Origin of the sequence: Sinomonas terrae, from assembly GCF_022539255.1 — a bacterium.
Lineage (GTDB): Bacteria > Actinomycetota > Actinomycetes > Actinomycetales > Micrococcaceae > Sinomonas > Sinomonas terrae.
On sequence record NZ_JAKZBV010000001.1, the window covers coordinates 221534 to 335549 of the forward strand.

General features: G+C 67.8%; 101 protein-coding genes and 1 pseudogene (2 of these 102 cut by a window edge). 50 read left to right on the top strand and 52 right to left on the bottom strand.

Annotated elements, in window-relative coordinates; all coding sequences use genetic code 11:
* The 5 genes from L0M17_RS01120 to L0M17_RS01140 form a co-directional block, all read right to left on the bottom strand.
* A protein-coding gene (locus L0M17_RS01120) for a TauD/TfdA dioxygenase family protein (RefSeq protein ID WP_241050455.1) crosses the window boundary here: on the bottom strand, nucleotides 1-24 show its start. The gene continues 930 nt to the left of window position 1, outside the view; the window shows 24 of its 954 coding nt (coding positions 1-24); its start codon is at nucleotides 22-24; its stop codon lies off the left edge, out of view.
* 31 nt (nucleotides 25-55) lie between these two features.
* Complete coding sequence (locus L0M17_RS01125) at nucleotides 56-940, bottom strand: ABC transporter permease (RefSeq protein WP_241050457.1); 885 nt, start codon at nucleotides 938-940, stop codon at nucleotides 56-58.
* On the bottom strand, nucleotides 940-1740 hold the full coding sequence (locus L0M17_RS01130) for an ABC transporter ATP-binding protein (protein ID WP_241050459.1): 801 nt from the start codon (nucleotides 1738-1740) through the stop codon (nucleotides 940-942). The genes L0M17_RS01125 and L0M17_RS01130 overlap by 1 nt, the downstream gene beginning before the upstream one ends.
* A complete protein-coding gene (locus tag L0M17_RS01135; protein WP_241050461.1) occupies nucleotides 1737-2786 on the bottom strand; it encodes an ABC transporter substrate-binding protein in 1050 nt (349 codons plus the stop codon). The genes L0M17_RS01130 and L0M17_RS01135 overlap by 4 nt, the downstream gene beginning before the upstream one ends.
* 928 nt (nucleotides 2787-3714) lie before the next feature.
* A complete protein-coding gene (locus L0M17_RS01140) occupies nucleotides 3715-4656 on the bottom strand; it encodes a LysR family transcriptional regulator (protein WP_241050463.1) in 942 nt (313 codons plus the stop codon).
* Between the two features lie 113 nt (nucleotides 4657-4769).
* Between L0M17_RS01140 and L0M17_RS01145 the strand changes: the two genes are divergently transcribed.
* The 6 genes from L0M17_RS01145 to L0M17_RS01170 all read left to right on the top strand — a co-directional run bounded on the left by L0M17_RS01145 (nucleotide 4770) and on the right by L0M17_RS01170 (nucleotide 10820).
* Complete coding sequence (locus tag L0M17_RS01145; RefSeq protein WP_241050465.1) at nucleotides 4770-5462, top strand: RraA family protein; 693 nt, start codon at nucleotides 4770-4772, stop codon at nucleotides 5460-5462.
* Nucleotides 5459-6070 (top strand): RraA family protein, encoded by a 612-nt coding sequence (locus L0M17_RS01150; RefSeq protein ID WP_241050467.1) that lies wholly within the window; start codon nucleotides 5459-5461, stop codon nucleotides 6068-6070. Before L0M17_RS01145 ends, L0M17_RS01150 begins: the two co-directional genes overlap by 4 nt.
* Nucleotides 6071-6084: 14 nt before the next feature.
* A complete protein-coding gene (locus L0M17_RS01155; protein ID WP_241050469.1) occupies nucleotides 6085-7416 on the top strand; it encodes an MFS transporter in 1332 nt (443 codons plus the stop codon).
* A gap of 224 nt (nucleotides 7417-7640) precedes the next feature.
* A complete protein-coding gene (adh, locus tag L0M17_RS01160) occupies nucleotides 7641-9164 on the top strand; it encodes an aldehyde dehydrogenase (protein WP_241050471.1) in 1524 nt (507 codons plus the stop codon).
* 232 nt (nucleotides 9165-9396) lie between these two features.
* Nucleotides 9397-10431, top strand: a complete 1035-nt coding sequence (adhP, locus tag L0M17_RS01165) for an alcohol dehydrogenase AdhP (RefSeq protein WP_241050473.1) — start codon at nucleotides 9397-9399, stop codon at nucleotides 10429-10431.
* Complete coding sequence (locus tag L0M17_RS01170) at nucleotides 10431-10820, top strand: DUF779 domain-containing protein (RefSeq protein ID WP_241050475.1); 390 nt, start codon at nucleotides 10431-10433, stop codon at nucleotides 10818-10820. The genes adhP and L0M17_RS01170 overlap by 1 nt, the downstream gene beginning before the upstream one ends.
* Before the next feature lie 78 nt (nucleotides 10821-10898).
* Here L0M17_RS01170 and L0M17_RS01175 read toward each other — a convergent pair whose 3' ends face one another.
* Nucleotides 10899-11744: an IclR family transcriptional regulator gene (locus L0M17_RS01175; protein ID WP_241050477.1), complete on the bottom strand. Its 846-nt coding sequence runs from the start codon at nucleotides 11742-11744 to the stop codon at nucleotides 10899-10901.
* Between the two features lie 184 nt (nucleotides 11745-11928).
* Between L0M17_RS01175 and L0M17_RS01180 the strand changes: the two genes are divergently transcribed.
* The 4 genes from L0M17_RS01180 (at nucleotide 11929) to L0M17_RS01195 (ending at nucleotide 16153) form a co-directional block, all read left to right on the top strand.
* Entirely contained in the window at nucleotides 11929-12726 is a 798-nt protein-coding gene (locus L0M17_RS01180; protein ID WP_372497977.1) for a maleate cis-trans isomerase family protein, read from the top strand.
* A 120-nt stretch (nucleotides 12727-12846) separates the two neighbouring features.
* Nucleotides 12847-14127, top strand: coding sequence for an MFS transporter (locus L0M17_RS01185; protein ID WP_241050481.1), 1281 nt, complete (start codon nucleotides 12847-12849; stop codon nucleotides 14125-14127).
* Between the two features lie 2 nt (nucleotides 14128-14129).
* Nucleotides 14130-15383, top strand: coding sequence for a CaiB/BaiF CoA transferase family protein (locus L0M17_RS01190; protein WP_241050482.1), 1254 nt, complete (start codon nucleotides 14130-14132; stop codon nucleotides 15381-15383).
* Nucleotides 15384-15403: 20 nt separating this feature from the next.
* A complete protein-coding gene (locus L0M17_RS01195) occupies nucleotides 15404-16153 on the top strand; it encodes an enoyl-CoA hydratase/isomerase family protein (protein ID WP_241050484.1) in 750 nt (249 codons plus the stop codon).
* A 168-nt stretch (nucleotides 16154-16321) separates the two neighbouring features.
* Here L0M17_RS01195 and L0M17_RS01200 read toward each other — a convergent pair whose 3' ends face one another.
* On the bottom strand, nucleotides 16322-17674 hold the full coding sequence (locus L0M17_RS01200) for an MFS transporter (RefSeq protein ID WP_241050486.1): 1353 nt from the start codon (nucleotides 17672-17674) through the stop codon (nucleotides 16322-16324).
* Nucleotides 17675-17723: 49 nt separating this feature from the next.
* Entirely contained in the window at nucleotides 17724-18701 is a 978-nt protein-coding gene (locus L0M17_RS01205; RefSeq protein WP_241050488.1) for a LacI family DNA-binding transcriptional regulator, read from the bottom strand.
* Between the two features lie 180 nt (nucleotides 18702-18881).
* Between L0M17_RS01205 and L0M17_RS01210 the strand changes: the two genes are divergently transcribed.
* The 5 genes from L0M17_RS01210 to L0M17_RS01230 all read left to right on the top strand — a co-directional run bounded on the left by L0M17_RS01210 (nucleotide 18882) and on the right by L0M17_RS01230 (nucleotide 24964).
* Complete coding sequence (locus L0M17_RS01210) at nucleotides 18882-20075, top strand: glycosyltransferase family 4 protein (RefSeq protein ID WP_241050491.1); 1194 nt, start codon at nucleotides 18882-18884, stop codon at nucleotides 20073-20075.
* Nucleotides 20072-21082, top strand: coding sequence for a glycosyltransferase family 9 protein (locus tag L0M17_RS01215; RefSeq protein WP_241050492.1), 1011 nt, complete (start codon nucleotides 20072-20074; stop codon nucleotides 21080-21082). Before L0M17_RS01210 ends, L0M17_RS01215 begins: the two co-directional genes overlap by 4 nt.
* Before the next feature lie 133 nt (nucleotides 21083-21215).
* Nucleotides 21216-22079 (top strand): IclR family transcriptional regulator, encoded by an 864-nt coding sequence (locus L0M17_RS01220; protein WP_308196784.1) that lies wholly within the window; start codon nucleotides 21216-21218, stop codon nucleotides 22077-22079.
* A 21-nt stretch (nucleotides 22080-22100) separates the two neighbouring features.
* Entirely contained in the window at nucleotides 22101-23027 is a 927-nt protein-coding gene (locus tag L0M17_RS01225; protein ID WP_241050495.1) for a shikimate dehydrogenase, read from the top strand.
* Complete coding sequence (locus tag L0M17_RS01230; protein WP_241050497.1) at nucleotides 23027-24964, top strand: bifunctional sugar phosphate isomerase/epimerase/4-hydroxyphenylpyruvate dioxygenase family protein; 1938 nt, start codon at nucleotides 23027-23029, stop codon at nucleotides 24962-24964. The genes L0M17_RS01225 and L0M17_RS01230 overlap by 1 nt, the downstream gene beginning before the upstream one ends.
* A 246-nt stretch (nucleotides 24965-25210) precedes the next feature.
* Here L0M17_RS01230 and L0M17_RS01235 read toward each other — a convergent pair whose 3' ends face one another.
* The gene (locus L0M17_RS01235; protein WP_241056271.1) at nucleotides 25211-25876 is read right to left on the bottom strand and encodes an HAD family hydrolase; all 666 of its coding nucleotides are present in this window, start codon (nucleotides 25874-25876) and stop codon (nucleotides 25211-25213) included.
* Between the two features lie 198 nt (nucleotides 25877-26074).
* Complete coding sequence (locus tag L0M17_RS01240) at nucleotides 26075-26284, bottom strand: hypothetical protein (protein ID WP_241050499.1); 210 nt, start codon at nucleotides 26282-26284, stop codon at nucleotides 26075-26077.
* 1030 nt (nucleotides 26285-27314) lie between these two features.
* Here L0M17_RS01240 and L0M17_RS01245 point away from each other — a divergent pair.
* From L0M17_RS01245 to L0M17_RS01275, 7 genes are all read left to right on the top strand, one after another.
* Nucleotides 27315-27851, top strand: coding sequence for a GtrA family protein (locus L0M17_RS01245; protein ID WP_255731698.1), 537 nt, complete (start codon nucleotides 27315-27317; stop codon nucleotides 27849-27851).
* Nucleotides 27848-29137, top strand: a complete 1290-nt coding sequence (locus L0M17_RS01250; RefSeq protein WP_241050503.1) for a glycosyltransferase — start codon at nucleotides 27848-27850, stop codon at nucleotides 29135-29137. Before L0M17_RS01245 ends, L0M17_RS01250 begins: the two co-directional genes overlap by 4 nt.
* Entirely contained in the window at nucleotides 29134-30168 is a 1035-nt protein-coding gene (locus L0M17_RS01255) for an ArnT family glycosyltransferase (RefSeq protein ID WP_241050505.1), read from the top strand. The genes L0M17_RS01250 and L0M17_RS01255 overlap by 4 nt, the downstream gene beginning before the upstream one ends.
* A gap of 10 nt (nucleotides 30169-30178) precedes the next feature.
* The gene (locus tag L0M17_RS01260; RefSeq protein WP_241050507.1) at nucleotides 30179-30817 is read left to right on the top strand and encodes an HFCD family protein; all 639 of its coding nucleotides are present in this window, start codon (nucleotides 30179-30181) and stop codon (nucleotides 30815-30817) included.
* The gene (locus L0M17_RS01265) at nucleotides 30814-31413 is read left to right on the top strand and encodes a DUF6994 family protein (protein WP_241050509.1); all 600 of its coding nucleotides are present in this window, start codon (nucleotides 30814-30816) and stop codon (nucleotides 31411-31413) included. Before L0M17_RS01260 ends, L0M17_RS01265 begins: the two co-directional genes overlap by 4 nt.
* Nucleotides 31414-31847: 434 nt before the next feature.
* Nucleotides 31848-32708 (top strand): helix-turn-helix domain-containing protein, encoded by an 861-nt coding sequence (locus L0M17_RS01270; RefSeq protein WP_241050511.1) that lies wholly within the window; start codon nucleotides 31848-31850, stop codon nucleotides 32706-32708.
* A 38-nt stretch (nucleotides 32709-32746) separates the two neighbouring features.
* Nucleotides 32747-33151, top strand: a complete 405-nt coding sequence (locus L0M17_RS01275; RefSeq protein ID WP_241050513.1) for a hypothetical protein — start codon at nucleotides 32747-32749, stop codon at nucleotides 33149-33151.
* Between the two features lie 201 nt (nucleotides 33152-33352).
* Here L0M17_RS01275 and L0M17_RS01280 read toward each other — a convergent pair whose 3' ends face one another.
* The 3 genes from L0M17_RS01280 to L0M17_RS22510 all read right to left on the bottom strand — a co-directional run bounded on the left by L0M17_RS01280 (nucleotide 33353) and on the right by L0M17_RS22510 (nucleotide 36491).
* A complete protein-coding gene (locus L0M17_RS01280; protein ID WP_241050515.1) occupies nucleotides 33353-33895 on the bottom strand; it encodes a GNAT family N-acetyltransferase in 543 nt (180 codons plus the stop codon).
* Between the two features lie 126 nt (nucleotides 33896-34021).
* The gene (locus L0M17_RS22110) at nucleotides 34022-34150 is read right to left on the bottom strand and encodes a hypothetical protein (protein ID WP_255731699.1); all 129 of its coding nucleotides are present in this window, start codon (nucleotides 34148-34150) and stop codon (nucleotides 34022-34024) included.
* A gap of 196 nt (nucleotides 34151-34346) precedes the next feature.
* On the bottom strand, nucleotides 34347-36491 hold the full coding sequence (locus L0M17_RS22510) for a G1 family glutamic endopeptidase (RefSeq protein WP_308196785.1): 2145 nt from the start codon (nucleotides 36489-36491) through the stop codon (nucleotides 34347-34349).
* Nucleotides 36492-36787: 296 nt separating this feature from the next.
* On the opposite strand from L0M17_RS22510, the pseudogene L0M17_RS22850 reads away from it, so the two are divergent.
* A pseudogene (locus tag L0M17_RS22850) lies at nucleotides 36788-36952 on the top strand (GNAT family N-acetyltransferase); the annotation flags it as partial.
* Nucleotides 36953-36982: 30 nt separating this feature from the next.
* Here the strand turns inward: L0M17_RS22850 and L0M17_RS01295 are convergent.
* Nucleotides 36983-38080 carry an ATP-binding protein gene (locus L0M17_RS01295; RefSeq protein ID WP_241050517.1) on the bottom strand — a complete coding sequence of 366 codons (1098 nt, stop codon included), beginning with the start codon at nucleotides 38078-38080 and terminating at the stop codon, nucleotides 36983-36985.
* A 124-nt stretch (nucleotides 38081-38204) separates the two neighbouring features.
* On the opposite strand from L0M17_RS01295, the gene L0M17_RS01300 reads away from it, so the two are divergent.
* Nucleotides 38205-39083 carry a hypothetical protein gene (locus L0M17_RS01300; protein ID WP_241050519.1) on the top strand — a complete coding sequence of 293 codons (879 nt, stop codon included), beginning with the start codon at nucleotides 38205-38207 and terminating at the stop codon, nucleotides 39081-39083.
* A 44-nt stretch (nucleotides 39084-39127) separates the two neighbouring features.
* Here L0M17_RS01300 and L0M17_RS01305 read toward each other — a convergent pair whose 3' ends face one another.
* The 3 genes from L0M17_RS01305 to L0M17_RS01315 all read right to left on the bottom strand — a co-directional run bounded on the left by L0M17_RS01305 (nucleotide 39128) and on the right by L0M17_RS01315 (nucleotide 41344).
* The gene (locus L0M17_RS01305) at nucleotides 39128-39487 is read right to left on the bottom strand and encodes a DUF202 domain-containing protein (RefSeq protein WP_241050521.1); all 360 of its coding nucleotides are present in this window, start codon (nucleotides 39485-39487) and stop codon (nucleotides 39128-39130) included.
* Nucleotides 39484-39846 (bottom strand): YidH family protein, encoded by a 363-nt coding sequence (locus L0M17_RS01310; RefSeq protein ID WP_241050523.1) that lies wholly within the window; start codon nucleotides 39844-39846, stop codon nucleotides 39484-39486. The genes L0M17_RS01305 and L0M17_RS01310 overlap by 4 nt, the downstream gene beginning before the upstream one ends.
* Nucleotides 39847-40261: 415 nt before the next feature.
* Complete coding sequence (locus L0M17_RS01315; protein ID WP_241050524.1) at nucleotides 40262-41344, bottom strand: YeiH family protein; 1083 nt, start codon at nucleotides 41342-41344, stop codon at nucleotides 40262-40264.
* A gap of 148 nt (nucleotides 41345-41492) precedes the next feature.
* Here L0M17_RS01315 and L0M17_RS01320 point away from each other — a divergent pair, with 148 nt between their 5' ends.
* Genes L0M17_RS01320 through L0M17_RS01335 form a run of 4 tightly spaced genes read left to right on the top strand, consistent with a single transcriptional unit; the run spans nucleotide 41493 to nucleotide 43653 of the window.
* A complete protein-coding gene (locus L0M17_RS01320) occupies nucleotides 41493-42752 on the top strand; it encodes an NRAMP family divalent metal transporter (RefSeq protein ID WP_241050525.1) in 1260 nt (419 codons plus the stop codon).
* Nucleotides 42753-42777: 25 nt separating this feature from the next.
* Nucleotides 42778-43182 carry a hypothetical protein gene (locus L0M17_RS01325; RefSeq protein ID WP_241050527.1) on the top strand — a complete coding sequence of 135 codons (405 nt, stop codon included), beginning with the start codon at nucleotides 42778-42780 and terminating at the stop codon, nucleotides 43180-43182.
* The gene (locus L0M17_RS01330; protein ID WP_241050528.1) at nucleotides 43179-43433 is read left to right on the top strand and encodes a hypothetical protein; all 255 of its coding nucleotides are present in this window, start codon (nucleotides 43179-43181) and stop codon (nucleotides 43431-43433) included. The genes L0M17_RS01325 and L0M17_RS01330 overlap by 4 nt, the downstream gene beginning before the upstream one ends.
* Nucleotides 43426-43653, top strand: coding sequence for a hypothetical protein (locus L0M17_RS01335; protein ID WP_241050530.1), 228 nt, complete (start codon nucleotides 43426-43428; stop codon nucleotides 43651-43653). Before L0M17_RS01330 ends, L0M17_RS01335 begins: the two co-directional genes overlap by 8 nt.
* A gap of 236 nt (nucleotides 43654-43889) precedes the next feature.
* Here the strand turns inward: L0M17_RS01335 and L0M17_RS01340 are convergent, their stop codons facing one another.
* Together L0M17_RS01340 and L0M17_RS01345 are read right to left on the bottom strand one after the other, a co-directional pair.
* On the bottom strand, nucleotides 43890-44654 hold the full coding sequence (locus tag L0M17_RS01340) for a fumarylacetoacetate hydrolase family protein (protein WP_241050532.1): 765 nt from the start codon (nucleotides 44652-44654) through the stop codon (nucleotides 43890-43892).
* 2 nt (nucleotides 44655-44656) lie between these two features.
* Nucleotides 44657-45976, bottom strand: coding sequence for an MFS transporter (locus L0M17_RS01345; protein WP_241050534.1), 1320 nt, complete (start codon nucleotides 45974-45976; stop codon nucleotides 44657-44659).
* A 206-nt stretch (nucleotides 45977-46182) separates the two neighbouring features.
* Between L0M17_RS01345 and L0M17_RS01350 the strand changes: the two genes are divergently transcribed.
* On the top strand, nucleotides 46183-46944 hold the full coding sequence (locus L0M17_RS01350; RefSeq protein WP_241050536.1) for an IclR family transcriptional regulator: 762 nt from the start codon (nucleotides 46183-46185) through the stop codon (nucleotides 46942-46944).
* Between the two features lie 48 nt (nucleotides 46945-46992).
* On the top strand, nucleotides 46993-47406 hold the full coding sequence (locus tag L0M17_RS01355; RefSeq protein ID WP_241050538.1) for a VOC family protein: 414 nt from the start codon (nucleotides 46993-46995) through the stop codon (nucleotides 47404-47406).
* Between the two features lie 22 nt (nucleotides 47407-47428).
* Here L0M17_RS01355 and L0M17_RS01360 read toward each other — a convergent pair whose 3' ends face one another.
* The 3 genes from L0M17_RS01360 to L0M17_RS01370 form a co-directional block, all read right to left on the bottom strand.
* Nucleotides 47429-49813, bottom strand: a complete 2385-nt coding sequence (locus tag L0M17_RS01360; protein WP_241050540.1) for a polysaccharide lyase family protein — start codon at nucleotides 49811-49813, stop codon at nucleotides 47429-47431.
* Between the two features lie 124 nt (nucleotides 49814-49937).
* Complete coding sequence (locus L0M17_RS01365) at nucleotides 49938-50975, bottom strand: zinc-binding dehydrogenase (RefSeq protein WP_241050542.1); 1038 nt, start codon at nucleotides 50973-50975, stop codon at nucleotides 49938-49940.
* A gap of 11 nt (nucleotides 50976-50986) precedes the next feature.
* Nucleotides 50987-51988: an SDR family oxidoreductase gene (locus tag L0M17_RS01370; protein WP_241050544.1), complete on the bottom strand. Its 1002-nt coding sequence runs from the start codon at nucleotides 51986-51988 to the stop codon at nucleotides 50987-50989.
* A 152-nt stretch (nucleotides 51989-52140) separates the two neighbouring features.
* On the opposite strand from L0M17_RS01370, the gene L0M17_RS01375 reads away from it, so the two are divergent.
* Together L0M17_RS01375 and L0M17_RS01380 are read left to right on the top strand one after the other, a co-directional pair.
* Nucleotides 52141-53571 carry an MFS transporter gene (locus L0M17_RS01375; protein ID WP_241050546.1) on the top strand — a complete coding sequence of 477 codons (1431 nt, stop codon included), beginning with the start codon at nucleotides 52141-52143 and terminating at the stop codon, nucleotides 53569-53571.
* A gap of 417 nt (nucleotides 53572-53988) precedes the next feature.
* Nucleotides 53989-54765 carry an IclR family transcriptional regulator gene (locus L0M17_RS01380; RefSeq protein ID WP_241050548.1) on the top strand — a complete coding sequence of 259 codons (777 nt, stop codon included), beginning with the start codon at nucleotides 53989-53991 and terminating at the stop codon, nucleotides 54763-54765.
* Nucleotides 54766-54879: 114 nt separating this feature from the next.
* Here the strand turns inward: L0M17_RS01380 and L0M17_RS01385 are convergent, their stop codons facing one another.
* The 9 genes from L0M17_RS01385 to L0M17_RS01425 all read right to left on the bottom strand — a co-directional run bounded on the left by L0M17_RS01385 (nucleotide 54880) and on the right by L0M17_RS01425 (nucleotide 68543).
* Nucleotides 54880-56217: an MFS transporter gene (locus tag L0M17_RS01385; protein WP_241050550.1), complete on the bottom strand. Its 1338-nt coding sequence runs from the start codon at nucleotides 56215-56217 to the stop codon at nucleotides 54880-54882.
* A gap of 240 nt (nucleotides 56218-56457) precedes the next feature.
* Nucleotides 56458-57363, bottom strand: coding sequence for a ketopantoate reductase family protein (locus tag L0M17_RS01390; RefSeq protein WP_241050552.1), 906 nt, complete (start codon nucleotides 57361-57363; stop codon nucleotides 56458-56460).
* A 190-nt stretch (nucleotides 57364-57553) separates the two neighbouring features.
* A complete protein-coding gene (gene mdlC / locus L0M17_RS01395; protein ID WP_241050554.1) occupies nucleotides 57554-59164 on the bottom strand; it encodes a benzoylformate decarboxylase in 1611 nt (536 codons plus the stop codon).
* Nucleotides 59165-59292: 128 nt separating this feature from the next.
* Nucleotides 59293-60807 carry an aldehyde dehydrogenase family protein gene (locus tag L0M17_RS01400; protein ID WP_241050556.1) on the bottom strand — a complete coding sequence of 505 codons (1515 nt, stop codon included), beginning with the start codon at nucleotides 60805-60807 and terminating at the stop codon, nucleotides 59293-59295.
* A gap of 34 nt (nucleotides 60808-60841) precedes the next feature.
* Entirely contained in the window at nucleotides 60842-62083 is a 1242-nt protein-coding gene (locus L0M17_RS01405; protein ID WP_241050557.1) for an MFS transporter, read from the bottom strand.
* Nucleotides 62084-63025: 942 nt separating this feature from the next.
* The gene (locus tag L0M17_RS01410; protein ID WP_241050559.1) at nucleotides 63026-63931 is read right to left on the bottom strand and encodes an NAD(P)-dependent oxidoreductase; all 906 of its coding nucleotides are present in this window, start codon (nucleotides 63929-63931) and stop codon (nucleotides 63026-63028) included.
* Between the two features lie 215 nt (nucleotides 63932-64146).
* Nucleotides 64147-66048, bottom strand: a complete 1902-nt coding sequence (locus tag L0M17_RS01415; RefSeq protein WP_241050561.1) for a TRAP transporter large permease — start codon at nucleotides 66046-66048, stop codon at nucleotides 64147-64149.
* Nucleotides 66049-66124: 76 nt separating this feature from the next.
* Nucleotides 66125-67156, bottom strand: a complete 1032-nt coding sequence (locus L0M17_RS01420; protein ID WP_241050563.1) for a DctP family TRAP transporter solute-binding subunit — start codon at nucleotides 67154-67156, stop codon at nucleotides 66125-66127.
* 43 nt (nucleotides 67157-67199) lie between these two features.
* A complete protein-coding gene (locus L0M17_RS01425; protein ID WP_241050564.1) occupies nucleotides 67200-68543 on the bottom strand; it encodes an NAD(P)H-dependent oxidoreductase in 1344 nt (447 codons plus the stop codon).
* 188 nt (nucleotides 68544-68731) lie between these two features.
* Here L0M17_RS01425 and L0M17_RS01430 point away from each other — a divergent pair, with 188 nt between their 5' ends.
* Nucleotides 68732-69769, top strand: coding sequence for a LacI family DNA-binding transcriptional regulator (locus L0M17_RS01430; protein ID WP_241050566.1), 1038 nt, complete (start codon nucleotides 68732-68734; stop codon nucleotides 69767-69769).
* 192 nt (nucleotides 69770-69961) lie between these two features.
* Here the strand turns inward: L0M17_RS01430 and L0M17_RS01435 are convergent, their stop codons facing one another.
* The gene (locus L0M17_RS01435) at nucleotides 69962-70843 is read right to left on the bottom strand and encodes a DUF6282 family protein (RefSeq protein WP_241050568.1); all 882 of its coding nucleotides are present in this window, start codon (nucleotides 70841-70843) and stop codon (nucleotides 69962-69964) included.
* A 2-nt stretch (nucleotides 70844-70845) separates the two neighbouring features.
* Nucleotides 70846-72213 (bottom strand): MFS transporter, encoded by a 1368-nt coding sequence (locus L0M17_RS01440; protein WP_241050570.1) that lies wholly within the window; start codon nucleotides 72211-72213, stop codon nucleotides 70846-70848.
* A gap of 190 nt (nucleotides 72214-72403) precedes the next feature.
* On the opposite strand from L0M17_RS01440, the gene L0M17_RS01445 reads away from it, so the two are divergent.
* Nucleotides 72404-73171 carry an IclR family transcriptional regulator gene (locus L0M17_RS01445; RefSeq protein ID WP_241050572.1) on the top strand — a complete coding sequence of 256 codons (768 nt, stop codon included), beginning with the start codon at nucleotides 72404-72406 and terminating at the stop codon, nucleotides 73169-73171.
* Nucleotides 73172-73205: 34 nt separating this feature from the next.
* Here L0M17_RS01445 and L0M17_RS01450 read toward each other — a convergent pair whose 3' ends face one another.
* From L0M17_RS01450 to L0M17_RS01485, 8 genes are all read right to left on the bottom strand, one after another.
* The gene (locus L0M17_RS01450) at nucleotides 73206-74186 is read right to left on the bottom strand and encodes a cyclase family protein (protein WP_241050574.1); all 981 of its coding nucleotides are present in this window, start codon (nucleotides 74184-74186) and stop codon (nucleotides 73206-73208) included.
* A gap of 6 nt (nucleotides 74187-74192) precedes the next feature.
* Nucleotides 74193-74780: an HDIG domain-containing metalloprotein gene (locus tag L0M17_RS01455; RefSeq protein ID WP_241050576.1), complete on the bottom strand. Its 588-nt coding sequence runs from the start codon at nucleotides 74778-74780 to the stop codon at nucleotides 74193-74195.
* On the bottom strand, nucleotides 74777-75550 hold the full coding sequence (locus L0M17_RS01460) for an NAD(P)-dependent oxidoreductase (protein WP_241050578.1): 774 nt from the start codon (nucleotides 75548-75550) through the stop codon (nucleotides 74777-74779). The genes L0M17_RS01455 and L0M17_RS01460 overlap by 4 nt, the downstream gene beginning before the upstream one ends.
* Nucleotides 75535-76158: an RraA family protein gene (locus L0M17_RS01465; protein WP_241050580.1), complete on the bottom strand. Its 624-nt coding sequence runs from the start codon at nucleotides 76156-76158 to the stop codon at nucleotides 75535-75537. Before L0M17_RS01465 ends, L0M17_RS01460 begins: the two co-directional genes overlap by 16 nt.
* Nucleotides 76159-76191: 33 nt before the next feature.
* Nucleotides 76192-76947, bottom strand: a complete 756-nt coding sequence (locus L0M17_RS01470) for an amino acid ABC transporter ATP-binding protein (RefSeq protein ID WP_308196786.1) — start codon at nucleotides 76945-76947, stop codon at nucleotides 76192-76194.
* Entirely contained in the window at nucleotides 76944-77912 is a 969-nt protein-coding gene (locus L0M17_RS01475) for an amino acid ABC transporter permease (protein WP_241050582.1), read from the bottom strand. The genes L0M17_RS01470 and L0M17_RS01475 overlap by 4 nt, the downstream gene beginning before the upstream one ends.
* 14 nt (nucleotides 77913-77926) lie before the next feature.
* Nucleotides 77927-78835, bottom strand: a complete 909-nt coding sequence (locus tag L0M17_RS01480) for a transporter substrate-binding domain-containing protein (RefSeq protein WP_241050583.1) — start codon at nucleotides 78833-78835, stop codon at nucleotides 77927-77929.
* A 214-nt stretch (nucleotides 78836-79049) separates the two neighbouring features.
* Nucleotides 79050-80096: a LacI family DNA-binding transcriptional regulator gene (locus L0M17_RS01485; protein ID WP_241050585.1), complete on the bottom strand. Its 1047-nt coding sequence runs from the start codon at nucleotides 80094-80096 to the stop codon at nucleotides 79050-79052.
* A gap of 147 nt (nucleotides 80097-80243) precedes the next feature.
* Between L0M17_RS01485 and L0M17_RS01490 the strand changes: the two genes are divergently transcribed.
* Both L0M17_RS01490 and L0M17_RS01495 read left to right on the top strand, forming a co-directional pair.
* Complete coding sequence (locus L0M17_RS01490) at nucleotides 80244-81188, top strand: dihydrodipicolinate synthase family protein (RefSeq protein ID WP_241050586.1); 945 nt, start codon at nucleotides 80244-80246, stop codon at nucleotides 81186-81188.
* A gap of 141 nt (nucleotides 81189-81329) precedes the next feature.
* Complete coding sequence (locus L0M17_RS01495) at nucleotides 81330-82709, top strand: MFS transporter (protein WP_241050587.1); 1380 nt, start codon at nucleotides 81330-81332, stop codon at nucleotides 82707-82709.
* A gap of 149 nt (nucleotides 82710-82858) precedes the next feature.
* Here L0M17_RS01495 and L0M17_RS01500 read toward each other — a convergent pair whose 3' ends face one another.
* Nucleotides 82859-84175, bottom strand: a complete 1317-nt coding sequence (locus L0M17_RS01500; RefSeq protein WP_241050588.1) for an ABC transporter substrate-binding protein — start codon at nucleotides 84173-84175, stop codon at nucleotides 82859-82861.
* 203 nt (nucleotides 84176-84378) lie between these two features.
* Here L0M17_RS01500 and L0M17_RS01505 point away from each other — a divergent pair, with 203 nt between their 5' ends.
* Nucleotides 84379-85464 carry a LacI family DNA-binding transcriptional regulator gene (locus tag L0M17_RS01505; protein WP_241050589.1) on the top strand — a complete coding sequence of 362 codons (1086 nt, stop codon included), beginning with the start codon at nucleotides 84379-84381 and terminating at the stop codon, nucleotides 85462-85464.
* Nucleotides 85465-85682: 218 nt separating this feature from the next.
* On the opposite strand, the gene L0M17_RS01510 is transcribed toward L0M17_RS01505, so the two are convergent.
* From L0M17_RS01510 to L0M17_RS01525, 4 genes are all read right to left on the bottom strand, one after another.
* Nucleotides 85683-86906: an MFS transporter gene (locus tag L0M17_RS01510; RefSeq protein WP_241050590.1), complete on the bottom strand. Its 1224-nt coding sequence runs from the start codon at nucleotides 86904-86906 to the stop codon at nucleotides 85683-85685.
* Nucleotides 86903-87640, bottom strand: a complete 738-nt coding sequence (locus L0M17_RS01515; RefSeq protein ID WP_241050591.1) for a FadR/GntR family transcriptional regulator — start codon at nucleotides 87638-87640, stop codon at nucleotides 86903-86905. Before L0M17_RS01515 ends, L0M17_RS01510 begins: the two co-directional genes overlap by 4 nt.
* A gap of 99 nt (nucleotides 87641-87739) precedes the next feature.
* Nucleotides 87740-88489, bottom strand: coding sequence for an SDR family oxidoreductase (locus tag L0M17_RS01520; RefSeq protein WP_241050593.1), 750 nt, complete (start codon nucleotides 88487-88489; stop codon nucleotides 87740-87742).
* Between the two features lie 167 nt (nucleotides 88490-88656).
* On the bottom strand, nucleotides 88657-90054 hold the full coding sequence (locus L0M17_RS01525; RefSeq protein WP_241050595.1) for an MFS transporter: 1398 nt from the start codon (nucleotides 90052-90054) through the stop codon (nucleotides 88657-88659).
* A gap of 343 nt (nucleotides 90055-90397) precedes the next feature.
* Here L0M17_RS01525 and L0M17_RS01530 point away from each other — a divergent pair, with 343 nt between their 5' ends.
* From L0M17_RS01530 to L0M17_RS01540, 3 genes are all read left to right on the top strand, one after another.
* Nucleotides 90398-90544, top strand: a complete 147-nt coding sequence (locus L0M17_RS01530; protein WP_241050597.1) for a hypothetical protein — start codon at nucleotides 90398-90400, stop codon at nucleotides 90542-90544.
* Between the two features lie 508 nt (nucleotides 90545-91052).
* On the top strand, nucleotides 91053-93221 hold the full coding sequence (locus L0M17_RS01535) for an ATP-dependent DNA ligase (RefSeq protein WP_241050599.1): 2169 nt from the start codon (nucleotides 91053-91055) through the stop codon (nucleotides 93219-93221).
* 310 nt (nucleotides 93222-93531) lie between these two features.
* The gene (locus L0M17_RS01540; RefSeq protein ID WP_241050601.1) at nucleotides 93532-94302 is read left to right on the top strand and encodes an SDR family NAD(P)-dependent oxidoreductase; all 771 of its coding nucleotides are present in this window, start codon (nucleotides 93532-93534) and stop codon (nucleotides 94300-94302) included.
* Between the two features lie 20 nt (nucleotides 94303-94322).
* Here L0M17_RS01540 and L0M17_RS01545 read toward each other — a convergent pair whose 3' ends face one another.
* From L0M17_RS01545 to L0M17_RS01555, 3 genes are all read right to left on the bottom strand, one after another.
* Nucleotides 94323-95345 carry a zinc-dependent alcohol dehydrogenase family protein gene (locus L0M17_RS01545; RefSeq protein ID WP_241050602.1) on the bottom strand — a complete coding sequence of 341 codons (1023 nt, stop codon included), beginning with the start codon at nucleotides 95343-95345 and terminating at the stop codon, nucleotides 94323-94325.
* 67 nt (nucleotides 95346-95412) lie between these two features.
* Entirely contained in the window at nucleotides 95413-96618 is a 1206-nt protein-coding gene (locus L0M17_RS01550; protein ID WP_241050604.1) for an MFS transporter, read from the bottom strand.
* 16 nt (nucleotides 96619-96634) lie between these two features.
* A complete protein-coding gene (locus L0M17_RS01555; protein ID WP_241050605.1) occupies nucleotides 96635-97618 on the bottom strand; it encodes an aldo/keto reductase in 984 nt (327 codons plus the stop codon).
* Between the two features lie 159 nt (nucleotides 97619-97777).
* Between L0M17_RS01555 and L0M17_RS01560 the strand changes: the two genes are divergently transcribed.
* The 3 genes from L0M17_RS01560 (at nucleotide 97778) to L0M17_RS01570 (ending at nucleotide 100638) form a co-directional block, all read left to right on the top strand.
* Entirely contained in the window at nucleotides 97778-98659 is an 882-nt protein-coding gene (locus L0M17_RS01560; protein WP_241050606.1) for a helix-turn-helix transcriptional regulator, read from the top strand.
* Nucleotides 98660-98863: 204 nt separating this feature from the next.
* Nucleotides 98864-99553 (top strand): type IV toxin-antitoxin system AbiEi family antitoxin domain-containing protein, encoded by a 690-nt coding sequence (locus L0M17_RS01565; protein ID WP_241050607.1) that lies wholly within the window; start codon nucleotides 98864-98866, stop codon nucleotides 99551-99553.
* 53 nt (nucleotides 99554-99606) lie between these two features.
* Complete coding sequence (locus L0M17_RS01570) at nucleotides 99607-100638, top strand: aldo/keto reductase (RefSeq protein ID WP_241050608.1); 1032 nt, start codon at nucleotides 99607-99609, stop codon at nucleotides 100636-100638.
* 675 nt (nucleotides 100639-101313) lie between these two features.
* Here the strand turns inward: L0M17_RS01570 and L0M17_RS01575 are convergent.
* Nucleotides 101314-102882, bottom strand: coding sequence for a family 16 glycosylhydrolase (locus L0M17_RS01575; RefSeq protein WP_241050609.1), 1569 nt, complete (start codon nucleotides 102880-102882; stop codon nucleotides 101314-101316).
* Nucleotides 102883-102992: 110 nt separating this feature from the next.
* Nucleotides 102993-104894 (bottom strand): FAD-binding monooxygenase, encoded by a 1902-nt coding sequence (locus L0M17_RS01580; RefSeq protein ID WP_241050610.1) that lies wholly within the window; start codon nucleotides 104892-104894, stop codon nucleotides 102993-102995.
* A gap of 495 nt (nucleotides 104895-105389) precedes the next feature.
* On the opposite strand from L0M17_RS01580, the gene L0M17_RS01585 reads away from it, so the two are divergent.
* Together L0M17_RS01585 and L0M17_RS01590 are read left to right on the top strand one after the other, a co-directional pair.
* The gene (locus L0M17_RS01585) at nucleotides 105390-107369 is read left to right on the top strand and encodes a bacteriocin-associated integral membrane family protein (RefSeq protein WP_241050611.1); all 1980 of its coding nucleotides are present in this window, start codon (nucleotides 105390-105392) and stop codon (nucleotides 107367-107369) included.
* Nucleotides 107370-107394: 25 nt separating this feature from the next.
* Nucleotides 107395-108057 (top strand): ABC transporter ATP-binding protein, encoded by a 663-nt coding sequence (locus L0M17_RS01590; RefSeq protein WP_241050613.1) that lies wholly within the window; start codon nucleotides 107395-107397, stop codon nucleotides 108055-108057.
* A 23-nt stretch (nucleotides 108058-108080) separates the two neighbouring features.
* Here the strand turns inward: L0M17_RS01590 and L0M17_RS01595 are convergent, their stop codons facing one another.
* Nucleotides 108081-109073 carry an aldo/keto reductase family protein gene (locus L0M17_RS01595; protein WP_241050615.1) on the bottom strand — a complete coding sequence of 331 codons (993 nt, stop codon included), beginning with the start codon at nucleotides 109071-109073 and terminating at the stop codon, nucleotides 108081-108083.
* A gap of 447 nt (nucleotides 109074-109520) precedes the next feature.
* Here L0M17_RS01595 and pcaH point away from each other — a divergent pair, with 447 nt between their 5' ends.
* From pcaH to L0M17_RS01625, 5 genes are all read left to right on the top strand, one after another.
* A complete protein-coding gene (pcaH, locus tag L0M17_RS01600; RefSeq protein WP_241050617.1) occupies nucleotides 109521-110339 on the top strand; it encodes a protocatechuate 3,4-dioxygenase subunit beta in 819 nt (272 codons plus the stop codon).
* 1 nt (nucleotide 110340) lies between these two features.
* Nucleotides 110341-110913: a protocatechuate 3,4-dioxygenase subunit alpha gene (pcaG, locus tag L0M17_RS01605; RefSeq protein WP_241056274.1), complete on the top strand. Its 573-nt coding sequence runs from the start codon at nucleotides 110341-110343 to the stop codon at nucleotides 110911-110913.
* 5 nt (nucleotides 110914-110918) lie between these two features.
* A complete protein-coding gene (locus L0M17_RS01610; protein WP_241050619.1) occupies nucleotides 110919-112361 on the top strand; it encodes a lyase family protein in 1443 nt (480 codons plus the stop codon).
* Between the two features lie 82 nt (nucleotides 112362-112443).
* On the top strand, nucleotides 112444-113661 hold the full coding sequence (pcaDC, locus tag L0M17_RS23040; RefSeq protein WP_443729163.1) for a bifunctional 3-oxoadipate enol-lactonase/4-carboxymuconolactone decarboxylase PcaDC: 1218 nt from the start codon (nucleotides 112444-112446) through the stop codon (nucleotides 113659-113661).
* On the top strand, nucleotides 113658-114016 hold the start of the coding sequence (locus L0M17_RS01625; protein WP_241050621.1) for a thiolase family protein. 892 nt of this gene lie beyond the right edge of the window; 359 of the gene's 1251 nt are visible here — the first part of the coding sequence; the start codon lies at nucleotides 113658-113660; its stop codon lies beyond the right edge, outside the window. The genes pcaDC and L0M17_RS01625 overlap by 4 nt, the downstream gene beginning before the upstream one ends.

Here is a 114016-nt window from a genome sequence, read left to right on the forward strand (position 1 = left end):
CTGAGTTTCAAGGGCGGTGGTCATTGTTGGATTCCTTTTGGTTGGTTCCGATGAGTTAGCTGCGGGTCTCGACGCGCCACTTCGAGAAGTGGCGTTCGAGGGCAACGAGGAGGGAATTCACGGCGAGCCCGAGGAGCGAGACCGTGAGGATTCCGGCGTACATGTCGGGGATGAGGAAGCTCGACTGCGCATTGATGATCAGGTAGCCGAGCCCGGCCTTCGCCCCGACCATCTCGGCGGCGATGAGCACGAGAATCGAGGCGGTTCCCGCCATCCGGATGCCCGTGAAGATCGTGGGGACAGCCGAGGGCAGGATCACCTTGCGAAACAGGGCGAGGCTCGAGAGCCCGAGCGAGCGGGCCGCCCGGACGAGCAGTGGGTCTACCGTGCGGACCCCCGCGATCGTATTGAGCAGAACGGGGAAGAACGCGGCGTACGCGACAATCGTGATCTTCGATTCCTCGCCGATGCCCAGCAGGAGCGTGAACACCGGCAGGAGTGCGAGAGCCGCGGTGTTGCGGAACACCTCGAGCAGGGGCGTGATGAAGGTGTTGAGCGGGCGATACCACGTGATCAGCAGGCCGGCTGCGACTCCGAGGACGACGGCGACGCCGAACCCTGCGATCGAGCGCGTCAGGCTCGCCCCGATGTGGTTTTCGAGCGCTCCGGTTGCGAGGAGACGCCAAGTTGCCGTGAGGACCTCATGCAGCGGCGGGAGGAAGACGCGGGTCGACGGCGGCGCGAACCACTGCGGCCCGATCTCCCACAAGAGTAGGAAGGCGACGATTGCCGCGGACTTCCAGACGGCGGTTCGGACGACGGCGAGCAGTCGCCTAGTGAGGCGGCGTGTGGGCGCGGCTTGGCTCGCCGTCATGGGGCCTTCGGTTGCGTCGGCCCCGGAATTGGCCTTGGCCTGGATCGGAGCGGTGAGGGTGCTCATCAGGCGGGAATCCTTTCTGCGGTGGCCCGGCGCACCTCGTCATGGAGGAGGTTCCAGACCCTGTGCCGGTAGTCGACGAAGGCGGGATCCGAGCGGATGTCCGCCTCGTCGTCGTGCGCGGGAAGGTGGATGTCCACGATCGCCTTGAGGCGACCTGGGCGGGAGCTCAGGACCGCGACCCGCTGCCCGAGGTAGACCGCCTCCTCGATGCCGTGCGTGATGAACACGATCGTCTTGCCAGTGGCGCGCCAGATCCTGAGCAGTTCGCCCTGGAGCTGTTCGCGGGTCTGGGCGTCGAGGGCCGCGAAGGGCTCGTCCATGAGGAGGATCTCGGGTTCGTAGGCGAGGCTCCGGGCGATCGCGACGCGCTGCTTCATCCCGCCGGAGAGCTCGTGCGGGTAGCGGTCCTCGATGCCAGCGAGGCCCACGAGTTCGAGGTGCTGGCTCGCCTTTTCGGCACGCTCGCGTTTGCTCAGTCCCGTTCCTTCGAGTCCGATCGAGACGTTCTGGGACGCTGTGCGCCAGGGGAAGAGCGCATATTGCTGGAACACGACTGCGCGGTCGGGGCCTGGGCCGGTGACGGGTTTGCCGTTGACGAGGACTTGCCCTGACGTCGGCCGGGTGAGGCCGGCGAGCAGGTCCAGGAGGGTGGTCTTGCCCGAGCCGCTCGGCCCGACGAGGGTCAGGAATTCACCGGCGCGGACGTCGAGCGTGACGTTGTCGAGTGCCGTGAAGCGCCCGGCTCCGCCACGCACTTGGAAATGCTGGCTGACGTCGCGGAGACTGATCTTCGGCGTCATGCGTCATCCTTCGAGGCCGTGGCCTGCGTTGTTGGCGCAGAGTTTGCAAGGCCATTGAATTGGTTCGTGTAGTACTTGGAAGGATCGACCGGGCTGTTCAAGATTCCCGTTTCGTTGAGCCATTTCTGCCAACGGGTGAAATCGGCATCCGTGATGATTCCGGCATGAGGCACCCCGACGCTCTTCCAGTACTGGAGGCTCTTGGTGCTTTCGCCGCGATTGCGCTTTTCGATGATCTGCGTGAATCGCTGGATCACCTGATCGCGTGGAGTCGTACGCTCCCACTCGATCGCCTTCGCGACGCCGGTGGTGAACGTGCGCACCGTATCCGGATTCTGGGCGATGAAATCGTTGCGGAAGACGTATTGACCCCCTGCGAACGTTCCGAAGAGGCCGTAGTCGCTGAACAGGGATCGGAGGCCGCCGGCCGCGACTGCGTTGTCCTGCAGCACGCCGCTCAGCGAGCCGACGTCAACTTGGCCGCGGCGCACGGCTTCTTCGGTGTCGTTCGGCGGGAGCACGACGGGCTGGACCTGCTTGATTTCGTCCGGTGTGAGGCCGTTCTTCTCAAGCCACGTGTCGGTGACCGCCTCGGAATGGGCGCCGAGGGTGTTGACCGCCACCTTCTTCCCGATGAGGTCCCGGGCGGTGTGGATCGGGCTGTCGTTCTTGACGTAGAAGCCGGTGAAGGTCTTCGCGTCCTCGCCGTAGTAGTTCACGACTGCCTTGACCGGCGCTCCGGCCTCGACGAGTTTGACGACCGCTCCCGCGAACGCGCCGCCGAAATCAGTCTGGCCTGTCGCCGCAGACTGGATATCTTGCGGACCACTCGTCGTATTGCCGACCCATTTGAGTTTGACGTTGCCGAGGTATCCGAGGTCTTCGGCGAGTTCGGGAAGGGTTACGTTATTCGCCGAGCCTTGGTATCGGAGTTCGGTGACTTCCGAGCCGGGGCTCGTGGCGGCCGCGGAACTCGAGCAACCGGAGGCCGCCACGGCGATGACGACGGCGGCTGCCGCACTCGCAATCGACGCAATTACTTTCATGGCTGTCTCCTTGACGTTGTCTGCCTCGCCGAGAATTCGGTGAATTCTTCCGGTGGGTCTATCTAAGCCGCCGGTTTATGGAGACTGAAGGGCGAGAGTCAAGAAGAGAAACAGCGGAACACGGGGAAATATATGACCTTGGATTGCGACGTGATTAATTCGGCGTCATGCAGCCTCCACTCGGGGTCAGGGCGCACGGCACGGAGTTTCCACTGAGGCTGTCGCCCGTCGCAGCACGCAGAGTCCGTCGTTCCACCACCTAGTCGGAAACGAGGATCGGCAGGATTGCGATGAGTCCAGCACGGTTCTTCGGCGATCGCTGATCTCTGTGGAGCGAGAGCGTGGGACGCTCGTGGCGGTCGGGCCAACTCGACCGGTCCGGGGCCAGAGGTGTGATGTTCCTGCGTCTCTTGGGGCCCACATCGAGGAGAGGGCTGAGTGTGATCGAATCTGGCGGAATGAGATCGACGACCTTCCGTCGTAGAACGCCTCGCTGGGTGCGGATTGTCGGCCTGGCCATTGTTTGCGTGGAGGTCTCGATTGGTGCTCCGGTGGCGATCTCCGCCGGTTTCGCTCCTCCTCTCCTATTCATCGGTAGCGCAGTTCTGCTCGGGCTCCTGGCAGCGGTGGCGGTCAGCATGGCGACAATCTCGTTAGACGTAGATGAGCATGCGATTACCGTCCGCTTCTGGCCTATCTACCGCAAAGTGATCGCAGTGAGCGACGTGATCTCCGCAACTCTCGTTGAGCGTGCCTCGGTTGCTGAGTTTGGGGGCGTTGGGCTTCGGATGATGCCGCGGCGCGGAGTGGCACTCCTATGGGGAGGCTCGCCAGCAGTCCAACTCACTCTCCGGGACGGGCAGAGGTTCGTTGTGGAGTTGGATGAGGCTCCTGCTGCGGTTGCTCGCCTTTCGCTTGGTGGTCCCGCTTAGCTGGGTCTTTCGGCGTTCCAGCTCACTGAGGGCCACGTTCCATTGGTCGCGGCTCGATGCAAGAGGTGCATGAGCGCAGCCGCGACAGCTTCGGCGGCTGGCGTCGGGCGTGCTGTGCGAGGTGTGGCAAGGACGAGGTCCCGCGCGGCTGCCGGATCGTGTAACGGGGCTATCGAGAGCGAGTGGGATGTCAGTTCGTCCATGAGGCAGACCGCTGGCAGGACCGTCCATCCATGGCCGGCGGCCACGAGCTGTTTGAGGACCCGGGCCGAATTGGTCTGAACCCCGATCTGCGGTTCTGTGGCCGCGCGCGCTGCGGCCTCATCCACCAAGGTCCGCAGAGCGTTACCGCGGGTGGGCAGGACAAGTGGATGGGCCGCCACCTCCGAGAACCGGATGGGTTCCTCGGGCTTGAGACCCGCTTCTCGGGGTGCCACGGCCCACAGCTTCTCGCGGGCCACCGGATAGACGGTGATGGCGGAGGGGTCAGAAACGCCGAACAAGAGTGCCACGTCGAGTTCCCCGTCGTACAGCCAGCGGCGCAGGTGGCCCGCGAAGGCAGTGAAGACATGCAACTCGATGTCGGGGTGCGTGTGGGCCATCGCAGCGACGAGGGGTTCGGCGACGAGGTCGGTGACGCTGTCCAGTAGGCCAACGTTGACGATGCCGCGCACGACCCCAGGGTCTGCTCTGACTGCCGCCCGCCCACGCTCGAGCTCGGCGACCGCCCGCCGGGCATGCTCGACCAGCAGCTCGCCAGCTTCCGTCACGATCATCCCGTTCCGGCTGCGTTCGAACAGGGAGACACCGAGTTCGGATTCGAGCGCCCTGATCTGGCGCGTGACGGCAGGCTGCACGAGATGCAGCACTTGGGCTGCTCGGGTGACGCTGCCCGTTTCAGCGACGGCCAGGAGCGCGTTGAGCTGTTTGATGTCCATTGATCCTCGCCGTTCTCCGCCTCTGGCCCCTGCGGCCGGTATCCAATCGATGCATCATTCCATCACATATTGGCATTCGACCTGTCCTCAGTTAACAGAAGATGATGGTAGCTATGACTTACATCACTGAGGAGCGAACCGCCTCGGGCGAGGATGCACTCGTCGGGCGGCTGCAGGCGCTCCCCACCGCAGCGGTCTCGGACGCAATGGACGCTTTAGGCGTTGCCGGCCAGATTCTGGGAGTCGCGCGGCGAACTGCATCCGGGGCCGTCGCGGGCCGCGCATTCACTGTCAGATATGAGCCGGTCGACGAACAGGGAGGAACGGTCGGGGACTTCCTCGACGATGTTCCTGCCGGCCACGTGGTGGTGATCGAGAACGCGGCTCGGCTGGACTGCACGGTGTGGGGTGGGATCATGAGCCGGGTCGCGGCGGCGCGAGGTGTTTCTGGCACGGTGGTCTATGGCGCATGTCGGGATCTCGCGGCGTCCGAGGAGGCCGGTTACCCTCTCTGGTCGGCCGCGGTCTTCATGAGGACCGGCAAGGATCGCGTGCGCTGCGCTGAGGTCCAGGGCCGGGTGCAGGTTGCGGGGATCGGAGTCGACCCGGGCGACTACGTGCTCGCCGATGCCGATGGTGTGCTGGTCGTACCGGCGAACAGAGTCGACGAGGTTCTGGCGCTCGCGGAACAGATAGAGAGGACCGAGACGGCGATCGCGGAAGCGGCCATCGAAGGCGGGTCACTGGTGGGTGCACGCAGAGCCTTCGGCTACCACGCCCTGCAGAGCCCGAGGGACGGCCGGTGAGCGCGCTTGCAACGGCGCACACAAGCGCCACCTTGCTGGAAGCGTCCAAACTCAACGTGGCGCTCGACCCCGGAATCCGAGCACTCTGGCGAGGTGCTCGTCTGGCCGGTCCTGCGTTTCCCGTCCAAGGAGTGGGGGGAGACAATCTCGCCCTGCACAACGCCGTCCTCGCGGCGCCCCCCGGAAGCATCTTGGTAGCGGACGTCGGCGGGCAGGACTTCGGGCACTGGGGCGAGATCCTCGCTGTCGCAGCGATGTCCCGTGGCATCGGCGGCCTCGTCATCGACGGCGCCGTGAGAGACAGCGTCGAGCAGGAGGCCCTCGGCTTCCCGGTCTTCTCCCGCGGCACCGCCATCCGTGGAACGGCGAAGTCCTTCCCTGGCTGGATCGGGCGGCCGGTGCGGGTTGGCGGGGTGCTCATCCGCCCCGGCGACCTCGTCGTCGGAGATGCCGACGGCGTCCTCAGCCTTCCGTCTGCCCAGGCGGCCGAAATCCTCGAGCGCGCCGACGAGCGTGTGCGCCAGGAGGAATCCATCATCGCGGCGCTCCGCAACGGAGCGACAACCATCGACCTCTACGGACTCGACCCTACAGGTCGGCAATCATGAGAAGGGAAACACCCATGCCTCTCGACGAGGAGAGCACCCTCGCGGCCCCGGCGCGCGCCGAGGAGCCGACCGCCCAACGAAGCACCCGGATCCGCTGGTACGGTGGCGCGATCATCTTCATCATCTGCTTCGTCGCCTACCTTGACCGCATCGTCTTCTCGGTCTCCGCGAGCCCGATGATGGCCGCGCTCCACATCTCACCGGTGCAATTCGGGCTCGCGACGACCCTGTTCAACATCGGTTACTTCGTCTGCCAGATCCCCAGTGCGGTGATGATCCGACGCGTCGGGACGCGGCGGGCGATGACAGTCGCCTTCCTCGCGTGGTCCATCTGCACCGGCCTCACCGGTCTGGCGAACTCTTTCCTTCTGCTTGCAGTGGTCCGGACCCTCTTCGGAGCGGGCGAGGCCCCGGTCTTCCCCGCCGCGAACAGCTTCTTCGCCGACTGGTTCCCCTCCAAGGAGCGTGGTCGGGCGAACTCCTTGATGAACGCTGGGGCATTCCTTGGCCCGGCTCTCGGCGCAGTCCTCCTGGTCCCGATCATCCAAGCTGTTGGATGGCAGGGCGGATTCTTCATCTGCGCAATCCTGGGCTTCGTCCTGACCGCGGTCTGGTACCTGTTCATGCGCGACCGGCCATCTCAGCACCGCCTGGTGAACTCGGCCGAGATCGATCTCATCGCCCTGGGCAGCGACACGGTCGCCTCTCCGGAACGTGCCCCTTGGGGGCTCTTCCTCCGAAAGCGCTCCTTCTGGATGCTCGCGCTCGGGTTCTTCGGCACCCTGTGGACGATCCAGTTCTTCATCTACTGGCTGCCGTACTACCTTCAGAAGGGCCTGCACGTCCCCTTCGGTTCGATCGGAGGGTTCACCAGCCTCTCCTTCGTCGCGATCACCGTCAGCGTCATGGTCGCCGGCGTCGTCAGCGACAAGCTCCTGACCTCCGGACGGCGCCGGTATCAGGCCCGGAACCTGGTCGCCGTCGCCGGACTCGCGATCGCGGCGGTGTGCCTCGTCATGAGCACCACGTCCCAGAACGTCCTCGTCAGCGTGATCTGGCTCAGTGCCGCCCTCGGAGGAGCCGGTGTGGCCCAGACTCTCGCCTGGACGATCGCCACAGACATCGGCCGCGCCTACACCGCCGCCGTCGGGAGCTGGATGAACGCGTGGGGCTTCGTGGCCGCAGCCATCGTTCCGACGGTCGCCCCGATCATCGCGCAGCAGTTCGGATGGACCAACGTCATCGTGCTTAATGCAGCAATGGCAGTCGCCGGTATTGTCGGGTTCCTTCTGACGACGTCGGACCGACCGCTCGTCGCTGACCAGCCAGCGGTCGCGCCCCAATAAGACTGACCCGGCGGCCGGAAGGGCAGCACTGCCAAGTCCGAATGTCGCGGATCTACGGAAAGCCAACAGCCGCGCCCCAGATGGATCTGGGAGCGCGGCTGTTGTGTGCCCCGCCCCGCCCCCACGCCACTGCAACCCGTCCGCAACCCTCGCGCTCCTACGCTCATCGCAACGCCGGCGCCACCGGCCCCCGCAAGGGGAACAAGAGACGAAGGAGTTTCGCCATGACCGTCTACGCGCAGCCGGGAACCGAGGGCAGCAAGGTCGCCTTCAAGGACCGGTACGAGAACTTCATCGGGGGCGAGTGGGTGGCCCCGGTCGGGGGCCAGTACTTCGAGAACGTCACCCCGGTCACCGGGCAGGTGTTCTGCGAGGTCGCCCGCTCGCAGGCGGCGGACATCGAGCTCGCCCTCGACGCCGCGCACAAGGCTGCCCCTGGCTGGGGCAAGACCTCGGTCGCGGAGCGGGCCCTGATCCTGCACCGGATCGCGGACCGGATCGAGGAGAACCTCGAGCTGCTTGCGGTCGCCGAGACGTGGGACAACGGCAAGCCCGTCCGCGAGACCCTCGCCGCGGACCTGCCGCTCGCCGTCGATCATTTCCGCTACTACGCCGGCGCCATCCGCGCCCAGGAGGGCTCGCTCTCCCAGATCGACGAGACGACGACGGCGTACCACTTCCACGAGCCGCTCGGCGTCGTCGGGCAGATTATCCCGTGGAACTTCCCGCTCCTGATGGCGACGTGGAAGCTCGCGCCGGCGCTCGCGGGGGGCAACGCCGTCGTCCTCAAGCCCGCGGAGCAGACCCCGGCGAGCATCCTGGTTCTCGCGGAACTGATCCAGGACCTGCTCCCGGCGGGGGTGCTGAACATCGTCAACGGCTTCGGCGTCGAAGCCGGCAAGCCGTTGGCCTCGAGCCCGCGCATCCGCAAGATCGCCTTCACGGGCGAGACGACCACCGGCCGGCTCATCATGCAGTACGCCTCGCAGAACCTCATCCCGGTCACGCTCGAACTCGGCGGCAAGAGCCCGAACATCTTCTTCAACGACATCGCCGCCGCCGACGACGCCTTCTATGACAAGGCCCAGGAGGGCTTCACCCTCTTCGCGCTGAACCAGGGCGAGGTCTGCACCTGCCCCTCGCGCGCGCTCATCCAGGAGGGCATCTACGAGAAGTTCCTGGCCGACGTGGTCGAGCGCACCCAGAAGATCAAGCAGGGCAACCCCCTCGACACCGAGACCATGATCGGCGCCCAGGCCTCCAACGACCAGCTCGAGAAAATCCTCTCCTACATCGAGATCGGCAAGGCCGAGGGCGCCAAGGTCCTCACGGGCGGAAGGCGCGCCGAGCTCCCCGGGGACCTCGCGGGCGGGTTCTACGTCGAGCCCACCATCTTCGAGGGCAACAACACCATGCGCATCTTCCAGGAGGAGATCTTCGGGCCGGTGGTCTCGGTCGCGAAATTCGCCGACTACGCCGAGGCCCTCGAGATCGCCAACGACACTCTCTACGGCCTCGGCGCGGGCGTCTGGAGCCGCGACGGCAACGTCGCCTATCGCGCTGGGCGTGAGATCCAGGCCGGGCGAGTGTGGGTGAACAACTACCACGCCTACCCCGCGCACGCCGCGTTCGGCGGCTACAAGTCCTCCGGCATCGGCCGGGAGACGCACCTCATGATGCTCGAGCACTACCAGCAGACAAAGAACCTGCTGGTCAGCTACAGCGAGAACAAGCTCGGCTTCTTCTAAACCCAGACGAGTCAAAACCCAGGCGAGAGGACGACGGCGGGTGCGCGCCGCCGTCGTCCGCCTCACCCAGCCTTCGATTCCCAACTTGATTCCGACCACGATTGGCCGCCACATCGCAGCATTCCACGGCGTGTCGCAGCGACTCGCCGATCCGCGGCGGCCGATCCCGGTCGGAATCTGCGTCGCGACCCACCGTCAGCCCATCCACCCAACCATGCAAAGGAGCATGACCATGAGCAGCACCCTTCCCGAAACCTTCAAGGCCGCCGTCGTCCACAGCTTCGGCGACGAGCTCAGCGTCGACGAACTCGAGATCCCCACGCCCGGACCGGGCCAGGCCCTCGTGAAGCTCATCGCGAGCGGCGTCTGCCACACCGACCTCCACGCGGCCCAAGGCGACTGGCCGGTCAAGCCCAAGCTCCCGCTCGTTCCGGGGCACGAGGGCGTGGGCACCGTCGTCGAAGTTGGCGAGGGAGTCCTGGACCTTGCGGTCGGCGACCTCGTCGGCAACGCGTGGCTCTGGAGCGCGTGCGGAACATGCGAGTTCTGCCGCACCGGCTGGGAGACCTTGTGCGAGTCGCAGCAGAACGGCGGGTACGGCGTGGACGGCTCATTCGGGCAGTACATGCTCGTCGACACGAAGTTCGCCGCGCGCATCCCCGAAGGCGCGGACCCGTACGAGATCGCACCCGTCCTGTGCGCGGGCGTCACGGTGTACAAGGGCCTCAAGCAGACGGAGGTCCGGCCGGGGGAGTGGGTCGTGATCTCCGGCATCGGCGGCTTGGGGCACATTGCGGTGCAGTACGCCGTCGCGATGGGGATGCGCGTCGCGGCCGTCGACGTCGCGGACGAGAAGCTCGCCCTCGCCCGCAAGCACGGCGCCGAGGTGACGGTGAACGCGTTCGCCGAGGATCCGGCGTCGGCCATCCAGTCCGCCACCGGCGGAGCGCACGGCGTCCTCGTCACCGCCGTCCACCCGGCGGCGTTCGGGCAGGCCATCGGGATGACGCGCCGCGGCGGGACGATCGTCTTCAACGGGCTCCCGCCGGGGAACTTCCCGGCGCCGATCTTCGACATCGTGCTCAAGGGCCTCACGATCCGCGGCTCGATCGTCGGAACGCGGCAGGACATGGTCGAGGCGCTCGACTTCTACGGCCGCGGCCTCATCCACCCGACGTTCCACACGCGCGACCTCGAGGAGATCAACCAAGTCTTCGACGAGATGCACCACGCGAAGATCGACGGCCGCGTGGTCATCAAGTACTGATGGCAGCCCTGGCAGCGCGGCCGGCGCGCCCGGGGGAGGACTTCTCCCGCGTCGCGCTGACCGAGCCAGCCGCGGCGCTCCTCGATACGCTCTGGGAGCGCCACGGACCGCTCATGTTCCACCAGTCCGGCGGCTGCTGCGACGGGTCGGCCCCGATGTGCTACCCGGCTGGGGAGTTCCTGACGGGCGACGCCGATGAGCTCCTCGGCGTCTTCGACCTCCCTGGGCGGGGCGAACTGGGCTTCTGGATGTCGAAGGAGCAGTTCGCGTACTGGTCGCACACGCATTTGACGGTGGACGTCGTGGACGGCCGGGGGAGCGGCTTCTCCCTCGAGGCGCCCGAGGGGAAGCGGTTCCTTATTCGAAGCGAGATTTTGGACATTCCGTAGGGCCAGAGACCGGCAGGGGACCCCGCGACGCAGGCGAGCGTTGCGGGGTCCCCACTTTTGCCTTGCCAGTCTCTGGCCTCAGGACACCTGGCTGCGCGCCGGTGAGCGCTTCCGGGGCCGGGCGGGGGGAGCGTCGGCGTCTGGTTCCCGTACCCGGGTGTCGTGCCCCATCGCCTCGCTCGCCTCGCGCGCGGCGAGGGCGACGGCGGGGCCCAGCCTCGCGACGTCGTCCGCATGGACCCGCTGGAGCGGGAAGCCGAGACCGAGCACCGCTGCGAGCTCGCCCGTGTGATCGAAGACCGGGGCACTGATCGAGCCGACGTCGATATTGCGCTCGCCCAACGCGGCGAAATACCCCTGCTCGCGCGCCTGAGCTGCCTGCTCGTCGAGGGCTTCCCACGTGACGGGGGTCGAGGGGGTGAACCTCGTCAGCTCCTGGTCCTGAAGCTCGGCGCGCGCCTCCGGGTCGAAGGCGAGGAAGATCTTCCCCGGCGCGCCTGCGTGGATCGGCATGACCTGGCCGACGTGGAAGGGACGCATGACGACGTGGCGCGTCTCCGCGACCGCGACCACCGTGCGGTGGATTCCGTCCCGCACGTAGAGGCAGGCCGTCTCACCGGTCTCGTCGCGCAGCCGGTGCAGGATGGGCCGCACGCTGCGGACGATGTCGAGGCCGATGGTGCCGGGCGCGGACCAGCGCACGAGGCGGATGCCGATCCTGTACTTGTCGCCGTCGCGATCGAGGAAGCCCTCGCGCACCATGTTCTGCACGAGGCGCTGGCATGTGCTTGCGGGCAGGCCGGTGCTGCGGACGATCTGCTGGAGGGTCGGTTCGGGGTCTTCGACCGAGAAGCAGTCGAGGATGTCGCTGACCTTGCTCAGAACAAGGAGGGGCGCGCCGCCCCCGTTCGCTTCCCTTGCCATGGATTGCCCACCGCCCATTCCCGCGGACCGCTTTGTCGCACATGGTATTCGAGGCCGCCGAAAAGGCCGCTTCATGACCCATTGACAGCTTACGCCAACACCCGGATTATGGGTCCGGAACTCACGATACGGGTTCTAGAAGGATGCGGGTTCAAGAAGTCTGTACAACGACGCGGGGTATTCAGTGATCCAACCTCAGCCAGACGCTCCACCCAACGACAGGTCAAGAATCGGCCTGATCGTCCCAAGCTCCAACACCACGATGGAAACCGAGCTGCCAGAGCTCTTCCGCCGTCAAGCCGAGGCGACGGGCCACCACTACACCTTCCATTCGGCGCGGGCAGCCCTCAAGAACGTCACGCGTGAGGAGCTCGCCGCGATGGTCTCGAAGGCCGCGGACTGTGCCGTCGCTGTCTCCGATGCCGACGTCGACGTCATCGCCTACGCGTGTCTCGTCGCCGTGATGGCACAGGGGCCGGGCGCCCATGCGGAGTCCGAGTCCGTCATCGCGGAAGCTGCCCGCTCGAACGGCCACCCGGCGCCGGCGGTGAGCAGCGCGGGCGCGCTCGTGCGAACCCTCACGGGCCTCGGCGCCCGGAGGGTCGTCATGGTCACGCCCTACATGCCCGAACTGACGAGGATGGTCAGCGACTACATCGAGGGGGCGGGCATCGAAGTCCACGACGTCATCGGACTCGAGGTCGCAGACAACCTCGAGGTCGGCCGACTGGACCCGGCCCAGCTGCCCGGCATCGCGCGGCGGCTTGACCGCGAAGGCGTGGACGCCGTCGTCCTCTCGGCATGCGTCCAGATGCCCTCGCTCGCCTCGGTCCAGCCGGTGGAGGACGAACTCGGCCTCCCCGTCGTCACGGCCGCGACGGCCACCGCCCACGAAATCCTCAAGGCGCTCGGCCACCGCCCCGCCATCGAGGGGGCCGGCCAGCTCCTCGCCGGCACGCTTGTCCCGCATTTCAGCAAGTAGCACCTAATCACTCGCAACGCACCCGGATCCCGCGGGATCGAACATCAGGCCAATGGAGGAATGATGAGTGTCCAAGGAATAACCCGTCAGCAGGCGGTTCGCCGAGCGACGATAGCGAGCGTGGTCGGCACCACCATCGAGTGGTACGACTTCTTCCTCTACGGAACCGCCGCCGCCCTCGTCTTCCCCCAGCTGTTCTTCCCCGGAGGCGAAAGCTCGCTCACCGGCACGATCGCGGCCTTCGGCACCCAGTTCGTCGGGTTCGTCGCACGGCCCATCGGCGCGGCGATCTTCGGCCACTACGGTGACAGGATCGGCCGCAAGACGACGCTCATGGCAACCCTGCTCCTCATGGCCATCGGCACCGTGCTCATCGGCGTCCTCCCCACGTACCAGACCATCGGAATCTGGGCACCCATCCTGCTGACCGTGCTGCGCGTCATCCAGGGCATCGGCGTCGGCGGCGAATGGGGCGGCTCCGTGCTGATCGCTATGGAATGGGGCCATGAGCGCCGCCGCGGGCTCGCGGCGAGCTGGCCGCAGATGGGTGTTCCGCTCGGCCTCATCCTCTCGACCGGACTCGTCCGGATCACGACGGCGGCGACCGGCCATGACTTCGCGACCTACGGCTGGCGGATCCCGTTCCTTGCCAGCATCGTCCTGATCGGCGTCGCGCTCTTCGTACGGCTCCGCGTCGTCGAGAGCCCCGAGTTCCAGCTGCTTCGCAAGACCGAGAAGGTAGTGGTTGCGCCGATCATCGAGGCGATCCGCCGCCAGCCCAAGGAGATCCTCCTCTCGGCCCTCGTCCGCATGTCCGAGCAGGCTCCGTTCTACCTGTTCATCACGTTCGTGATCACCTACGCGACGAAGCACGTGAAGGTCAACAGCGACGCAATCCTCGTGGACACCCTGATCGCCGCGGCGCTCGGCCTCATCAGCATCCCGGTGTTCGGCATCCTCTCGGACCGGTTTGGGCGGAGGCTCATCTACGGCATCGGCATTGTCCTCACGGCGGTGTACGCCTTCCCGTACTTCGGACTCCTGAACACCGGCAACGCCATCATCATGGGGATCGCGGTCGTGGTCAGCCTCATCTTCCATGACATCCAGTACGGACCGCAGGCGGCGCTCATCGCGGAGAGCTTCGACCCCGACATCCGCTACACGGGGGCAGGCCTCGGGTACCAGCTGGCGAGCGTGATCGCCGGCGGCCCGGCGCCGCTCATCGCGGCCGAGATCCTGCAGGGCACCGGCAGCTCGACGTGGATCTCGGTCTACATCATCTTCTGTGCGGTCGTGAGCATGGCGTCGCTCCTCCTGCTTCGGCGGACGACGACGGTGGGCGGCGGCGTGAAGACGCGGCCGACGCGGGCCTTCCGGAAGGGGGCGACGACGGTATGACGGTGAGCGAGACTGCGCGCGAGCCGCATGAGCAGGCGCCCGGGCCACGGCCCGAGGCCCCGCCGGCCAGCGGCCCTCTGCGGGACCTGCTCGTCCTGGACCTGAGCCGCATCCTGTCCGGACCGTTCGCCACGATGACGCTCGCTGACCTCGGCGCGGACGTCATCAAGGTCGAGCAGCCCGGCCAGGGCGACGACACCCGGCATTGGGGGCCGCCGTTCCAGGGCGGTCAGGCGGCCTACTTCCTCTCAGTCAACCGCAACAAGCGCAGTCTCGCCGTCGACCTCAAAACGCCGGAAGGACTCGCAGCCGTGCGGAGGCTCGCGCTCAAGGCCGATGTGATCGTGGAGAACTTCCGGCCGGGAACCGCCGCGCGCCTCGGCCTGGGCTACGAGGAACTCTCGGCCGCCAATCCCGGGCTCGTCTACGCCTCGATCAGCGGGTACGGCCAGACCGGCCCGGAATCGGGGCGCGCTGGCTATGACGCCATCGCCCAAGCGCGGAGCGGGATCATGAGTGTCACGGGCGAGACGGACGGGCCTCCCGTCCGCGTCGGCGTGAGCAGCGCGGATCTCGTCGCGGGAACCTGGGCCGTCATCGGGATTCTCGCGGCCCTGCACGAGAAGACCCGGACCGGGCAGGGTCAATGGGTCGACATCAGTCTGCTAGACGGCTCGGTGTCCTGGCTGACCTACGTGGCGAGCGGGTTCTTCGCGAGCGGCGAGACGCCCCGACGCTACGGCTCCGCCCACCCGACCATCGCGCCCTACCAGGCATTCCCCACCTCCGACGGGTTCGTGATGATCGCCGTTGGAAACGACAGCCTGTGGAGGAAGTTCGCCGCGGCCGTCGGGCGGCCGGAGCTCGCGGACGACGCCCGCTTCGCGACGAACCCCTCGCGCGTCGCGCACCGCGGCGAGCTCATCCCCCTCCTCGAGCGCGAGCTTCAACGGGCGACGACGGCGGACTGGGTCGCGCGGCTCGACGCGGCGGGGGTGCCGGTCGGGCCGATCCAGACCGTGGACCAGGCGCTCGCGGACCCGCAGGTGCTCGCGCGGGGGATGGTTGCCGAGGTCGAACATCCTGAGGCCGGGACGCTGAAGGTCGTGAACTGCCCGGTGCGGCTCACGCGCACCCCTGCGTCCGTGCGGATGCCGCCGCCGCTGCTCGGGCAGCACAGCGACGAGATCCTGACGGGAGCGGGGCTTTCCCCCTCGGACATCGGCCGGCTTCACGCGCAGGGCGCTGTTCAGTGACCGGGACTGGAGTGGGTGTCATGGAGGGAGTGTCCGTCGACATCGCGGACGCCGTCGCGACCATCGCCTTCGGCAACGGCGAGCGGCTCAACGCGCTCGGGATGGAGCAGTGGGACGAGCTCGGGCGCGCCGCGCGGGAGCTCGCTTCCGCCGATTCGGTGCGGGCCGTCGTCGTGCGCGGACGCGGGGGCATGTTCAGCGCTGGTTCCGACCTCCGCGAATGGGAAGCCGCCGAGCCCGACGAGGTGACGCAGCGCTTCTGGCGCATGGAGCAGGCACTTCGGGCGATCGAGGACCTCCCCATGCCCACTGTCGCCGTCGTCGAGGGAGTTGCCGCGGGCGGCGGGTTCCAGCTCGCGCTGGCCTGCGACCTGCAGCTCACGGCCGCTTCGGCGCGCGTCGGGATGCCGATCTCGCGGCTGGGAATCCTCGTGCCGCCGTCGTTCGCGGCCCGGCTCTCGCTGCGGGTGGGGCCCTCTCGGGCCAAGGATCTGCTCTACGGCGGCCGGATCTTGACGGGCAAGGAGGCGCACGACGTCGGCCTCGTCACCACGCTTGCCGCCGACGGCGAGGTCGACGCCGGATTGGACGCCCTGCTCGAGACCTGGGCAGGGGTGGCGCAGGGGTCGCTGCGCGCGGCCAAGGCGGCGGTGGATCAGGGGCTCGTGCCGCTGGTCGGCCCCGTGCGCGAGGTACCGCCCGGGCTCGCGACCGACCCCGAGGAGTTCCCCAAGAGGGTCGCGGCGTTCCTGCGCCGTCACCGCCACTGACCCCTCGACGGGCAAGAAGTGCCCACTCGTCGGGCGAGAAGTGCCCACTCGTCGGGCGAGAAGTGGCCACTCGTCGTAAAAGAGGTGGCCTCTCGTTGGAAGATCCCAACGAGAGGCCACCTCTCGCGTGACGAGTGGCCAGATCTCTTGCGATCCTTGGCCAGATCCCTACTTCGAGCCGCGCACCCTGTTGCCGAGCTCGTGGATCGGCGTCCGGAAGGTCTCGCGGCCCCAGATCGCGCCGATGAGCGCGAGCACCGAGGAGCCTGCCACGATCCACGCCGCCGGACCCCAGTTCGAGGGGACGCCGCCGACGAGCGCGGTGCCGAGCAGCGGGGTGAAGCCCGCGCAGAGGATACCGATCTGGAGACCGATCGCCATGCCGGAGTACCGGACACGGACGTTGAAGAGCTCCGCGAACCAAGCCGGGTAGATGGCGTTCGACATCGCGTAGGTGCCCGCGGTGATGAGCGTGCTCGTGAGGAAGACGAGGGGCACGTTCTTGGTGGAGATCGACGAGAAGTAGATGAAGATCAGCACCGCCGAGCCGATGATGCCCGTGATGAACAGCGGCTTGCGTCCGAAGCGGTCCGCGAGCATGGCCGCAAGCGGCTGCGTGCCGATGGCGATCACATTGCCGACGATGCTCACCCAGAGCATGGTCGACGCCGGGATACCGACCGAGACGGCGTAGGCAAGGCCGAACGACTGCATGAAGGTGTTCGTCACCGTCTCGAAGGACATGAGCGCGACCTGGATGAACTGCGGCGTGTGCGTCTTGAACATGTCCGCGACCGGCAGCTTCACGAGGTCATTGTGCTCGGCCTTCTCCTCGAAGACCTCGGGCTCCTCGAGCGAACGGCGCACGAGGTAGGCCACAACGAGGACCACGAGCGAGCACCAGAACGGGATACGCCAGCCCCAGGCGAGGCGATCGGCCTCGCCCATGGCGGCGACGGGCAGGAACACGAGCGACGCGAGCACGATGCCGGTCGAGATGCCGCTCATCGAGAAGGAGGGGAAGAACGCGCGGCGGCCCACCGGCGATTCCTCCATGGTGAGCGCCGAGGCGCCAGCCGTCTCGGCACCGGCCGAGAGGCCCTGGCAGAGGCGGAGCACGACGAGGAGGATCGGCGCGATGTAGCCGGCCGCGTGGAAGTCGGGGAGGGCTCCGATGAGGAACGTCGAGCCGCCCATGAGCACGAGCGTGAGCACGAGGGTGTTCTTGCGGCCGAGGCGGTCACCGAGGTGGCCGAAGACGACGGCGCCGAACGGCCGGGCCACGTAGGCGACGCCGAACGTCGCGAACGAGGAGATGAGCGCGACGGTCGGGTTGCCCGCGGGGAAGAAGATCTTCGAGAACACGAGCGACGCCGCTGTCGCGTAGACGAAGAAGTCGTAGTACTCGAGGGCGCCGCCGAGGAAGGCAGCGAGGGCGGCCTTCTTCGCGCGCTTGAGGCGGCGCGCTTGCTCCTCGGGGGTCTTGACATCGGGATCGGTCATCCCGCTGAACTTGGCCATGGGCTCTCGCCTTTCGTGCGAACGGGTGGAGTGGGACAGATGAAGGGGATCAGGCCACGGCTACCGGGGCCGGTGCTGTGCTGCTGCGCACAATGAGGTCCCCGGAAAGATGGACTGTGTTGGCGGGCCGCGCCGGGTCCGCGATCCGCTCCGTGAGGAGGCGGAGGGCGACGGCGCCCCCGCGCTCGTACGGTGTGTTCACCGTTGTGAGCGCGGGCCGCGAGGCGGACGCGAGCCAGATGTCGTCGAAGCCGATGACACTGATGTCCGTCCCGGCCGCGACGCCGCGGTCGGCGAGGCGGTTGATGCACCCGAACGCCATGAGGTCGTTGTGGGCGATCACCGCCGTGACGGGCTCGGCAAGGACGAGGTCCGCAGCCCGCACCCCCGCGGCGTACGTGGGCTCCGCGTGGGTGAGGACGATGAGGGTGCAGCCGAGGTGATCGGCGGCCTCCTCGGCAGCGGCGAGGCGCACTCGGCTCGAGTAGTTGTCCTCGAGGCTTGCGAGGTACGCGATCGAGCGGTGCCCCAGCGCCGCGAGGTGCTCGACCGCCTGCCGCGCGCCTTCCGGTGCGGAAAGGATGACGGCGGGCAGCCCCTCGGCGACGTGGTTGATGAGGACGACGGGCGAGACCGCGTCGAGCGCTCGGAGCCTGTCGGCGTCCATGCGGGGCGCGAAGATGATCGCGCCATCGACCCGGCCGATGACGCGCTCGAGTTCTTCGGCGTCGGCCTCGGGATCGTTCTCACCGTCGACGACGAGCAGTGAGATCGACTGCCGGCGGCAGGCCGCCTGGATCGACTTGACGAGCGGCGGGTAGTACGGGTTCGCGATGTCGGGGATGAACAGCGCGATGGTGCCCGTGGCCTCGGCCTTCGCCGGTGCCGGGTTGTAGCCCAGATCGGCGGCGACGGTGAGGATCCGCTCACGGGTCTCGGTGTTGACCGAATCGGGGCGGGTGAACGACCTCGAAACGGTCGACTTCGAGACTCCCGCGACCTTCGCGATCTCGGCAATCGTGGTCATCCCCACCTCCTCGTGTGTTCGGCATCACAGCGTCCAGCTCAGAATGACACGGTTTCTGCAACGCGTCAAATGTTTTCTGCAACCTGCTGCATCGACGTCATCTGTTCGCCCTGCCTAGGCAGCCCGCGAGGGGGTAAACCTCGACTGCCCGAGGGTGCGAACGCGAGAGGAGGGGCCGACGTGCGGCCGAGGAGACCAGAAGAACGACGACGCCGGCAGCCGCCGCTGCGAGTGGCCTTGGTCTGCGGCCGGCCGAGCGCCGAGCTCGACGGCGTTGCGGGCTATGTCGAGCGGCTCGCCGACGAGCTGCCCGCAGCGGGAGTGGATCCCGTCGTCGTTCCCTGCGGGCCCGATGTCAGGGGCGCGGCCGCTGCCGGGCGAGCCTTGGCCAAACTGGACCTCGACGCAGTCCACGTCCAATTCGCGCCGTCGATGTACGGCTTCCGCGGATCGATCGGGCTCCTGCCGCTCGGGCTCCCGCGCTCGGTCCCGCTCCTGGCGACCCTCCACGAGTACGGATCGTGGGAACTCCCGATCGCGCGACCGCGCCCGCTTCAGGGCCTCTATCCGTGGTCGGAGCGGCGCGCCGTGCTGGATCGCGAAACGGGCTTCCTCGTCCCGCGCAGCCGGGCCGTCGTCGTCACCAACCCCCTGCACCTGGCCACCCTGCAGAGCCGGTTCCACGGCCGCGTCCCGGCGCGGCACATCCCGATCGGAGCCAACGTCGAGGTGGACCGGGAGGCAGCCCGCGACGAGTCGCGGGAGCAGATCCGCCGCCAGCTCGGCCTCGATCCCGGGAGTACGCTCCTGGCCTTCTTCGGCTTCGTCCACCCCGTCAAGGGGCTCCGGTACCTCCTTGAGGCCATCGCCCAATTGCGTGATCAGGGCGAAGAGCTGCATCTCGCCGTCGTCGGCGGCTTCGAATCCCTCGCGTTGCCCGGGCGAGAAGCGAGCGATTTCCGTTCGGAATTGGAGGGCCGCGTGCGGGAGCTCAGGCTCGAGGGGCAGGTGACCTTCACGGGATTCCAGCCGCCCGCGGAGGTTTCGCGCTGGCTTCTGGCCAGCGATCTGGGCGTCCTTCCGTTCACGGCCGGAGTCACGACGAAGAGCGGGTCCCTGCTCACGATGTTCGCCCATGAGCTCCCGGTCGTGGCAACCGCGGGCGAGGACGAGTCGATCGAGGGCGGCGAAACATGCATCGCCGTGCCCTCCGTCCGGGATGCCGAGGCCTTGGCCCACGGGGTGCGGCGCGCCCTGCACGACGACGGACTGCGGCGGCGCGTTGCGAGGCGCGGCAAGGCGCTCGCAGACCGGCATTCGTGGCCCGACATCGCGCGGCGGCATGCGGACCTCTACCAGGAGGCCGCCGGATGAGCAGCTTCCGGAGAATCCTCTTCGTCGAGGTGATGGGCGGACTCGGGGACGTGGTCCTTGCCTTGCCGGCGATCCACGCCCTCGCGCTGTCGCACCCTGATGCGACCGTGCACGTCCTCACGCTCGAGCCTTGGCATGTGCTCCTCGAAGGGGACCCTCTGATCGAGGAGGTCATTCCGCTCGCCGGCCGCGAGAGCGACGACGTGCAGCGGGCCGTCCGCGAGGCGCTCGCCAGCATCCGCCCCGACCTGAGCATCACGACCAACCGCCGCCACGGGCTTCCCGAGCTTCTCGAGTCTGCACCTGGCGTCGCTGTCACGAATCTCTGGCGCTCCCCGCCCCCGGAGCAGAGAGTGGACGAGCGCTATCTGGAACTGCTGGCGCGCGACGGAATCATCGCGCCGCAGTTCGTCGGGCACCCGCCGCGCGTCGCAGTGGAGGTCGAGGAGCTCGAGGCCGGCCGCGAGCTCCTCTCGGCGCTGGTCCCGGAGGGGCGGCAGGCGGTCATGCTCGTGCCCGATTCCGGGATGGCCGTGAAGCGCTGGCCTCAGCAGCATTGGGCGCGCCTCGCCTCCCTGCTGCAAGCAGCCGGCCGAACGCCTGTTCTCGTCGCGGAGGAGCCGGGGCACTGGCCGGCGCTCTCCGACGCCGGGGCCGTCCCGACGCCGCGGCTGACTCTGCGGCAACTCGCCGCGCTTTACGCGGCTGCGGCGGAGCGCGAGGGCGTCTGCGTGGGCGGCGACACCGGCCCTGTCCGCCTCGCGACCGCCGCCGGGATGCGCGCCGTCGGACTCTACGGCCCGTCGGTCGCCACCCGCTACGGGCTGCACCCTGATCGCGGAGTCAGTCTTCAGGGCCTGCCGGAGTGCTCGGTGCGGCACCCTGCCAACTTCACGGAGCAGGTGTGCTGGTGGGACGCCCGATGCCCGCTCGCGGATGCCGGCGCCGGTCCGGCCTGCATGAGCCACATCGCCCCGGAGGCGGTCGCCTCGGCCCTCGGCCTCTAGCCCCTCCCGGCCCCTCCCGTCGCGCCGTCACCTTCGCAGGGTGCGCACCCTGCGAAAGTGACGGCGCGACGAGAGGGGTACTCACATCATGGTGACTGTTGCCGCGATGTGAGAGTTGTGCCACTATCGATGCATGCCCTCGATCACTCCCGACGAGCAGCGTGTCGCTAGCGTAAAGAACGTCGAAGACGCCAAACGCGAAGACGACAAGCGCGAAGACGACAAGCGCGCCAAGACCGACATGGTCGGCAAGGCCCTGAGTCTCCTCGTCATGCTCGGCGACGCCCCGGGAGCCACGACGGCGGCCGATCTCTCGCGCCGCGCGGACCTGCCGTTCAGCACGGCCTACCGGCTCCTCCAGTCCCTCCAGCGGGCGGGTTTCGTGGACTTCGAGCCGGAGGGCAAGAAGTACAGCCTCGGCCTGCGGGTCTTCCAGCTCGGCCTCTACGTCGCCAACAGCCTCGGCTTCGCGGGAACGGCCACCCCCGTGCTCTCGCGCCTCACCGAGAAGACCCAGGAGGCGAGCATCCTCGCCGTGCCGGACGAAGACCGCTTCCTCACGGTCGCCAAGGTCGACGGGCCGAGGGCCTTCCGCGTCACGAGCGATCCCGGGTACCGCGGCTATCTGCACTGCTCGGCGGTCGGCAAGGCGCTTCTCGCCTTCGCCCCGGAGGAGGAGCGCGAGCGGCTCGTCGAGGGAATCGAGCTCGTGCCCGTCGCCCCGAAGGCCATCACCGATCGCGCCGAGTTCCGCGCCGAGCTCGACCGCGTCCGCAGCCAGGGCTATTCCCTCATGGACGAGGAGAACGAGATCGGCATGCGGGCCGTTGCGGTGCCCATCCTCGCCGAGTCGCGCCCCGGCGAGCCGGCACGAGCGATCGCGGCCATCGCCTGTTCCGCCCCCACTGTCCGCATGAGCGTCGACGAGCTCGTCGACCAGCTCCCCGCCCTTCGCGAGGCCGCCGAAGAACTCGCGGCTCGCCTGCCCCGTCATTAAGAAACCCTGAAAGGACTCCGAGTGAGCCTCCCCACCGAGTCGTACCTGATCGGTCTGATCGGCGACGGCGTCGTCCCGTCCCTCACCCCGTCCATGCATGAACGCGAGGGCGCAGCGCATGGCCTGCTCTACCTCTACCGGCCGATCGACATCGCCGTCCTCGGACTTCCCGCCGCGAGCGTCGGCGACCTCGTGAGGGCCGCGCGGAACCTCGGCTACAACGGGCTCAACATCACCCACCCCTGCAAACAGCTCGTGATCGAGCACCTCGACGAGATTGATGACGACGCCGCTCGCCTCGGTGCCGTCAACACGGTCGTCATCCGTGAGGACGGGCGTACCGTGGGCCACAACACGGACTGGTCCGGCTTCCTGGGCGCGTTCCGAGCGGGTCTCCCCGGTGCGGCTCTCGGCCGCGTCGTGCAGCTCGGCGCGGGCGGTGCGGGCTCCGCCGTCGCCTACGCCCTGCTCACCGCCGGTGTCCAGCACCTCAGCATCGTCGACGTCGACGCAGCGCGCGCCGTCGACCGCGCCGCCGAGCTCGCGGCCATGTTCCCGGGCGCGTCCGTCGAGGGGCGCACGACGGCGGAGCTCGCCTCGCTGCTCAAGGCCGCGGACGGCGTCGTCCATTGCACCCCGACGGGGATGGCCGCGCACCCCGGGACACCCTTCGATACCTCGCTCCTCGAGCCGCGCCAGTGGGTCGCAGACATTGTGTACCGGCCCATCGAGACCCAGTTCGTGCGCGAGGCGCGGGCCCTCGGCTGCCGTGTGCTCGATGGCGGGCGCATGGCGGTGGGGCAAGCCGTCGACGCGTTCCGGATCTTCACCGGTCTCGAGCCGGACGCCGAGCGCATGAGGATGCACTTCCTTGAGCTCATCGACCGCGAGGAGCAGGCGGATCAGGGGGCTCGGGCGGTGGCTGGGGCCGAGGTGGGAGCACGCTGATGCGCACAGGGATTGCGACCGTGTGCCTCTCCGGGACGCTCGAGGAGAAGCTGCGGGCGGCGGCGAAGGCGGGGTTCGGAGGAGTCGAGATCTTCGAGGCGGACCTCGTGACCTCGTCGTTGAGCCCTGAGTCCGTCCGGTCCCTCGCCGAGGATCTGGGCCTCGGGCTGGACCTCTACCAGCCGTTCCGCGACTTCGACTCGGTGCCTGAGGAGCTGTACCGCGCGAATCTTCGCCGCGCCGAGGCCAAGTTCAAGCTCATGGATCGGCTGGGCATCGAGACGATCCTCGTGTGCAGCACGGTGGCCGCTGGAAGCGCAAAATACGCAGACGACGACGGCCTTCGGGCCGAGCAGCTTCACGGACTCGGGGAGCTCGCGGCGGACCATGGGGTGAAGGTTGCGTACGAGGCCCTCGCGTGGGGCACTTTCGTGAACGACTTCGAGCACGCCTGGCGGATCGTGGCCGACGCGGACCACCCGAACCTCGGCACCTGCCTCGACACGTTCCACATCCTCTCCCGAGCGTGGGACACCGAGCCGATCGAGCGGATCCCGGGGGAGAAGATCTTCTTCGTGCAGGTCGCGGATGCTCCCAAGCTCTCGATGGACGTTCTCAACTGGAGCCGCCACTACCGCGTTTTCCCCGGCGAGGGCCAGTTCGACCTGCCCAAATTCCTCGGCCATGTAGCACGGACGGGCTACAACGGGCCGGTCTCACTCGAGGTCTTCAACGATACGTTCCGGCAGGCCGATGTGGAGCGCACTGCAGTCGACGCCATGCGCTCCCTCATCTGGCTCGAGGAGCGGACGGCGAAGCATCTCGCCGCGCTAGCCGCAGAATCCGGGCCAGAGTCGGGCTCCGCCTCGGCCGCCGCTGCCCCGACGCCCGCTCAGCTCGCCGCGGCGTCGCGCGCCTATCCCATGTCGCTCACGACGCTCCCGCAGGTCGCACCGCCGTCGGGCATCAACTTCGCCGAGGTCAAGGCGGATGCCGCGGCAGCGGGCGGGGGCGAACTCGAGCGGCTTCTAGCGCAGCTGGGCTTTGAACCGCGGGGCGAGCACCGGACCAAGCCCGTGAGCCTCTGGACCCTCGGCGACGCGCGGATCATCCTCAACCGCCAGCAGGCCCGCGGCGTCGCCCCGGCGATCTCGGCGCTCGGCTTCGACGTCGAGAACTCCGTGACCGCCGTCGCCCGCGCCCTCCAGCTGAAGGCAGTCGCCGTCCCGCGCACGTCCCAGGCCAACGAGGAGGTGCTGCAGGCGGTCGAGGCGCCGGACGGCACTGAGGTGTTCCTCTGCCAGGACACGCTTTGGACCCAGGAATTCGGTTCGGGCTCACCTTCGGGTGGTGCCGCCGTCGCGCGGATCGACCACATCAACCTCGCGCAGCCGTGGCAGCACTACGACGAGGGCGTGCTGTTCTACTCGTCGGTGCTCGCGCTGAGCCCGCAGCCGTCGCAGGAGGTCTCGAGCCCGGCGGGGCTCGTGCGTTCCCAGGTCATGCAGACGGAGCTTGTGGAGGGGGAACGGGCTGTGCGTCTCGCTCTGAACCTCGCCCCGTGGGTGCAGGCCGACAGCGTGCGCGGCACCGTGGAAGACACCTTCCAGGAGCACATCGCGGTCGCCGTGCCGGATCTCGTGGCGACCGCCCGCGCGTGCCGGGCCCGGAAGCTGCCGTTCCTCGAGATCCCCGAGAACTACTACGAGGACCTCGACGCGCGGTTCGGGCTCGATCCCGAGTTCCTCGCGACCCTCCGCGAACTCGACCTCCTGTATGACCGGGACGAGAGGGGCGATTTCCTGCACTTCTACACCGCAACTGTGGGAAGCGTGTTCTTCGAGATGGTGCAGCGGATCGACGGCTACGACGGGTTCGGCGCGCCGAACGCCCCCGTCAGGCACGCTGTGCAGCATGCCGCGCGGCAGGCGAAGTAGGGGCCTGCTGTCTGGGCCGCGGGCTCTTGCGGGGGGCCGGCAACTGTCGCTGGGGACGCTAACGTGAGGTCGGGCCGGAATGAGGCGCGGACTTTGGGTCCACTTTGGGGGCGGCGGTCACGATATTGGGTGTTTCTGTTGTGGTACCTGCACCGAACATTTCAGCGTGCGGGGTATAGGTGTGCTGGGCTGGCTTGAGGCGTCGGGGGAGGCTTGCCCGAGTGGGCGACACGTTGCAGGGCCGGCTTAACGGGCAGTGCGATGTGCTTCGTGGATGTGCTCGATGACGTCTCGGATCTGGTGCAGTACGGGGTGTCGGTTGTGGTTTGGGGGTTGCTGGTGACCACGGGCGAACCGGAGGAAGCGCACGTTGAGGTCTTCGGCGATTTCCTCGTCGTGGTTGGTGTCGCCGATCATGAGCACGCGTCTGGGGTCGTGGCCTGAGGTTTCCAGCCAACCGGCGACGACGTCGGCTTTGGACGCAGCGTACGCGTCAGCGATGCCTAGGATGTGCGTGAAGTGCCCGGCGACGTTATGCGGAGCCAGCTGCTGCCGGAGGGTGCTCTCGATGGTGGCTGATATGAGGACCTGCTTGAGGCCCAAGCTGCTGATCGCAGCGAGGGTCGCGCGTGCTTCTGCCTGCAATTGTGCCTGGCCGATCTGGGCTGCGAACAGCTCGAGGTAGCGGGAGGCGGCCAGGCGGAAGTCGGCGTCGGTAATCCCAAGCCGTGCGTAGAAGCCCTTGATGGGGAAGGCGAAGGCGTTCCGGTACGCGTGCTGGTCCGACAGGACCGGCAGGCGGCGTTCTTCGAGGACGGCGTTCATCGCGGCTCGCGCGATGTCCACGTCGTCGAGCAGCGTCCCGTTCCAGTCCCAGCAGACGGCATCGACGGTGGGAGCGTTTGTGGGCATCACAACAGATCAGTCTTCCACAACGCGTTCTCCGGGGCCCCGCTGCCCCAGCCGTCGGCCTGCTGCCTCTGAAGGATGTCACGCCCGAGGTGAAGGCCAGCGTGGGCTGATCATGTTCCTGGCACCGCTGCTCGATCAGCTGCACGAGCGGGAAAGGCGTGGTTCGGAATGAGACGGCCTCGCTCCTCGCCCCGATCGTCAGCCCCCGCTGGGCTGCCAGGGAGCCGCTAGACGCCGAGACGTCCGAACGGCCTCCTCTACGAGCGCCGGGTCCACCATGACCGGCTCCCGGATGTCGGCGTCGACCATGGACTGGCCCATGAACGCGAAGAACTCCGTGTTCGACCCGCAGGTGATGCAGAATTCGTCGCGGATCTCGTGGACGATCGGCTGCTTCTTCGAGGCCATGGCGTCCTCCTCCTGGGGGACGGGGCACGGGCCCCTCTGCCCGCCGGCAGGGACCATGTGTGCGGAGCGCCCAGGTTCCGGTCCCCGCCTCCGCCGCATACAGAGCGCCCGTGGCGCAGCTACCGGTATAGGAGGACCGGCCGGCTCTGGAAGATCACCGGGATCTCATCACTGTTGGGCCCTCCACGGCACCTACGTGATCCCCACCGGGGCCGCGTCCGCCGCTGACAAGACGGGCGTGGCCAGACACGTTCGAGGAGGCCCCAGCATGGGCCCAGCCGTCAGCAGGACCAAGCCAACGGGCGCCGGCTGCCGCTGTCCGCTCCAGCTTGAAGCAGGGCGAAGGCGAACCCTGGCAGCCATCAGGGCGGCGAGCCATTGCACGCTCGCATCAGGCCTCCTCTTGGGTGGACCAGACGTCGTGTGACGATGTGCCCGCCGCCTGAAGCCGCAGTATCCAATGAGCCCGTTACTCGTCCTGAGGATATTCAGCATGTAACGGTTCCTGCGCACCATGGGCCTTGGCGAAAAGCAGAGAACGGCTGCATATTGTCTGCCGCGCGTGCATTGGCCTTTGACGTCAATGCAGCGAGTCGTCGGCAGAATACGGCGCCGGTATTCGTCAAGAACCGCAGGGAATCGACAGCGCGGACAATATAAACGAGACCCCTCTTTTTTTCATGGAGGCGCCACTTCGCTGAAGGCCAGCATCGGTACCCCAAACGGGTCCTTTGCCCCTAGTCGCGGGCTGGGCAAGTAGCCGAGTGCGTACCTGACGGGCGAAACCAAGTGTCGGTGCGGGAGAGCCGGGGTCCTTTTCAGGTATCGACCACTCGTGTCCGGCTCAATTCCACTGCATAGGGTCGGGTGCAAGACGCTCAGACCACCCGGTTGGACCATGAATTCCTGCCGGGAAATGCGGGTCTGCTGGAGGGTGTCTTGAAGACGAAGTCGGCGATTTGGCTGCCTGGGATTTTCGCCGGGCGGCTACAGCTCATCGCCTTTATCTGCTGGGTCTCGGGGTTTCAACATGCACAAATTCCCAAACGCTGGGAGGGTCACGGCTCTCACCGCGGCTTCGCCCGGCCGTCGTCAGTTCAATGCCGATGCGATAGGACGATTGGCGCGACTTCTTCGTTTCGCGGGGGTAGGGGCGAGTGGGCTTGGGGTGAACCTCGCTGCTTTGGCACTGCTTCTGGCGGCGCACTTGGATTCCCCGGTCATCGGCGGGAACGCCGTCAGCGCGGTCTTGGCCACACAGATCGCGGTCGCGTGGAATTTTGCCCTGACCGAGCGCTGGGTGTTCAAGGGGCATCCGGGTCATTGGGGGCGGCGGCTTCTGCCGTTCTGGGTGATCAGCTGCGCAACGCTGCTCGCCCAATTGCCGCTTGCTGCGGTGCTTCAGCCGCTGCTGGAGGGTTCCTACCTCCTGGCCACAGCAGCCGCTGTGTGCGCCCTTGTGACGACTCGTTTCGCCGTCTGTGATCTTTGGCTCTACCGCCGCCGCCCGGCCCCCGCAGGCGCGCATGCCTGCAGCCCAGACGGTCGGAGGGGAGTCTCCAAGTGAGCGTGTTGGTCTTATTCCTTGTGCTGGGTGCCGCCCTGCTGTTCGTGGTCTGCGGGGGAACTCTCTGGTGGATGCTCCACGCCTGGCGGACCCCAGAGAACTACGAGTCAACCAACTTCCCGGTGGACGATGTGCCGAATCGGTATTCCTTCTCGCTGATCGTTCCCTGCCGAGACGAACCGTACGAGGTCATGGCTGCGACCGTCCAGCGCCTCCTGGACCAGACCCATGGCCGAGTCGAGATCGTGGTCTCCGTGGGCGACGACGATCCGGACACAGCCGACCGGGCTTGGATCCTCGCCTCTCTTCATCCGCACCGGGTGAAGGTGTCGGTCAATGCCGACCCGGTCAAGAACAAGCCTCGTCAGCTCAATTCGGCGCTTCAGCTGTGCACGGGAGACATCGTCGGGATCATCGACGCAGAGTCGCTGACCGCTCCCGGGCTGCTGGCCCGAATCGACGCCACGTTCCAGTTCGCCCGCGCGGATGTCGTTCAGGGCGCAGTTCATCTGGTCAACTACCGCACCCGCTGGTTTACCCTCCGCAACTGCCTCGAGTACCGCATCTGGTTCCGATCGCGCCTGCACGGGCACGCAAACTCCGGCTTCATCCCCCTCGGCGGGAACACCGTCTTCGTGTGGCGCCATCTCCTCGAACAGGTGGGCGGCTGGGACGGCGACTGCCTCGCCGAGGACTGTGAGATCGGTGTGCGGCTCTCGGCCCTGGGCAAGCACGTCGTCTGCGTCTACGACCCCGTGCTCACAACGCTGGAAGAGGCGCCGACGACAGTCCAGGCCTTCGTCAAGCAGCGGACCCGCTGGAGTCTCGGATTCATGCAGGTACTCGCCAAGGGGGACTGGAAGAAGCTCCCCAGCTGGCATCGACGCCTGCACGGTTGGTGGACACTGGTCCAGCAGTACGCGATCGCACTCGCCGGCCTGCTCCTGCCCATCGCCTTCGTGACGGCAGTCGCCTGCTCCCTTCCCACCGGCATCGTGATGATCACTTACGCTCCGCTCATCCCGCTGATGCTCACCATGGTCTTCGAGGTCCTCGTGCTGCGCGAGTTCGGGCACGACATGAACTTCAAGATCGGACTGCGCGACTATGCGCTCCTGATCGTCTCGACTCCGTTCTACCAGGCTCTGGTCCTCTACTCCGCTGTGGCGGCCGCGGGCAGGTTCCAGCGTCGGAACTTCGCCTGGGACAAGACCCCCCACATGGGGACGCACTTGGGCCTGGCCGCCGACATCACCAACATCCGGGAGCAGGGTGCACAGGCGTGACGGCGATCCAGGAGAGCACTCGCAACACCCACCTGACCGGGACAGCAGCCCCTCCTCAGGTGATGACCCCCGGCGCTTCGCCGCGCTTCCGGCATCGCCTCCTGAATGCGGTGCCCCTCACCATCGTCCTCACGCTGGTGGCTGTCCTCTACGGGGTGAATCTGAGCGGATACCCGGAGTTCGTCAACGACGATGAGGGCACCTACTTCGCGCAGGCGTGGGCGGTGGCCAACGAGGGGGCCATGGCTCACTACACATACTGGTATGACCACCCACCCCTTGGGTGGATCCAGCTGGCGGTACTGCTCAAGCCGCTCCAGTGGATCTGGGGCGGCAATACCTTTCCCGTCGAGACCGCCGGCCGCGGCATGATGACGCTTGTCGCCATCTTCTCAGCGGCACTGATCTACAAGATCGCCCGTAACCTCGGAGTGCCCAGATCCGTTTCCCTCGTGACCCCGCTGGTCTGGGCGCTGTGTCCGTTGACGATCAACCTCGGTCGCCAGATCTTCCTGGACAACATCTCGATGGTCTGGCTGCTTGCCTCCTTCGCCCTGGTCACGGGAAAGCCAAAGCTCCAGTACCACGTGGCGGCCGGGGCCGCGTTCGGTGTTGCGGTCCTGAGCAAGGAGACGGCCGCCGTGGCCTTGCCCGCGGTCCTGACGGCTCTCTGGTCGTTCTCCTGGGCTCGAACCCGCGCCTTCTCGATCGCTGGGTTCCTGGGCACAGGGGCCTTCGTGGTCTCAGGATGGTTGCTGTTCGCGGCAATCAAGAACGAACTGCTCCCAGGACCCGGCCACGTTTCGCTCTGGGATGCCATCGTATGGCAGCTCCACGGCCGTGGCGGTGGAGGCTTCATATTCACCGAGGGCTCGGGCGCGAACGACCTGCTCATGGGATGGCTCGGCCAGGACCCGTATCTGGTCATAGCAGGGATGCTGATGAGCGTCGTGGGGCTGTTCCTGGGACGGTTGCGCGGCATCGCACTGGTTCCGGTGATGTACCTCGTCGTGGCGCTGCGTGGGGGCTAACATCCCCGGGATGTACATCATCACCCCGCTGCCTTTCTTCGCATTGACCATCGTCTACCTCACATGGAGGTTATGGCATGCAGCGAGTCTTCGAGCCCCTGCGATCAGGTGGACGGCTCGTGCCGTCATCGCAGCCCTGGTCTCCGCCTCCCTCGTCGTCATCACTCCGTCCTGGGCGCCCGTATCGGCTAACGCCCTGACCGAGAACCAGAACGTCCCCTACGAGGAGGCCCTCGCCTACGTCGACGCCCATCTGCCTCGGAACACCACCGTTCTCACCGACGACGACTCGTGGAACGACCTGGTGAAGATGGGGTGGAGCGCCAACGGCTGGTCCGGGCCGATCTGGCACTTCAAGCTCGACCGAGACCCCATAGCCCAGACGGAGAACCTTCCCGGCAGCTGGAAGGACGTCGACTACATTCTCCTGAGCCGTCCCATGGAAGTGTTCGTCGGCACCCCGATCCTGAGTCAGAAGGAGGCTCCCCTCGCATACGCCGCACTCTCTCACAGCGAACTCGTCAAAGCATGGGGCCCCGTCGGACTTCAGGTTCGCCTGCTGAAGGTGAACCCCGACATGAATCCCGTCGACCCCGAATGGATGCGCATGCACCCTGACCGGGCACCCACAGCCGCCATTTCGCCTTGACTGCAAATTACCTCGTGTTCGAGCGGGCTCCCGACAAAAGGTTCACGTTCGGCAGTGATGCCATCACGAACTCCTACACCAGATGGGGGAAGCCGAGGAAGTTGGTCGAGGCTAAGGCCGAGTTGAGCGAGGAGCAGAAGGGCCGCTATTTCAACCCGCCGTACACGGTCGGCAGTGCCATGATCTGGCCAGTCAGGAAAACCCACCGGCCCGCCCTGAACACCGCCAAGGGAATGAGACTACGGATCGCGGACCGTATCGACCTAACTCTGGAATGCATCCGGCGCCACTACGCTGGGGAGCCAGCCAGTCCCCTCGCCGACGTCATCAGCAACTACGCGGACTTCTTCAACCTCTTCTGCACGTTTGAGCAGTTCGTGGAGTTCTTCCACCTCCAGGATCTCGTAACGCCGGAGGGAAGGATCGCCTTCTTCCTAGAGGAGGATGAGAACTTCAGGCGCCCCGGCGTCCCGACCACAAAGGACGAGTACATCAGGGTTCGGGAAGCTTCGCTGAAGTTCATAACGCTGCGGGGCAACCGGATGGCCGACTGGGTCGAGAAGAACCATCCCGAGATTAAGGTCCGACGGCATTGAACAACAACGTTCCCACCAGCCCCTGACGATGTCGCGAGGACGAGGCGTATAGCCTCGGGACACTCAGGCGATCCACCCGCGGAGGATGCGGCAGCCCGACGTCGCATCCTGTCTAGACCTCGCCCAAAGGAGTTGCGGAAGCCGGAAAAGGACCCTGTGGATCCCAGCGGTAAAAGGCGTGGTCTCCGCCGGACCATCCAGCAGATACGGCGCCTCGCAGCGGTGCGAGAGGCGTGGAGACCGCTGCCGGCCGCCTCGGGACCATCCTGCCCTCGGGGACGTCTGCACTGGTGTTTCTGTGCTTGCGGATGGGCCGGACGGTCCCTACCCTCGTGACATCAGATGGGACCGGGATTCCGGAGGCCTGGGATGGTGCCAGAAGCCAGGACGGCCTGCACCCGCCAGATGGACGCGCTCAACGGTGCGGGGTGCCGATGATGGAACCTGCCGCACGGCTCGCAGCAGAGCTAGCCGGACTCGCCGACCGAGACGAGTACCTGGGCGCGGCGAGCGAGATGCTGATGAAGCTCTTCCCCTCGGACCACGTCGTCTACAACATCCTCGACGCCCGCTCGCCCTCCGCACGGGTTCTGAGCTTCCCGGAGTACGAGGACGGCAATCTCTCGGAAGCCTTCCTCTCTGTCTGCGACGACCACCCGATCATCCTGAGCTACCTGGGCGACACCACCCCTGGTCTGTGGGCGCCGAGGCGGCTGAGCGACCTCGTCACCGACCTCGCCCTCTATCGGACACGCACCTACCGGGTGCTGCTCCGTCCCTACGGTGTCAACCGCAAGCTCGCCCTCATGACGGCAGACCCGTCCTCCGGCGTGGGAAGCGCATGGGGCATGAACCGCTTCGACTGGGACTACACGGACAGGGAACTGGAGCTCGCCCAGCACATCCAGCCGATGCTGCGCCTGCTGGAAGCTGCCTTCCCGGCGGGAGGCCCGGGAGGGCGGCCGCGGAACAGGGCCGAGGACTTCTCCCTCACGCCGCGGGAACAGCAGGTCCTAGACCTGTTGGGGAAGGGGCTCAGCGGCATCTCGATCGGCTGGCTGCTGGGCATCAGCCCGAGGACGGTGGCGAAGCATCTGGAGAACGCCTACGCCAAGCTCGGCTGCACGAACAGGCTCGATGCGCTGCGCCTCCTCGATGGCCGATGGCGGGCTACGTATTTTTGCGTATTCTCCAGCCGATTCCCGCGAGGATATAAAGGACATGGGGCCGCAGCGGTCCGGGCGAGTAGCGGCGCACGGGCCGCGGGCCGCGCCCCACGCGCATCCTCGACCTAGAGGCATGCCGGGCGAGCCTGCCGGAAAGAGGGGGATCCGTGCGCACGCATCCTGTAGCCGGCCCTCTGAGGCACCGTCCCGTCAGCACGCTCTACATCCCAGCGCACCGCCCTGCTGCCGCCCGCCATGCGCCCCCGGCCCATCGGGCGGGGGAGACGGGGAGGGACGATCGGCACTGGGCGCCGGCCGTAGCCGTCTGCGCACTTGCTGGAGTCCTGGCGGCCGCCCTCCTCGGCGCTGCGCCCGAGGCATCCACCGGGGAGGGCCCGGCCAGCGTCCCGTGGCGGGCGGCCACACCGGCGGGGCTGCTCTCCACAGCAGGGGTGCAAGCCCACCGCTCCGTGCTCGCTGATGGCACTGGGCCGCTGGTGCAGCCGCTCGCCAGCACACCGCTCGTGCTGCCCGTCCCGCACTTCATCCATCTGCCGTACCGGCAGAGGTGACGCCTCGTGCTGGCCAGCCGTCGCGGCTAGCCAGGTCACGGATCCGATCCGCTTCCTGAAGGTCTCGGCGAAGTCCTGCGCGGGCCGCTGCCGGCCGTGCCCGCGCTCGAGGCGAGCAGCAGCTGGTCATCCACGCCAGGCCTGTCAGGCCGCCACCGCCGAACACTACGGCGGTACTGCTCGACCCCGTAGGCTCTTCCGTCACGGCTCGAGGATCCGCTGGTACATGCGGTGGTCCTGCCATTCGCCGGCGATGCGCAGATACGCCTTCGCGAGCCCGTAGGGCTCGAAACCGTTTTTGGCCAGCACGCGCTGCGAGGGCATGTTGCGGGGGAGCGTGGCGGCCTCGATCCTGTGCAGGCCGAGGCCGTCCCGGGCGATCTCCAGCACAGCCGCGACCGCTTCGGTCATGATCCCGCGCCCTTGAACTCGTTCGGCGATCCAGTAGCCGAGGTGGGCGTTCTGGAAGGCGCCGCGGACGATGGAGGTCAGGGTCGCCTTGCCGACGATCGATTCGCCCTGGGCGAGGACGAGCGGCAGCTCGGTCCCGCGGACGAGCTCCCCGAGGGAGTGGGCGACGGCGTGCTTCTGGCCTTCCTCGGTGTAGTGCCCCTCGGGGCGCTGGGGTTCCCATGGCGCGAGGTGAGCGCCGTTCAGGGAGTAGGCATCGGCCAGCGGGCCAGCGTCCTCGGCGCGCAGGAGCCGCAGCACTGTCCCGCCGGCGAGGGTCCTTTCGGCCTCCATCGGCACAGCATAACTGCGAGGCTCAACTCGGCCCATGATCGGGCCGGAGGACTTTGGTGCTTCGCCCCTTGCCGCCACGCCGAGCGCCGGGAGTCCATGCGCGCCGCGCGCCGTCGCGCTGTCCCGTCAGCCGGTTGCTTCTCCCGGATCCTGCTTGCGGTGCTCGGTGAGGATCTTGGCGAGGGTGGCGAGGTCGGTGTGCACCTGCCGCTGGTACGCCTTCTCGATCAGCTTGTCGGCGATGCGTCCGAACACTCCGCCGAGGCCGGGGTCGGCTTATGCCCGGTAGGTCAGCCTTGCCCCGTCGCCCTCAACGGCGACCGTGGTGTCGATGGTGAAGCCGATCCTGCTGCCTTCAACGGTCTTGTCCACAGTCTTCGTGGGCCGGTCATGCTCCGTGAGTTCGACGGTCCAGGTCAGTATTCGAGGTGTCCGACGACGGCCGAGGGTGTCACGAGTAGGTGATGATGGTGGCCCCGTTGATGTCGGTCACTCGCCCGCCTTGGAAGTCCTGAGCAGTGCCGCCGGGGACGGGGTAGACGTCGGTGGTGGGGTAGCCGAGGCGGCCGCGTTCGAAGCCGGTGGACTGCCAGGCAGCGCGGATCGCACCGTACGACTCGTGTGTCCCGGCGGTCGGCGAGGAGACGATGGCTCCGCCCTGGTAGTTCTGGTACGAGCCGCCGTTGACCAGGCCGGTGACGATGTCGGTGCTCGGGTAGCCGAGGATGCCGCGCTCGAACCCGGTGGCCTGCCACTCAGTGCGGATCGGCCCGGTGGACTCGTGGGCTCCGGCGGCGGGGGAGGAGACGATGGCTCCGCCCTGGTAGTTCTGGTAGGAGCCGCCGTTGACGAGGCCGGTGACGATGTCGGTGCTCGGGTAGCCGAGGATGCCGCGCTCGAAGCCGGTGGCCTGCCATTCGGAGCGGATGGGCCCGGTGGACTCGTGGGCTCCGGCGGCGGGGGAGGAGACGATGGCTCCACCCTGGTAGTTCTGGTAGGAGCCGCCGTTGACGAGGCCGGTGACGATGTCGGTGCTCGGGTAGCCGAGGATGCCGCCCTCGAAGCCCGTGGCCTGCCATTCGGAGCGTATAGGCCCGGTCGACTCGTGGGCCCCGGTCGCGGGGGACCAGACGATGGCCCCGCCGTCGTAGTTCTGGTAGACGCCGCCGTCGCGCAGGCCGCCGACCTCGTCTGTGGAGGGGTAGCCCATGATGCCGTTCTCGAACCCGAGGGCGGCCCACTCACCGCGGATCGCCCCGTGGGAGACGAACAGGCTCCCGGAGGGCGCGGAGATGATCGCCCCGTACTGGTAGTTGCGGTAGTAGCCCCCATTGCGGATGGCGGTCACGGCGCCGGTGGCGGCTCCGAGGCCCCACTGGGCGGCCTTGGCGTCCATCTGCTGGGCTAGGGTAGCGGCCACGGTGATGGTCGCGGTGGAGGTGCTCGAGCCGTTGCCGTTGGTCGCGGTCAGGGTGGCGGTGTAGGTCCCGGGTTGGGTGTAGGTGTGCGACGGGTTCTGTGCCGTCGACGTCGTCCCGTCGCCGAAGTCCCAGGACCAGGACGTCGGGGAGCCGGCGGAGGTATCGGTGAAGGCCACGGACAGCGGCGCGGTACCGGAGGTGGGGCTGGCGGTGAAGGAGGCCGCCGGCGAGTTCCCATATGCCTCCCATCGGTCGGTGAAGGAGGTCCCGTCGGGGGAGAGGCCGCCGGGGGAGGCAAGGGTGCGCCCTGTGGAGTCCTGCATGGTGAGCGAGTCTGCCCCGCTCGCGGGCGTGTACTGGGGATTGCCCAAGGCATCCACGTCGTAGTAGGCGTGGGTGATGTCGACCTGCCCATAGTCGGCAAGGTCGGGGAAGGTGCCGTTGATGGTGGGCCGCTCGACGATCCACTCCGCCGAATTGCCCGGGGCGGGCGAGGCCTGGGAGCCGTTCACGCAGGTGTTCTGGGTGTAGTCGCACAGCGTGAAGTCCGCGGTTCCGTTGGCCCAGTACACGTGGGTCGCGACGTCGTCGCCGGCCTTGGGAACGAGGTTGTTGACCTGCATCTCGTTCTCCATTGGGTACAGCTCGAACCAGAAGTAGGTCGCCTGCCCGTTGGCCCCGGCGTCCTGCTCGGTGCCGTCCTGGATCAGCTCGTTGGTCGCGTCCATCCCGCCGATCCCGGGCCAGACGCTCGAGTAGGCGGGTTCGCTCCCGTTCCCCGTCACGGCCGGGACCGTCCACTCGGCCTGAGCGTAGTTCGGCGCGGGGGTCTGGGCTGCGTAGCCGGACCAGTTCGACGAGCTGTAGGCCGCCGACGAGTGGGCCGGGACCTTCGTGTGGTGCGAGGGGACCTGCGTGCAGTCCAACGTCGGCAGCCACTTCACGTGCCGGGCGGCCGCTTTGGCGAAGATAGGGGATCCGGCGGGAGCGCCGGCCTCGGCAGCCGTGAGGGTCCCGTCCGGCGAGGACGGGGAGGTCACAGTCATGTGCCCGCAGCTTGACGCGTCGTGCCTGAGGGCGGAGGGAACGGCGGCGTCGGCGCTGGGGCCGGCAGCCAGGTTCCCGACCGCCGCGAGGAGGGTGGCGGCAAGGGCGTACGTCCATCGGCATCTCACGCTTGACAAGACTAGTGTGACGCTTTTCGTAAGATCAATAGACATATTTGACATTGGGCTTTCTCGGATAGAGGGCTTGGGGTAGTCCACGGGGGTGCCCCGGCCTGAGAGGAGCACTGGCACCATCCGACGGGCGGATGGTGCCGGGAGGCCGTGGGTGAAAGCATCTCCGGCTCCTGCCCCGGCGATCTCGTCTCCGGACCGACACTACTGGCACCGACCTCTGGCGTGAGAAGTACGGCGGCATCCTTCCCGAGGACTTCTTCAGCGACGAGTTCGTTGGCCAGCGTCGAACGATGTGGACGAACAATCTGCGGTCGATCTCTCCAAGGTGGGACTTCCGCGTGGCCGAAGCTGATGGAGAAATGGTGGGTTTCGCGCTGGCCGGCCCGACTAGCGGCGAATCCCCAAGAGCGCGAGAACTCCACATGATCTATGTGTTGCGCGCACACCAGTGCACCGGCTTGGGGCAGCTGCAACCGTTTTTTCGTTCAGCGGGTGACGTAGGCGCGGAGGTAATCGGCGAGGCCGGGGATGGCGAATTCAACGCGGCCATAGCCGGCTGGTTCGATCAGCCCCGCGTCGATGAGGCGGGCTCGGTATTTTCCGACGAGACTCGGTCTTGCCCCCATCCTCCGGCCGATATCGCCGACCTCCGAGGCATCCTCGTCCTGGGACATCGCGATGAGGAAGTCCATATCGCGCGCCGTAGCGGTGGAGAGGGCGGCCTCGATCACGGTGCGCTCGTTTCGGCGCCGAGCGGCCGCGATGGCGCGCGAGACTGCGCCTTCGTCGAGATCCCCATTTCCGGCCTCGGCTTCCTGCCAGAGGCTGTACCCCACCAGTTGGATGAGGAAGGGGTAGCCTCCGGTGCCCTCGGCCGCAGCCCGCGCGAGCTCGGGTGAGAGACTGTGGCCCCCTTCGGCAAAGAGCCTCACGTAGGAGTCTGCGGTCTCTTCAATGGAGGCAGAGTGGAGGTCGATGCGATCGGCCCGGCGAAGGAAGGTGGCCACTCCCTCATTGAGCAGATCCGACACTGCGGCGGGGAGGCCCGCGAAGAGCAGAGCGATCGGGAGGCCGTCCCGGATGAAGTGCTGCACATTGGCCGCCAACGCCGCAATCTCGCCCCGGTCGGCCGCGTGGACCTCGTCGACCGTGATGGCGAGGCCAGTTCGGTGTTCGTCGAGAAGCCGCAGCAGCTGCTCGCCGGCATCCCGCCAGCTGACCTGTTCTTCGGGAGGAAGCTGGGTGGTCACGCCGAAGCCCGCGAGGCTGACTCCCGTGATCCGGCGCCCGATCGGGCCGTCCCCCAGCTCGTCAAGTCCGCGACGCATGGCCTCGCCGATTCGCGCCATGAATCCCGGCGTGGCGGTTTCCGAGATCACGAGCCAGCCCTGCTCCTGAGCCAAGTCCTCAGCTGCTCCGAGCATGACGGTCTTGCCAACACCACGTGCGCCGGTGAAGATCGTGAGGAGTCCGGGGGCTCCGGATCTGATCGTGAGGCCATAGGCGAATTCCCGCAGCAGCCCCTCACGACTCACCACGATGGGCGGCGTCGCTCCTGCGGTAGGACGGAAGGGATTCTGCATCGAGTCCTCCGGTGAATCTTGGTGAATCTGGTTAATCTGGTTAATCTTCGGCGAGTCTACGTCGGTTTCACTCTCCTCCGCCGGGTAACCACCTTCTACCTGGAGGCCAAGGAGTGGAGGATCCGTGAAATCCAAGCAGAGTGCCGTACTCGGAGTCGTGTGCGCGGGAGCGCTCGCCTTGGCAGGCTGCACCGGCGGGGGAGGGACGACGCCGACCCCGACGTCGTCGTCGTCCTCCAGCGCAGCGAGCACTCATGTCTACAGCGAATCCGAACTGCGGAATCTCATCTCAGGATTGAAGGATTCGGACGGCAACGCTCTGAACCTGTATTCCGGCGCGCAGGTGACGGCGGGCAAGGACCTCGGGAACCTTCTTCTCAGCACAGCCACGGTCGACCCCTCGGATTGCAAGTCGATTGCCACGGCGGGACTTGTGAACAGCGTCGACAACGGCTCCGTGGCCGTCGCCATCTCGGACAGCCAGAAGCCCCGCACGGTCTCGGCGCAGTCGGGCTCGCAAGGACCCGACGCTGAGCAGCTGGTTAGGGACATCCGCGGCAAGATGACCCAGTGCTCGACCTTCACGGTCTCCGCGGTGGGGCAGAAGGTGACGGTCTCGAGCAAGCAGCTTCAGGCCAAGACGAACGCGGACGAGACGTTCGGCACGGTCAGCACCAAGGGCGGGAATTCCTCCGACATGCTCATGCAGGTTTCGGGCGGTCAGGGCAGACTCCTGGTGGTCGCGACGAAGAGCGGTGGAAATCTCGGGGACACCGACCAGCAGGAACTCGAGGATCTCGTCAACAACGTTCTCCAGAAGGCCTCCTCGTCCGGCACTTCGGGAACTGCATCGCCGTCTGAAAGCCCGTCCGAAACCTCATCGGGCTCCGGCTCGGGTGGCCAGACCAGTGCCCCGACCGTCACCGAGACCGTGACGGCCACGCCGACGGACGGCACGCAGGGCTCGGGCGGAGCCACGCCGACGAGCACCACGGGCCACTAACGACGACGGGCCAATAGCCCCGGCTCGAGAAGGGGGAGTGGCCCCTACCTCCCCAGCATGATGGCAATGACCGTGGCTCCCGCCAAGGCGATGATCGACGTCGTCGTAGTCATCAAGAGCGACGCTGGTGCCGCCGTCGTGCTCCGGAGTGCCCAGCTGCGGTAAAGAACGCAGCCGGCAAGGACGGTAGTCGCGGCGGCGGCGACCGCGGCCGCGATCCCCAGGCCCAGGGCCGAGCCCTCGATGCGGCCGGCGTGGCGTGCGAGGGACGCGATCCACGAGCGCCAGATGAAGAAGTCCGAGACGAGGAGAGCCAAGAGCGTGCGCCGCCACGCGAGGGAGGTTCGCTCGGGCTGGAGCCCGGGATCGCGGGTCTCGTCGCCACCGTCCTGACGAGGGGTCACCGCACGAGCAGGATCAGGACGGCGACGACGGCGCCCGCCGCGGCCACGACGACGGTCATGGCGACCAAGAGCCAGGCGTGCGGGAGTTCCCGCTTGTTGCGCATGGCCTGCTCCTGAAGCGACCAGCGGCGGTACGCCTCTACCGCCAGAAGGGCGCCGATGACGGCGAGGACGAGGCACAGGACGATCCGCACCGGTGCCGGAGCGATCTGGGGAGTGAGCTGGTCGACGGCGATCGCACCGGCCAGAATGGCCATCGCCGTGCGGATCCACGCGAGGAAGGTGCGCTCGTTGGCCATCGAGAAGCGGTAGTCCGGCATCTCGCCTTCCCGGCGCCACTGCGGCTCCCTGAGCTTCACTGGGCTTCCCGAGGCTGGGCCGTGGTCGCGTCGATACGGAAGCCGTCGGGCATGCAGCAGTCGGGGGTGTGGGCGGATTCTGTGGCGGGATCCATGGTTCCTTCTGCTCCTCCTGTCGCGCCGTCACCTTTACACGGTGTAGGTGACGGCGCAAGGGGGGTGGACCCTGCCGAGGTGACGGGGCGAAGGGGGTGGACCCTGCGGAGGTGACGGGGCGAGGGGGGTGGACCCTGCGGAGGTGACGGGGCGAGGGGGGTGGACCCTGCGGAGGTGACGGGGCGAGGGGGGTGGACCCTGCGGAGGTGACGGGGCGAGGGGGGTGGACCCTGCGGAGGTGACGGGGCGAGGGGGGTGGACCCTGCGGAGGTGACGGGGCGAGGGGGGTGGACCCTGCGGAGGTGACGGGGCGAGGGGTTCAGAGCATCCCGGTGACCGCCTGCAGCCCGAGGCTCGCGAGCCCGACGGCGACCCAGAGCGCGCCGCCGAGCAGGAGTGGGCGCGCCCCGGCCTTGCGCATCTCCGCGATCCGGAGGTTGAGGCCGATGCCCGCGAGCGCGACCGTGACGAGGAACGTCCCGAGGGCCGAAAGCCCCGGGTGCCAGGAGGCCGGTACCGCGCCGACGGTGTCGAGGGCGGCGGCGAGGACGAACCCGACGATGAAGGCCGGGACCATTCGCCGCCAGGGCAGGCGGGAACGGGAGAGGCCTTCTGCGGCGCGTTGGCGTTTGGTCCGGAGGGCGACGAGGGCCATGACGATCGGGATGATCATGAGCGAGCGGGTGAGCTTGACGACGATGGCGTACGACGACGCGCCGCCGCCGTAGCTCTCGGCCGCCGCGACCACGGAGGAGGTGTCGTTGACCGCGGTCCCCGCCCACAGGCCGAACGAGTGGGCGCCGAGGCCGAGGAGGTGGCCGATTGGGGGGAACAGGAGGACCGCCGCGATGTTGAACGTGAAGATCGTCCCGATGGCGTAGGCGACGTCGGAATCCTTGGGCTTGAGGGCCGCGGAGGCGGCGGCGATCGCCGACGCGCCGCAGATGCCCGTACCCACGCCGATGAGGGTGCGCGTGTCCGCATCGAGCCCCAGCGCCCGGCCCACGAGGGCCGCACCCCCGAGCGCGACGGCGAGGGTTCCCAGCATGACCGGCAGCGAGGTGGCACCCACCTGGGCGACTTCCCCGAGCGAGAGCCCGGTGCCGAGAACCACGATCGAGGCTTGCAGGACGAACGTGCCCGCGGTGCGGTAGCCCGCCGTCATCGGCTGCGCTCGCAGGGGCCGGATCCCGGCCGCGGCGACCACCCCGAGAAGGATCCCGAACACGGGGCCTCCGATGAGGGGAACGAGCTGGCCGAGGAGCGCAGCCACACAGGCGACGACGACGGCGACCGCGAGTCCCGGGAGGGCCCCCACCAAGGCTGCGGAGCGGTGTGAGCGGGGTGTTTCGCGGGGAACAGGCGCCGTCTCCGATTTGAGTCCTTCGTCAGATTTCCCCATGGAATCAACTCTCCGCTCATGCGGCGAAGGCCAGTAGAGGGCAATTCGGCATGAGGCCATGCGCTGGTGATATGGGTTGCGGCCGCGGATTGTGGGTACTGCTCGACTGGGGGAGGTCTGGCTGGTTGGGTCTGCAGGGAGGAAGCGGGTGAGTGGAGGCAGGAAGGCCAGCGGCCGCAAGCATCCCGTGGCCGCTCTTGCCCTCGGCGTGCTGGCCGGCATCGGCGGGTTCCTCGACACGGGCGGCGTGATCACCGCCGTCTCGGCCGGGGCTCGGTTCCAGTTCGCGCTCCTGTGGACGGTCGTGCTGGGCCTCGTCGGCTTCTCGGTCTACGCGGAGATGTCGGGCCGCTTGGCGATCTCCTCGGCCCAGCCCACGTACGAGGTGATCCGTACGCGATTGGGCCCGCGGCTCGGCGCCGTCCCGCTGATCGCCAACGTCGTCGTGCACGTGCTGGTCCTCGCGGTGGATCTCGTCGGGATGTCGCTCGCGCTGGAACTGCTCACCGGCATCGGGTACAGAGTCTGGTTGCCCGCGGTGGCGGTCGCGCTCGCGCTGGCCCTGTGGATCTTCAACTTCAGCAGAGTCGATACCGGGGCGGCCCTGGCCGGGCTGACCATGCTCGTCATGATCCCGGCGAGCGTCGCCCTGTCCCCGAACTGGGGAAAGGTCGCGGCCGCCGTCGTGCATCCGAACATCGCCCCGTCCTATTCGATCCCGGGCTACTTGTTTGCGACCGCGTCTCTGCTCGGCTCGTTCATGACCCCCTACCAGTTCGACTTCTACTCCTCGGGCGCAATTGAGGAGGGCTGGACCGGCAAGGACCTCGGGCGGAACCGTGTTGTGGCCGTCGTGGGAACACTCTTCGGCGCGGTCATGACGATGGCCGTCATGATCGCCGGGGCGAAGGCCTTATACCCCTACGGACAGCCAGTGGATTCGATCCGGGCCGCGGCGCAGCCGGCTCAGGCAGCGTTCGGCGAGTTCGGCTTCGTCGTCTTCGTGATCGGCGTCTTCGCTGTCTCGGTGGCCGCCTCGGTGGAACTGTGCCTCTCGGGCGGGTACGGCGTCGCCCAGTATTACGGGTGGGACTGGGGGAAGAGCGCCCCCGCCCGCGGTGCCCCCGCCTTCAACCTCGTGTTCCTGGCGATGATTGCGCTCGCCATGGTCATCGACCTGACGGGGGTGGACCCCATCAAGTTCACCGTCATCACGATGGCCTTCGGCTCCGCGGCCCTTCCCTTCACGTTCGGGCCGCTGCTCCTCCTCGCCAACGACTCCCAGTTCGTCGGCAAGCAGCGGAACTCACTGCCGGTCAACATCGTGGCGAGCATTGTCCTGGCGGTGCTCGTGCTCACGACCCTTGCAACAATCCCCCTTCTGGTGATTACTGGTGGCAACTTCTAGGCGCGCGAGCCCGCAGGAGGCGGGGATGGACGACGACGGCCGGCTGAGCGGGCTTTCGATGGGCCAGGTCATCGACCACGCAATCCTGGACCGCGACGGGCGCCGGGCCGGGCGCGTGGACGACCTGCAGTTTGAACTCGTGCCCGGGTCTGCCGAGGACGATCCGCCGAGGCTTGTGCTGCGCGCCATTGTCTCGGGACCGGTGCCGCGCCCGACGCCCAAGGTGCTCAGGGGCATTGCGCGGGCCTGCTACCGGCTCATCGGAGTGCACGATCCCGGCCCGGCCACCGTCGACTGGTCTCACGTGAAGGCGATCGACGCCTTCGTGCATCTGGACGTCGACCGCGTCGAATCCGGCCTGCGGAAGGTCGACGAGGCAGTGCTGCGCTTCGTCGGGAAGCTGCCCGGATCCGGGAGGGAGCAGGGATGATGCTGACCTACAGCCGCCTCCGCGGCTTGGCGGTGTCCTCGGACGACGGCCGCGTTCGGGGCCGGGTCCTCGATGTCATCGCGGCTCCCGAGGGCGATGAGATGGTCGTTCGGGCTCTCCTCATCGTGCCTCACCGCTTCGCCCTCCTTGCGGGCCGGTTCACGCCGAGGCCGAAGACGACGACGATCCCGGCGAGCCATATCGTCGCGATCGACGACGGCGGAATCCGCCTCAGGGGGAGCGATGGCTGAGGAACTCATCGGCTGGGCCGTGAGCGCGCTGGTGGTGCTCGTCGTCGTCGCCTTCATCGTCTATCTGTTCGCGGTGGCCCGGCTCCCCGACGAACGCCCGCGCGTCTCCACCTACGACAGGCACGGGAAGCTCATAGGCCGGTACGAGAACCCGGGCGAACAGATCGCGCCCGGACGGCGGGGGGATCCGCGTGCCCAGCGGAAGGAGCACGGCGGCTGAGGCGGGGAGAGCGCCGGGCCTCCGGGCCTCCGGGCCGCCGGGCCGCCGCGCTCGCCGGGCCGCGCTTGCCGGGCCGCCCGGCCGCGACTCGTCAATCGGTTGCCGACCGGCATTGACTGGCCTCCGTGGCCGGCAGCGGCGTGTTGCGGAGCGACGCGCCGAGGAAGCGGATCGATGATGGTCGGAATCTGCGCTGGCCCGCGCTTGCCCCGCGGGGCTCGCCGCGCGCTGGCCGATCACGCGGCGAGGCCGTCCGGCAAGGGGAACGCCTCGACGGGGTTGACGAGTTCTCCGAGGCCCTCGACCCGGATGCTCACGTCGTCCCCCGCCGAGATGGGTACTGCGGGCGCCGGCGCGCCGGTGAGGACCAGATCGCCGGGCCCGAGCGGCATGAGCCTGGACAGATAGGCCAGCACCTCGCCGGGATCGCGGGCCAAGTCCCTCGTCGAGGCGGTCTTCGCCTCGGACCCGTTGACGGCGAGGGTGATCGCCACGTCGGCCGGGTCGAGGTCGGTCTCGATCCACGGGCCGATGGGGGTGAACGTGTGGCGGCTCTTCGCCTCGGTCCAGAGCGGGTCTCGGCTCTGGGCCGCTCGGTCGGTGACATCGTTCGCCGCGGTGAAGCCCAGGACGCAGGAGAGCAGGTCCACGGGCCGAACCCCGGCCGTATCCCGACCGATGACCATGGCGAGCTCGCCCTCGGCGACGACGTGGCCGCCGTCGTCCGGCAAGCGCACCTGGGCGCCCGGGCCGATGACCGAGCGCGCTGCCTTGAGGAACGCAGCCGGAGGCAGCGCGCGGTCCGCCGGCCCGGTGTTGTGGGCCATGCCGACGACGGTGCGGGGCTCGATCGGGGCTAGCAGGCGTGCGCGGGCGGCAGGCACGCGCACGCCGGTTGTCCGTGGCTGGGCCTCGAAGGGGTCGAGGAGGAGAGCGAAGCCCTCCTCCTCGAGGACGGCATAGTCGATGCCGCCCGGATGGGCAATCCTGCAGATGCGCACCCTCAGGAGTCCGCGTTCGCGCGGAGCGTGGTCCCGGATGACTTGTGCGGGCGCGGTACCTTCACGAACGGGATCAGGATGGCGGAGCCGGCCAGGCTGACGGACATGAGCAGGAACGAAGCACTGGTTGATCCGGTGGTGCCGTCGAGCCATCCCACGAAGTAGGAGCCCGCGAAGCCGCCGAGGGCGCCGAGGGAGTTGACGAGCGCGATCGCGGGTCCTGCCACGTCCCGGGGCATGAGCTCGGGGATGGCCGCGAAGAACGGTCCGTAGGGAGCGTACTGGGCGGCGCCGGCGATCACGAGGAGGACGAAGGCCGCCCAGAAGTTCTTGGTCCCCACGAGGTAGGAGCCGTAGAACGCGACAGCGCTGAGGGCCAGCCACGGCCAGACGTAGCGGTTGCGGTGGCCGGAGCGGTCGGAGAGCCGGCTGTTGAGGACCATGAGCACGACGGCGAACACGTACGGGATGGCGGAGATCAGGCCGGTCATGCCGATTCCCTGGCCGCCTGCAGCCTTCACGATCGAGGGGAGCCAGAAGACGAAGCCGTAGACGCCGAGGCTCCACAGGAAGTACTGCACCGAGAGGATGACGACGTTGCGGGAGCGGAGGGCGGTCATCAGGGAGGCGGCAGGAGTCATGGCGCGCTGCTCTTCGGCGAGGGCGTCCTCGACGTAGCGGCGCTCGGCGGGATCGAGCCAGCTGGCCTGATGCGGGTGGTCGCGGACGAGGGCCCGGAACACGAACGCCCAGATGACCGCGGGCAGGCCCTCGACGATGAACATCCAGCGCCACGAGGTGGCCTGGACAAGGTAGCCGGACACCGCCGTCAGCCACAGCACCGTCACCGGATTGCCCAGGATCAGGTAGGTGTTCGCCCGCCCGCGTTCGGCCTTCGTGAACCAGTGGCTCAGGAAGATCACCATCGCCGGAAGGACGGCAGCCTCGACCACGCCGAGGAGGAAGCGCACCACCATCAGGAACGCGACCGAGGAGCCGATGCCCTGGAGGGAGGCGAGAACGCCCCACGCGATAAGGCTCCAGAAGATCAGGTTCCTCGCGCTGCGCCGCTCCGCGTAGACGCCCGCGGGCACCTGGAACAGGAAGTAGCCGAGGAAGAACAGTGCTCCCAGCAGGGCCGAGACGCCGGCGTCCAGGTGGAGGTCGGTCTTCATTCCGCCGGCGACGCCGATCGAGTAGTTCGAGCGGTCCAGATACGCGAGCGAATAGGTCACGAACGAGATGGGGAGGAGCCTGGCCCATCTGGTGCGTCCGGGCGACGCTGCGATCGGGCCGGGAGCCGTGCGGGATTGGTCGGACATGAGATCACCTCACTGTGATGTCCCTCTGCGGGATGTTCCGTGTCGGGGGTTCGATAGGCTGCCGTTCCAGATGATGGAAGGGGATATCGCCACTTGGAAGCAAGTCTGCTCCTCTTGTGCCCGCTCGCACAAGGGGGTAAGTCAAAAAGATTCCTTCTTGTGGCATTCCCTCCCATATCGTGGAATGGTCGTGAAATAATCCGAGGGTGAGCCAAACACCTCCAGACATGGTCGGCAAGGCGCTTCTGCTTCTTACCCTGCTCGGCGATTACCCAGACGGCGCCTCGCTCTCAGACGTCGCAAGGCGGGCGGGCTTCCCGCTGAGCACCGCGCACCGCCTCGCCTCTGCCCTCGTTCGCGACGGCTACGCGTGCGTCGACGAGACCAGCCGGCGCTACAGCCTCGGGCTCCAGGTCTTCTCGCTTGCGAGCCGCATTGCGCACCGGCATGGTTTCGCCGGGTCCGCCCTGCCCGTCCTGCGCAAGCTCGCCGAGCAGACGTCCGAGAGCGCGCTCATGTCGGTCATCGATGGGCACCACCAGCTCTACGTGCACCATGTCCAGGGCAGGCACTCCGTGAGCGTCAGCGGCGAACCGGGGCGGCGTGGCCCCCTGCACTGCACCTCGATGGGCAAAGTCCTTGTTGCCTTCGCCCCCGAGGCGCAACGTCACGAGCTCGTCGAAAACCTCGAGCTGACCCCCTTCGTGCCCCACACCATCGTGGACAGGCAGCAGTTCCGGGACGAGATCGACGCCGTCGCGGACCAGGGCTACGCCATCGCCGACGAAGAGCACGAAGCAGGCATCCGCGCCATCGGCGTCCCAGTGAAGGACCTCAACGGTGCGACGATCGCGTCGGTGTCCATCGCGGCGCCCGCGTACCGCGTCAGCCGGGAGAAGCTCCTCGACTACCTCCCCGACCTCAACGAGGCCGCCCGCGAACTGACGGTCCTGCTGCCGCCCCGATGAGTCGGCGCCCTATTCCGCGGGCCTTGGCCGAGGGTCGAGAATCGGGGGATGGAACACGAAGCCAAGGTCACCTCCACAGTTGTCTTCGTCAGGGACCTTGAACGGTCCGCCGAGTTCTACACGAGCGTCTTCGGCTGCCGGAAGACGCTCGACGCCGACGGCGGAGCCCTCCTCCTGGCGCCCGGTGGGTTCCAGATCTACCTCGTCGCGAAGGGCGAGGACGCGCCTCATCCGTTGGAAGGAATCGGTGCGCAGTACCTGATGTGGGCCGTGGACACCCCGGAAGGCCTGCAGCAGTTCGAAGCGTCGTTGAAGTCGGCCAGCCTCTACTCCGACACGCATTCCTCAGGCGGCGTGACCTTTGTAGAGGGCCGGGATCCCGATGGCATTCGCGTCGTCATCGCACATCCCAGCCCCCTACAGCAGCCCCGTTCGTCCCTCGACAACCGGATCTACAGCTAGACCCAGCCTGATTCGATCCGCGTCAGCTCGCGGTGGTGGTGGCCGTGCGTCCGCCGTCGGCAGTGAGCGCGACGGTGATCGGCAGGCCCCCGGCGACGGTGATCTGGGCCGTGGTGCTGGCTCCCGGGGTCAGGGCGGCGGCGACCGGTACGGCGAACTTGCTCGGGTCGCGGCCGATGATCTGGGCCGGCTGGCCGGACGGGGCGGTGATGGCCTGGAGGCGCAGGTCGTGCGCGGTGGCGGGGCCCTCGTTGCGGACGGTGAGCTGCCACGTCGTCGTGCCCCCGGAGTAGGTCTTGGCGACCGAAGCGGTGAGCTTCGCGGACGCCGGCTGGGCGCCGTCGTCGACCTCGAGGATGAGCGTGTCCCATCCGGGGCCCTTGCCTGCCGGCGCCGGGGAGCCATGGGCAAAGGTGATCGTGTTCTCCCCGGCGACGAGCAGCCCGGCCGGGAACGACAGCAAGGCCGTGCGGGGGTACCCGCTGCGATCGGCTTGGCGCGCGATGGTCGAGTCGTTGTTGCTGGGGAGGGTTCCGGTGATGGCCGTCGTGTTGCCGTTGACGGCAACGATGGGCGCGCCGCCCTGCTGCATCGCCGTGGCCACGGTGAGGTACGCCGTGCCCGTGTATGCCCGCTCGAGGGTGAACTTGACTGTCCAAGTGCCCCTGTTGGTCTGGGCGTAGTACCAGTCGGTGGGCTCCCAGCTCTGGCCGATCGTGAAGGTCAGGTCCGCCGGGATGGTGGAGGGCTTTTCGTAGCCGCGGGGCTTCGCGGTCACGGGCGACTTCGTGGCGAGTGCGTACTCTCCGGCTGTCCGGTCTGAGCGGCCGATCTGCCACAGGAACGTCCCGTGCGTCGTGGGGGACCACACGATCTCGCCGAGGTCCTGCTGGGCGCCGCGGACGACGACGCCGGGCTGGCGGTAGAGGTCGGTCACCGACCCTTCTGCCGGCTGGACGTAGAGGACGTAGGATCCCGGGGCCGTGCTGCCGGGCTGCCACGCCGGAGGGATGCCGGGAAGCTCGAAGCGCCCATCGGCGTCGGTCTTGACGAAGTAGGTCGGCTCGGCGATCGGGAAGACGCTGTCGCTGTCCTGGGTGGAGAGGATGACGTGGAAGTCCGCTGCGGGGCGTCCGTCGGCTAGGCGGACGCGTCCTGTCACGGTGGTTCGCTGGGCGGGGGAGGGGTAGAGGGAGTCTGCCATCCACGGGGCCCCGGCCCGGTGCTCGCTGATCGCGGCCCGAGCAGTGCGGGCGGCCTCGGCGATCATGGCGTCCGGCGTGCTCGGGTCGCCCACTGTGAAGAACGTCAGCCAAGGCCCGTAAAGGCGCCGGTAGCCGGCTTTGATCGGGTAGGCGGGCTCGCCGTAGTGGTTGCGGGAGAAGTAGTTCAGGATCAGGGCGTCCTGATGGATGGCCAGATCCTGGTGCTGGGGCCCGGCCCCGTAGAACGCGCACAGCGTGTCATCGGTGACGCCGCCCAAGGGGGTGAACCAGGCGCCGAAGCCGTGCCCGAAGTGCCCGAACATCGGATTCTCGTGGTGGTACAGGCTCCAGTCGTACTTGCTGTAGACGCTGCCGGCGGGAAGGTGGCCCGAGTTGCTCTCCGGGCTCGGGAGGCTGGGGTTGTTGACCCCATCAACCCGCCACGTCTCGTCCTGCACACTCTGCTGAGTGGCGAGGTAGGCGTAGGTGGGCTGCTGCCCCGCGCCTCGCTCCCAGTTGTAGGCGTGGTCCAGGAGGCTGCGGTCCCAGCGCGTGTTCATGCGCACCTCGTTGATGGACGTGTCGGTCACGGCCGTCATGATGTCGTACCCGTAGATGCCGCGGTGGCCGGACCTCATCACGAGGTGGTGCTCGTGCTGCAGCGGGGTGCTCGTGGTGTCCACGAACGCCACCTCGACGAGGCCGGGCTCTGCCCGAAGAACGTCCACCCGCGAGCACACCAGGCGCGTCTTGCCGCCGGAGGCGTCGACATAGAAGGAGTGCTGGCGGTCGGGGTCCCGCGGATTGACGCCGTTGAGGTTGTGGGCGAGCTCGGTGCCGGCGACGACGATCGAGGTCGCAGTGATCGAGACGTTCTGCCACCCGGTGGGGACTCCGACGTCGTCCCGGCCGAAGGCTGCCCGCACGAGCCCGTTGTCCAAGACCAGCTCGGGCACCTCGTTCGGGAACGAGTAACTCCCCACTTTGGCGGGAGCGCCCCCGATCAGCACCTTCACGCCGTCGCCCTCGCCCGGTGTGGGTGCAGCGACAGCGGTGCCGACCCCGGCCGGCCCCACGAGCGCCGCGCCGATCGCGGCGCCGCCTAGTCCCTGCACAACCCTGCGCCGACTGACTCCCTTCGGTCGCTCCGGGCGCGCCTCTCGCTGTGCTGGCTGGATCTGGTCCGACTTGTCTGGCTGCATCTCTCGCTCCTCAATGAGCTAGTTCGCTGGCGACTAGGAAAGCGGTTTCCGAAGGAATTGAAACGATATTCCCAGAGAGCCGCGAGCAAAGTCAATGCTCTGGTGAGGAGGTTGTGGCTGAGCGTCAGCGCTTCGGATCGATCATCGTCATGCCCGCGACGTTCGCCGTGTCGAAGCGTGGCAGCAGCTCAGCGCCGTCGTCCAGCCCGATGACGCGCTCGATGAGCTTCTGCGGCTCGAGCGCGCCCGTCGCAATCAGGGCGAGCATCCCGGGGTAGTCCGCGGCGGCCATTCCGTGGCTGCCGAAGACGTCGAGTTCCCACGCGATGACGCGGGCCATGGGCACGCGGGGGTGGCCGTCCACGGGTGGGAGGAGGCCGATCTGGACGTGCCGTCCGCGGCGGCGCAGGCTCAGGATCGCGTCGGAGCTGGTCTGCTCGCTGCCGACGGCGTCGACTGCGACATGGCTTCCCCCGCCCGTGAGCGCGTGCACCTGTCCTGGGATGTCCGTGCCGTCCGCCAGCAATACGTGGTCGGCCCCGAGGGAAGCCGCCACGTCAAGGGCGGCGGCATTGCGGTCGACGGCGATGACCTTGCCCCCGAGCGCCTTCGCGATCATGACCGCGCTGAGCCCGACGCCGCCCGAACCGACGACCGTGACCCACTCGTCCGCGGCGAGGCGCGCCCGCGCGGTGAGCGCGCGGTAGGCGGTCGCGAAGCGGCAGCCCAGGCTCGCCGCAGCTTCGAAGCTGACGCCGTCGGGGATGGCGACGAGATTGGTGTCGGCCGCGTGGATCACGACCCGCTCGGCGAAGGAACCCCAGTGGGTGAAGCCCGGCTGTTGCTGCTCCGGGCAGACCTGCGCGTTGCCCGAGCGGCACCACTCGCACCTGCCGCAGCCTTCCACGAAGGGAGCCGTGACGCGGTCCCCGACGTTCCACTTCGTCACGCCCTTGCCGACAGCGACGACGACCCCCGCGAACTCGTGACCAGGCACGTGGGGGAGCGCGACGTCGTCGTGCCCTGCCCAAGCGTGCCAGTCGCTGCGGCACAGCCCGGTGGCGACGACGTCGACCGCCACGCCGCCGTCCGGCACCCGCGGCTCTTCGACCTCCCGGACGGCGAGCGGTCCGGCGATCCTGTCCATGACAATCGCGCGCAAGGAATGGCCGCCTAGGCGTTCGCGGAGCTGAGGGCGAAAGCGGCGATGCGGTCGAACGCTGCGTCCAGTTCGTCGTCGACCGGCTGCAACTCGGGATGCACCTCGTAGTGGGCCAAGAGGCGTCGCGCGCCCTCGTCGAACGTGATGGTCGAGCGGAACTCGGGGACAAGCGCCCGCAGCTTGCTTGTGTCGAACACGACCGAGTGCGTGCGGTCCCCAAGGAGCCCGGGGCCCAGCGGGGGATGAAGCCGGGCGATCGTCTCCGAGGCCACGTGGACGAACTCCGGGCTCTCGACCCCTGCGGCGTCGGCGAGCCAGCCGTAGATCTGGTTCCATGTCGGCACGTGGTCGCCGGTGATGGTGAAGGCTTCGCCGATGGCATCGGGATGGCCGAGCAGCCCGGTGAAGCCCACTGCGAAGTCCTCGCTGTGGGTCAGGGTCCACAGGCTCGTGCCGTCTCCGTGGATCAGGACCGGCTTCCCCACGCGCATGCGGGCGACGTCGGTCCAGCCGCCCAGGTTGGGGAAGAGCCGGTGATCGTAGGTGTGGGACGGGCGCACGATGGTGATCGGCAGGGCGCGCTCGCGGAACGAGTTCACGAGGAGGTCCTCGCAGGCGATCTTGTCCCGCGAGTACTGCCAGAAGGGGTTGCGCAGGGGAGTGGACTCCGTGATCGGAAGGCGCCGCGGCGGCTTCTCGTAGGCCGAGGCGGAGCTGATGAAGACGTACTGGGCGGTCCGGCCCTCGTACAGTTCGATGTCGGTTGCCACCTGATCGGGGGTGAAGGCCACGAACTGCGCGACGACGTCGAACTCCCGGTTCCCCAAGGCATCCCGCACGGACTGCCGGTCCCGCGCGTCGGCGACGACGCTCTCCACCCCGTCCGGGAGGGGCTGCCGTCCCGTGCCCCGGTTCAGCACGGTCACCGAGTCTCCCCGCTCGAGGGAGCGTGCGACGCACGCGGCGCTGATGGTGCCGGTTCCGCCGATGTAGAGGATGGACTTTCCTGCCATGGAGTTCCTCCTGGTTCAGTGATCGCGCGCCCGACTTCGTCGCTGATGCTGCGAAGCGGGGCGCCGGGGTTGGCCGTACCGTATCGCCGAATTGGAGAGCCTGTCCAGATTTTGTTAGCGTTGCTAACTATGCACCACTCGGCAGGACTGTCATGACCCACCACCCGCGCAAGGGGCTCGTGCTCGCCATCTGCTGCATGAGCCTGCTCATCGTCTCCCTGGACGCCACTGTCGTGAACGTGGCGCTGCCCTCGATTCGGCGCGACCTGAACACCACCGTCTCGACGCTGCAGTGGACGATCGACGGCTACACCGTGGCGATCGCCAGCTTCCTGCTCCTTGCCGGCTCCGCTGCCGACCGCATCGGCCGGAGGCGCGTCTTCCAGACCGGGCTCGTGACCTTCGGCCTCGCCTCGCTCCTGTGCAGTCTGGCGCCGACGATCCACCTGCTCATCCTGTTCCGGATCCTGCAGGGCATCGGCGGCTCGATGCTCAACCCGGTCGCTATGTCGATCATCACCAACATCTTCACCGAGCGCCGCGAACGGGCGCGGGCGATCGGCGTCTGGGGCGCCGTCGTCGGCGTTTCGCAGGCCTTCGGGCCGCTCGTCGGCGGGTATCTCACCGAGCATGTCGGGTGGCGCTCGATCTTCTGGGTCAATGTGCCGATCGCCGTCCTTGCGGTCGTGCTGACCGCGCTGTTCGTGCCGGAGTCGAAGGCACCTCGTGCCCGCGGGATCGACCCCGTGGGGCAGGTCCTCGTCATCGTGGCGCTCGCCTCGCTGGTCTATGCCCTCATCGAGGGGCCAGGGCAGGGCTGGGCCTCGCCGGTCATTGTGGCGCTCATCGTGGTCGCGGCCGCAGCGGTGGCCGGGCTCATCGGCTACGAACGCCGGCTGGAGGAGCCCTTCCTCGACATGCGGTTCTTCCGCTCGGTGCCGTTCTCCTCGGCGACCCTCGTCGCCGTCCTCGCGTTCGGGGCCTACGCAGCCTTCCTCTTCGTCAACGCGCTCTACCTGCAGCAGATTCGGGGCTACTCGCCGTTCGCCACCGGGCTCTACATGCTGCCCCTCGCGGCCTGCACCCTGGCCGCCTCGCTCAACTCGGGGCGCATGGTGGGCCGTTTCGGCACCCGTCCCTCGCTCATGATCGCCGGCGGCCTGCTATGCGCGAGCGGGATCAGCCTCACGTTCCTGCGGGCAGACACGCCGTACGCGGTCCTGCTGATCTCCTACGTGCTCTTCGGCCTCGGGTTCGGGACCGTCAACGCTCCCATCACCACCACGGCCGTCGGGGGCATGCCGATGTCCCAAGCCGGCGTGGCCGCGGGCGTCGCTTCGACGAGCCGTCAGGCGGGAACGTCGATCGGCGTCGCTCTTGCCGGCACGCTGACCGGCGCCGGGGCGAGTGCGGCGATCGGCCCGTCCTTCACCGGCGACACCCACCTGTTGTGGTGGGTCGTCGCGGCTTCGGGCCTCGCCGTCCTGCTGATCGGGTTCGTCTCCACGACACCGTGGGCGCACCGCTCTAGCGACGCCGTGCGGATGCTTTTCGAGGAGAGGGGCGAGCGGGCGGGGGTTTAGGGGGCTTCTGGGCGGAGACGGACGTGCTGAGAGGCCTTTGGGCCCTCCCGGGCGGGGGCGTGCCCCGGCTGCGGGCGAGTCACTTTCTTCCTTGCCGCGCGCCGAGCGGCGCATCTGCTGATGTTCATGCCGTGGCACGATGTCTAGACCCTCGCACCGAAGTGGGGCGGAAGGTTCGGAAGGGCCCTATCGGCCCGCGTACTGCCGTCGTCGAAGAGTGAGGCGTTGGGATGCACCTTGTTGCGACACACGGGGGGATTGTCGCTGTCCGAAGGACGTTCCTTTTCCGCTGCACGGCGAGGCCAACCGATGGGTCCTGGTGCGCCGCCATCGCCCGGAGTGCGACAGGGCTGTTGAGAGTAGGGTGACTTCGAAGGACACCGGCTTCAAAGCAGCGGAGCTACTACAATCGTCTGGGTGGTGACGGACTCGGAACGCTCTGACCCGACGCGTGAGAGTTCGGTGCTTCTGCGGGGTCTGGCGATTCTGGGGTGCTTCGACAGCCCCATGCCGGTGATTACGGCCAGTGCCATCGTCAAGCAGACGGGCCTTCCTCCGGCGACGGTGCACCGTATTCTGACCATCCTCATCGAGGGAGGGGCGGTGGAAAGGGTATCCCGGGGCTCGTACCGGTTGGGTTTGAAGATGTGGCGTCTTGGCTCGTCTGTTCCGCAGGCCCGGGTCCTCCGCGACGTTGCCCTGCCGTTCTTGGAGGACCTCTACGAGACTACTCACGAGGTTGTCCATCTGGCGGTGCGGGACGGTCTTGAAACCCTGTACATCGAGAAGATCTCGGGACGCGGCGCCGTCTCGGTCACGTCCCGCGTCGGTCGACGCCTTCCGCTTCATGCCACCGGTCCGGGAAAGGTCCTTCTGGCCTATGGGCCTCGGGATGTCTTCGACCAGCTTGTGGCCCGCGGGCTACCCGCGCTCACTCCGCAGACGATCACGGACCCTGACGCGATTCGACGTTCCATAGCGGAAATAAGGCGGTCCGGCTACGCGCTCTCGCGAGAAGAGTCATCGGTAGGGACCGCCTCGGTCGCCGCCCCGATCTTCGGCTCGCTGCGCGAGATCATTGCCAGCGTCTCGGTGGTGGTTCCGGCGTCAACGTTCAACCCCTGGACACTTGCGCCCGTGGTCAGGGCCGTGGCGCTGGGGATATCCCGCGGCATGGGAGCTCCGTCACGCTGAGGTGTCAGCCCGAATGCGTGCCGCTGTCCTGGAGCAGCAGGCTCCAGGACAGCGGCGTGGCTGGTCCATATGAGTCGGCGAGCGTCCGGCGCCCCTTCCGACGAACGGGTCAGGCTATGGCCGGCGGGCGTCGAGGCTGGGGCTGTCCGCGATGACTCTGGGGAGCAGGAGCATGAGGATCGTCCCGATCAGCAGGAATCCGGCGAGAACGAGGGTCGCGATCGCCGAGCTCCCGGTGGAATCGACCAGCCATCCGACCAGGAAGTTCGCCACGAAGCCTGCCAGATTCCCGAGGGAGTTGATGACCGCCAGGCCCACTGCGGCCGCTCCCGCGGAAAGGAAGGCCGTCGGGAGGCTCCAGAACAGGGGCAACGCAGTGAAGACACCAGCGGCAGCCAGCGCGAGTCCTAGCATCGTGAGGACTGTGTTGGCGGACCCCACGCTCACGATGACCAGGCCCACACCTCCCAGGCAGGCGGCGGCGCCGACATGCAGCCGACGCTTTCCTGTCCTGTCCGAACTGCGAGCACCAAGGACCATCAAGACCAGGGCGGCAGCCCAGGGGATCGCACTCAGCAACCCGACCTGCAGGGGATCCGCAACTCCCGTGCTCTTGATCACCGCGGGCAGCCAGAACGCTATGCCGTAGGAACCCAGCACGAAGCAGAAGTAGACGGCGGAGAGCAGAAGGACCCGGCCGTCTTTGAAGCCGCTCCATGTGCTGTGGACTGGCTTGTGCGACGCTTCTTTGTCGAGCTCTCCCTGGATGCCGGACTTCTCTGCGTCGGTGAGCCATTGCGCAGTGGCCGGGCGGTCTGGCAGGGAGGCGAGAACGAGGAGGCCGACGAGGACTGCCGGTGCGCCTTCGATGAGGAAGAGCCACTGCCAGCCGCGCAGGCCGCCGATTCCTGTGAGCCCGTGGAGGATCCAGCCCGAGAGGGGTCCTCCGATGATGCCGGCGACTGGCGTTGCTGTGAAGAAGAAGGCGGTGGCACGCGCCCGGCGGGGGCCGCTGTACCAGTAGGTCAGGTAGAGGATGACGCCGGGGAAGAAGCCTGCCTCGGCGGCGCCGAGCAGGAAGCGCATGAGGTAGAACTGCCATGGCTCGTGCACCACGAGCATCAGGGCAGAGATGGCGCCCCAGGAGATCATGATCCGGGCGATCCATACACGGGCGCCGACCCGCTGGAGCAGGAGGTTGCTCGGGACCTCGAGGAGGAAGTACCCGATGAAGAAGATCCCGGCACCGAGCCCGTATGCTGCAGCTGAGAAATGGAGGTCCTTGCCCATCTCGAGTTGTGCGAACCCGATGTTGACCCGGTCCAGGTAGTTGCAGATGTATGCCAGGAAGAGCAGCGGGATGAGGCGCAGGGTCACCTTGCGACAGGCGCCGCTCATCGCAACACCGGGTGGGGACTGCCACGGCTTCGTGGCACGGTTCAGGCTTTCCATGATGGTTCTCGCTCCTAGGTGTGAGTAGTTCTTGGCGCTGGTCGTTCCAGCCGTTGATGAAGCTCTGGGTTCCAAATGGGGTGCTCGCCGAAGTTGGAGGGCCACGGAGGAGGGCTAACGTGCTTGAGCTCTAGGTGGCGGTCACCGCGCAGGTCTACAGGGCGTCGATCGACGATGCAGCTGGGTCGGTGTGAATGGTTTACCCTGCCCTCCGAGGGCGTTGGGCGGCCATGACGTGGGTCAGTTCGCGGTTCTGATCCGCACCAGACGGCACAGGGTCTCGAGTACGGGCGTGGGGACGCCTGATTCCCTACCGGTTTCGACCACCGCACCGCCGATGAAGTCGACCTCGGTGGGGCGCCCGGCCTCCAGGTCCGCCAGCATCGACGTCTTGTGGGCCGCGTGGTTGGCGAATGCGCTCTCGACAGCTCCGCCGACCCGCTCGACCGAGAGGTCGATGCCTTCTGACGCCGCAACACTGCGGGTCTCGGCCAGGACGGCCGAGATCAGGGCTCGCGCATCCGGGGACTTGGCCAGATCGCCGACGACCTTCCCCGTCACGGCCGACAATGAGTTCAACGCTGCGTTGAAGGCGACCTTCTCCCAGATGGGGATCCGGACATCGCTTTCGACTTTCGCGTTCAGTCCTGCCCTGTTGAACGCCTGGGCCACTTCGTCAGCGTGCCCTTGCGGGCCGAGCGAGCCGATGCGCACCGATCCGCGCTCACTGCTCTTGACACGGCCGACCGCTTCGAGGTCCGCCGGGAAGTCGGTCACCCCCGCCACTGTGTGCTCCGGTCCGAAGAACTCCATCAGGATCTTGGCGTGCCCGAGGCCGTTCTGGAGAGTCAGTCCGACCGAACCGGGGCCCAGGAGGTGCTGCACGGATTCGACGGCCGAGCGGGTGTGGAATCCCTTCGTGAAGACCACGAACAGGTCAAAGGGACCGCGTTCGTCTTCGGCCCGTCGCGCCTTCACCGAGACATGTTCGGTGCCCTTCTCGGTCTCCAGGGAGATCCCGGAGGAGTTGAGGGCGTCGATCGTCCGCTGCTGGGTGTCGAACAGCGTCACGTCTTCCCCGGCCAGTTGGAGGCGTGCTCCGAAGAGCTGGCCCATGGCCCCGGCGCCCACGATTGCGGTCTTCACTGCATGATCTCTCTTTCTTCCTTGGCCCACGCATTGCTGGGCTCTTCCGTGTTCCGCGAACACCGCAAACCCCGCCGGACTCGCGTCGTTCTGCGCTGCGTGACCCTTGCTGGGAGAGGGGAAAGCGGGCGGGGGACCGGACGCGGTGCACAGAGGGATGGCACCCGTCGTCCGGCGCCAGGCGAGGTTGCTAGTGCGTGACCACCCTGGCGTCGATGAGGACGGGCCCTGTGGAGACCAGCGCCTTCTGGTATGACTTCTCGAATTCCTCGCGGGTCGTGGTCCTCTCGGCGGTCACTCCGTAGCCTTCGGCGATGGCCACGAAGTCGATGCCGCCGAGCTTGAGGCCAGGCACGTCTGGGACGCCCATGCGCTGTGCGAATCCGGCAAGGGCGCCGTAGGCCTCGTTGTTGACGATGATGAAGACGGTCCGGGTGTTCCGCTGGGCGGCCGTGTAGAGGGCGGTGATGCCGTAGTTGGCCGAGCCGTCGCCCACGGTGGCCACGACGGTCTTGTCCGGGTCGCCGATCGACATGCCGACTGCGACCGGCAGGCCGAAACCGAGGCCGCCGGATGCCGGGAAGTTGTACATGCCCGGACGCTCGATCGCGATGCGCTCGAGGTAGTCGAGGTCCAGTGTGGTGGTCTCGTTGACGTAGGCCACCGTGTCGTTGACGTTGGCATTGAGCACTTCGAGGATCTCGGTGCCCGTCATGCCCTCGGACGAGGTTCTGGCTGCCGGCAGCTTCCGGGAGCCGGCAGCACCCCGGCGGCGGCCACGGTCCTTCACGCCCTCGTCGAGGGCCTTGGCCGTGGAAGCGACGTCGGCGACGATGGAGCGTCCGAACGGAGCGCGGGTTGCCTCGCGGGGGTCCTGGGTGACGTGCAGGACGGCGGTGCCCGGCGCGAGATAGTTGCTCGGCTCCCAGCGGTGGTATCGGAACATTGCCGCGCCGAGCACGAGGACGACGTCGTAGCCGGCGAGGCGGTCGCGGACCGACTTGATCCCGGGCACCAGGACGCCCTCGAAGTTCGGGTGCGTGGTGGGGAAGGGGCCGCGGGAGGGCGACGGGGCCACGAATACCGAGGCGTCGGACTTCTCCGCAAGGGAGACCACGGCGCCGAACACCTCGGGATCCTCGATCGCGGCGGCGTCCACTTGGGGGCCCACCACGATGGCGAGCCTCTTCGCGCCGTCGATCGCTGAGGTGAGCTCCTGCGACAGCTCTGGGGTGAGAGCGCCGGCTGTTGAGACCGAGCGCGCCATGAGGAGGACGTCGTCCTCGAGAGCAGGCTGGGCCCAGTCGTCCAGGGGGACGGAGACGTAGACGGGGCGCTTCGGGTGGGTCGTGGTCTCGAAGACTGCCTGGGCGAGGGTGCGGGGCACATCGGCGGCATCCAGTGGCTCGTGCGAGTACTTCACGAGCGGTGCGGGCAGGAGCGAGGCGTCGGTGCTCGCAAGCATGGTCTCCTGGCCCACGGTGCGGCGGACCTGCTGCCCGGCGAGGATCACCATGGGAATGTGCCCGTAGTGGGCATTGGTGAGCGCGCCCATTGCGTTTCCGGACCCTGATGCCGCGTGGAGGTTCACGAGGGCAGGCCTTCCGGTCGCGCGGGCGTAGCCCTCCGCCATGCCGACGACGACCTGTTCATGGAGGCCGAGGATGAAGTCGAAGTCTCCATCGAGGCCGGCGAGGAAGGTCAGCTCATTTGATCCGGGATTGCCGAAGATCGTGGTCAGTCCGTGCGCCCGGAAGACGTTCAGGGCTGCTTCAAGGACTGTGTTCTGGGTGGTTGCCACTTCTTGTTTCCCTCGGATGGTCTTCATCTCGGACGTCGTTGTTTGGCCGCCCCGGAATGGGACCCGGAGTGCTTGGCGCCTGCCGGGTCCCATTCTCAGCGGTGGGGCGTCTGGCGGGTTGGCCGGGCTCAGAAGGGGACCGGGCCCATCGCGGAGCGCACCCCGACCCAGTGCAGGGTCGTGAAGTCCTCGATGGCCTGCTCGCCGTTGAAGCGGCCGATGCCGGAGTTCTTCTCGCCTCCGAACATGACGTTGGGCTCGTCGTTGACGGTGGAGTCGTTGACGTGGGTCATGCCGGCCTTGATGCCGCGGGCGAAGCGCACCCCGCGCTCGACGTCGCGGGTGAACACGGCCGAGGACAGGCCGAACTCGGTGTCGTTCGCGATCCGCAGGGCATCGGCCTCGTCCAGGGCCTTGATGATGCCGATGGCGGGGCCGAAGATCTCGTTCTTGGCGATGTCCATGTCCTCGGTGACGTCGGCGAAGACGTGGGGGCCGATGAGGCGGCCGTCGAGCTGGCCGCCGACTACCTCACGGGCGCCCTGCTGCCGGGCGGAGTCGATGAGCCGTGTGACCGTCCGGACCTGGTCGTCGTTGACGAGCGGGCCGAGGAGGACAGCATCGTCCGTGGTGTCTCCGGCGACCAGCTGCCTGGCACGGGCAGCGAAGCGCTCGACGAAGTCGTCGTAGACGGCAGCGTCGACGATGATGCGGTTGGCTGCCATGCAGATCTGGCCCTGGTGGAGGAATTTCGCCATGAGGGCGCCGTTGACCGCTCCGTCGAGGTCCGCGTCGTCGAGGACCACGAGCGGGGCGTTGCCCCCTAGCTCGAGGGCCACGTGCTTCATGTGCCCCTGGGCTGCAAGCGAGCCGACTCGCTGTCCGACCGGGGTGGAGCCGGTGAAGGAGATCATTGACGGGATGGGGTGCTGGACGAAGTGGTCCCCGATCTCGGAGCCGGCGCCCGCGACGACGGACAGCAGGCCCGCCGGGAGGCCGGCTTCCTCGAAGATCTCGGCCACGATCAGGCCGCCCGAGACCGGGGTGTCCGAGGCCGGCTTGAGGACGACGGCGTTGCCCAGGGCAAGGGCGGGGGACACGGAGCGGATGGAGAGGTGCAGGGGGAAGTTCCAGGGGGAGATGATGCCGATGACGCCGCGGGCCTCGCGGTAGACACGGTTCTCCTTGCCCGGGAAGGCCGAGGGGTGCAGGGTCCCGTGGGCGCGGTTCGGGAAGGTGGCGGACTCGCGCGTGATGCCGATCGCGGAGCTGACCTCGATGTTGGCCTTGAGCGCGGAAGATCCGGACTCGACGCGGAGCAGTGCGGTGATCTCCGCGCGACGGCGTTCGAGGATCTCGGCTGCCCTGGCGATGACGGCCGCGCGCTCGGCCGGCGGCGCTGCGGCCCATTCCTTCTGGGCCTGCGCCGCGGCCTCGTAGGCCTCGTCGACGTCGGCGGCGGAGGCGCCCGGGAACGAGCGCAGCTCGGTGCCGTCGATGGCGGAGGTAATGGTGATCTTGCGGTCAGACGAGCCGTCGCGCCAGCTGCCGCCCAGGAAGGCGCCGGCCTTCAGCCCTTCGATCACGGAGACAGCATCATCGAAGATCTGGGTGGGCGTGGGAGTAGTCGTAGCTGCAGTCATGAGAGCCTCTCTGGGTTCGGTGGCGGAATGGAGTTCAGTTGTTGGTGGTCGTTGATGCGTGCGCCCCGGGCGCCTGCGACTCGGATGCGCTGGGGCGCGGTTTGGGCACGGCCGCGATCGCGACCACTCCGAGCAGCGCTGAAGCGGCGAAGACGTAGAAACTCATCGGATAGGCAAGATGCGCCACGACGAGCATGCCCGTGAACCACGGGCCTGCGATGGCACCGAGACGGCCGAAAGCAGAGACGAAGCCCATGCCCGTAGCGACGACCGTCCGCGGGTAGATGTAGCCCACGAAGCCGTAGACAAGGACCTGGGCACAGAAGACGAAGATCCCGGTGACGAATACGAAGCCGTTGAGCACCAACTGGTTGTCCATCTTGAGGCTCAGGACCATGAGCAGCACCGCTGCGGCCCCGAACCAGAACATCGTGGTGCCCTTGATCCCCCGCCGGTCCGCGACTCGCCCTCCGATCAGCATGCCGGCCACAGCTCCCACGTTCAGGACGAGGAGCAGGACAAGGGAATCGGACACGTTGTATCCCGCGCCGCGCATGAGCTGGGGCAGCCACGTGTTCAGGCCGTAGACGAGCAGCAGCCCCATGAAGGCGGCAGTCCAGAGGCCCACGGTGATCCTCAGGTAAGGGGGCCGCAGGAGACCACTGAGGCGAACTGCGCTGCCTTCGCGCTTCACGACAGCGGCGGGAGCCGTCACCGTCCTCGTCTCCGGGAGCTTGGCCCACATGACCAGTGCTGCCACCACGCCCAACACGCCGCCGACATAGAACATCACGGGCCACTGCCTGCCAGCCAGGATCGCAACCAGGGACGCGAGGATCGCACCGACGTGGTAACCCGTCATCGTGATGGTGCTCGAGTGCGCTCGGGCGTTGCTCGGGGCGGCCTCCTGCATCGCGGTCACAGCCACCGGCATGCACCCGCCCAGGCCGATGCCCGCCAAGAGGCGGAGGACCCCCATGATGGTGGTGTTCGGAGCCAACGGGAACAGGATCGTGAACACAGAGAAGGCCAGAACGCACGCGATCAAGGGGATGCGCCGCCCGAAACGGTCGGAGATCGGGCCGATCAGTGCGGCGCCCACCCCGACGCCCACGGACGAAATAGTCGCGACGAACGTCGCGCTAGCGGCATCGATGCCTCCGAACTTCGTGTCCAGGAGCGTCGGTATAGCAGCGCCGAGCGCAACGAGGTCATATCCCTCGAACACAACAGTCAGCCAACACAGGCCGACGATCCAACGGCGATGTGGATCCATGGCATGAACTTCCTTGTCTACGCCAGCCGAAGCCGTCCTACCAGATGGGGGTGCGGGGACGCCGGACCTCGAATTCGAGGTCAGGGGGCGACCTGCCTGACCGCAAGTAGACCCTTTCCATGATCCACGCCACAGGCCTTGTCTCACTCAGCGGAAAATGGTCTGCCTCCCTCGGCAGGAAGGAGAGGTATCAAGCCTCCCCGTGGCCGGGAGCGTGCATGACAATGCGAGACCGATGGCGCCCCAGTCAGCCGCCGCGGATGGCAACTCCGCCGCCGAACGGCGGGGCCAGGCGGTGGTGGACTTGGACCTCCGCGCGGCCGCGTACCCGGTCCGACGTTGAGCCCGAGGACCAGAGTCCGGCGAAGCCTTAGCGAGCACCCAAGAAGGCGCCGCCCGAAGCGCCGGAGCGAGTCAACTTTGACGATTACGAGCGCAAAGAAGCAAGACTGCGGGAAGACCAGGTCGACGAGCTCGCCGCCCTGGTAAAGCGCATCAAGCGGACCAAGAAACCCGGAGGGGAAAGGATCACCGACATATGTCCACGGTGCTGCTCATGCTGGAGATGTCTCCCTTCGAGAAGGGATGACCTCGCCGGGCTGGGCGGACACAACAATGACGAGCCATCGGTCGAGCAAGGTCCTATGAAGTCACGTCCCGCCCGCCCCGGCCGCCCGGAACACAGGCGCGGACCCCAGGTCGGGCCGACCAGTCGGTGTCAGGACAGCTTCATTGTTATTCGGACAGTCCCTTTCCGCAGGCCGGGTGTCCAGACGACTTCGAAAAGTGGCAGCGTGGGGTGCACTCCACCGCGACTTGAGTTGCACTCTTGATCTACTGATCAATCAGTGGGCCAAGGATCGGTGAAGCCTTGCGAGGGGACCATTTCGCTCTAGGTGGCACAAGCAGGCGTTTGGTGGTGTACGTCGACGGTCCGAGGGGTCAGCTTGGTGCGCTTCCGGTGGTGGCGCTGTTGGAGATTGTAAGTTCGACGGCGGAGTGGTCGAGGGCACCTAGCCCTTGCGCGCTCATCTGCTCGAAGACGTCGTTGAGGGTGGTGGAGACGGGCAGGCGGAGTCCTTTCGCTCGGGCGGTGTCGGCGGCGAAGCGGAGGTCTTTGAGCTGGTTGGCGGCGCTGCCGCCGCCGGTGAAGTCCCTGTTGAGCCAGCGGTCGCGCTTCTGGGCGAGGACTTCGGAGTTGGCGAGGCCTCCGGCGAGGATGCGCAGGAGCTGTCCCCGGTCCAGGCCGTAGGCGTCGGCGAGGACGAGCGCTTCGGAGACGGCGGTCACGGTGCTGGCGACGACGACTTGGTTGCAGGCCTTGGCGATCTCGCCCGTGCCCGGCGCCCCGAAGCGGACGACGGTGGAGCCGACGTTCTCCAGGACTGGCATGGCCTTCGCGACGGCCCAGTCTTCGCCTCCGACCATGACGCTCAGGGCACCGCTCTCGGCCCCGGCGACCCCGCCCGAGAGGGGGGCGTCGACGACGCCGATCCCCTCATGGGAGAGTTCTTCGGCGAGCCGGGCGACGCCGCTGGGGGAGACGGTGCCGTGGATGACGAGCACAGGGTGCTCTCTGCCTGCGCTGCGCCAGCCGGACAGCAGCCCGTTCTCGCCTTCCAAGACGTCCTCGACGTCCGAGAGGTCGGTCAGGACGGTCAGGGCTACGTCTGCCGCGGCGTCGGCGGGTGTGGCCGCGGCGCACGCTCCGCGGGCTGTTGCCGCTTGGGTCCTGGAGGGGGTGCGGTTCCAGACGGTGAGGCTGCCCAGGGAGTCCAGGAGCCTGCGGGCGATGGGCTCTCCCATCCGACCCAGGCCCAGGACGGAGACGGTGGGGCAATGGGTCACGGGTGTTCCTCTTCGGTGTCGGAAGGAGGTCGTGGGGGACCTTCTTCGGGGTGGTGGGTTCCAGAGGGATGGGCCGTCTGTCGAACTGCTGCGATTCTTCCCTTCATGGGGTTTCTTCCCTTCATCGTGTTCGATTCGTCTTGGGAAGGGGAAGCGCTGGAGGGGTATGGGCAGAGTGGCCAGGCGGGATGGGCTCGGGGGCCGGTAGGAGCGTCTCAGCTGGTGCTCAGGCCCAGGAGGGACGGCAGGACGGTGCTGAACCAGGGGACGAGCGCCAGGAGGACGACTCCGGCGAGGAGGATGAGGAAGTAGGGGATGAAGCGGCGGATGCTGCGTTCGACGCTCTCGCGTCCTGTAGCGGCGGCGACGTAGAAGCCGATGCCTGCGGGCGGGGCGAAGGAGCCGATGCCCATGGCCATGACCAGGACCATCGAGTACTGGACGGGGTTGATGCCGAACTGGACGGCGATCGGCAGGAGCAGGGGGGCGAAGATCAGCACGGCTGGCATCCCCTCCAGCAGCTGTCCCATGACGACCAGGATCAGGATGCTGACGAGCATGAACAGAAACGGGGAGGCCGAGAGCCCGGACATCGCGTCACCGATCGCGGCCGAGACCCCGGCCGAGGCGAGGGTCTGGGCGAATGGGGCGGCTGCGGCGATGATGAACAGGACCATGCCCGCGGTGGTGACCGTCTCCCTGACGGACTGCCATCCCAGGGCCAGCCGGCGGGGCCTGGAGGTGCATGCGAGGACTACGGCGTAGGCCACAGCGAGTGCCGAGACCTCGGTGGGGGTCGCCACGCCGGTGACGATCCCGGCGACGAGCCCGACCGGGAGGATCAGGGTCGGCAGCGCGAGCACGACTGAGCGCCCCTTCTCGGCAGCCGAGGTCGGCTCGGCCCGCTCCGTGCCCTTGGCCCGGAAGAAGACCAGGGCCATGACGCACAGGCCCAGGACGGCGGCCGGGACGAGGCCGGCCATGAACAGGGTGGTCGTGGAGAGGGAGGTGATCGAGCCAAGGATCAGCAGCACGATGCTGGGGGGCACGGTCTCGCCCATGATCGCCGATGCCGACAGGACCGCGACGACCTCCCCTCGCGGAACCCTGCGGTCCTCGAGCATGTCGCGCATCGTGGTGCCGACCGCGGCCACGTCGGCCACCTTGGACCCGGAGATGCCGGAGAAGACGTACATCGTCGCCACGACCGCCATCAGCGCCCCTCCCCTGATCCGTCCCAGGAGGGCGTCGACGAGCCTGGCCAGCGGGGCGGTGAGGCCGGCGCGGCTCATCAGGGCCCCGACGAGGATGAAGAAGGGGATCGCCAGGAGCAGGAACGAGTTCGCCCCGGACTGCATCCCCACGGGCACCGCCGAGAGGCCGGAGGGGTCCCCGCCCCAGAGGACGTAGACGGCCGAGCCCAGTGCGAGGACGAAGGCCACGGGCACCCCGAGCAGGAGGATGGCGAAGAGGAAAGCGAGCACGGCGGCCAGGAGGGCGTCCGAGCTCATGGCTGCCATCGCATCCTGGACCGCGAACAGGGCCGCGAACAGGGCAGCTGCCGCTGCCAGGCCCACCAGCGCTGCTCGCCTTGGTGCACGGGCGAGCCTGACGAGGGCGAACCAGGCTGTCAGCACCAGGCCCAGGGCGAAGGGCAGCGAGACCAAGGATTCGGGGAGGTTCAGGATCGGGGTGGACTCGTGGGAGCGCTGGGCGAGCACCGGAAGGAACAGCCCGAGCATCCCGGCAGTGGTGCCGAACACCAGCCAGTCGACGAGGGCGAGCTGGTACCTGTGCCAGGATGCGGGCAGGCGGTCGGCCAGGATCCGGATCGACATGTGGGCTCCGCGGGCATAGGCGATGGCCCCTCCCATGAACGCCGCGGTGTAGAGCGCGAGCTCGGAGACCTCCTGGGTCCAGGTTACCGAGTTGCCCGTGATGGCCCGGACGAGGACGTTGAACAGGACGACGAGGAACTCGACAGCGATGGAGAGGCCGACGAGGCCCTCGAGGCCTGCGTCGAGCCACCCGGCTCCGCTCCACGCCCCCGTCCTCTCCGGGCCTGCGTGCTCGTCCGCACGGACTACTCCGGTGCTCTCGTCAATTGCTGTTTTCATTCTGCCTTGATCTCCACGCTTCTGGTTCCGGGGGAGGCCGCGACGGGGACTCGCTTGCCGCGGGCCCCCGTGGCGGTCACTGCCCGTCGACGAAGTCGACCGTCGTCTTCAGGAAGTCCGCCCCGCCCACCGTGTCGGCGAACTGGGGGTACAGCGAACGGGCGATCGTCTTGAACTGGGCCGCCCCCTCGGGCGAGAGGTCGTTGACCTTCATCCCCTGGGACTCGAGCTGCTTGACCTGCGTGTCGGCCAGTTGGGCGTCGTTCTTGGTCTTGAACGCGGCCGTGTCGTCGGCGGACGCCTGCAGGGCCTGCTGGTCCTTGGAGTCCAGGCTGTTCCACTTCTTGTCGCTGATCGCCAGGACGAAGGCGTCGCTCATGTGGTTTGTCATGGAGAGGTATTTCTGCACCTCGGCGAACTTGTTGGTCGCCGGGACCTCGACGGGGTTCTCCTGGCCGTTGATCGCCCCGGTCTGCAGGGCGGTGTAGACCTCGGAGAAGTTCATCGGCGTCGGGCTCGCTCCCACGGCGCTGAAGAACTTGGTCCACAGCGGGTTCCCCGGGACGCGGATCTTCAGGCCCTTGAGGTCATCGGGAGTCTGGATGGGGCGGACGGAGTTGGTGACCTCCCGGGGGGTGCGCGAGAGCATGGCGAGTCCCTTGGTGCCGCTCTGGGCGAGGTCCGAGAGGAGCTCCTTGCCCGGTGCCCCGTCCAGGTACTTCACCTCCTGGTCCACCGAGGAGAACAGGTAGGGAAGGCTCACCGCGTTCATCTTCTTGTCCGTGGCCGCGTAGACGGAGGTGGAGAGGATCACCGCATCCAGCGACCCGCTCTGCACCCGGCTCACGGCCGCGTTCTGGTCGCCGCCGAAGCTGGTGCCGTTCGGGATGACCGTGACCTTGACGCTCCCGTTCGACTTGGCCTTCACCTCGTCGGCGAAGTGCTGGGCGGCCATCCCCACCGAGGACCCGATCGGGTCGGGGATGGACAGCTTCACCTCGACGGTGCTGGATCCGGAGGCAGCGGCGCCCCCGGAGCAGCCCGCCAGGGCCAGGGCAGTGACAGAAGCGGCGGCGAGGGCCGAAATCCAGCCGGCTCGTCTCATCATGGGTTTTCCTTTCATCGTCGAAAAGGGGTCATTGCTTGCATGGTCAGACGGTGGCGCCGATGAGGGACTCGGTCTCTCTGCGCAGTTCGAGGGCGGTGGCCAGAGACTCGTCGATGACGATGTCCTCCCACTTGACGCTGGCGCCCTTGGCGACAGGGTTCTTCAGCTCGACGTGGTGGGCGAGCGCCACCGGGAGGAGGCCCTCGCGGACCGAGGTCTCGGCCGAGACGAGCTTGCCCCAGACGGTGTACCCGCCCTCGCCGTCGAGGAACTCCCCGGCTGTCAGGTCCTTCTTCGCGGTGGCGACGACGTCGCCGAAGAAGCCCTTGGGGGAGCCGGTGGGGATTCCGCGAAGGACTGCGTTGACGATCGAGATGTTCAGCTCCAGCCCGACGTAGTGGTAGGGGCGGTAGAGGGCGGCGTATTGGCCGGTGGGGTCGGGGTGCCAGGGGTACTCGGTGAAGCAGCCTGAGACGTACCGGTTGGTGGCCTTGACGACCACGAAGACGCCCTCCTGCGTGTTGAACGGGATCCAGTCGCCCTCGCGGGTGACGCTGGACATGACTTCGACCGAGCCCTCGTGGGCGAGCACTCCGCCGACGGCTGAGGGCCGGCAGATGGTCGCTATCTCCTCGATGTTGCCCGGGGTGAAGGTCAGCCCGCTGTCCGAGGGGACCAGACCGGCGGCGTTGGCGACCGCGGCCATCTCGATCGCGGCCTTCGTCCCGTCGCGGAAGGAGGTGTGCATGTAGGGGTTGAGCTGGCCCGAGTCGGTGAGCTCCTTGGAGAACTCCCAGTTCTCCCAGACGTTGTCGGGGTTCATCCCATGGTAGCGGGGGAGGTACTTGGCGCCCTTGCCGGCGCAGACGACGTCGAACCCGGAGGTGCGGGCCCAGTCGACCAACTCCATGATCAGGGCGGGCTGGTCGCCGTAGGCCATCGAATAGACGACTCCGGCCTCCTGGGCGCGGCGGGCCAGGGCGGGCCCCGCGAGGGCGTCGGCCTCGACGGTGACCATGATGATGTGCTTGCCGGATCCGATGGCCCGCAGGGCGTGCTCGATCCCCACGATCGGGTTGCCCGTGGCCTCGACGATGACGTCGATGTCGGACTCGAACAGGGCCGAGGCGTCCGGGACGACGGCCGTGCCGCGGCGGGCGAGGGCGTCCTGGATGGTGGGGGAGAAGGCCTCGGCGGGCCACTCGACCAGCTCCAGGGCGCCCTGGGCCCGCTTGGTGTTGATGTCCGCGATCGCCACGACGTGGACGCCGGGGATGTTCCGGGCCTGGGAGAGGTACATGGTACCGAACCGGCCGGCCCCGATCAGGCCGACCCGGATCGGGCGGCCTTCGGCTTCGCGCTGTTCGAGGAGGGAGTGGAGGTTCACGGTGCTCTTCCTGTCATCGGGCGGCCGACGGGGGTCGTTCGAGCCGGCTTCGCCCGACTGCCTCGTCGTCCGCTTGGACCCCTTGGGTGGTAACGGTTACACTTTTGTACCAGCGGAAGGACCGTGACGTCAATCACCCCGACCGGGGGACTCGTCTAGTCTTTCCAACACGACCCAAGGAGGAGCCGGTGAGGAAGCCAGCAACGATCCGAGACGTCGCCCGCGAGGCAGGCGTCTCGGTCGCCGTCGTCTCGCGGGTGCTCAACGATGGCACCGGCCCCGTGGCCCCGCAGACCAGGGCGAAGGTCGTCGAGACGATAGAGCGGCTCGGCTACCGGCCCAGGGCAGCCGCCCGCGAGCTCCAGCAGAGGACGACCTCGACGATCGGCCTGGTCCTGGCGGACCTGGCCAACCCGTTCTTCGCGCGCCTCGCCGACAGGGTGGTCTGGGAGGCCAGGGCGCGGGGAGTCCACGTCGTCCTCCTCACCACCCAGGAGGACCCGCACCTGGAGGCGGAGTCCATCGACACGCTCGTCGAGCGCTCGGTCGCCTCCGTCATCGCCACCCCCGCCGGGGACAACGTCGAGAAGTGGGCACGGCTCATCGATCTCGGCATCGATGTGGTCTTCGTCGACCGCGAGATCGAGGGCCTGGAGGAGATCGACGTCGTCACGATCCGCAACGACGTCTCCGCCGAAGTCGCCGCCAGCCACCTGATCGGGCTCGGGCACCGGCGCATTGGCTTCATCTCCGGCCCTGCGGACACCTCGACCGGCAGGGACCGCGTCACCGGCTTCCGGCGCGCCCTCCAGGGCGCCGGACTGACGGCGGACGAGGACCTGATCCACCACATCCCCTTCCGCGGCGACGCAGGCAGCGACGCCGTCGGGGCACTGCTGAACGCCGCCGAGCCACCCTCGGCCATCATCGTAGGGAACACCGCCCAGGTCCGATCCGCCCTCCGGCGGATCAAGCAGTCCGACGTCCGCGTGCCCGAGGACCTCAGCCTCGTCGTCTTCGACGACAACCCCTGGACCGAGCTCGTCTCCCCGCCCCTGACCGTGATCCGCCAGCCCATCGACATGCTCGCCGTCCACTCGGTCGACCTCGCCGTCGGCCGCGCCAAGGGCCTCCTCCCTGCCCAGCGCCGCAGGGTCGAAGTCGAAGCCGAGTTTGTCCGCCGCTCCAGCACCGCACCTCTCACGCAGCACGCTCCGGCGCCCTGACCCGCCCCCGCCCACAGCACATCCCCTCAGGGGCTCGGCCGCCGCCCTAGGGCCTAGGGCCGATGAAGTGGCCGCTCTGGCTGCCCCGGATGCCTTCAGCGGCGCCAGTACCTGCTGGATGGCCCCGTTGGACGCGCGTCGACAGGCGTGGATTTCCGGTCCCATTCCGGAGCGCGAGGGAGAATGAGGCCTTCAGCCTGCTACCGCCGCTGCTGGATTGTCCACGAGGACTCGGCGGATGTCCTCGGGAGTGAATCCCGCGCCGCGCAGGGCTGCCGCCCACCGTTGGATTCCGCCGACGATGGGGCCGTTGTGGGGTTGGCCGAGGTCGCCGGTGAGCAGGGTCGAGCCTGGGCCGCAGGCGCGGATGCCGTGGAGCGCGGCGTCGAGGGGGAGCTTGCCTTCGATGACCGACGCCATGGTCCTTTCGATCCAGGCGCCGCGGCGGGCCATCTCGATCTGGGCGTCGCCGGTGATTCGCTGCCGCGGAAGATCGGGGTGGGTGACCATGACGCGCTCAATGCCGTGGTCCTTTGCGGCGTCGATGACGGCGAAGACTTCTTCGCAGTCGAGGTGGCCGGTGGCCAGGAGCATCCCGTGGTCCTTGACGATGTCGAGGACGTCGTGGACCTCGGCGACGATGTGCCCCTCCTCGAGCACTTCGATAGGGGGTCCATACCCGGGGCGAGCGGCCAGCTCTGCCTGCGCCCCTGCCCATACGGGCGCGGGTCCGGCCACTGCAGTCTGCTCGCGCTGGCGCCTGCTGTCGACGGTCGGGAGCCAGACGACGCGTGCGCCGAGGCGGGCTGCGATCTCGACGGCGGCTGGATTGAGTCCGCCGACGGGCCGGTTGAGGACGATGGACCCGAAGGCGCGGGCACCGGGATGTCCCGTGTACGTGCTGCAGAGGCCTGCGGTGGAGGAGACGTGGGACTTGGCGACGAAGCCGGCGAAGCCGGCGGCGGTGAAGTCTTCGAGGGCTTCGGGGATGCTCTGGGAGCGGGGGACGATGTCCGGGGATGGGTGGGTGTGGAGGTCGATCGCACCGGAGAGCGTCTCAGGCAGTCCGTCCACGCTCAGTCCCCGAGCTGCCCCGTGGCGGCCGCCGGGGCGTCATCGATCCTTGACCGCCCGACGAAGAGCAGCGCGAGCAGGCCCACGAGGGCGGACGCGGCCATGTAGGCGGCCGGGGCGAGGTTCCATCTGCTGGCGGTGGTGAGCAGCTGGGCGATGTAGGGGCCGAAGCCGCCGCCAAGGATGGTGCCGAGGGCGAAGCCGAAGGCCACGCCCGTCATGCGCGCCTTGGAGCCGAAGAGCTCGGTGAAGAGCGGGTAGCCGACGGCCTGGGAGAAGACCCAGGGCACGAATGAGACGGCCATGGCCAGACCGAGGGGGACGCCGCTTCCGGGGGCCATCCACAGGAAGGCGGGGAGGGCGAGGACGACGTAGCCGGCCATCGCGGCCCCGTAGATCCGGCGGCGGCCGAAGCGGTCCGAGGTCAGGGCCGCGAAGGGCATGAGCAGGGCGAAGACGACGGTGATCAGCGAGTTCGTGCCCAGGGCCTGCGCTGCGGGGATGTGGAGCTGGGCGGTGAGGTAGGTGTTGAGGTAGACGTGCCCGACGTAGGCGGTGCAGGTCATCGAGAAGGAGAGCACGACGAGCTTGACCACGGCTGGCCACTCCTGGACGAGCCCGCGGAACGGGCTGGCCGCCGCGGCCCCGGTGCGGATGTTCCTGGCGAACTGCGCAGACTCGGGCAGGCGTGTGCGGAGGTAGAGGACGGCGAGGGAGAGCGGCAGCGAGAGCAGGAACGGCACGCGCCAGCCCCAGGCGGCCATGGCCGTGCTTCCGACGGCGGAGCTGACGAGGGCGGCGAGACCGCCAGCGGCGGCGGTGCCGATCCCGATCCCGGCGGGGTTGAAGGCCCCGAAGAATCCCCGCAGCTTCGCCGGGGCGGTCTCGGCGATGTAGGTCGAGGCGCCGCTTGCCTCCCCTCCTGCGCAGAAGCCCTGCAGCAGGCGCAGGACCAGCAGCAGCAGGGGCGCGACCACCCCGAGAGCCGCGTAGGTCGGCAGGACCCCGACGGCCGAGCTCGCCAGGCCCATCAGGACCACGCTGACCAGCAGTGACGTTCGCCGGCCGTGCCGGTCGCCGAGCCATCCGAAGAACAGGGCCCCGACCGGGCGCATGAGGAATCCGCTGCCGAAGACGGCAAGCGTGTCCAGCAGGGCGGCGCCCGGGTCCGTCCGGGACAGGAACGCGGCCGAGATGTAGATGGCCAGATTGGCGTAGAGGGAGAAGTCGTAGTACTCGATGACCGACCCGGCCCCGCCGGCGAGGGCGGTTCTCCACACGGTCCGACCCGGGGCATCCGGTACAGGAGTCGGGGATGGCGTGGGGGCGGCGGGTGTGGCGGCGCGGGGCTGCGCTTCTGGTCTCTTCATTGAAATCTTTCCTCTGAGGAGCGTACACTCCTCGCCTCAAATATCACTGTATGATATTGACTATCACCATAATCCAGTGTGATGGGGACCATATGACTGTGTCAACTGGGGTGGGCTTGAGGACGCGGCTACCGGGCTGGGTCCTGACTGCGGCGATGGCTTAGATTTCTTCATGATCCTAGGAGGGAAGATGGCAGACGACGCCGCGGGCCAGGAGCGTTCGACGATGAGGTCGGTGGAGCGGGCTTTCGATGTGGTCGACCTCCTCTCGGACAGCGGCAGGCCCCTCCGGCTCGCCGAGGTCGCCCGGGGAGCTGGCCTGCACATTGCCACGGCGCAGCGCATCCTGCGGGTCCTGGAGCGCAGGAACTACGTCGTGCAGGATTCGGCGGGGTACAGCGTCGGGGCCGCTGCCCTCGCGGCCGCACACTCCTTCCTCGTCGGAAACCATCTGGTGCTCACTGCCACCCCCGTCCTCCAGGAGCTCGCGGCAGCGCTCGGCCTGACCGCGTCCCTGTCCGTACGCGTCGGGGCGGCCCGCGTCATGGCCGCCCGGGTGGAAGGGGCCAGTCCGCTGCGCTACCAGCTCCCGGTTGGGGGCAGGCTGCCCCTGCACCTCGGCGCGGGGAAGGTCTTCCTGGCCTACATGGACGAGGCCGCCCGTGACGAGGTCCTGGCGGGCATGGAGAAGGTCGAGACTGCCGGCGGGTCGGCGATCCCCATGGACGAGTACGTCTCGCTCCTGGAGGGGATCGCCGCGACCGGCTACGCGGTCTCGCGCAACGAGCGTGTCGTGGGGGCGGTCTCGGTCAGCGCCCCGGTGCGGTCGCGGGACGCCGGGGAGCTGCTCGGGGTCGTGCAGGTCTCCGGCCGGGAGGAGGACCTTGAGGACCGGCTCGCCGAGGCCACCCGCGAGGTCCTCAACGCCGCCGCGAGCATCGCGGCCAGAATGCGCTGAGGCTCCCCCCGGGCAACCTTTCAGACGGCAGCCTTCAGACGATGGCCGTGGCGTTGGCGGGGGACCCGACGGCGCCGGGGAGGTTCAGCGGCTTGACCGTCAGGAAAACCTCGTAGCGGCCCGTCCGTCCGCATTCGCGGGCGAGTCCGTTCAGGTGCCACAGCTCCCCGAGGGGGCAGCCGAGCTTGGCGATGAGCTCCTGGTGCATCATCCCGCCGTCGTCCTTCCCGGCTGATGCGTGGAAGGGGCTCTCGGGACTGGCGGGGAGGGCCTCGACGGCGAAGGTGTCGGTGCCCAGCAGGGCCACGCGGCTGTCCCAGAGCCAGGCGAGGAACTCCTTCGACTGGGCGATGCCGGTCGTGCGGCGCTCGGCCTTGGCGGCGGCGCGGCCCTCGGGGTCCAGCCGGAGGAACCACTCGGCCCACCCCGTGTGCAGGAGCAGCATGTCTCCGGGCTCGAGCGGGGATCCCTGGGCCGCCAGCGCCGAGGTGATGTCGCCCAGCCCGATTGGCTCGCCCGCCTGGTGGTCGATCGGCGAGCCCGCGTCTCGTCGATGGCGTTCGACGTCGGCAAGGACGGCACGTCCGACGATGGGCTTCTCGGCCCAGCGCTGGATCCCGAGCTCGGGGGTGCCTGCGGCGATGCGCGCGTCCGGGATGCCGTTGTAGAACCCGTGCCCATGGGCTCGGCGGTGGCGGAGCCCGTCGATGTGGCTGCTGGCCTGGGGCCAGTAGCCGTCCCAGACGTCGTCGAAGCTGTCCGGGTGGGCCGAGGTGACCGTCTGGGCGGGCGGTTTCCTATTGCGGGACATCGAGGGCTCGAAGGCGTCCGCCGGGTAGTCGAGGCTGAACGCCGCACCGGTGCGGATGGCCTCGGTGCCCCGGAGGACCTGTCGGGGGCCGGCGAAGTTGGCCATTCCCCGCTCCGGATCCTCGGGGAACAGGCCCCAGCTCGAGCCCGGCGGGGCGTCGGTGCGCAGGAGCAGGCGGTCGTAGGTCGGGAGGTTCTCGTTCATGGTCCTTCAGGTCCGCTGGAAGAAGGGGACGGTGCCGGGAGCCAGGCGGAACGCGTGGTCGCAGGCGAACAGGTCGGCGTAGTGCAGAATCCAGGCCTCGGGCTCCCCGGTCTTGAGCGGGCTGGTCGCCGCGTGCGTGCCGACGAGGGTCACGACGGCGTCGGGGAGGCCCGCCTCCTTCAGCAGCATCGCCCCGAGCACCCCGTGCGGCAGGCCGGCTCTCCCCGGGTCCGCGGCCACGGCGCCGCCGGCGCGGGTGTAGAGGAGGGCCTTGTCGATGTCGTGGAGAAGCAGCGCGGCCAGCAGGATGTCCTGGTCGAGCCCGACTCCCCAGCGCTCCTCGGCGTAGTCGGCGAGGAGGATCCCGGCGTCGGCGACCTCGTTGGTGTGGTCGAGCAGGCGGTAGTCGGGGGCCTGGAGGGAGTAGGGCATCGACTCGAGGGAATCGTGGGTGCTGGCGAGCCAGGCGCTGACCCATGCCGTGGTGGCCTGCTCCCGCAGGGGTGCCCCGAGTTCCGCCAGCCTCGGCATCGCCCGGAGCACCTCCTCCCGCTGGGAGGCAGATCCGGATTGGATGGTGTAGAGGGAGCTCATGCGCTCTTCAGGGCTCCGTCCCGCAGGTGCAGCAGCGAGTCCCGTGCGGCGGCGCTCATGTGCGAGGGGGCCCCGAGGGCCTCGCAGTAGTCGGTGACCGCGGCCATCTCGTCGGCCCTCCGCGCCGCGTGCTTGGCAGAGCCGGTGAGGAAGCGGTCGATCGTCGCCTGCCCGTCTCCGGAGAGCTCGGCCGCGATCTGGCCGCGGATCCAGTCCTCGTAGCCGGCGCGGCGGCCTGCCTCGACGGCTTCGCAGACGACGGCGGCGAGGCCCTTCATGAGGATGCTGCGCAGGAGCTTGTGGGCCATGGCGTCCCCGAGGGCCCCGTGGACGACCTCGACGGGGGCCCCGACCGGCCGGAGTAGGTCGGCGACCCGGTCCGCGCCGGGGCCGGCCGCCATGAGCGGGGTCGACGCTCCGAGGGCGATGACGGGGCCGAGGATCGCGATGTCGGCGCCCATGACGCCGGAGGGGAGGATCTCGTTGAGGGCGAGCTTGGCCTTCGGTGCGGCGGAGGTGAAGTCGGCGTAGACGGTGCCCGGTGAGAGGTGGGGTGCGGCGTCCCGGGCGACCGGGAGGGAGGCGCGTGCGGTGGTCATGACGATGACCGCCTCGGCTTCTCCCACGGCCTCGGCCATGTCCGCCGCGCGGGCCAGGCCCGGGGTGGGGATGGGGGCGACGTCGTAGCCGAGGACCTCGTGCCCGCGGCTTTGGAGGGCATGGGCGTAGATGCGGCCGGCTTCACCGAGCCCGATCACCGTGCAGCGCATGCCGCCTCCTTCACGTCGTTCGCGGCAGCGAGGATGCTCCGCATCCGCTCGGCCTCGTCCTGCTGGACGGCCTCGGCAGCGAGGAGCACCTCCTCGGCGCGGTCGCGCGGGACGACCACTGCGCCGTCGTCGTCGCCGACCACGATGTCTCCGGGGAGGACGGCGACGCCGCCCACGGCGACCGGGCCAGCGAGGGCTCCGGGACCGTTCTTGTAGGGCCCGGCGGGAGAGGTGGTGCGCGCGAAGACGGGCATGCCGACCTTCTCGAGCCCTGCGGCGTCGCGCACGGCGCCGTCGACGACGAACCCGGCGATCCCTGCGTTCTTGGCGCGGGCACCGATGAGGTCGCCCAGGAGGGCGCGGGTTTCGTCGCCCTGGCCGTTGACGACGACGACGTCCCCGGGCGCGGCCTCGGCGAGGGCCTTGTGGATGTAGGCGTTGTCGCCGGCGCGGGTCCAGACGGTGAAGGCGGGTCCGGCGAGGCGTCCGCCGGACCAGACGGGCTTGATCGCGGAGTCGAGGACGCCGAGGCGTTCCATCGCGTCGCCGATGTTGGGGGTGGGCAGCGCTCCGAGGCGTTCGCAGAGCTGCTCGGTGGTGAGGGTCATGGTCTGTCTTTCCGGTAGTGCAGGTGGTGGTTGTCAGGCGAGGCGGAGGAAGGCCCTGGCGCGCTCTGTGGCGGGGCTGTCGAAGAACTGCGCCGGGGCGGCGTCCTCGACGATGTGCCCGTCGGCCATGAAGACGACCCGGTCGGCGACTTGGCGGGCGAACGCCATCTCGTGGGTGACGACGATCATGGTCATTCCGTCTTGGGCGAGGGATCGCATGGTGTCCAGCACCTCGCCGACCAGCTCGGGGTCCAGAGCGGAGGTGGGCTCGTCGAAGAGCATCAGGTCCGGTGCCATCATCAGGGCCCGGGCGATGGCCACGCGCTGCTGCTGCCCGCCGGAGAGCTGGGACGGGTAGGCGTTGACCCGACTGGCGAGGCCGACCTTGGCCAGCAGGTGCCGTGCCTTCTCCTCGAGCTCGTTCCTGCCGCCGAGCCTGTGGGCGCGCGGGCCGAGCATGAGGTTCTCGCGCACGTCCAGGTGGGGGAAGAGGTTGAACTGCTGGAAGACCATGCCGATCCGCTCGCGCTGGACGGCAGCCTCGCGGCCGCTGAGGTCGTGCAGCTTCCCGTTCTGGACCTTGCGGCCGATCAGGGTCCCGCCCACGGAGACGTGTCCCTTGTCCGGCATGACGAGCCCGTTGATGCAGCGCAGCAGGGTGCTCTTGCCGGACCCGGAGGGTCCCAGGAGGCAGACGACCTCCCCCTGGCTGACGCGGAGGTCGATGCCCTTGAGGATCTCGTTGTCCCCGAAGCTCTTGTGCACATTGACGACGTCGACGCTGCTCACAGCGATGCCTCCTTGGCGGTCTCGGCCGGTCCGGCCTTGGCCCTGCGCTTCTGCTGGGCGGCCCCGCGGGCGGTGCGCCGCTCGATGATGTTCTGGCCCAGGGTCGCGGCGCTGGTCACGGCCAGGTACCAGATGGCGGCGACGATCAGGAGCTCGACGGTGCGCAGGTTGTAGCCGGAGATGTTCTCGGCATGGCTGAGGATGTCCCCGCCCGCGATGACGGACACCAGGGAGGTCTCCTTCAGCAGGGTGATGAACTGGTTCCCTGCCGGGGGGATCATGACCCGCAGCGCCTGGGGGAGGATGACCTTCCGCTGGGCCTGCCACCAGGTGAGGCCGAGGGCGGAGGAGGCCAGGTGCTGGCCCTCGTCGACGGAGAGCAGGCCGGAGCGGATGATCTCGGCCAGGTAGGCGCCGTTGGCGATCGAGAGGGCCACGATCGAGGCTGCGAACGGGGAAAGCACATCGTTGGTCGAGGCCGAGAACAGGGTCCAGCCCGTGCCGGGGATGCCGATGCCAAGGCGCGGGGCGAAGAGGGCCAGATTGCCCCAGAAGAGGATCTGGATCAGGGCCGGCACGCTGCGGAAGACCCACACGTACAGGGCACCGAGGGTCCGCAGCACCGGGTTCGCACTGAGCCGGAAGAAGCCGAACACGAGCCCGATCGCGGAGGCGACGAGCATCGACACGACCGACAGGAGCAGCGTCTGCCCCAGCCCTTCGAGAATTTGGCCGTCGAAGAGGAACTGGCCCACCACGCCCCATTCGAGCTGGGGGTTCTGCGCGAGGGACTTCGCGACCCCGAGGGCGAGGGCGAGGAGGACGACGACCGCGGCCCAGCGGCCATAGTGGCGCTTCACCGCGACCGCGTCCGGGACCTCGGCCCTCGGCGCCATGGTGCCGGTCGCCGTCGTCGCCTGCCAGGTCTCGGGAGGATTGCCGGGGGGATTGACTGGAGATTGCATGAGGGCCTGCTTCATCACATCGGGATCTGGTCGTTGATCTCCGCCTTGTCGACCGCCATCGTGCCAAGGTCCCACTTGTCGAGGATCTTCTTGTACGAGCCGTCGGCGATCATGGCGTTGAAGGCGGCCTGGAAGGCCTGGGTGAGCTGGGTGTCCTCCTTCGGCAGCGCGACCCCGGTCTCACGGGAGGCGAGCTTGCCCACGAGGGTTGCGCCGAGGGTCTTGTCGGCCTTGACCGCGAGCTGGATCTGCGGGGTGGAGTTCAGGAACGAGTCGATCCGCCCGGCCTTGATCGCGTCCTCGCCGGCGTTGAAGCTCTGGTAGTAGAGGTACTGCAGCGCCGGCTTGCCGGCGGCCTTGCATTCGTTGTTGATCGAGTCCGCGATGTTCTTGTTCACCGTCGATCCCGTCGTGAGGCCGAACCGCGTGCCGCACGCGTCGGTGTCCGAGGCGTAGTTCTTCCCCGCCGGGACCAGCAGCGACGAGGAGGCGTTGTAGAAGGCCAGGAGGTTCACGACCCCCTTGTTCTCGGGGGTCTTGCTGATCTGCGCGCCGGCGATGTCCACGCGCTTGGACTGCAGCGCCGGGACCAGGCCCGAGTAGGGGATCTGAGACCACTTGATCGACAGGCCCAGCTTGCCGGCCGCCGCGTCGAGCAGGTCGATGATCACCCCGTCGGGCTTATTGCCCTGGGCGTAGAAGTTCATTGGCTGCGTGTCGAACGATGCGCCCCCGGCCAGGGTCCCTTTCGACTTGATGTCGTCAGGGACCAGCTTCGCCAGGGCCGGGTCTGCGCTGCCCGTGGCGCTGGCCGCCGGGGCGCCGCCGGACCCGGCAGTGGAGTTGTTCGCGCACGCCCCCATGAGCAGGGCCAGGGACGCGACCGCGCCGACGGTGATGGTGTTGCGGATCAATCTCTTCATTGACATCTTTCCTCGGATCGGAGCCGTCATTGGCTAGGGTTCCTTTTGGACTATCACTGTATGATAGAAGCTATCAGTAAATACAGTGTGATGCGGGGCACGCAGGGATGTCAAGGGGATGCGCCGTGAAGAGGGGGGTCGGGGCGGGACGCAGGTGGCTACGTCCCGCCCCGTGGGCCGACCAGGACCGGGACGCCCGTCAGGGCGGGCCGGATCAGGAGTGCAGCTCCGCCGGGATTGCAGGCCGGGCGGTCGACGCCCGCGGAATCAGCGTGGGGGCGAGCACTCGGTGGGCCGCCCTGACAGGCCGGCCGTGGATGGAGTCCAGCAGCGCGTCGACGGCGGCGGAGGCGATGTCCGCGAATGGGACCCGGACGCTGGTGAGGGGGACCGGCAGGCGGGCTGCGAGGGGTATGTCGTTGTAGCCGACGATGGAGAGGTCTTTCGGGATGCCCAGCCCGGCGCGCTGGATGACCGAGGTGAACCCGAAGGCGGTGTTGTCGTTGACGGCGAACACCGCTGTGGGCCGCTTCCCGGACGAGAGGAAGGCCTGCGCGGCGGCTTCGCCGCTCTCCATGCTGAAGGTGGACGGGTAGACGAGCTCCGGCGCCTCGGGGATGCCGGCCTCGCAGAGGGCCTGCCGGTAGCCCTCCCGCCGGGCCAGAGCAGTGGGGGCGTGGTCGGGACCGGCGACGATGGCGATCTCGCGGTGGCCGAGGTCGATCAGGTGGCGGGCGGCGAGGTAGCCGCCCAGGACGTCGTCCCCGACGACACTCGGGCTCTCCCCGTGGGCACGCAGCGCCAGCACATGCGGGATCCCGCGCTCTGCGAGCTCCGTGCACAGACCGCCGCCGGTGGTGGCGGTGGTGAGGATGAGCCCGTCGACCCGGGAGGCGAGCATGGCCAGGCCGTTCTCGCGCTCGAGGGCGGGGTCGTCGTAGGTGGTGGCGACGAGCGCGTGGTAGCCGCGAGCGGCGCTGGCCGCGGCGATCTCCTCGAAGAGCATCGCCATCACCGTGTCCGTGAGCCGGGAGACGAGCACCCCGATCGTGCTGGTCTGCTGGCGCCGCAGGTTCGCGGCCGTCGGGTTCGGCTCGTACCCGAGCGACTCGGCGACGGCGCGGATCCGCGCCGCGGATTCGCTGCGGTAGAACCGGTGCTCGCGGTTCATCGCCCGCGAGACGGTCGAGCGTGCGACGCCGGCGGCCTCCGCGACGTCCGCGATCGTCGGCCGTGCCCCGCTGGGCTCCCTGGTCTCCATGCTTGCCCTCCCAGGCTCTGGAGCCGGCTCTACGGACGGACCCCTTGACGTGCTCCTGTGAACCAGCTTACAGTCGAAGCAATCGATAAGGGAATCGATTGCACAACCCGATCGAAAGCAAGCCTGCACGACCCGAAGGAGAACCCGATGACCACGATCGATCTGCGCGGCCTGGTCCCCGCCCCCGTCACCCCGTTCACCCGCGACGGCGACGTCGACGTCGCCGCGATCCACCGCCTCGGCGGCTGGCTCGGGAGCGTCGAGGGCGTCAAGGGCCTCGTCGTCCTCGGCCACGCCGGGGAGGGCACGTTCCTGACCCAGGCCGAGCAGGCCCTGGTGATCTCCTCGTTCCGGGACGCCGTGGACGGGAAGCTGCCGATCATCGCCGGCATCACCGGCGAGGGCAACAAGGTCGCTGCAGAGGAGGCAGTGCGGGCGGTCGAGGCCGGCGCCTCCGCGGGCCTGGTCTACCCCTCGCACGGCTGGCTGAGGTTCGGGTACCAGCAGGGCGCCCCGCAGTCCCGGTACCGGGAGATCCACCGGGCCAGCGGCCTGCCGCTGATCCTGTTCCAGTACCCGGACGCCACCAAGGCCACCTATGACCTGGACACCCAGCTCGAGATCGCCGGGCAGGAGGGCGTGTTCGCGACCAAGAACGGCGTGCGCAACATGCGCCGCTGGGACACCGAGATCCCGGTCCTGCGCGCGGCGTTCCCGGAGTTGCAGATCCTGACCTGCCACGACGAGTACCTGCTGCACACCATGTTCGACGTCGACGGCGCCCTCGTCGGCTACGGCGGACTCGCCCCCGAGCCGCTCGTCGAGCTCATCGCCGCAGGCAGGGCAAAGGACTACACCAGGGCCCGCGAGGTCCACGACCGGCTCCTGCCCGTGACGAAGAACGTCTACCACCGCGGCTCGCACATGGAGGGCACCGTCGCGCTCAAGGAAGGCCTCGTCGCCCGCGGCATCCTCGAGCACGCCACCGTCCGCACCCCGCTCCTGCCGCTGGCCCCCGGCGCGCACGAGGAGATCGCCCTCGCCCTGGCCTCCGCTGGCCTCGGCCGCGTCGCCGTACCGGCCCGCGCCTGAGGCCAAGCCCGGCCGGGCCAGACCATGGCCTGGCCGGGGGAGCGCACGACGGCGGGCTCCCCGCCCGCCGTCGGACGCGCACCGCGTGCCATCCGGCACGCAGAGGGCTCCGCTTCACTGGCGGCGGCCCCGCAGGATTCAATGGAGCCGGGAGCGTCGGCGAGTGCGACGGCCGGCAGAGACCTCAACGACGAGGAAGTGCACGTGACCCACATCATCAAGCCGCCCGCCAAGGCGGGCATGGCAGCCCTCTACTCGCGCCGCGAGGTCCGCCTGATCCTGGCCTTCGCCCTGCTCGGGACCCTCTTCGACGGCGCGGAGCTGAACCTCATCGGCTACCCGCTGGTCTACATCTCCGGCAGCCTGCACGTGGATACGATCGCCCTGATCACCGTCACGACCGTCCAGGGCTTCGCCTCGATCCTGGGCGGCTTCGTCTTCGGCACCCTCGGGGACACCCTCGGCCGCCGCCGCACCTTCGCGATCTCAGTCCTGGCCTTCGGGCTCGCCGCGATCCTCGGCGGACTCTCCGTGAACTACGCGATGTTCATGGCCACCCGGCTCCTGGCCGGGATCGGCATGGGCGGGCTCTTCGGCCTCTCGTTCTCGATGTTCACCGAATGCTGGAAGACCGGCCGCCGCGGCACCATGGGCGGGATCATCCAGGCCATGTACTTCGGCGGGGAGATCCTCACCGAGGGCATGATCTTCCTGTTCCTGACCCTCCTGGGCCACGACCTCGGTTGGCGCGCGGGCTACATCGCGATCGGTGCCGTCAGCACCGTCATCGGCGTCGCCTCCCTCAAGCTCCTGCCCGAGTCAAAGCAGTGGCTCTCCTACCAGCAGCACCTCAAGGAAGGCACCCTCCCGAAGGAGATCCGCAGGACCAAGGTCCCGGTCATCGACATCTTCAAGCCCCAGTTCGTCTTCGGCACGGTCCTGTTCATGGTCCTCTCCACCGCCATGTTCCTGACCACGAACTCCGTCGGGGCCTACCTCTCGACCTACCTGCTCAAGGTCCAGAAGCTCTCCCTCAACACCGTCAGCCTCATCGTCCTGCTCGGCTACATCGCCACGATCATCGCCTACACCCTCACCGGGATCGTCTCCGACGCCCTCCGGCGCAAGTACGCCTTCACCCTCGCCTGCGTCCTCGGCACCGTCGGGTTCGTCTGGTTCCTGGCCCTCCTGGCCACCCATTCAGCGCACATCGGGGCCGACTTCTGGGCCTGGCCCACGTTCTGGGCGCTCATGCTCTGCGCCGGCGCCGCCGGGGGCTTCGGGGTCCTGGGCGTGTGGATGTCCGAATACTTCCCCACCCGCATCCGCTCCACCGGCTCCAGCGCCAGCTACTACGTCGGCCGCGGCCTCGGCGCCGGAGTCTTCCCCCTCTTCGCCCTCGCTATCGCCGGAACCGTCCCGTTCGCCCTCGCCCTGGGCATCATCGGCCCCGCCGCCGGCCTCCTCTTCTCCCTCATCGCCCCCGACCGCACCGGACGCACCATCGCCGACCTCGAATAACCGAAGGCACCGAAAACCAACGGGCCCGGGCTGCGCACTCAATGCGCAGCCCGGGCCCGTGGTGTTGGCGACGGGATCCCCGCTGCCGGGGGCCCGGTCCGGCTCCGCCCCGGCCTCCAAGGCTGCCGGCCCAGACGGAGCGTGAGCCGTCATTTCATCGTGGAGACAAGTGTTGACTGCAGGGTGGTGAGGGCCTCGGTCGGGGTGGCCTTGAGGGAGAGCAGGCTTTGGGCGAAGGTGGTCATCGCCGGGGTGCTGTCCACGGTCGAGATGTTCGCGAAGAGGGCGCTTCCTCCGGGGGCCGCCCAGGTCTTGCAGATGGGCTGCCAGACCTGGACCATCTTCACAGCATTGGAGTCGGACTTGAACTCCGGGGTCGAGGCGATCGATTTGAGAACGGGGAGCCCGGGCCCGGTCTTCTGGGTCCACAGCGGGCTCATGTTCTTGTAGTAGTAGGTCAGGAAGGCTTCGGAGCCGGCCTGGCTGGGCGTGTTCTTGTACATCATGATGTTGTTCGGGAAGTAGAGGGCGCCCTTCGTGCCCCTGGCGCTGACCAGCGGGTCCCCGACGAGCATGTCGCCGGCGACGCTTCCCCCGAGCTGCTGCGCCAGGCCCGGCGCCTCGAAGCCCATGGCGAACTTGCCGGCCTTCCATTGGCTCTGAGCATTGGTCGTCGAGTAGCCGATGCTGCCGGGATCCATGTAGCCCTTGCGCACCATCTCCACGATGTACTCGAGGGCCTGGACGTTCTCGGGGGTGACGCAGTTGGGCTTCTGGTTCTCGTCGAAGATCCCGCCGCCGTTGTTGATCATCAGCCCGACGATCACCTGGAACCCGTTGCCCTGGGCGCCGGCGGCGATCCCGAATCCGAACATCCCGGCCTTCTTCAGCGCCTCGCAGACGTCGAGGTGGGACTGCCAGTCCGTCGGAGGTTCCGCCCCGGCCTTCTCGAGCAGCGACTTCCGGTACCACAGGGCGCGCATGTCGAGGTTGTAGGGCACCGCCACATGGCCCTGGGAGGTCTTCATCGTGTCGATGAGGCCGGGGAGGAAGTCGTCGTAGAGGCCGTTGGCCTTCCAGGACTCCAGCAGGCTGTCGGCTGGGGCGATCTGGTTCTGCTGCGCGAACTGGAACGCCTGCGTCCCGCTGCCGCTGCTGACGGCTGGCCCGGTGTTGGAGGCGACGGCCGAAGCGAAGGTGGTGGTGAAGTTAGCCCACTGCACCTCCTGGTAGGCGGCCGGCGGCAGGCCCTTGGCGGGGGAGTACTTCTGCGTGATCTGCCGGTCGAGCTGGGAGAACTCGGTGTTGCCCCACGGCATGTTCCAGAATTTGATCTCACCGGACGCCCCTCCCGTCCCCCCGCCTGAGGGGCCGCACCCCGTCAGGGCGGCAAGGGCCGCGATCCCTCCTGCGCCCGCGAGCAGCCCACGCCGGGAGATCGTCCTTCCGCTGTCGAGACCGGCCATCGTCTTCCTCCATCCCCGGCCTCCGCCGGTGTCCGTCGTCCGGCGGCAGGGAGCCGCCCCAGGAGGAGCATCGCCTAAGAATTTGCGCAAAATCGAGGCGACGTTCCTCCGCTTTGCAGATCCTGACAGGCAATACAGAGCGGCCGCAAGGCGTTTGGGGGAACGAAAAATTTCGCAATCAGAACCTGTTGTAAGCTCGCCTCATGCCTCCCGCCGAGCTCCAGCGCAACAAGCAGCCGACCCTCTCGGACGTCGCTGTCGTCGCGGGCACGAGCGTGCCGACGGTCTCGAAAGTGCTCAGGGGCGGGACGGACGTCTCTCCTGCCACCCGCGAGCGGGTCATGGATGCCGTCCGCGAGGTCGGGTATGCCAGGTCAGGGCCCCGGCCCAGTGCCAGGCCGTCGGCGCCCGAGGCTCCGCCCCTGATCCACCTGGTGGTGAACCACGTCGATGGGAGCTGGGCCAACCGCGTCCTGGTCGGCGTCGAGCAGGCAGCGACGGCAGCGAACGTCGACGTTGTCATCGCCATCGCCCGAGGAGACGGCGAATGGGTCTCCCGGCTCCTGCGCCGCCCGTCGCAGGGGGCCGTCGTCGTTCTCGTCGATCCCACAAGCGTCCAGCTCGCCGTGCTCTCCGCCGCCCGGATCCCGGTCGTGCTCGTCACGCCGATGAGCCGGCCGGCCGCGGCCGTGCCGAGTGTGGGGGTGACCAACTGGGAAGGCGGCCGTTCGGCCGCCGAGCACCTGCTTGCGCTCGGCCACCGCCGCTTAGGCGTGGTGGGCGGGGGACGGGACCACCTCTACAGCACCGCCCGCATCGACGGATTCCGCTCCGCGCTGCGCGATGCCGGCGTCGAGGAATGCGAGGTTGCATACGCCGACTGGAGCAGGGAACAGGCCGCCCGGCAGGCGGCCGCGATGTTCGCAGCCGAGGCCCCGCCGACCGCGGTCTTCGCCTGCTCCGACGTCATGGCCCTCGGCGTCATCGACGCCGCCGCCGAGGCTGGCCTCCGCATCCCGGCCGACCTGAGCGTCGTCGGGTTCGACGACGTCCCGGAGGCGGAATGGGCCAGCCCGCCGCTCACCACGGTCCGCCAGCCCATCGCTGAGATGGGCGCGGAAGCCGTCGGACTGCTGCTGCGCTCGCAGACGTGGCAGGGACCCCGATCGCGATCGGACCCGCCGCGCGTCGACCTCTCCACCAGCCTCGTTGTCAGGCGATCCACAGCAGCGGCCCCGGAACCACCCGGGCCAACCCCGCGCGCGACCAGATTCCCACCGAGGGATTGAAGCCCGCGGGAAACTGGGCTGCCGAGCGCCGTCCTCAGGCGTTCAGATCCCCAGGCTGCCAAGGCCCAGGGACGACGCCGGGGGGCAGCGCCGCGTTCTATGTCAAGGACGGCCGTTCTTGGGCGAACCGAGGCCCACTTGCAGTTGATCGCGACCCCGCGAGCCCGTCTACCTGACGCGCCGTGACCACGTGGCTGCGTGTTGACAGCCAAGGCGTCTTAGTCCAGTAGGCGATTCCGGCTTGCCAGCGTGGCGAAGACGGCCATGGCCGCCATCGTCGTCGCTGTGAGGGCGAGTGGGATGCTCCATCCTCCGGTGAGGTCGTGCAGCCAGCCGAACACGATCGGCCCGGCTGCGGCCAGAAGGTATCCGACTGACTGGGCCATGCCGGACAGCGCGGCGGCTTGGCTATGGGTGCGGGTGCGCAGGCTGAACAACGACAGGGCCAGGACGATGGTAGAGCCACAGCCCAGTCCCCCGGTCACGGTCCATAGCAGGGCCATCTGTGGGACAAGCAGCAACCCGACGTAGGTGAGGAAGCACAGCAGCCCTCCGGTCAGGCCGATCAGTCGTTGGTCTGTGAAGCGGTGCGCGAGAGTTGCGGTGCCCAGATTCCCCAGGACCGAGACGATCTGGAACAGGAACAGGTACCAGCCAGCCGTTCCCGCGGAGATTCCCCGGTCGTGCAGAATGCTCGGCAGCCAGGCGACAAAGATGAAGAAGGGAACGGACTGCAGTCCCATGAAGATCGTGACCTGCCACCCCAGAGCCGAAGTCCAGGGGGAGGCAGGTGGCGCAGGGCTGGTGCCGGTAGCGGCCCGGGCCTCTGGCCCGGGCCCGGCGCGGAAACGGGTATGCGGCAGTGGCACGGCCATCGCGATCAGCGCAATCCCGGCCCAAACGCCCAAGGCGAGGCGCCAGCTCAACGGCGAGGCGTCGGCGATGGGCACGACAACTCCCGCCGCCAGTGCCGCGACCGACGACTGAAACGCTGAGTACACCCCGGTCACCTGGGCCACGCGATGCGGGAAGTCGCGTTTCACCAGCGACGGAAGCAGCACGTTGATGATCGCGATCCCGATTCCGAGCGAGCCGGTGCCGGCCCAGACGCCGGCCTCCCCCAGGACGGATCGGGCCACGATCCCCAAGGCGATCAACAGCAGGGCCAGCCGCAGGGCGCGGTCAAGGCCGAGCTTGCGGGCCAACGACGGCGCCACCGGGGAGAAAGCCGCGAACGCCAACAGCGGCAGGCTGGTCAGGAGGCCGGCCGCAGCCCCGCTCAGTCCCAAGTCCTGGCGCATCAGCCCCAGCACAGGTCCGACGGCGGTGAAGGACGCCCGCAGGTTTGCCGCGATAAGCAGCACCCCGACCAAGGCCAGCCCGAAACGGGGAAGACGACCGGTGGTTGAAGCTGCTGCTGCCGTCGTCGACCGCCCGCTCACTTGCCCCCCGCCCGCTGCTCGTTGCCGACGACGGCTAGCGGGGAAGCGTCGGACGAGCGCGCGCTGAGCAGCCGTGCCTCTGCCACCAGTTCCCCGGCGATGGCATCCGCCGACTGGGCATCACCGGCTTCGATGGCCGTCACCAGAGCATAGTGCTTCTGATCCAGCGAGGCACCCAACGCCGGGTCAGGGCTGATCCTCAGGTTGCCCGCAATGGCGTCGCGGATATGCGAGTGCAGTTCGGCCAGCAGGGCATTCCCGCCGGCGGCCACCACCATCGCATGGAAATCCAGATCGATCCGGAAGTATTCGAGTACGTCCCCGTCCCGCTGCGCGGCATCGCGGTCCGCCAAAGCCTGACGCATCGCCGCATGCTGCTCTGGTGTCGCGTTCCGGGCCGCCAGCCTCGCACCACGCTGCTCGAGCAATGCCCTCACTTCGTAGGCATCCTGCGGATCCGCGCCGTCCAACCGGCGGTGCAGACAGACGCCGAGCTCACTGCTGGCGCGCACATAGGTACCGTCTCCGGGTCGGGCCTCCAGCAGCCCGGCATGAACCAGCGACCGCAGCGCTTCCCGGACGCTGTTCCGGCTGATAGCCAGGTCGCGGCTCAACTCGTGTTCCGACGGCACGCGGTGGCCCACAGGCCAACTGCCGTCGGCGATCAAGGCCCGGATCTGTCCCGCGACCTGCATGGGTAGCGGAACCGAACGGCTCGGGCTGACGAGCTGCATCCCTCTCCTCCTAATGTCCTACATTTGGATATCAGGTCGTTTGCCCGGGAGGCAACCTCGTGAGTTGAATCGTGGTCAGTCCAATTGCCAGGTCTCGGACTAGCGGCGGTCGAAGGTGAGGCCGCCGGGGACTTGGAAGGTGGGCGTGATCTCGATCATGCCGATGTTGACGTGGCGCGGGGTCTCGATGGCGTAGTCGAGGGCGTTGACGATGTCGTCGGTGGTGAGGGACTCGTAGCCTTCGTAGTAGGTCTGCCAGGCCTCCTCCATGGCCTCGGGGGAGCCGCCGAGGTTGCGGCCGAAGATCTCGGTCTCGACGCGGCCGGGGCAGATCTCGGTGACGCGGATGCGCTTGCCGACGGTGTCGTTGCGCAGCTGGCGGGAGATCTGGTGCACGGCGGCCTTGGTGGCGTGGTAGGCGGTGTGGCCGTAGAAGTTGTAGAGCCCGGCGATGGAGCTGATGTTGACGATGTGGCCGAGGTCGCGTTGGGCCATTCCGGGCAGGGTCAGGCGTGTGAGCTGCAGGAGGGCCCGGAGGTTGACGTCGATGATCTCGTCGAGGTCCTCCTCGGTGGAGTCGAGGATGTTCCCGGGCCGGGAGACGCCGGCGCAGTTGACGAGGACGTCGACCTCGAGGGGGCCGAGCGCGGAGGCCAGCGCTGCCGTGTCGGTGAGGTCGAGGACGTGGGGGACGGCGCCGGTGCGGTCGGCGAGCTCGGTGAGCCGGTCCTCGTTGCGGGCGAGGGCGTGGACGGTGAGCCCGCGCTTGGCGAGGCGCTCGGCGATCGCGGCGCCCATCCCGGTCGAGGCTCCGGTGACGAGGGCGGTCTTGTAGTCAGCGAAGGGCATCGGTTCTCCGGGGAAGGACGAGGCTGTGCGCCAACGGCACGGCCAGATGGTCTGGTGTGGTCGGAAGCTGCGGCGGTGTCGGGGCGGTGACTTGAGCGGTCACTACCCTGACACCGCCGCAGCCGCACTGGTGGAACTGCTTGCGGGCTCGGACGAGGGACGGGGCGTCAGTCCACTGTGCGGGGCTTGGCAGCGAGATCGGAGGTGGCCCTGGCCGGGAGCCCGATGGCGGCGGTGATGACGGCCTTCTCCCGCTCGCTCTGCTGCACGTCGTCGAGCTCCTTGAGGGTGTACTTTCGGGTCTCCTTGGCGGTGAGCGCCGAGACCCCCGCGAAGAGCATGAACCCGATCGCGACCAGGGACGGGCCGAGCCAGTCCTTGAGGTTGGCGCCCGCGAGTGCTGTCGCGAGGACGGGGCCGATGACCCCCGAGATGGCGAAGCCGATCTGGGTGCCGAGGGCGAGCCCGGAGACGCGCAGCCGGCCGGGGAACATCTCTGCGAAGAACGAGGGCCAGGACGCGTTCACCATGGAGTAGAAGAGGGAGTAGTTGATGATGCCGAACAGGAAGATCAGCGCCCAGTTGCCGGTCGTGATCGACCAGAGGTAGGGCGCCATCGTGATGCCGACGCCGATCGTTCCGCTGAGGAACATCGTCTTGCGGCCGACCTTGTCCACGAGGAACCCTGCCAGGGGGGTGATGGCCAGGGCGATCACGGCCGAGACCGTCGTGGTCAGGAGCATGGTCGGCTTGTCCAGCTTGTACCCGGAGGTTCCGAACGCCACCGAGAAGGTCTGCATCATGTAGCTCGTGCCCGCGATGAGCGCGCAGAACACGATCCGCAGAACCGCGCGCCAGTGGAAGCGCAGGAGGTGTCGGAGCGGGGCGACGTTCGCCTTGGCGCGCTGGGCCTCGACGAACTCCGGCGGCTCCTGGACATGGCGGCGGATCAGGTAGGCGACCACCACCACGACGGCCGAGAACCAGAACGGGAGCCGCCAGCCCCAGGACAGCAGCTGCTGCGAAGGCATCGCGGCGATCGGGATGAAGAGCAGCAGCGTCAGCAGCGTGCCCGAGGATGCGCCCAGGGTCGTGAAGCTCGTGATGAACCCGCGACGGCGATCTGAAGAGTGCTCCAGGCTCATGGTGATCGCGCTGGGCTGCTCGCCGGAGAGGCACAGCCCCTGGATGACGCGGATCGCCACGAGCAGGATCGGAGCGGCGGCACCGATCTGGTCGTACGTCGGCAGGCAGCCGATCAGGAAGGTGCACCCGCCGATGCCGAACAGCGTGATCATCATGACGAACTTGCGGCCGAAGCGATCGCCCATCGGCCCCAGGATGAGAGAGCCGAGGGGCCGCACGGCGTAGCCGACCGCGAACGTGACCAGGGACAGCAGCACGCTGATGCCCTGGGGCAGCTGGGGCGAGAAGAAGAGGACGTTCAGAATCAATGCCGACGCAGTGCCGTACACCGCGAAGTCGTAGTACTCGAGCGTGGTGCCGATCCAGGCCGCGACTGCCGCCCTGACCGGGGTCTTCTTGGGAAGTATGGTTTCAGTCATTTCGTCTCCATTGGCGATGGGTGAGCAGCGGCTTGTCCACAGGCAGAAAGGGCGAGAGCGGAGACAGCCGGGAGGTCCGTGGCCGCTGCGCGATGCTTCGCATAAAATCTCATAATGTGCTCTTTCTGATGCGAGAAAATTCAATCTTGGCCATTTGCTAAATAGGCCGAAAATCGATGGCTCGGGTGTTTTGGAACGGTCCGAGAACACTACCGACCAAGGCGGCGACGCTGCGGACTGGTCACAACTTCAAAGTAGCGTTTGAGGTGTTGGTCACACAAAGACAGCTTTTGTGTTCCTACATAGCGATCGATTATGACGTGGCGCCCCAAGGCGTGAGACGTTGGACGCCCGGAAGCTCGAGCACTTCGGGAGGATCCTGCGGTGGGTGGCCCGGCGCGTCATCCGGAACGGCAAGCTCAACCTGACGTTGATCTTCGAGCAGTGGGAACGAGGCGCCACTGAGCTCGAGCTGAAGGACCATCCATAAGAGGGCCTTATCCGGTCAATTCACTTTCATCTTATTCAGTGCCAATTGTGCTGCCTACCATTGAGCTGCAGGCCGATTTGTCATCAGCGGACTCGCCAACGCAGCGCAAGGAGGCTTGGAGTGAACAAGATCAGCAGCGCCGACCGAGCCTTGGGAAATTCCCAACGAGCCACGGTCGTGCACACCGGGTCGCATTGCCCCATGAGTGGCTTGTGGCAGCCCCTCGAATCATCGGCTGAACCGATTTTCATTTTCGAGGGCAGTATGATGCCTCCGCACGACGGCGGAAGCGCAACGTGGACTCTGATTGATGCCGGGGACGGATCGCGAGCCGGGGGGAGTCTCAGAACTACACCCAGAAGAGAGAAGTAAAGGAGCGGAGTTCTCGGCCCAGATGCACCTCTTGGGCATGTGACCGCCCTTCTCAGGCGGTCGGCGAGTTGGCCGGCGTAGCGAGTTGGCCGCTGCGTCCTGCCCCAACAGAGTTGTGGCAGCTACCGTTGGGCGCATGGCGGATTCTGAGGTCCTGCACGTGGACGGCCCCGACGGCGCGCGGGAGGTCAAGCTGAGCAGCCCAGACAAGGTGCTGTGGCCCGGCGTCGAGGGGCATGGTCCCCTCACCAAGCGTGACTTGGCCGGCTACCTGATCTCGGTGGCATCGCCTTTTCTGCGGCTCAACGGCGACCGGCCCATGACTCTTCAGCGCTTCCCCGAAGGGATCGACGGCGAGGAGTTCTTCTCGAAGCGGCCGCCGCGGGGCGCGCCTTCCTACCTCAGGACGGTGACGTGCACCTACCCGTCGCACAGACGCCACGACCAGCTGGTCTTCGACGAGGCCGCCGAGCTCGCGTGGGCAGCGCAGATGGGAACGATCACCTTCCACCCGTGGCCAGTGCGCACGGCCAATCTGGACAACCCGGACGAGCTGCGGATCGACCTCGATCCGCAGCCCGGGCGCGACTTCCGGGACGCCGTCACCGCCGCGCTCGCGCTGCGCGAGGTGATGGCCGAGGCCGGGCTCACGGCCTACGCCAAGACCTCGGGCAACCGGGGCGTCCACGTCTACGCGCGGATCCGGCCCACGCACGAGTTCCTTGAGGTGCGGCACGCCGTCATCGGGATTGCACGCGAGCTGGAGCGCCGCATGCCGGACCTCGTGACCAGCTCGTGGTGGAAGGAGGAGCGTGGCGAGCGGGTCTTCGTCGACTTCAACCAGGCCAACCGCGACCGGACGATCGCCGCCGCCTATTCGCCCCGGCCCTTGCCGCACGCGCCCGTCTCGACCCCGCTGACGTGGGACGAACTCCCCGACGCCGACCCGCGCGACTTCACCGTCCGTACGGTTCCCGCGCTGCTGGCCGCCCGTGACTGCCCGTGGGCAGAGATCGACGCCGTGCCGGGTGACATCTCGGGCGCACTCGCCTTATGGGAGGCGGACCTCGAGCGCGGCCTCGGCGAGCTCAACTTCCCGCCGGACTACCCCAAGATGCCCGGCGAGCCGCCGCGGGTGCCGCCAAGCAAGCGCAAGGCGGACCGAGCCGACGTCGACTATTCGGCGCCCAAAGCGGAGCGCGACGCCGAGTGGGGCACCGCGATCGCTCCCCCCTACGGGCCGATGCTGGCCAAGCCGGTCAAGAAGCTCCCCATCGGGGAGTACCTGTACGAGCCGAAGTGGGATGGCTTCCGCTCGATCGTGTGGCGCTCGGGTGATCGGGTGGAGATCGGATCGCGTAATGCGCTGCCCATGACGCGCTACTTCCCGGAGCTCGTCGAGGCCATCGTCGCAAGCTTCCCCGACCACTCGGTCATCGACGGCGAAATCGTCCTCGTGGATCCGGACACCGGCGACCGGCTCAACTTCGATGCCCTCCAGCAGCGCATTCACCCCGCGGCCTCTCGCATCGCCAAGCTGAGCGCCGCAACGCCGGCGAGCTTCGTGGCGTTCGACCTGCTCGCTCTGGGCCAGACCAACTACGTCGAGCGCCCGTTCCGCGAGCGGCGCGCAGCTCTTGAGGAGGCCTTCAAGGACGCAAGGCCCCCGGTCTACCTCACTCAGGTGACCAAGGACCCCGATCTCGCGCTGGAATGGTTCAGCAGGTTCGAGGGCGCCGGCCTGGACGGCGTCATCGCCAAGCCCCTCGGGGAACTCTATGCCGAGGACAAGCGGGTCATGTCCAAACTCAAGCACGAGCGGACAGCCGACTGCGTCCTCGCCGGGTACCGGCTCTACAAGGACGAGCCCGACGCCGTCGGATCCCTGCTCCTGGGCCTGTACGACGCCCAGGGCAGGCTCAACTCAGTGGGCGTCATCGGGGCGTTTCCCATGGCTCGCCGCAAGGAGCTGTTCGAGGAGCTGCAGCCGCTCGTGACCACGTTCGAGGGGCACCCTTGGGCGTGGGCGCAGCCCGCCGCGGTGCTGCCGGACAACCGCGACCAGTCGGCACCGCGCACCCCGACGGCGGCGGCGCGCTCCCGCTGGAATGCGGACAAGGACCTCTCGTTCGTCCCGCTACGGCCGGAGCGTGTCGTCGAGGTCAGGTACGACCACATGGAGGGCGAGCGGTTCCGCCACACCGCGCAATGGGTCCGATGGCGCCCGGACCGCTCGCCAGAATCGTGCACCTATGACCAGCTCGAGGAACCCGTCAGCTACGACCTTTCCTCGGTGCTGACCTAGGACCGGCCCGCGTAGGCCGCCGCGCAAGGGGCAGTTCCTTGACCCCGCCCTAGCGCAAACGCTCAGGTTTCTGACCGGGATTGCGGCGAGAAACGGCTGAGACCGCGGCGTGTCGGTCGTCGACACGCCGCCGCCTCATTTCAAACCTGGTCGGAATCACCAGCTGGTCGGAATCACCAGCTGGTCGGAATCACCCCGGCCCGGGCCCGACGGCGGCCCCTACGCGGAACCCGCCCCTACACCGCCCCCGCCCCTACACCGCCCCCGCACCACCGGCTACTGTCGAAGGAACCCGCGAAGGAGGCCGGACGTGGCGCGCATCTTCATCACCGGATCCACCCAGGGCCTCGGCCTCGCCGCGGCCCGGGCGCTCATCGCGCAAGGGCACGACGTCGTCGTCCATGCGCGCACGGCCCAGCGGGCCGGCGACCTCGGCGAGGTTGCCGCGGAAGCGGCGGGCGTCGTCGTCGGCGATCTCTCGGTGCGCGCCGAGACGCTCGCGCTCGCCGACGAAGTCAACGAACTCGGGCCCATGGACGCCGTGATCCAGAACGCCGGCGTCTACACGGAGCAGCGCCGGATTGCGACGCCAGAAGGCCATGCGAGAGTGCTCGCGGTCAACGTCCTCGCCCCGTACCTCCTCACGGCCAAGCTCGCGCGGCCGTCGCGCATGGTCTTCCTGACGAGCGGCATGCACCGCAGCGGCACGGCCTCGCTCGACGACGTCGACTGGCTCGCGCGCCAATGGGAGGCCTACCAGGCGTACTCCGACAGCAAGCTGCTCGTGAGCGCGCTCGCCTTCGGGCTCGCCCGGCGCTGGCCCGACGTCGCGAGCAACGCCGTCGACCCCGGCTGGGTGCCCACGCGCATGGGCGGCCCGAACGCCCCCGACGACCTCGAACAGGGCCACCTCACCCAAGTCTGGCTCGCGGCAGGGGAGGACGACGCCGCGCGGACCAGCGGCGGCTACTGGTATCACCAGCGCCGCCGCGAGCCCGCCGCCCCGGTCCGGGACCCGGCGTTTCAGGATGCGGTGATCGACAAGCTCGCCGACATCACGCGCGTGGTCCTGCCGAAGTAGCCGAGCGAGGCTAGGGCAGGCTAGGGCCGGAGCAGCACCTTGATCGCGCGCCGCTCGTCCATGGCCTTGTACGCCTCGGCCGCCTCATCGAGCGGAAGTTCGAGGTCGAAGACCTTGCCGGGGTTGATCTCCCGGTTCCAGATGAGCTCGATCAGCTGCGGCAGGTATTCGCGCACGGGCGCGGGGCCGCCGTGGAGGTGCACGTGCGAGAAGAAGAGCTCCTGGCCGGGGAGTTCGACGTCGTGCGAGACGCCCACGTAGCCGACGTGCCCGCCCGGGCGGGTCGAGCGGATGGCCTGCATCATGGACTCCTGGGTGCCGACCGCCTCGATCACCGAGTGCGCGCCGAGCCCGCCCGTGAGCTCCTTGACCTTCGCCACGCCGTCGTCGCCGCGTTCCTCGACGATGTCCGTCGCGCCGAACTCGCGCGCGAGGGCCTGTCGAGAGGCGTGACGAGACATCGCGATGATCCGCTCCGCGCCGAGCTGCTTCGCGGCCAGGACCGCGAGGAGCCCGACGGCGCCGTCCCCGACGACCGCGACTGTCTTGCCGGGGCCGACCGCGGCCGCGACCGCGCCGAACCAGCCCGTGCCCAGCACATCGGAGGCCGCGAGCAGGCTTGGGATCAGGTCGTCGTCGGGCATTCCGGGCGTTGCGACGAGCGTGCCGTCCGCGAGCGGGACGCGCAGCAGTTCCGCCTGGCAGCCGAGGCTGCCCATTCCGACGCGGTGGACGCACGAGGTCTGGTAGCCGGAACGGCAGATCTCGCACGTGTTGTCCGAGGCGAAGAACGAGCCGATGACGAAGTCGCCCGGCTTGACGTTCCGCACCTCATCGCCGACCTGCTCGACGACGCCCACGTACTCGTGGCCCATCGGGGAGGGCTCGTTCACCGAGTCGGTGCCGCGATAGGACCACAGGTCGGACCCGCAGACGCAGGTGGCGGCGAGGCGGATGATCGCGTCGGTCGGCTCGAGGATCGACGGATCCTCGCGCTCTTCGACCCGGACGTCGCCGGGGGCATACATGACAGCTCCACGCATGGGGGGTGGTCCTTTCTGAGGTTCCTTGGAAGGTCTTTCGGAGGTTTGGAAGGTCTTTCTGGGATTTCTACTGCGTCACGAGCGGCCCGCGGCGCCCGAGGGCCCAGACGGCGAGCGCCCAGCAGCTCATGACGATCCCCGCAACGGTGACACCCGCCCACCCGGCCGAGGACCACAGGAGCGCCGCGACGCCCGAGCCGATGGCCCCGCCGATGAAGTTCGACGTCACATACGCCGTGTTGAGCCGGCTGCGGCCCTCGTGCGAGAGCGAGAGGAGGCGCGTCTGGTTGAGGACGTTCTGCCCCTGGATCGCGACGTCGAGGAGGAACACGACGAGCACGAGCATCCACACCGACCGGCCCGAGAACGCTGCGAGCACGAACGAGGCCAGGACGAGCACCCACGCGACGCCCGTCACGGGCAGGGACCAGCCCTTGTCGTGGAGCCGGCCGGTGCGCTGGGCGGTCACGGCCCCGGCGATGCCCACGAGCCCGAACAGGCCGATGACCGAGACGGGGTAGTGGAACGGTGGCCCCGCGAGGAGGAACGTGAGCGAGGTCCAGAACATCGTGAACGCCGCGAACCCGGTCGTGGACAGCGCGAGCGTCCACCGCACCGCGCGCTCGCGGACCACGACGCCGGCCACCGACGCGAGAAGCCTCGCGTACGGGACGCGCGCCTTCCGATGGAGCGGCGGCAGGGCGCGCCACACGAACCCGGCGAGGACGACGACGGCGACCGCGGCCGCCGCGTACACGGCTCGCCACCCGCCGAACGTGGCGACGAGGCCGCTGATCGCCCGCGACGCGAGGATCCCCGTGAGGATGCCCGCGACGACGGTCCCGACGACGTGGCCGCGGCGCTTGTCGTCGGCGAGGTCGCCCGCGAGGGGCGTGAGGATCTGCCCGGAGATCGTCGTGATGCCCAGCAGGCACAGGGCCACGAGCAGGAAGACGAACGACGGCGCGAGCGCGCACGCGACGAGGACGACCGCCGAGACCAGCATCATGGCCACGGTCAGCCGCCTCCGGTCGAGCACGTCGCCGAGCGGGACGATGAAGAGGATCCCGACGGCGTAGCCGATCTGCGTCGAGGTCACGAGCCAGCCAGCCGCCGAAGGAGTCGCATGCAGCTGCTCCGCAATGGTGTCGAGGAGCGGCTGCGCCCAATACAGGTTCGCGACAGCAGCCCCCGAGGCGACCGCGAAGAGCAGCGTGAGACCACGCGTCATCGAGGGCTGCTGGGCCGGGGGTTTGGCCTGTGTTCGGCTCAAGTGTCTCCTTTCGGGCTTAGGCCCAGTTCCCCGTGAGGGTCTCGGTCCTGTCGTTTGCGGGCGCCGGGGTGGGGGACAGCTCGGAGATCCGGCGCCGCAGCTCCGGGGTCATCTCGACCTCGAGCGCGGCGAGCGACCCTTCGAGCTGTTCGAGGTTCCGCGCACCGATGATGGGCGCCGTGACGCCCGGGTGCCCCATGGCCCAGGCGACGGCGAGGGCGGCGGGCGCGATCCCGGCGTCGTCCGCGAAAGCTGCGAAGCGCTCTGCGGTGGTGCGGTCGCTCTCGAGCCCGTAGCGGTCCGCGTAGCGCGCGTTCTCGACCAGACGCCCGCCCTCGGGCTGCTGCCCGCCGCGGTACTTGCCCGTGAGGAGGCCGCCGCCGAGGGGGCTGTAGGTGATGACGCCCATGTTCTCCGCTTGGGCGAGGGGAAGGATCTCGACCTCGGCCTGCCGCTTCACGAGGTTGTACATCGGCTCGATGAGCTCGAACCGGGCGAGGCCTTCCCGGGTCGAGACGCCGAGCGCCGTCGCGATCTGCCACGCCGCCCAGTTGCTCACGGCCGGGTAGAGGATTTTGCCCTGCTGCTGGAGGTCGTCGAGCGCATGGAGGGTCTGCTCGATCGGCGTGCGCGGATCGAACGTGTGAAGGAAGTAGAAGTCGATCCGGTCCGTTCCCAGACGCGTGAGGCTCGCGTCAACCGACTGCATGAGATGACGGCGCGAGAGGCCCTGCGCATTGGGATCGCCCTTGACAGGGAAGCCGACCTTCGACGTGATGACGATGTCATCGCGCTCGCCGACAGCGAGCTTGCCCAGGATCTCCTCCGAGCGGCCGCCGCCGTAGACGTTGGCGGTGTCGAAGAAGTTGATCCCGGCCTCACGGACGCGGCGGTACATCGCCGCCGACGTCTCCTCGTCGGCCTCAGAGCCGAACGACATCGTGCCGAAGCACAGGGGTGAAACCTGGACGCCGGTGGCGCCGACGGTCCTGTAGTCCATGGGTGTCCTTTCTCCGCCAGACTTATTGCCCGGCACCTTGCTGCCCAACACACTCACCATCCATGCAAACGCCTTGCTTGGTGATGAGGGAGTACCCTGCCGATACCGGTTCTGGCAGTACCTCCCTTGCCGTATCCGAGGCCGCGTAGCGTTGGCAACATGGACAACCGGTTGGAAGCGCGCGAGTTCCTGGCGTCGCGCCGTGCGAAGATCACGCCAGAACAAGCAGGGCTGACAGTCTTCGGAGGCAATCGCAGGGTCCCCGGCCTCCGCCGCGAAGAGGTCGCGATGCTCGCCGGCGTGAGCGTCGACTACTACACCCGGCTCGAGCGCGGGAATCTCGGCGGCGTCTCGGACAGCGTCCTCGAGGCCCTGGTCCGGGCGCTCCAGCTCGACGAGGCCGAGCGCGACCACCTCTTCGACCTCGCACGGGTCGCGAACGCGTCCTCTCGTGCCAAGCCGCGAGCCGTGCGGCAACGGGTGCGGCCGAGCGTCCAGTTCATGCTCGACGCGATCACCGGCGCCCCCGCATTCGTGCGCAACGGGCGGATGGACATCCTCGCCACCAATCGCCTCGGGGCCGCCCTCTATTCGCAGCTGTACACCGACCCGGTGCGTCCGGCCAACCATTCGCGGTTCATTTTCCTCGACCCCCGGGCTCGTGACTTCTACCCCGACTGGAATCTGGCGGCCAACAACAATGTCGCGATTCTGAGAACCGAATCCGGGCGCAATCCGTATGACAAGGGCCTCGCGGATTTGGTCGGCGAGCTCTCAATGCGAAGCGACGAATTCCGGACTCGCTGGGCTGCCCACAATGTGCGCCGGCACTATTCGGGCAACAAGAAATTCCACCACCCCGTGGTGGGCGATCTCGAACTCCTGTATGAGGCGATGGAGCTCGCCGAGGATCCGGGGCTCACCCTGACGGTCTATCCCGCTGAGCCCGGGTCGAAATCGGAGGAGTCGCTGCGGCTCCTGGCGAGCTGGGCGGCGACCGAGCGGATCGAGGACCTCGCGCGGGCGACGGCGGGCGAGTAGACGGCGGGGAATGATGGACGACGACGGGGGTGCTCCGGCGGCGAACACTGAGTCCCGCTGATGGCCCGACGCGGAGACAACTGTGTCCAGCCGCGGTACGACCTCGGGGCACGCCTGTGACTGGACGGAGATCGCCGCCCAGCACCACTGAGATCCCTCGTCTCGCCACGGATGCTCCTCGAGGCGCGCCTAGTGTCGATGGACATGACGTCGGAACTGATCGCTCGCCTCGCAGAAGCCTCGGGCAACCGTTGGGGACTCGTGACCACAGCCCAGGCAGAAAGGGCGGGCATCAGCCGTAAGCAGATGTCCCGCCTGGCCTCGTTGGGCGCCGTCGTCCGGGTTGCCCAAGGCGTCTACCGGATGGCGCCCGCCTGCGACCCGCGGCTCGAAGGGCTCGTCGCGCGCTGGCTCATGCTCGCGGCCCCGGTGGAGCCGACGACGGCGACTGGCGCACCTTCCGTCGTCACGGCTGGCGAGAGCGCAGCGCTCCTGCACGGAATCGGGAGCATCCGATCCGGCAACTACGAGTTCATCGTGCCCGAGCGTCGCCGGACCCGGCTGTCCAGCGTCGTCCTCCGAACGGACGCCCTCACACCCGGGGAGGTGACCGTCGTCGACCGCATCCCTATACTCACGGTCGAGCGGACCATCGCCGACCTCATCACGACCCGGACGCCGCTGGCCGTCGTGGACCGGATGCTCCGCGAAGCCGTGCGGCAGAAGAAGCTGCTCTCGACGGACAAGTTCGCCCAGTACCTGGCACCGAGGGCTTCCGACCATGGCCTGCCGCTCGGAGACGGCCGCGGACTCGCCAAGCTGCTCTTCCAGAGGGCCGGGGTCATTACCCTCCCGCCGAAGAATTCTGCCGGGAAAGCCTTCTCCCGAGTGTGATTGCTGAATAGGCTGGAACGCGGCCCCTCAGTAACCTCACACGGAGGATCGTGATGGAATACCGCAATCTCGGCGCCAGTGGCGCCGTCGTCTCAGCCTTCTGCCTCGGCACCATGACCTTTGGGCATGAAGCCGACGAATCGACGTCGCACGCAATTCTCGACGATTTCGTCGCGGCGGGAGGCAACTTCATCGATACCGCCGATGTCTACTCCTCGGGAACCTCCGAGGAGATCATCGGCCGCTGGCTCGCGGCGGACCCCGGCCGGCGTGACCGGCTCGTCATCGCGACGAAGGGCCGCTTCCCGATGGGGCAGGGGCCTAACGACCTCGGCATTTCCCGGCGCCACCTGCGCACGGCCCTCGACGCGTCGCTGCGGAGGCTCGGCGTCGACCACATCGACCTGTACCAGATGCACGCGTGGGATCCGCTGACCCCCATCGAGGAGACGCTGCGTTTCCTCGACGACGCCGTCGCGTCCGGGAAGATTGGCTACTACGGGTTCTCGAACTTCACCGGGTGGCAGCTCACGAAGGCTGTCTACGAGGCGAAGGCGCACGGCTGGGCGCCCCCGGTCACGCTGCAGCCGCAGTACAGCCTGCTTGTGCGCGGCATCGAGTCGGAGATCGTGCCCGCGGCGCTCGACGCCGGGATGGGACTGCTGCCGTGGTCGCCGCTCGGCGGCGGCTGGTTGAGCGGCAAGTACCGGCGGGACACCGCACCGACCGGTGCGACCCGCCTCGGAGAGAACCCGCAGCGCGGCATGGAGGCGTGGGAGCCGCGCAACGCGAAGTCCCGCACGTGGGAGATCATCGACGCGGTCCGTGAGATCGCGGATGCCCACGGCGTCTCCTCCGCCCAGGTCGCGCTGCGTTGGCTCGCGGACCGGCCCGCCGTCACCTCCGTGCTCCTCGGGGCCCGCACCCAGGAGCAGCTCGCGGACAACCTCAAGGCCGACGCCCTGCAGCTCGAGCAGGAGGAGACCGAGCGGCTCACGAAGGTCAGCGAGCCGGAGCTCGATGTCTACCCCTACGGCGAGCAGGCCCTCCAGCAGCGGAGCCGCAAGATCGAGGGCGGCCGCTAGACCCGGGGGTCCGCTTCAGGCGGGGAACCGTGCCTCAGTGGCACGGCTCCCCGCCGAGGAGCCCGCCCAGCCCGGAGAGCGGAGAGCACTTCGACGGCGTGGGCGTAGGTGTGGGCGCTGGCACGGCTGCTTGAGTCGTCGGAACGGTGGCAGTTGGGGTGGAAGGACCTGGTGCCGCAGCAGACGCGACCACGGGAGCGAGCGTGGCGACAGGCTCATTGGGCGCCGGGCCCACAGCCTGCGCCGGGCCTGGGTCTGGGCCCGGGTCTGGGCCTGAGCCTCGGCCCGGGACGGCGTGCGCGGTCGCTGGGGCGCCGGTCCCAGAAGTCCAAGTAGGTGCTGGAGACGTCGTGGTAGGCGGAACCGACTCGAGCGAAGGCGAGGCGAGTCCGGCAGGAGAAGAACCCAGCGTGGGTGCCTGGGAAGGCTCGCCCGCCCTCGCACTCAGGCCGGGGTCCGGGAGAGTTGTCCTCCACAGAATGGCGCTGACGGCGATTGAGAGGACGGCGACTCCCGTCCAGAAGAGGAGGCGGCGCCTGTTCCTGATACGCCGGCGTAGCCGCCTCCGCCCCGAGGGCCTCGTAGCGACTCCACCGTTGGACCGATAACCATGGCGCATCGGCCGCATTCTCGCACGTTGCGTCGCGAACTGCTCGAATTCGAAAGCGGGTCGAGTCAGGAGGAGGCGATGGAGAGGGTCCCGTTGATGTCGCTGATCCGGCCGCCCTGGAAGTCTTGGCACACACCATTTGGGATGGAATAGACCTCGCTGGTCGGGTAGCCGAGGGTTCCGCCTTCGAAGCCGCTGGACTGCCACGCCGCCCGGATTGGCCCATACGACTCATGGGTACCCGAGGCCGGCGAGGAGACGATGGCCCCGCCTTGGTAGTTCTGGTACGAGCCGCCATTTGCGAGGCCGGTGACAACGTCCGTGGTGGGGTAGCCGAGCACTCCGTGCTCGAACCCGGTCGACTGCCACTCAGAGCGGATGGCCCCGACCGACTCATGGGTGCCCGAGGCCGGCGAGGAGACGACGGCCCCGCCTTGGTAGTTCTGGTACGAGCCCCCGTTCACGAGGCCGGTGACCACCCTTGTGGTCGGGTATCCGAGGACGCCGCCCTCGAAGCCGAGCTGCTGCCATTCGGCGCGAATAGGCCCCAGCGACTCCTGAGCCCCAGTGGCAGGGGACCAGATGATGGCCCCGCCCTCGTAGTTCTGGTACACGCCGCCGTCGCGCAGTCCGCCGATCTCGTCGGTCGTCGGATAGCCGAGAACGCCGTTCTCGAAGCCGAGCGCCGCCCACTGGCCGCGGATGGCGCCGTGGGAGACCTGCAGGGTGTGCCACGGCGTCGAGATGACGGCGCCGTACTGGTAGTTGCGGTAGAAGCCGCCGTCGCGGATCGGCATGACGCCGCTCGTAGCGCTCCCGAGCCCCCAACTCGCCGCCTTCGTGTCCATTTCCCCGCTGAGAGTGCCCGCCGCGTAGACGCGGACCCAGTCGACGTACATCTGCGTTGGAGTGGTGGGCGTTCCATTCGGAAACCAGTCGAGTTGGAGCGTCTGGTGCATCGACTCGGACGGGATGTCGGCGGGATTGGTGTCTCGGAACCACTCCACGCCGTCGACATAGCCGATGATTCCGCTCGGTGACCAGTCCACGGCGTAGTTATGCCACTGGGTCGTGTCCAGAACCTTGCTCGCCGAAGCCTGGAAGCTGCTTCCGGAGCAGGCATAGTGAAGGAAGAAGTTGATTCTCGTCGTGTCGCTTTGGCCCTCGGCGTAGTCGGTCTCCGCGCACGTGGGCGAGTTGTTCGAGTCGGGCCAGAGGATCATGACGGGGTGATACTTGGGGTCCCGCGCGGAGGTCCTCATCCTGGCCTCCCACCGCCCGTACTCCTGCCGGGCGAACTTCGAGGCGAGGCCCCCAGTCGTCCCGTTGGCGTCTCCAGAGATGGTCAGCATGCCGTTCGCGACCGTGACCGCGGACGGGGAGCGGACGCCCTGCCCGGCGTTGCCGGCCGAGTTGTACACCTCCCACAGGAGCGGGTTGGGGGTGCTGCCCGTGTTGAACTCGTCCCCGGCCACGACCGGCCCCCAGCCTTGGGTGACTGCGGCCTGGGTGCCGTCGGAGGTGGAGGTAGTCGTCGCCACTGTGACTGCCGGGCTGGTCGTCGTCGGATAAGCCCAGCCTGACAGCAGCAGTGTGCCGCAGACGGCCGCTGCAGCGGCCCACCTCGTCGCCATGCGGCCGAGCGTACCGGTGCCCTTCGGCTGATCCCGGTATTGCCGCGGACGGCGAGTTGAAATCAGCTAGGCAGCGATCCATGGATCGCTGCCTAGCCCTTGGGGGACTCTCAGACCGTCTCGGGCTTCCGCGCGCCCAGGATCGGCGCGAAGAACGCGCCGAGCTCGGCGGTGGCGGTCAGCGGCAGGATGTTCGCAACGTACTGATCCGGGCGCACGACGACGACGACCCCACCGCGGTCAATGCCGCGCACGTCGAAGATGTCTGCCTTCGGGTCGGTCCCGTAGACCTTCTCGAGATAGGTGAGCTTGAAGGGGCCGACTTGGGGCTTGAACGCTGCGGGGACGGCGTTGATGTCGACGTTGCTGTGGTCCTGCTGGTAGATCACCTTGACGTCGAACCACGCGTCGCGATCGGCGCCGGCCGGGGTCGCCGCGAGCGGCGAGTCCGGCGCGGTCTCGAGCCATTCCGCGAAGTCCGCAACCGGCGACGCAGCTCCCGCGGGGGCGGCGTCCGCGAACACGTAGATCCGCCACCGGCCATCGGCGGTTGCCTGATGCCCCAGCTGGAGGGGATTCGTGTCACACACCCGCACCACGGGCGCGGACTTGAAGCGCTTGCCGATCGGGAAGCCGGCCGCGAGGTCCTGATGCGCCGACTCGGCAATGAGCATGGACGGCGCGTACTGGGTCATGAAGCCTGCGGGGAACTCGGCGGTCCGCACGTAGAAGTCCTCGAGCTCGGCCGGGTTTTCGAACTCTTCGGGCTTCTTCGCCATGAGCGTCGACCACTCCTTGTCGAAGTCGATGAGGTTCTTCGCGATGACCTGCCGCTCCGCCGAGTACGTCGAGAGGAGGCTCTCAAGGCTGCGTCCCTCGAGGACGTGACCGAGCTTCCAGCCGAGGTTGAAGCCGTCCTGCATCGAGACGTTCATGCCCTGTCCGGCCTTCGCGCTGTGCGTGTGGCAGGCGTCGCCCGTGATGAACACGCGCGGCGTGCGCGTGCCGAGCTGCGCCGGGAGGACGTCGTCGAACCTGTCCGTGAGACGGTGGCCCACTTCGTAGACGCTGTGCCACGCGACGTTGCGCACCTCGACCGTGTAGGGGTGCATGATCTCGTTCGCCTTGGCGATGATCTGCTCGATCGTCGTCTTCCGCACGGCACCGTTGTCGTCCGCCGCGACCTCGCCGAGATCGACATACATGCGGAAGAGGTGGCCGCCCTCGCGTGGGATCAGGAGGATACTGCCGCTCTCGGCCTGGATTGCGCACTTCTCGCGGATGTCGGGGAAATCGGTCACGGCGAGGACATCCATGACGCCCCACGCGTGGTTGGCCTGATCCCCGGCGAGGGTGCAGCCGATCGACTGCCGCACCTTGCTGCGTGCGCCGTCGGCCCCCACGACGTACTTCGCGCGAACCGTCCGCTCCTGGCCCTCGAGCTCTCCCGCGGTGTGCGCCAAGGTGACCTCGACGGGGTACTCGCTGCCGTCGTCGGCCGTCTTGAGCCCGCGGAACTCGTAGCCGTAGTCCGGCCTCATCCGGGAGGGTGAGTTCGCCATGAACTCGGCGAAGTAGTCGAGGACGCGGGCTTGGTTGACGATCAGGTGCGGGAATTCGCTGATGCCCATCTCGTCGTCGACCGCCCGGCCGCCGCGGACGATGCGCGACGGATCGGAGGGGTCCGGCTTCCAGAACGCCATCTCGGTGATGCGGTACGCCTCGGCGATGATCCGCTCGGCGAAGCCGAAGGCCTGGAAGGTCTCGACGCTGCGCGCCTGGATGCCATCCGCCTGGCCGATCGCGAGGCGTCCGGGCCGGCGCTCCACGATGCGCGTGGTGATGTCCGGGAATTGGGACAGCTGCGCGGCGGTGATCATGCCCGCGGGCCCCGTCCCCACGATGAGCACATCGACCTCGTCGGGAAGTTCGTCCGGTCGATTGATGCCGACGCCGGCGGCCGGCTGGATGCGCGGGTCGCCGGAGACGTAACCGTGGTGGTGGAACTGCACGGGCTTTCCTCACTTCGTTGTGGCTGGCTGTCGCCAATTTCAGACTGTTCGATAATAGAACTCGGTGTTCTAATATCGCTCAATCCATGGTAAGGCAGGTCACAGTCGCGCTTCAAGCCCCAGAGCGAAGGGGACGACGACGGCGGTGCGGCCTGCCGTCGTCGTCCTCCGCGCGCAGCCGTGCGACGACTCCGTGGTGGGTCGAAGAATACTGAGGCTCCTCATGGAACTAAAGTTCGAGCAATTCAGTAGTTGGGTTGAGAAATTGGCGCAACCATGCAGGTTTCTCCGTGGTAATGCTCGCTTTCTCCGTGTTTCGCACTGCATGAATCTCCGTGAGAGGGCTTGGATAAGTTCTCGCCGTCGAAAAGGGGCGGGATTACGCCCTTTGGAGCCCAAGCCGCAGATTTAACACTATTAGGTTGACAAAGGGCATCCCGGGATGAAGGCTCGGGGCAAAGTGAGCTCCTCGCTTTCTAGGCCGATAGGACCTAAATGCTCAAGACCTTGGTGAAGGTGACATCCTTCGGCATCGCGATATTCCTCTCCCTCCTCGCGGGGATAGCGATGTCAACAGCCGAGAGTGCATTTCCCTGGGGGACGGAATTCAAGGCGAGCCTTGATTTCACGCACAGCGGTCTGTCGAAGGATCAGGCGATCGCAGAACTGGATTCGATGGCGGATGGGTCGGGCCTGCGCTTGGCCAAGGTGGTGGCAGACCCGAACGACTTCTTCAATTCGCGGTCCCTCTACGTTTTCAGACGAGCCGCACCCCAGGAGCCGCAGGACATCGACTGGTTCAAGCCGGGGATGCACGGCCGTCTGCTTCCGTCTCATGATCTCGGAACGGCTTCCCTCAACGGCCCCTACGTGTACTCGGGAGGCCCTGCCGCAGAAAGGGCCTTCCTCGAGTGGACCGACGCCAACGGCGTCGGGCGGAGCGTCGTAGCGCGGAATCCCGCAACGATCCTCAGCCAAGCGCTTATCGAGAGCGGAGCCTGGCTCACGCTTCTCACGTGCGCTGTCCTCTCGGCCACCGCGGTCATCTCCTGGTATGTGCTGCGTGCGCGGGCCCGGGCCCTCAAGGCCCTCCACGGCGCGCGGACGTTGAGGATCGCATCTGATGACATCTTCTCGCTTCTGGGATCCTTCGGCGCGTCTGCTGCCCTCGGCCTGGCGGCCTCCGCTGCCGCAGTCGTGTTCCAGGGCAAGGCCTCCCACCTGCCGGAGTTCCTTCTTACGGCGGGTTCATTCATCGCTTGCGCGGCGGTGGGGGTGGGACTCTGCGCACTGGTGATGGGTGTGATGACCTGGCCGACGATAGATGGCTTGGCTTCGCGCCGACCGCCCGAGAAGCACTTCGGTATGGTCAGCGAGATCCTGAAGGCGGGAACACTCGTGCTGGTTGCCGTGACGCTCCCCGTCATCGGCGCTTCCATCGCTCAAGCCGCGAATCTCTCGACACAGAACGCGAAGTGGCAGGTGCTGAAGGACAACGTCGCACTCCGGATCTCGGTCCAATCCGACGCGGAATTCGCCACTCATCAAGAGGCTCTCCGCAATATTGCTGCTTCAGCGTCCCGTGCGGGAAAGCTGACCATGTCCTATGCATTCCCACCTGGGAACAGCGGTTCGGGCGAGTTCGACGGGATCGTGCTGGTCAACCCTGAGTACCTGCAGACGATCGCCCCGCTCCTCATCCACGAGACGTCGCAAGCCCAGAATCTGCTGGACAGGGTCGCGGAGCCGGTCGTATACGACTTCCTTCCCCCGGGAGCCAAGGACTTCTGGAGTCGTCAGTTCCCCCTGCTGAACCGAGCCGGGAACAACCATCAGGGGATCGATGAGACTCTGCGGTACTACCGGTATACCGGCCCCGAGGAATTCCCCGCCCTGCCTCCGGTAGTCGGAGAGATGGTGCAGTTCCACCATCCTCTGATCATCGTGGCGGATCGCCCAGCGGAGACGTTCAACGACTCCACTATGGCTGCCTTCCTCTCCTCTGGGAACCTCACGTTCAGCGATGCGAGCTGGGTCAACACCAATCTCCAGGAGTCATCGCTCGCGGCCGCCGTGCTGTCAGTCGACAGGATCGCCGATGCCGCCCTCTACAACAGCCAGCTCCAGAATCAGTCGGCCGGCCTCAAAGCGCTTTCCTTCGCCCTCGTGCTGCTGGCCTTGACAATGGGAATCGCCGTCTCGGCCATCGTCTACTCGATCTCCGGGGCAAAGCGACTTTTCGTCCAGCGCACGGCTGGCTGGACGTGGTCACGCGTGCTTCGTCGACGCATGACGTGGGAAGGCGCCCTCGCGACAGCCCTCGCAGGCGGCATGTTCTTCGCCCTGGGCGCGGACCGACGGCCGGAGACCTTGTGGACCCTGACAGGGATACCGCTTTATGTCGCGATTTCTTTAACCCTGCACATCGCCTTCGCCAAGGGCGTTTTCGCCAAGACATTAGCCCGCAGAGCCTGAGGTCCCTCGCCTGAAAGGAGTGCCGGTGGAAATCACCGCACAGAACGTCAACGTAAAGATCGACGGGCAACAGGTGCTCCACGACGAGAGCGTGTGTGCCAAACCGGGCCGCACGCTCGCTCTGGTCGGACCGAGCGGCTCCGGCAAGACAACCCTGCTCAATGTACTGTCACTCCTCCGCCGCGTTGACGGCGGAACCGTACTGGTCGGCGGACAGGACGCCACGGCATGGGACGATCGCCGGCGACGCAGATTCTGGCAAGAGCACGCCGCCTTCGTGTTCCAGGACTACGGGCTCATCGACGAGGAATCCGTCGCGTACAACGTAGCCCTTTCGAAACTTCCCCTGTTCGCCCAGCGAGCCGGCCGTATAGCAGGGGTCAGAGATGCCCTCGAGCGTGTAGGTCTCGACGGGCGTTCGGCCCACAAGGTCTCAACCCTGAGCGGCGGCGAGAAGCAGCGTGTGGGACTTGCCCGCGCGATGTTCCGCTCGGCAGACGTGATCTTCGCCGATGAGCCCACTGCATCACTCGACCGCAACAATCGGAGCCTCGTCACGAATTTCCTCCTCGAAGAAGCCGCACGCGGAGTTGCAGTGATTGTTGCAACCCACGACGAAGTCCTCATGGCTGCCTGCGACCAGCGACTCAACCTGGAAGGCACTGATCAGGGGCTGGCTCCTCCGTGACCACCGATCTTTGTGTCCGCGGCCTACCGCCGCTTGATCTCCAGCTGCGCGTTGTTCGCCGGCGTCTGTCCCTTGACGGGAACGTCGCCGAGGGCCCCGTCGATGGCGGCGAGGACGTCGTCGCTCAGCTCGACCCCCGAGGCGGCGGCGTTCTTGTGGACCTGCTCCGGCCGGGACGCACCGATGATCGCCGAGGCGAGTTCGCTGCGGCGCAGGACCCAAGCGAGGGCCATTGTCGTGAGGTCGAGGCCTGCGCCTTCGGCGATCGGCACGAGCCGCTGGACCGCCTCGAGGATCGGATCCTGGAGAAAGCGGTCCTTGAACGCGTTCATGGACTCGTTGGCGAAGCGGCTGTCCTCGGGCACGGACTGCCCCGGCTTGTACTTGCCGGTCAGCACGCCCTGCGCGAGCGGCGACCACACGATCTGCGAGATGCCGTTCGCGGCGCACAGCGGGAAGACCTGCTCCTCCGGTGCCTGCCAGAGCATCGAATACTGGGGCTGCGACGAGACGAACAGATCGGGCCCGGCGATATCGATCGCCGTCTGGATCTGTTCCGGGGTCCACTCGCTGAATCCGAGGTACCGGGCTTTGCCCTGCTCCACGACCTTCTGGAACGCCTCGATCGTGTCCTCGATCGGCACGCTCGAGTCAAACCGGTGCGCCTGGTACAGGTCCACGTAGTCAGTCTTGAGGCGGGTCAGCGACGCGTCGATCTGCTTGGCAATCTGCTCGGGGGACAGGCCAGAATCGGTGTCCGACATCTGGCCGAAGACCTTCGTCGCGAGGATGTAGGAATCGCGCGGGTGCTTGGAGAGGATCTCGCCCCACGCCGTCTCGGCCGCACCCCGCCCGTAGACATTCGCCGTGTCGAAGAAGTTGATTCCGGCATCGAAGGCTGCCTCAGTGCAGGCCAGCGTCTGTTCCGCTTCGATCCCGCCCGAATACGTGAGCCATGAGCCGAGGGAGATCTCTGAGACTTCGAGGTCGGAACTGCCGAGTTTGCGATAGCGCATGCTGGTGCCTCCATTGTCGTAATGGCCTACCCTCCATCAGTACGCCCGTTTGACCGGGCCGAGGAAGGTCCTCCCAGACCTAGTTACGGCCCAGCCCCAGCTATTGCCCGGACCTCATTATGGGGAGCACGCCCGCGCTCCAGCCCGGTTGTGTTTTCCCAATCAGTCGTGGAAGCGGCGTGTCGCGGGAAAGCCTCGTGCCGGGCAATCAGAAGTGGGCGGGAGCGGGGGGAAGGTGAGACTCTGCAAGCCCCTCGACCAAGTACTTCCGTTGAACGGAAGAACCTCTACCTCATCTGACCCCTCACTCCTAGCCTGAGAGAACCGCCCGTGCTCACATCTTGTTCGCATCACGAACACTTGTGCAGAATGCGAACGGCGCTGTACTTTCGAAGAGGAGACGGTGCCGCGCGCAGGGCACTCAGCAAGGAAGCTAGAGGAGGAACTATGGGCGAGCCCGTCAAATCGTCCGACGTCGCAGCTGACAATCAAGCGATCGTCAGCCAAGAGATCCGGGACATCGAAGAGGGCTACCAAGCGGCTCGCGCCGCCGGCCAGCCCGCGGAGATCCAGCCGCGCGTCGACTACCCGCCGTATCGCAGCTCGATCCTGCGGCATCCCACCAAGAGCCTGCACCACACCGATCCGGAGACGATCGAGCTCTACAGCCCGGCATTCGGCCACCAGGACGTGCACGCGCTCGAGTCGAATCTCACCATCCAGCATGGCGGTGAACCGCTCGGGGAGCGCATGGTCCTGCGGGGCAAGGTGCTCGACGGCAATGGCCGTCCGGTCGCGGGCCAGCTCGTCGAGATCTGGCAGGCGAACTCCGCCGGCCGCTACATCCACAAGCGCGACCAGCACCCGGCGCCGATCGACCCGAACTTCACGGGCGTAGGCCGCTGCATCACCGGCCCCGACGGCTCCTATGAGTTCCTGACCATCAAGCCGGGTGCCTACCCGTGGAAGAACCACCTCAACGCGTGGCGCCCGGCGCACATCCACTTCAGCCTCTTCGGCACCGAGTTCACCCAGCGCATCGTGACCCAGATGTACTTCCCCGGAGATCAGCTCTTCCCCTTGGACCCGATCTATCAGTCGATCGTCGACCAGGATGCGCGGGACCGTCTCGTGGCCCGCTACAACCACGACCTCACCTCGCCTGAGTGGGCGCTGGGCTACGAGTGGGACATCGTCCTCACGGGCTCGAAGCGGACCTGGACCGAGAACGAAGCGTATGGAGAGCAGGGCGAGAGTGAGCACTGAAATGCCTGCAAGTGAGCAGCTGACCCCCACACCCGGCCAGACCGTCGGCCCCTTCTTCGGTTACGCGCTCCCGTTCGAAAAGGGCGGCGAGCTCGTGCCCCCGGGCAGCCCGAACAGCGTCAAGCTCCACGGCACTGTGTACGACGGCAACGGCAACCCGATCCCGGACGCCCTCGTCGAGATCTGGCAGGCGGACTCGAACGGCAACATCCCGGACGAGACAGGCTCACTGGTCCGCGACGGCTACACGTTCACGGGCTGGGGCCGCACCCCGGTCGGCAACACGGGCAAGTACGTCTTCTCGACCGTGAATCCGGGCCCGACGGAGCCGGGCAAGGCGCCCTTCTTCGCCGTCGCCGTCTTCGCACGCGGCCTCATGAACCGGCTCTTCACACGCGCCTATCTGCCTGAGGACACGGAGGCACTCGAGAACGACGCGCTGCTCAGCTCCCTCGAGCCCGCCCGCCGCAAGACGCTGATCGCTGAGCGTCTCGCCGATGGGTCGCTCCACTGGGACATCCGCCTCCAGGGCGAGGATGAGACTGTCTTCCTCGACTTCCACGCCGAGGGCTGACGGCCGTGACGGACCCCGCAGATCGCGGCCTGCTCTCCCCGGCTTGGGCTAGCCCGGCCCTTGCCGGAGCGACGGGCGACGACGCGATCATCGCCGCGATGCTCGAACTCGAGGCATCGTGGGCGGAGACGCTCGAGGCCGCGGGGCTCGTCGAGGCGGGATCCGGGGCCGCGGTACGCGATGCCGTGAAGCAAGGCACGACGGCGGGAACATACGACGGCGCGCGGCTCGCCGAAGCTTCGCAGGGCGGCGGCAACCCAGTCATCCCGCTCGTCAAGACACTTCGAGAGACCACGCCAACGCCGGGGAAGGCAGCCGTCCACAAGGGTCTCACGAGTCAGGACGTGCTCGATTCGGCACTCATGCTGACCGCCAAGCGGGCGATTGCGGGGATTCTCGCGGACCTGAGCCCCGCCGCCGAGGCACTCGCGCGGCTCGCCGACCGTTACCGGACCACCCCGCAGGTGGCCCGCACGCTAACCCAGCACTCGCTGCCCTCGAGCTTCGGGCTCAAGGCGGCGAACTGGCTTCAGGGTGTCGCGCACGCCGAATCGCGACTCTCCTCGCTCGCCTTCCCGGTGCAGTGCGGGGGAGCGGCCGGGACGAACGCCTCGCTCGTCGCACTCGGCGGCGAACCGGCCGCCCTCGCGGCGGACTGGGCGCAGCGCTCGGGCCTCGAAACCGCGGTTGCGCCCTGGCAGTCGTTCCGGGGACCTGTCACGGATCTCGGCCATGCGCTCGCGGCCGTGACCACGGCCGCGGGGCACGTGGCCAACGACGTCATGCTGCTCGCGCGCCCCGAGTTCGGCGAGCTCGGCGAACCTCTCGCCGAGGGCCGTGGTGGCTCCTCAGCGATGCCGCAGAAGCAGAACCCTGCCCTTTCGGTGCTCATCCGCTCGGCCGCGCTTCAAGCGCCGGCTCAAGTGGCGCAGCTCGAGATCGCGGCGGCCCTGAGCGAGGACGAGCGCGCCGGCGGCGCGTGGCACAGCGAATGGCCTGCCCTCCGGGAGCTCCTGCGCCTCGCGGGTGGTGCTGCGGCCTCGCTGCGTGAGCTCGTCGAGGGCCTACGCGTGTTCCCGGAGGCGATGCGCCGGAACCTCGAGCTGAGCGGGCCGCTGCTCGTGAGCGAGCGGCTCATGCTTGAGCTCTCCGGCGTAGCAGAGGGCGGGCGGGCGGGTGTCCAGAAGGCAGTGGATGCGACGCTCGCCGCCGCTGCCAACGGTGCTGGCACTTCCGAACAGGCGTGCATCCTGCGCAAGGAACTGCGCGCCGTCGTCCGTTCCGAGGCAGCCGGCGAGGACTTCGACGCGCGGCTCGACGAGCTGCTCGACCCCGCCGGATACCAAGGTGACGCGGCTGGGATCGTCGACCGGATCCTGAAGACCTACGAAGAAACCGCGGCCGAGCGCCGCCACGACCCGTCGCGCCGTCACGTCCGCAGGGTCTGAACCCTGCGGACGTGACGGCGCGACGAAAGACGCGACGAAAGAAAGGAACGGAACAGACGTGAGCGTGCCACAGATCCGTGCCGTGCGGCTCTCGCCGCGGGAGCAGCTGGGCGAGAAGGAGCTCGTGGTCCTGGGGCCGTCCCTCGGGACATCGACGGTCATGTGGGACGCCGTCGCCCACCTCCTCGGCGAGGACTACGACGTCCTCGGTTGGGACCTCCCGGGCCACGGCGTCTCGCCTGCACCGGCCCCGGACGCAGAGTTCAGCGTCGGTGATCTCGCGGACGCCGTGGTCGCACTCGTGGACTCGATTGTGCCGGGCGCGGCGTCCTCACCTACGGCGTTTCACTACGCCGGCGATTCAGTGGGCGGCGCGACCGGCGCCGAGCTCGCGCTGCGCCACCCTGACCGCCTGCTGAGCCTCGCCATGTTCTGCTCGTCCGCGCGCTTCAACGGCGCCGAGGGCTATGCCGAACGCGCCGAGCTCGTCGCGAAGCAGGGCACGGCAGTTCGCCTCCAGGCCTCGGCCGAGATCTGGTTCGCGCCGGGCTTCCTCGGCGAGCACCCGGCCGAGTCGTCCCGGCTTCTCCACACGCTCCGCGATGCCGACCGCTTCGGCTACGCCGCGGTGTGCCGCGCGATCTCGGCCTACGACGTCCGCGACCGCTTCGGCGACATCGCGGTCCCGTTCCTCGCCGTCGCCGGCGAATTCGACTCCGTCTGCCCGTTCTCGGATGCCGAATGGATGGCCGAGCACGCTCAGCAGGGAACCGCCGTCGAGCTTCCCGGAGTGGCACACATTGCGCCGGCCGAAAATCCCGTCGCCGTGGCCGAGCTGCTGCGCAAGCACTTCTCGGCCGCTGCGCTGGACACGCGACGCGATCCGCGGGCCGGTGCCGTCCAAGCCGACGCCACCCAGCGCGAGGTGTACGACGGCGGCATGGTCGTTCGGCGCGAAGTCCTCGGCGACGCGCACGTCGACAGGGCGAATCAGAACACCGACGAGTTCACGGCCGAGTTCCAGAACATGATCACGCGCATCGCATGGGGCGGCATCTGGACGCGGCCGGGGCTCACGAGGCAGATGCGTTCGGTGGCTGTGCTCACGGCGATGATCGCCCACGGGCACTGGGACGAGTTCGCGATGCACGTGCGTGCGGCCCTGCGCAACGGGCTCACGCGGGACGAGATCAAGGAAGTGATCCTGCAGTCCGCCATCTACTGCGGGGTGCCCTCCGCCAACACGGCTTTCAAGGTGGCGCAGAAGACTTTGGCAGACGTTGATAAGGAACAGCAGTGACTGAAGCATTTGTATACGACGCGATCCGCACGCCGTTCGGCAAGTTCGGCGGTGGCCTCGCCGGTGTCCGGCCCGACGATCTGGCCGCGCACGTTGTCCGCGCCATCGTCGGCCGGGCCCCGGGCCTCACCGCTGAGGCTCTGGAGGGCACCGACGGCAAGCACAGCGCGGTCGACGAGGTCATCTTCGGCAACGCGAACGGTGCTGGCGAGGAGAACCGGAACGTTGCCCGCATGGCCACGCTCCTCGCGGGCCTCCCGACGTCGATCCCGGGCACGACCGTGAACCGGCTATGCGGTTCGTCGCTCGACGCCGCGATGATTGCCTCGCGCCAGATCGCGGTGGGCGACGCCGA

Excerpts from the sequence above, each read along its gene's own strand:
- L0M17_RS01125 (WP_241050457.1), bottom strand. The coding sequence starts at position 940 with ATGAGCACCCTCACCGCTCCGATCCAGGCCAAGGCCAATTCCGGGGCC.
- L0M17_RS01130 (WP_241050459.1), bottom strand. The coding sequence starts at position 1,740 with ATGACGCCGAAGATCAGTCTCCGCGACGTCAGCCAGCATTTCCAAGTG.
- L0M17_RS01135 (WP_241050461.1), bottom strand. The coding sequence starts at position 2,786 with ATGAAAGTAATTGCGTCGATTGCGAGTGCGGCAGCCGCCGTCGTCATC.
- L0M17_RS01140 (WP_241050463.1), bottom strand. The coding sequence starts at position 4,656 with ATGGACATCAAACAGCTCAACGCGCTCCTGGCCGTCGCTGAAACGGGC.
- L0M17_RS01145 (WP_241050465.1), top strand. The coding sequence starts at position 4,770 with ATGACTTACATCACTGAGGAGCGAACCGCCTCGGGCGAGGATGCACTC.
- L0M17_RS01155 (WP_241050469.1), top strand. The coding sequence starts at position 6,085 with ATGCCTCTCGACGAGGAGAGCACCCTCGCGGCCCCGGCGCGCGCCGAG.
- adh (WP_241050471.1), top strand. The coding sequence starts at position 7,641 with ATGACCGTCTACGCGCAGCCGGGAACCGAGGGCAGCAAGGTCGCCTTC.
- adhP (WP_241050473.1), top strand. The coding sequence starts at position 9,397 with ATGAGCAGCACCCTTCCCGAAACCTTCAAGGCCGCCGTCGTCCACAGC.
- L0M17_RS01170 (WP_241050475.1), top strand. The coding sequence starts at position 10,431 with ATGGCAGCCCTGGCAGCGCGGCCGGCGCGCCCGGGGGAGGACTTCTCC.
- L0M17_RS01175 (WP_241050477.1), bottom strand. The coding sequence starts at position 11,744 with ATGGCAAGGGAAGCGAACGGGGGCGGCGCGCCCCTCCTTGTTCTGAGC.
- L0M17_RS01195 (WP_241050484.1), top strand. The coding sequence starts at position 15,404 with ATGGAGGGAGTGTCCGTCGACATCGCGGACGCCGTCGCGACCATCGCC.
- L0M17_RS01200 (WP_241050486.1), bottom strand. The coding sequence starts at position 17,674 with ATGGCCAAGTTCAGCGGGATGACCGATCCCGATGTCAAGACCCCCGAG.
- L0M17_RS01205 (WP_241050488.1), bottom strand. The coding sequence starts at position 18,701 with ATGACCACGATTGCCGAGATCGCGAAGGTCGCGGGAGTCTCGAAGTCG.
- L0M17_RS01215 (WP_241050492.1), top strand. The coding sequence starts at position 20,072 with ATGAGCAGCTTCCGGAGAATCCTCTTCGTCGAGGTGATGGGCGGACTC.
- L0M17_RS01220 (WP_308196784.1), top strand. The coding sequence starts at position 21,216 with ATGCCCTCGATCACTCCCGACGAGCAGCGTGTCGCTAGCGTAAAGAAC.
- L0M17_RS01230 (WP_241050497.1), top strand. The coding sequence starts at position 23,027 with ATGCGCACAGGGATTGCGACCGTGTGCCTCTCCGGGACGCTCGAGGAG.
- L0M17_RS01235 (WP_241056271.1), bottom strand. The coding sequence starts at position 25,876 with ATGCCCACAAACGCTCCCACCGTCGATGCCGTCTGCTGGGACTGGAAC.
- L0M17_RS01240 (WP_241050499.1), bottom strand. The coding sequence starts at position 26,284 with ATGGCCTCGAAGAAGCAGCCGATCGTCCACGAGATCCGCGACGAATTC.
- L0M17_RS01245 (WP_255731698.1), top strand. The coding sequence starts at position 27,315 with ATGCACAAATTCCCAAACGCTGGGAGGGTCACGGCTCTCACCGCGGCT.
- L0M17_RS01260 (WP_241050507.1), top strand. The coding sequence starts at position 30,179 with ATGTACATCATCACCCCGCTGCCTTTCTTCGCATTGACCATCGTCTAC.
- L0M17_RS01270 (WP_241050511.1), top strand. The coding sequence starts at position 31,848 with ATGATGGAACCTGCCGCACGGCTCGCAGCAGAGCTAGCCGGACTCGCC.
- L0M17_RS01280 (WP_241050515.1), bottom strand. The coding sequence starts at position 33,895 with ATGGAGGCCGAAAGGACCCTCGCCGGCGGGACAGTGCTGCGGCTCCTG.
- L0M17_RS01295 (WP_241050517.1), bottom strand. The coding sequence starts at position 38,080 with ATGCAGAATCCCTTCCGTCCTACCGCAGGAGCGACGCCGCCCATCGTG.
- L0M17_RS01315 (WP_241050524.1), bottom strand. The coding sequence starts at position 41,344 with ATGGGGAAATCTGACGAAGGACTCAAATCGGAGACGGCGCCTGTTCCC.
- L0M17_RS01325 (WP_241050527.1), top strand. The coding sequence starts at position 42,778 with ATGGACGACGACGGCCGGCTGAGCGGGCTTTCGATGGGCCAGGTCATC.
- L0M17_RS01330 (WP_241050528.1), top strand. The coding sequence starts at position 43,179 with ATGATGCTGACCTACAGCCGCCTCCGCGGCTTGGCGGTGTCCTCGGAC.
- L0M17_RS01335 (WP_241050530.1), top strand. The coding sequence starts at position 43,426 with ATGGCTGAGGAACTCATCGGCTGGGCCGTGAGCGCGCTGGTGGTGCTC.
- L0M17_RS01345 (WP_241050534.1), bottom strand. The coding sequence starts at position 45,976 with ATGTCCGACCAATCCCGCACGGCTCCCGGCCCGATCGCAGCGTCGCCC.
- L0M17_RS01355 (WP_241050538.1), top strand. The coding sequence starts at position 46,993 with ATGGAACACGAAGCCAAGGTCACCTCCACAGTTGTCTTCGTCAGGGAC.
- L0M17_RS01360 (WP_241050540.1), bottom strand. The coding sequence starts at position 49,813 with ATGCAGCCAGACAAGTCGGACCAGATCCAGCCAGCACAGCGAGAGGCG.
- L0M17_RS01370 (WP_241050544.1), bottom strand. The coding sequence starts at position 51,988 with ATGGCAGGAAAGTCCATCCTCTACATCGGCGGAACCGGCACCATCAGC.
- L0M17_RS01375 (WP_241050546.1), top strand. The coding sequence starts at position 52,141 with ATGACCCACCACCCGCGCAAGGGGCTCGTGCTCGCCATCTGCTGCATG.
- L0M17_RS01385 (WP_241050550.1), bottom strand. The coding sequence starts at position 56,217 with ATGGAAAGCCTGAACCGTGCCACGAAGCCGTGGCAGTCCCCACCCGGT.
- L0M17_RS01400 (WP_241050556.1), bottom strand. The coding sequence starts at position 60,807 with ATGACTGCAGCTACGACTACTCCCACGCCCACCCAGATCTTCGATGAT.
- L0M17_RS01405 (WP_241050557.1), bottom strand. The coding sequence starts at position 62,083 with ATGGATCCACATCGCCGTTGGATCGTCGGCCTGTGTTGGCTGACTGTT.
- L0M17_RS01415 (WP_241050561.1), bottom strand. The coding sequence starts at position 66,048 with ATGAAAACAGCAATTGACGAGAGCACCGGAGTAGTCCGTGCGGACGAG.
- L0M17_RS01420 (WP_241050563.1), bottom strand. The coding sequence starts at position 67,156 with ATGATGAGACGAGCCGGCTGGATTTCGGCCCTCGCCGCCGCTTCTGTC.
- L0M17_RS01440 (WP_241050570.1), bottom strand. The coding sequence starts at position 72,213 with ATGAAGAGACCAGAAGCGCAGCCCCGCGCCGCCACACCCGCCGCCCCC.
- L0M17_RS01445 (WP_241050572.1), top strand. The coding sequence starts at position 72,404 with ATGGCAGACGACGCCGCGGGCCAGGAGCGTTCGACGATGAGGTCGGTG.
- L0M17_RS01450 (WP_241050574.1), bottom strand. The coding sequence starts at position 74,186 with ATGAACGAGAACCTCCCGACCTACGACCGCCTGCTCCTGCGCACCGAC.
- L0M17_RS01455 (WP_241050576.1), bottom strand. The coding sequence starts at position 74,780 with ATGAGCTCCCTCTACACCATCCAATCCGGATCTGCCTCCCAGCGGGAG.
- L0M17_RS01460 (WP_241050578.1), bottom strand. The coding sequence starts at position 75,550 with ATGCGCTGCACGGTGATCGGGCTCGGTGAAGCCGGCCGCATCTACGCC.
- L0M17_RS01465 (WP_241050580.1), bottom strand. The coding sequence starts at position 76,158 with ATGACCCTCACCACCGAGCAGCTCTGCGAACGCCTCGGAGCGCTGCCC.
- L0M17_RS01475 (WP_241050582.1), bottom strand. The coding sequence starts at position 77,912 with ATGCAATCTCCAGTCAATCCCCCCGGCAATCCTCCCGAGACCTGGCAG.
- L0M17_RS01480 (WP_241050583.1), bottom strand. The coding sequence starts at position 78,835 with ATGAAGAGATTGATCCGCAACACCATCACCGTCGGCGCGGTCGCGTCC.
- L0M17_RS01485 (WP_241050585.1), bottom strand. The coding sequence starts at position 80,096 with ATGGAGACCAGGGAGCCCAGCGGGGCACGGCCGACGATCGCGGACGTC.
- L0M17_RS01490 (WP_241050586.1), top strand. The coding sequence starts at position 80,244 with ATGACCACGATCGATCTGCGCGGCCTGGTCCCCGCCCCCGTCACCCCG.
- L0M17_RS01495 (WP_241050587.1), top strand. The coding sequence starts at position 81,330 with ATGGAGCCGGGAGCGTCGGCGAGTGCGACGGCCGGCAGAGACCTCAAC.
- L0M17_RS01500 (WP_241050588.1), bottom strand. The coding sequence starts at position 84,175 with ATGGCCGGTCTCGACAGCGGAAGGACGATCTCCCGGCGTGGGCTGCTC.
- L0M17_RS01505 (WP_241050589.1), top strand. The coding sequence starts at position 84,379 with ATGCCTCCCGCCGAGCTCCAGCGCAACAAGCAGCCGACCCTCTCGGAC.
- L0M17_RS01515 (WP_241050591.1), bottom strand. The coding sequence starts at position 87,640 with ATGCAGCTCGTCAGCCCGAGCCGTTCGGTTCCGCTACCCATGCAGGTC.
- L0M17_RS01520 (WP_241050593.1), bottom strand. The coding sequence starts at position 88,489 with ATGCCCTTCGCTGACTACAAGACCGCCCTCGTCACCGGAGCCTCGACC.
- L0M17_RS01525 (WP_241050595.1), bottom strand. The coding sequence starts at position 90,054 with ATGACTGAAACCATACTTCCCAAGAAGACCCCGGTCAGGGCGGCAGTC.
- L0M17_RS01535 (WP_241050599.1), top strand. The coding sequence starts at position 91,053 with ATGGCGGATTCTGAGGTCCTGCACGTGGACGGCCCCGACGGCGCGCGG.
- L0M17_RS01545 (WP_241050602.1), bottom strand. The coding sequence starts at position 95,345 with ATGCGTGGAGCTGTCATGTATGCCCCCGGCGACGTCCGGGTCGAAGAG.
- L0M17_RS01555 (WP_241050605.1), bottom strand. The coding sequence starts at position 97,618 with ATGGACTACAGGACCGTCGGCGCCACCGGCGTCCAGGTTTCACCCCTG.
- L0M17_RS01560 (WP_241050606.1), top strand. The coding sequence starts at position 97,778 with ATGGACAACCGGTTGGAAGCGCGCGAGTTCCTGGCGTCGCGCCGTGCG.
- L0M17_RS01565 (WP_241050607.1), top strand. The coding sequence starts at position 98,864 with ATGACGTCGGAACTGATCGCTCGCCTCGCAGAAGCCTCGGGCAACCGT.
- L0M17_RS01570 (WP_241050608.1), top strand. The coding sequence starts at position 99,607 with ATGGAATACCGCAATCTCGGCGCCAGTGGCGCCGTCGTCTCAGCCTTC.
- L0M17_RS01575 (WP_241050609.1), bottom strand. The coding sequence starts at position 102,882 with ATGGCGACGAGGTGGGCCGCTGCAGCGGCCGTCTGCGGCACACTGCTG.
- L0M17_RS01585 (WP_241050611.1), top strand. The coding sequence starts at position 105,390 with ATGCTCAAGACCTTGGTGAAGGTGACATCCTTCGGCATCGCGATATTC.
- L0M17_RS01595 (WP_241050615.1), bottom strand. The coding sequence starts at position 109,073 with ATGCGCTATCGCAAACTCGGCAGTTCCGACCTCGAAGTCTCAGAGATC.
- pcaH (WP_241050617.1), top strand. The coding sequence starts at position 109,521 with ATGGGCGAGCCCGTCAAATCGTCCGACGTCGCAGCTGACAATCAAGCG.
- pcaG (WP_241056274.1), top strand. The coding sequence starts at position 110,341 with ATGCCTGCAAGTGAGCAGCTGACCCCCACACCCGGCCAGACCGTCGGC.